This is a genomic window from Leisingera sp. JC1 (assembly GCF_001679925.1).
GTDB lineage: Bacteria > Pseudomonadota > Alphaproteobacteria > Rhodobacterales > Rhodobacteraceae > Leisingera.
In genome coordinates this window covers 1-111,353 of record NZ_LYUZ01000092.1, presented here as the reverse complement: position 1 = coordinate 111,353, position 111,353 = coordinate 1, and the positions used below count along the sequence as shown (strand labels likewise).

The window sequence follows — 111,353 nt, the reverse complement described above, 5'->3', positions numbered from 1 at the left end:
CCGTGATCCTGCTGCTGCTGGCGCTGCCGATGGCGGCTGCGGCGGCTGCCGGGCGCGCTGGTATGGCTGAGCTGTCTGGCATCCTGGGGCTTGCGGCCTCGCCGCTGGTGATCGGTACCGGGCTGTTCATTCTGATTTACCCGGTTGCCGACCCGTTTGCGCTGGCGCTGCCGGTGACGGCGCTGGTCAATGCGGTGATGGCGCTGCCCTTTGCCATGCGGATCCTGGTGCCGCGGGCGCGGGAGGTGCTGGGGCGCTATGGCCGGTTGTCGCTGTCGCTGGATATGCAGGGCTGGGCCTTTGTGCGCCGGGTTTACCTGCCGCGGATGCGGGCGCAGACCGGGTTTGCCGCCGGGCTGGCAGCGGCCCTGTCGATGGGCGATCTCGGCGTGGTGGCACTGTTTGCCGATCCGGACTTCGCAACATTGCCCTTGCAGATCTACCGGCTGATGGGCGCCTACCGGATGGAGGCGGCGGCAGGCGCGGCGCTGCTGCTGCTGCTGCTGTCGATGGGTGCGTTTTGGATTTTGGACCGCGGGGGGGCGCTGGCATGCTGAGGCTTGAGAGCTGCCGGATCATGAACGGCGATTACGCGGTGGAGGCGGATCTGGAGATCGCGCCCGGGGCCTGCGTGGCGGTGATCGGGCCGTCCGGGGCCGGGAAATCGACGCTGGTGGAGGCAGTGGCCGGTTTCCTACCGGTGACCCGCGGGCGCATTTTGTGGAACGGCGCTGACCTGACCCGCCAAGCGCCGGGTAAGCGGCCGGTGGCGATGCTGTTTCAGGACGGCAACCTGTTCCCGCATCTGACCGTGGCGCAGAATGTGGCGTTGGGGCTGCATGCAAACCTGCGGCTGAGCGCGGCGGAGCAGCGCCAGGTTGAGGCCGCGCTGGAGCGGGTTGGACTTGGCGCTATGGGCACCCGCAAGCCCGCTGCGCTGTCGGGCGGGCAGCAAAGCCGGGTGGCGCTGGCGCGGGTGCTGGTGCAGGGGCGCGATATTCTGCTGCTGGATGAACCCTTTGCCGCGCTGGGCCCGGCGCTGAAGGCAGAGATGCTGGATCTGGTCTCGGAGCTGGCGCGCGAAAGCGGTGCCACGGTGCTGATGGTCAGCCATGACCCGAACGACGCCCGCCGGATTGCGGACCAGGTGGTGCTGGTGGCTGACGGCAAGGCGCATCCGCCGGAGCCGGCGGCGGAACTGCTGGACAACCCGCCGCCTGCGTTGAAGGCGTATTTGGGATCTGCCTGATCCGCTGCCGAGGGCGGCTGTGGCCGGGTGCAGGTGAAAAGGGGTTTCGCTGCGAAACCTCTTTTGTAAACAACTGGTTAAGTTTGGTCGGTGGCCTTCAAGCTTGGTGCCCGCCGCCGGTGCGGCGGGCTGGTACAGAGTCTAATGCACTGTAAGTGCAGCGTTTATGCGGCCAGCGCCGCCTGCCGCGTCTTGGTGATCATCAGCGCTGCACTGGCGGCTTCGTTGCCTTTTTGCACGAAGTGCGCGCGGTAGATGGCCATGTGATGCTCGGTTTCCTGGAAATGATGCGGGGTCAGCGAGACCGACAGCACCGGAATGCCGGTGTCCAAGCCGGCGCGCATCAGACCGTCGACCACGGCCTGGGCCACGAAATCATGCCGGTAGATGCCGCCATCAACGACCAGCGCGGCGCAGGCCACGGCGGCGTATTTCCCGGTCTTTGCCAGCTCCTGTGCCAAGAGCGGCATTTCAAAGGCGCCGGGCACGTCGAACACGTCCACCTGATCCGCCGGGATCAGCTGCAGGAAGCCTTCCAGCGCCTGGTCGACAATATCGGCATGCCATTGCGCCTTGATGAAGGCATAGCGGGTGTGTGTCATTTCGTAATCTCCTATACAGTTTGGTGGCCTGCTGGCGGCCGCGAAAACCGGTGTCCACTTTTCGCTGCCAGCACGGCATGACACGTCACCCAAGGCGATCACGAACAGACGGGCGCACGTCATCCGTGGCTCGTCTGCACGTTCTCTTCCATCCGGACTATGACCGTCGGCTCTGGAATCGCACCAGATCTGCTGACACTTCCAAAAGCTTGGAAGCCGCTCGCGGGCTTACGGGACGTACCCGCTTACCGCCGGTGGGGAATTCCGCCCCGCCCTGAGAACACGCGGACATTGCCAAGCGGTGCGGCTGATTTCAAGATCGGAACGCTGGACGCCCGGCCGGGAAGTGAAATTGGTATTGTTCCTGAGCAGGGAAGTGGAGCTTTTCAAATTGCAGGACCCCGTTCCATGGTACGGGGGACGGGCAGGCACAGGAGAAACAGCATGCATCCCAACCCGGTTTTCCATGACGCGGAGACGGCGCAGAATCTGGCGTACGCCCGTGCGCGGGCCTTTGGCGTGCTGGCCGTGTCCACGGAGGCGGCACCGCTGATCAGCCATGTGCCGTTCCTGATTTCCGAAGACGGGGAATGGGCGGATCTGCATCTGGTGCGCTCCAATCCGATTGTGCGGATGCTGAAGGAAGCGCGCCCGGCCAGGATCGCCGTCAGCGGGCCGGATGGCTATGTCTCGCCGGACTGGTACGGGGTGCCAGATCAGGTGCCGACCTGGAACTATGTCGCGGTGCATCTGACTGGCGAGCTGGAGTTGCGTTCGGATGAGGAATTGCGCGATCTGCTGGACCGGCAGTCGGCGTTCTATGAGGCGCGGCTGGCGCCGAAGCCGCCCTGGACGACGGCCAAGATGGATGCAGCGGCGCTGGCGCGGATGATGCGGATGATCGTGCCCGCCCGGATGCGGATCACGGGCACTGATGGCACCTGGAAGCTGAGCCAGAATAAACCGGACGCCGCGCGCGCCGGAGCCGCAGAGGCCATAGCCGGCGGCATGGGCGCGGAGCTGGAGGAGCTGGCGGTGCTGATGCGTCAGGCTTCTACCAGATCATAGTGTTTGATGGTGCGCGACTCGACCAGTTCGGCCTCGGCCGGGTCGATGTGCGGGCTGGTGTAGTCCTCGCCTACGAAAGCCTTGAGCGAGGCCAGATCCCTCCAGACCATCACAAAGCTGAACTCCCGCGGGGTCTCAGAGCGCGGCGCGCCGGGCAGGACCGAGACGATGCCCTCGGTGCCCTTCATCAGCGGGATTGCGGTTTCATGAAAGAACTTGCTGAACTCGGCTTCTTTGCCGGGCCGTATGGTAACCTGGAATATCCGCATGATCATTGTGGGGCTCCTGTCACTTGTTACACAGGCCCAGTCTAGCACAGTGCTGCATTTGCCCCTTCCCCTCAGGTCCGCTTGCAGTAGGCTGCGGCCAAACACCGGAGGATTTTCAATGAAGCTCACTTTTTCCCAATCATCTCCCTTTGCCCGCAAGGTTGTGGTGCTGCTGCATGAAACCGGGCAGCTGGAGGATGTTGATATTATGGACGTCACCACCACGCCCCTGAAGCCCAGCCCGGATGTGAAGGCCAGCAACCCGCTGGCCAAGATCCCGGCGCTGGAGCGCAATGACGGGCCGGCCTTGTATGACAGCCGGGTGATCTGCGCCTACCTGGATGAGCGCGCAGGCGGCAAATTGTACGGCCGCGGCTGGGACAGCAAGGTGCTGGAGGCCACGGCCGACGGAATCATGGATGCGGCGGTGCTGATGTCTTATGAAAAACGGCTGCGTCCCGAAGACAAACAGTGGGACAATTGGCTGGACGCGCAGCGGGGCAAGGTGCTGGGCGGCTGCGCGGCGCTGAATGCGCGCTGGATGAGCCACCTGCAGGGACCGCTGGATATCGGCCAGATCGCGGTTGCCTGCGCGTTGGCTTATGTGGATTTCCGCCACCCGGAAACCAATTGGCGCCAGGGCAACGAGGCGCTGGCGGACTGGTTCGCGGATTTCGAATCGCGCCCTGCGATGCAGGCGACAAAACCGCCCGCGGCCTGAGCGCCGGCCCTTGAAACATGCATGTGCCGCACAGATATGGGTGCGGCACTGTCACACAGGCGTGACAGAATTGCCGTCTGCGGCTTTCTGCGCGCCTATGACCGCTGGACGAAGCGGCTTCTCCCCGCTAGACACGCGCCTGAGTCACTGCGAGCAATCGCGGTGCATGCGCATGTTTGCCCTAAACGGGCGCTGGAATTGGAGAAAACCTCGTGTCCCACGCAGAAGACCACGAAGGAACCCGGAGAGATTTCCTCTACTACGCCACTGCCGGCGCCGGGGCAGTGACCGCGGGTGCCGCCGTATGGCCCCTGGTCAACCAGATGAACCCCTCCGCCGACGTGAAAGCGCTGTCCTCGATCCTGGTCGATGTCAGCGGCGTGGAAGTAGGCACGCAGCTGTCGGTGATGTTCCTTGGCAAGCCGGTGTTCATCCGCCGCCGCACCCAGGAAGAGATCGAGGCAGCCCGCGCCGTGGAGCTGTCCGACCTGATCGACAAATCGTCGGAAAACCCGAACAAGCCGGGCACCGACGCGGCTGACGCAAACCGCACCATGGACGAGGCCGGCGAATGGCTGGTGATGATGGGCGTCTGCACCCATCTGGGCTGTGTGCCGCTGGGCGATGGCTCCGGTGATTTCCACGGCTGGTTCTGCCCTTGCCACGGGTCGCACTACGACACCGCCGGCCGGATCCGCAAAGGTCCCGCGCCGCAGAACCTGCATGTGCCTGTCGCCGAGTTCGTCGACGAAAACACCATCAAGCTGGGATAAGGAAACGCGCCCATGTCCGGTATTCCGCACGACCATTACGAGCCGAAGACAGGCGCAGAGAAGTGGCTTCACAGCCGCCTGCCCATCGTCGGCCTGATCTATGACACCATCATGATCCCCACCCCCAAGAACCTGAACTGGTGGTGGATCTGGGGCATCGTCCTGGCATTCTGCCTGGCGCTGCAAATCGTCACCGGCATCGTCCTGGTGATGCATTACACCCCGCACGTTGACCTGGCCTTTGCCTCGATCGAGCACATCATGCGCGATGTGAACGGCGGCCATATGCTGCGGTATCTGCACATGAACGGCGCTTCGCTGTTCTTTGTTGCCGTCTACATCCACATCTTCCGCGGCCTGTACTACGGCTCCTACAAGGCGCCCCGCGAGATCACCTGGATCGTCGGCATGCTGATCTACCTGATGATGATGGGCACCGCCTTCATGGGCTACGTGCTGCCCTGGGGCCAGATGTCCTTCTGGGGTGCTACCGTTATCACCGGCCTGTTCGGCGCGATCCCGTTCATCGGCGAGTCGATTCAGACCTGGCTGCTGGGCGGGCCCGCGGTGGATAACGCCACCCTGAACCGCTTCTTCTCGCTGCACTACCTGCTGCCCTTCGTGATTGCAGCACTGGTGATCGTGCACATCTGGGCCTTCCACACCACCGGCAACAACAACCCGACCGGTGTTGATGTCCGTAAAGGGTCCAAGGAAGAAGCCAAGAAAGACACGCTGCCGTTCTGGCCGTATTTCGTGATCAAGGACTTCCTGGGCCTGGCCGTTGTGCTGGTTGTGTTCTGGGCCATCGTCGGCTTCATGCCGAACTACCTGGGCCACCCGGACAACTACATCGAAGCCAACCCGCTGGTGACCCCGGCGCACATCGTTCCGGAATGGTACTTCCTGCCGTTCTACGCGATCCTGCGTGCCTTCACCTCCGAGGTCTGGGTGGTGCAGTTCGCGTCCTTCGTGACCGGCGGCATCGTTGATGCGAAGTTCTTTGGCGTGATCGCCATGTTCGGCGCGATCCTGGCGATGGCGTTGGCGCCCTGGCTGGACACCTCCAACGTGCGTTCGGGCCGTTACCGCCCGATGTTCAAATGGTGGTTCGCGCTGCTGGTCGTCGACTTCTTTGCCCTGATGTGGCTGGGCGCGATGCCGGCGGAAGAGCCCTATGCATCGTTCTCGCTGATCGCATCGGCCTACTGGTTCGGCTACTTCTTCGTGATCCTGCCGCTGCTGGGCGTGATCGAGAAGCCGCTGGCTCAGCCTGCAACCATCGAAGAGGATTTCGACGCCCACTACGGCAAGAAAGCCTCTGCTGACGCCACTCCTGCCGAGTAAGAAGAAGGAACACCTGACAATGTTCAAGAAACTGGCAACCGGTGCCGCCTTCGCTCTGGCCATGATCCCTGCTGCGTCTTACGCAGCAGGCGGCGGCGAGCAGCACATCACCGACTACGCCTTCTCGTTTGAAGGCCCGTTCGGCACCTACGACCGCAACCAGCTGCAGCGCGGCCTGCAGATCTACACCGAAGTTTGCGCAGCCTGCCACGGGCTGAAGCTGGTGCCGATCCGCACCCTGTCCGACGAGGGCGGCCCGCAGATGCCGGAGGACCAGGTGCGTGCCTACGCAGCTGACAACTTCAGCGTCTACGATCCGGAACTGGATGAGGACCGTCCGGCCAAGCCGGTCGACTTCTTCCCGGAAAACAACAACGCCGGCGCCCCGGACCTCAGCATGATGGCCAAGGCGCGCGCGGGTTTCCACGGCCCCTACGGCCTGGGTCTGAACCAGCTGTTCAAAGGCATGGGCGGTGCCGAGTACATCGCCTCGCTGCTGCACGGCTACACCGGCGAGACCAAGGAAGAAGCAGGCACCACCTTCTATCAGAACACCGCCTTCCCGGGCGGCTGGATCTCGATGGCGCCGCCGCTGTCGGATGAGCAGGTGGAGTTTGCTGACGGCCACGCCAACGACGTGGAAGCCATGGCGCAGGACGTCGCGGCTTTCCTGATGTGGACTGCAGAGCCCAAGATGATGGCGCGCAAGCAGGCCGGTTTTGTCGGCGTGCTGTTCCTGACCCTGCTGTCGGTGATGCTGTACCTGACCAACAAGCGCCTGTGGGCGCCGCACAAGGGCAAGCACTGATCCCTGGCGGCTGACACAGCTAAGAAACATCAAACCCCCGCAAGCAAAACTTGCGGGGGTTTTTCGTTGCTGCGGGGGTTATGCCTGCGGGCTGACCGTCAGATGCGGCAGCCCGTTGGAGGTTTTCTGCGGCGAGCGGTCGTCCGCATTGATCACCGCGGACACCCGGTGGCGCCAGGACGAGAAGCTGTCGAACTGAACCACATCCACCGGCGTGTCGAACTGCAGCGTGATCCGCCGGTGGCCGTTGCTGCCGCAGGCGGCCAGACCGTGGACATAGCCAGTGAAGGGCTGGCCCAGATAGCGCCCCTCGACCCGCATCCCCACCTGCAGCTCCGGTGCGTTGGAGGCGCGGGCGTGCAGCGTGTTCCAGTCGCGGAAACCGTAGTAGTGGGCGATCCGCTCCAGGGCGGTGCTGTGGGGAATGGGCTGGCCCTTGGCCGCGGAGTGTTTGCGCAGCAGCCTTGCTTCGGCCTTGAGCTGTGCAACAGAAGGAAGGGCAGAGTTTGTCTGCATGGATATACCTTTCGCAAAAGGGTGCATATGCCGTTGCAGACAGGGCTCGCGTTGCTGTCCGGGCGTGCACCCAGGCGTCAGGAAGGATCCTAGACCGGATTTCACCATGGCCAAAGGCCGCGAGCGGCAGGTATCCGGGACCTAAGATGTGAGGTTTAGCGGCAATGGGGGATGGTTGCAAACTGGTCGTAAGTTCCCCCGGTCGCCGCGTTGCAGAGAGGGCACTGCTTCAATCGCGGGGCAGAAAGAACTTCGACGTCGCCATCGGGCCATCCATAAGGCGCAAGGCCTTTGCGGCGTTGTCATCCGGCGGATGGGTGCCATCAAGCTCCAGGTCGTAGTGCAAGCCGTCATGGATATGGGCCGCGTCCCGGGCTGCACTGCCCTGAGGCCTGTCCCCGCGGCGGTGTTCACGGATGCAAAGTTCTGCTAACGGCGTATGAATGGCGATGAAAAGGAGCTGATGGCCCATTAAAAGCTTCTGTAACTGCTGATGCCAGCCTGCCGTGTCGAGGATATGTTCCAGGATCAGCCCGTTTCCGGCATTTGCGAAACCAGCGGCTGCGCGGTGGAATCCGTCGAAGAACGCGGGCCGTATGGTTGGCCAATCGGGGTAATCGGAGGGCCGCCAAGCGCCGCTGTCTCTCAGGTGGTCGATTGAAAAGTGCAGCCAAGGGTGTGGAGACCCCTTCCGGATGGCTGTGGCAACTGTGGATTTCCCGCTGCTGGAGGCGCCATGAAGAAAGATGATCCTCGCCACATTGCGCTCCCGTCCTGAGGGTCAAGCCACCAGCTGGCTGCCTGCCACACCCCTAATCGCGGCGGTGACGATGCGGCCTTCTTCCTGCGGCTGCGCAAAGGCCACCTCAGTGAACTGCTCGGTGCGGCCCATGTGCGGGTTTTCCATCAGGATCCGGTGGGTCTTGCCGACCTGTTCCACCAGGTGGCGTTCCACCTGCGCATCGCCGGCCGCGCGCAGGCGGGCGGCTCGCTCCTTGATCACGTTGCCGTTCACCTGGTTCGGGATCTTCGCCGCGGGGGTGCCCTCGCGCTTGGAATAGGGGAAGACGTGCAGCCAGGTCAGATCGCAGTCGGTGACCAGTTTCAGAGAATTCTCGAAATGCGCGTCGGATTCAGTCGGGAAGCCCGCGATGATGTCGGCGCCAAAGGTCATCTCCGGGCGCAGGCGGCGGGCTTCCTCGCAAAACGCGATGGCGTCGTCGCGCAGGTGGCGCCGGGCCATGCGTTTCAGGATCAGGTCGTCGCCGTGCTGCAGCGACAGGTGCAGATGAGGCATCAGCCGCGGCTCGGTGGCAATCGCCTGCATCAGGTTTTCATCCGCCTCGATCGAATCGATCGAAGAAATGCGCAGCCGTGGCAGGTCCGGCACCAGTTTCAGGATCCGCATCACCAGGTCGCCCAGACGGGGCTGTGCAGGCAGATCAGCGCCCCAGGAGGTGAGGTCCACGCCGGTCAGAACCACCTCGTTGTAGCCCCTGTCCACCAGCCGCTTGATCTGGTCGATCACCACGCCTGCGGGGACCGAGCGGGAATTGCCGCGGCCATAGGGGATGATGCAGAAGGTGCAGCGATGATCGCAGCCGTTCTGGACCTGCACATAGGCGCGCGAGCGGGTGCCAAAGCCGTCGATCAGGTGGCCTGCGGTCTCTGTCACCGACATGATGTCGTCGACCTGGACCTTCTCCGTGGTGCCGATGAAATCCGGCCCCTTGGCGATCTTCTGCCAGGTCTCGGGCTGCATCTTCTCGGTGTTGCCGATGACGCGGGTGACCTCTTCCATTGCGGCAAAGGTCTCTGGCTCGGTCTGGGCCGCGCAGCCGGTGACGATGATCGGGGCTTCCGGGTTTTCGCGGCGCAGCTTGCGGATCTCCTGGCGCGCCTTGCGCACGGCTTCCGCCGTCACTGCGCAGGTGTTGACCACCACGGCGTTCTCCAGGCCCGCCTGCTGGCTCAACTCCTTCATCGCCTCGGTCTCATAGGCGTTGAGGCGGCAGCCGAGGGTGGTGAACTTGGGCACGCTCATGCCAGCGTCTCCAGGAATTCGCGGGTGAAGGTGCCGTCGAACACATGCATGGTCGGGCCGGTCATCCAGACGCCGTTTTCGGCCCAGTCGATCCACAGGGTGCCGCCGTCCAGGTCGATCTGCACCTTGCGCCCCGTCAGCCCGCGCCGGGCGGCTGCAACGGCGGTTGCGCAGGAGGAGGAGCCGGAGGCCAGTGTCACGCCTACACCGCGCTCCCAGACGCGCATGCGGATGCGGTCGGGGCCGGTCACCTGGGCGACCTGCACATTGGTGCGCTGGGGATATAGCGGGTGGTGCTCGTAGCGGGGACCGAATTCTTCCAGCGGAATGACCTCGGCGTCCTCGACAAAGAAGGTGCAATGGGGATTGCCCATGCCGGTAGCCGTCGGTCCGCCCTCGATCGGCAGCTCCAGCGTGTCGGTTTTCTCGGCCAGCGGGATGTCCTGCCAGTCCAGCTGCGGCGCCCCCATGTTGACGGAGGTGAGCCCGTTGCCGGCGTCGCGGGCATAAAGATCGCCGCGGTCGGTGGTCAGATGCAGTTCGGGTTTGCCGGTTTCCAGGATCAGGTGGCGGGCAATGCAGCGGGTGGCATTGCCGCAGGCGCCGGAGGTGGAGCCGTCGGCATTGTAGAAGGTCAGATGCGCGTCGCCCGGGCCGTTCGAAATCACCGTCAGCTGGTCGAAGCCGACGCCGAACTGGCGGTGCGCGATTCCCTTGGCCATCGCCGGGGTGATGGCAATGTCCTGCGCACGCGCGTCGACAACGACGAAGTCGTTGCCCAGCCCGTGCATCTTCATGAAGGGGAGTTTTGTGTCTGCCGAGGTGCTCATGGCGGGCATATAGACCCGGCGCGGAGATGAATCCAGCCTTCGGTGAGAAAAGTTGAAAAAAGGGGTTGACCCCCCGCCGCACTGGCCCTAGATACGCCGCCTATCGGGACAGCGTGACACACACCGCCACGCCGGACCAAAGCGAAATAAGTGCTTGAACCTTCTGGGAAAAACACTTAGACCGCGACGAAGAAGTGGGCCGTTAGCTCAGTTGGTAGAGCAACTGACTTTTAATCAGTGGGTCGCAGGTTCGAATCCTGCACGGCTCACCACTTCCTCCCAAAACCGCTGATGATGACACGAACGAAGCGCTACAGGTAGCCCTGGGCGCGGAAGCTGAGTTCGGCGGATTTTCCGATGATCAGATGGTCGTGCAGGGTGATTCCCAAGGCGCTGAGGGCGGTCTGGATCTGATCTGTCATACTGACGTCGCTGTCCGAGGGCGTGGGGTCTCCGGACGGGTGATTATGCACTAGAATCAAGGCGCTGGCGTTGAGTTCCAGGGCGCGTTTGGCCACCTCCCGGGGATAGACGGGGACGTGGTCGACGGTGCCGCGGGCCTGTTCTTCGTCGGCGATCAGGACGTTCTTGCGGTCGAGGAACAGGATGCGGAACTGTTCGGTCTCGCGGTGGGCCATTGTGGTGTGGCAATAGTCCAAAAGGGCGTCCCAACTGGAGATCACCTGCCGTTGCATCACCCGGGCGCGCGCCATGCGGTGGGCGGCGGCCTCCAGCACCTTGAGGTCGGTGATCACCGCATCGCCGATGCCCTTCACCTGTGCCAGACGTTCCGGCGGGGCTGTCACAACGCGGTTGAAATCGCCAAAGGTATCAAGCAGCTGCCGCGCCAAGGGTTTCACGTCGCGGCGCGGGATGGAGCGGAACAGGATTAGTTCCAGAAGCTCGTAATCCGGCATCGCGGCGGCGCCGCCGGCCATGAAGCGCTCGCGCAGGCGGGCGCGGTGGTCCTTGATGTAGGAGGGCAGGCGGCCAGGGGAGAGCGGGGCGACAGGGGCCTCCTCGCTGCCGGGAAACAGCGGCAGGGAGACGTCCTCGAATGCGGGGTCCTGTGCCATGGCGCCATGGTGCCGCCATCATGGTTGAGGAAGTGTTAATGGGTGCCGCCTAAGAGCGGCGGAGGGGCGGCAGGAGGGGGTGACAGGCGTGCACCCCCTGTACACCCCCTGTGCACCGCCGCAGCGCGGCGTGGGGCGTCTGGGCAGGGCGCTGCGTAAAGGATGCGCAAAAGAAAAGCGCCCCGAGTTGGGGGCGCTTTTGAATGTGTCGTTTGTGGCTGGTGGCCGGGGCTCTGCCCGTTCGGCCCTGAAACCGTCCCCCGGACGGTTTCCTAGACGGGCCTCACCCTTTCATGCCATCCCAGAAGCTTTTCACCGAAGAGAAGAAGCTGCGGGATTCGGGGTTGGTGTTTTCCTCGGAGATGTCCTCAAACTCGCGCAGAAGCTCCTTCTGGCGGGCGGTGAGGTTCATCGGGGTTTCCACCGCCAGTTCGATGAACATGTCACCGGTGGCGCCGCCGCGCAGCGCCGGCATGCCTTTGCCGCGCAGGCGCATCTGGCGGCCGGACTGGCTGCCCTCGGGGATCTGCACCCGGCCGCGGCCGCCGTCAATTGTCGGCACCTCGATGGAGCCGCCAAGCGATGCCTTGGCCATGCTGACCGGCACCCGGCAGTAGAGGTTGTTGCCGTCGCGCTCAAACAGCTTGTGCGGGCCGACCTCGACAAAGATGTAGAGATCGCCCGGAGGGCCGCCGCGCAGGCCGGCTTCGCCTTCGCCTGCGAGGCGGATGCGGGTGCCGGTTTCCACGCCTGCCGGGATGTTCACAGACAGCGAGCGGTCTTTCTCTACCCGGCCGTGGCCGTGGCAGGATTTGCACGGGTTCTTGATGATCTGGCCCAGGCCCGAGCAGGTCGGGCAGGTGCGTTCAACGGTGAAGAAGCCCTGCTGCGCGCGGACCTTGCCCATGCCGGAGCAGGTCGGGCAGGTGGTGGGCTCAACGCCGCCTTCGGCCCCGGTGCCCTCGCAGGCGGTGCAGGAAACCGAGGCAGGCACCTTGATGGTCTTGTGCAGGCCTGCAAAGGCTTCCTCCAGCGAGACGCGCAGGTTGTAGCGCAGGTCGGCGCCGCGCGATGCGCGCTGGCGTCCGCCGGCGCCGCCGCGCTGGCCGCCCATGAAGTCGCCGAACAGGTCGTCGAACACGTCGGAGAAAGCGGAGGAGAAATCGCCGCCGCCAAAGCCCTGGCCGCCGCCGCCGCGCTGGCCGCCGCCCATGCCGTTTTCAAAGGCTGCATGGCCAAAGCGGTCATAGGCCGCCTTTTTCTCGGCGTCCTTCAGGACGTCATAAGCCTCGTTGGCTTCCTTGAACTGCGCCTCGGCGTCCGGATTGTCGGAGTTCCGGTCGGGGTGCAGTTCCTTGGCCTTCTTGCGAAAGCCCTTTTTGATTTCGTCTGCGGTGGCGCCTTTGGCCACGCCCAGAACGTCGTAATAGTCACGTTTTGACATCGGTTACCCCATCTGCCTCAACGAAAATGGGCCGGTCCGGGGTCGGACCGGCCCGCCTTGGCCTGAGTGGTCAGGCGTTAGCGCTTGTCGTTGTCCAGGTCTTCGAACTCGGCATCGACGATGTCGTCGTCACCGGGGCCTGCGGATTCGTCGGCTGCTGCCGGCTCGTCGTCGCCTTCTTCGGCCTGCGCCTTGTAGATCGCTTCGCCCAGTTTCATCGCGGCCTCAGTGACGTTCTGGATGCCGGACTTGATCTTCTCGGCGGTCGATTTCTCGTTTTCCAGATCGTCCTTCAGCGCGGCCACGGCCAGCTCGATCACCTCGATGGTGGACGGGTCGACCTTGTCGCCGTGCTCTTCCACCGATTTCTCGGTCGAGTGGATCAGCGATTCGGCCTGGTTCTTGGCTTCGATCAGCTCGCGGCGTTCCTTGTCCGCCTCGGCGTTGTCCTCGGCGTCCTTGACCATCTTTTCGATGTCCTCGTCGGACAGGCCGCCCGATGCCTGGATGGTGATCTGCTGTTCCTTGCCGGTCGCCTTGTCCTTGGCGCCGACCGACACGATGCCGTTGGCGTCGATGTCAAAGGTCACTTCGATCTGCGGCATGCCGCGCGGTGCCGGCGGGATTTCCTCGAGGTTGAACTGGCCGAGCATTTTGTTGTCGGCGGCCATTTCACGCTCACCCTGGAACACGCGGATGGTCACGGCGTTCTGGTTGTCTTCCGCGGTCGAGAACACCTGCGACTTTTTGGTCGGGATGGTGGTGTTGCGGTCGATCAGGCGGGTGAAGACGCCGCCCAGGGTTTCGATGCCCAGGGACAGCGGGGTCACGTCAAGCAGCACCACGTCCTTGACGTCGCCCTGCAGAACGCCGGCCTGGATGGCAGCGCCCATGGCAACCACTTCATCCGGGTTCACGCCTTTGTGCGGCTCCTTGCCGAAGAACTTGGAGACCTCTTCGATGACTTTCGGCATCCGGGTCATGCCGCCGACCAGAACCACCTCGTCAATGTCGCCAGCCGACAGGCCTGCGTCCTTGAGAGCGGCCTTGCACGGATCCATCGAGCGTTTGATCAGATCGGAGACCAGGCTTTCCAGCTTGGCGCGGGTCAGCTTCATCACCATGTGCAGCGGCTGGCCCGAGGAGGGGTCCATCGAGATGAACGGCTGGTTGATCTCGGTCTGCGAGGTGGAGGACAGTTCGATCTTGGCTTTCTCTGCGGCCTCTTTCAGGCGCTGCAGGGCCATCTTGTCCTTGGACAGATCGACACCGTTTTCCTTTTTGAACTCATCCGCCAGGTAGTTGACGATGCGCATGTCGAAGTCTTCGCCGCCCAGGAAGGTGTCGCCGTTGGTCGACTTCACTTCGAACAGGCCGTCGTCGATTTCCAGGATGGTGACGTCGAAGGTGCCGCCGCCGAGGTCATAGACGGCGATGGTCTGGGTGTTTTCCTTGTCCAGGCCATAGGCCAGCGCAGCCGCGGTCGGCTCGTTGATGATGCGCAGCACTTCGAGGCCCGCGATCTTGCCGGCGTCTTTGGTGGCCTGACGCTGGGCGTCGTTGAAGTAGGCAGGCACGGTGATCACCGCCTGGGTGACTTCCTCGCCCAGGTAGGATTCCGCGGTTTCCTTCATTTTGCCCAGGGTGAAGGCAGAGATTTGCGACGGGGAGTATTTCTCACCCTTGGCTTCGACCCATGCGTCGCCGTTGCCGCCGTTGACGATGGAGAACGGCACCATCTTCTTGTCTTTGGCGACGGCGGGGTCGTCGAACCGGCGGCCGATCAGGCGCTTGACGCCGAACACGGTGTTGTCGGGGTTGGTGACGGCCTGGCGTTTGGCCGGCTGGCCGACCAGGCGCTCGTCGTCGGTGAAGGCAACGATCGACGGGGTGGTGCGCGCGCCCTCGGCGTTTTCAATCACGCGGGGCTGGGAGCCGTCCATGATGGCCACGCAGGAGTTGGTGGTACCCAGGTCGATGCCGATAACTTTGCTCATTTTTCGATCCCTTATTACTACTCAAGGCGATTACCCGAGGCCTGAACCCGCAACGGCATCCTGGCCCCGATTGTTTTGCGGTTTGGTCTGCACCTTGCCGCGTCCCGGCGTATATAGGGACGTGAAAACGGCCCTGCAAGCGCTCAGGCACGCCCGGAGGCGTGAATCAATGCGGTTTTTTGCACGGGTCATGGTTAAGGATGGATGAACGGCAATGACCCTGCTGCGGGTGCGCGGATTTGATGTTCACAAGGGGTTTCTGAACCCGGCCCGGCAGGCGGCGCTGATTGAGGCGCTGCGGCCGGTGCTGAAGGCGGCGCCCCTGTTTTCACCCAAGGTGCCCGGCGGCGGGCAGATGTCGGTGCGGATGACCTCGGCCGGGCAATTCGGCTGGTTTTCCGATGCCAGCGGGTACCGTTATGCGGAACAGCATCCCGCGGGCCGGGAATGGCCTGCAATCCCGCCGGAGGTTCTGGATATCTGGACGGAGCTGACCGGGCTGGACCGGCAGCCGGAATGCTGCCTGCTGAACTACTACGGAGAAGGCGCCAAGATGGGGCTGCACCAGGACAAGGATGAGGCGGATTTCTCCTTTCCCGTGGTCTCAATTTCGCTGGGGGATGACGGGCTGTTCCGGATCGGCAGCCAAACGCGGGGCGGCAGGACAGAATCGGTCTGGCTGAGCTCGGGCGATGTGGTTGTGATGGGGGGCGAGGCGCGGCTGACCTATCACGGGGTGGACCGGATCCGGTTCAAATCCTCGCAGCTGCTGCCCAAGGGCGGGCGGATCAACCTGACCTTGCGTGTTGTGACATGACCCCGGCGGGGCGCAAAAGTTTTACGGAAAACTTTTGCCAAGACTTTTTCTGAAAAGTCTTGGGACCGGCGGCTAGGGCAGCAGCGAGCAGCAGCCGGTCAGGACGTCGAGCTGGCCTGTGCTGCGCAGGCGCAGCAGGTCGATCGAAATGCCATAGGTCCGGTCAGACATGCCATCGGAGCAATGCTCTGCCGTCAGGGTGCCGGACAGGCTGATCGCTTCGGGGGCGGACGTTTCGCTGCTGCTCTGGCTTGCTGTGAGGAAGCCGGATTTGCCGCTGCGGCCTGCGGCCGGTTCCCGTGCCAACAGTGTGACGGGGGTTCCCGGACTGTCCGGAGTGCTGAAAATGGCAGCTTCATCCAGTGTCAGAGACCAGAAGGGCTCGGTGCCGAAGCAATCCAGAGCCTGTTCCGGTTGCTCGTGCCAATTGCTGGAAAAGACCCGGTCCAGATACCGCAGAGCGGCCCAGCCGGATTGCTCGCCGCTGTTGACCAGGCCCCATTTGCCGCTGCTGTCAGTCTGCACCACCTCTACCCCGGTTTGGTCCGGTGCCAGGGTTCCGATGATTTCAGAGCTGGCGGAGGGGGCGCTGCGGATGTTCAGCACATCGTCCGATGCAACACCGGTGACACTGTGGAGCGCGGGAAACTGCTGCGCTGCGGCTGGCAGGGCCAGGACGGCCAGCCAGAGAACGGCGGCTGCGCGCAGCCGCCTCACCGCCGTGCGCTCCAGCTGAGGGAGACGTTGCGGCGGGTGTAGAATTCGCCCATCAGGCCAATCACGACCAGCACCAGCGCCACCCAGGCCGCATACTGCCAGGAGCTGAAATGCGGGTTGTAATTGATGAAGACGAAGCCGCGGGCCTGGTCAATGCAGTGAAACAGCGGGTTCCAGTCGAACATCGCCAGCATGAAGCCGGGCAGGGTGTTGGCCAGGAACATCTTGCCGGAGGCAATCATGTTGGCGCGCTGGTAGATCATCATCAGGATGCTGACAAAACTCGGCGCCCAGGGCTTCAGCACCAGAAACACCAGCCCGACGCTGAACCCGGTGATCCAGGACAGCAGCACCATGCCGAATGCGGGAATGGGTTCCTCGATGTGCACGGGGGTATAGGCGACGTGATAGGCAAACAGGATGATGATCAGCGACAGAACCTGAATATAGAGCGCGCCGATGGCGGCGGACAGCAGGGCGACCATCGTGTTCATTGGCGCGTGCTGCATCATCGGGCTGCTGGGGCCCTCGGCGCCGGCGACGGCGCTGACAGTCTTGGTGTGAACCATGAACAGGTACACGCCTGACATCACATAGAGCAGGAAGTCGCCGCGGAGGGCCGCGCCCCGCAGGCCCAGCACCGCAAACATCACATAAAAGGCCAGCACGAACAAAATCGTCTGCATCAGGTTCAGGCCCAGCGCGATGAATGCATTGTTGTGCTTGGAGCGGACACTGCGCACGATGGAATGGAATACCACCTCGCACAAGGCGAAGAAGCCGGACATCCAGGAAGGCTGTGTGCGCTGCTGAAACATGAACCTGCGTTCTTTGCTCTTATCTGATGCGGCTGCTTGCCGTTCTGCTGTCTGCGGATCATAAGGGGCAACAGGCAAATTTTCAATTAAACCCGTATCAGGGAGACCCGCGTGACCTATGAAAACCTGGTGCCCGTGATCCGCAAGCTGGCTATTGAGGCCGGTGCGAAGATCATGGAGATCTACAATTCCGACGATTTCGACGTGAAGGTGAAATCAGACGACAGCCCGGTAACCGCAGCGGATGAAGCGGCAGATGCGCTGATCTCGGCCGGGCTGCGGGCAGCGTTTCCGGACATGATGCTGGTCACCGAGGAGCAGGCAGCCTCGCACAAGGAGCGCGGCGATACCTTCCTGATCGTTGACCCGCTGGACGGCACCAAGGAATTCATCCACCGCCGCGGCGATTTCACCGTCAACATCGCGCTGGTGGAAGAGGGTGTGCCGACCCGGGGCGTGGTTTATGCGCCGGCGCGGCAGCGGATGTTCTTCACCCTGGCCGATGGCAGCGCGGTGGAGGAGACGGGCGCCTTTGATCCGGAGACCATCGGCGAGACCCGCCCCATCCGGGTCGCCGACAGCAACAATTCGGCGCTGATGGTGGTGGCGTCCAAATCGCACCGTGATCAGGCCACTGACGACTACATCAATAAATACAGCGTCAAGGACAGCAAAAGCGCCGGTTCCTCGCTGAAGTTTTGCCTGGTTGCCACCGGCGAGGCGGATCTCTATCCGCGGGTTGGCCGCACCATGGAGTGGGATACCGCAGCGGGCCATGCGGTGCTCGCTGGCGCTGGCGGCAAGGTGGTGCGTTTTGACGATCATTCCCCGCTGAAATACGGTAAAGAGGGCTATGCGAACCCGTTCTTCATCGCCTATGCACCAGCTGTGGAACTGAAGGAAGCCTGATGTCCGTTCTGATCGTCATCCCCGCCCGCTATGCCTCCACCCGCTATCCTGGCAAACCGCTGGTGCCGCTGACCGGGGCCGGCGGCGGGAAACGTTCGCTGGTGGAGCGCTCCTGGCGGGCGGCCTGCTCGGTTGAGGGCGTGGACCGGGTGGTCGTGGCCACGGATGACGATCGCATCAAACAGGCCGCGGAGGGTTTTGGTGCCGAGGTCGTGATGACCTCGGAATCCTGCGCCAACGGCACCGAGCGCTGCGCGGAGGCGCATGCGGCGCTGGGCGGCGGCTATGAAATCGTGGTGAACCTGCAAGGGGACGCGCCGCTGACACCGCATTGGTTTGTCGAGGATCTGGTGGCCGGGCTTCGGGCTGCGCCGGGCATGGGGCTGGCAACACCGGTGCTGCGCTGCAACGGCGAGACGCTGAACAGCCTGCTGGCCGACCGCAAGGCCGGCCGGGTCGGCGGCACCACCGCAGTATTTGCCGCGGACCATAGTGCGCTCTATTTCTCCAAGGAAGTGGTGCCTTATTGCGGTCAGGCTTACGGTGATGGCGAAAATACGCCGGTCTTTCACCATGTCGGCGTCTATGCCTACCGCCCGGATGCCTTGGCGGCGTATCCTGATTGGGATACAGGGCCGCTGGAACGGCTCGAAGGGCTGGAGCAGCTGCGGTTTCTTGAGAACGGGCGCAAGGTGCTGTGTGTAGAGGTGGAGGCGCGCGGCCGCGAGTTCTGGGAACTGAACAACCCGGAGGACGTGCCGCGGCTGGAAGCCATGATGAAGAAGATGGGGCTCGAGTGAGTGCTGTATGGTAATGAGAAACAGAACAAACAGGATGCTGCCCCTGAACGGCAGCAGGGGGCAGCGGGCAGTTGCTTCACATTTTTTTGGAGAAAGCCGGGTATGATGCGCGCCAGTTTTGCTGCGTCTTGTGCATGTGCCTGTGTCCGGCGCGGAATTTGAGTACAGAGAGAACATCATGCGTAAAAAAGTAACCAAAGCGATTTTTCCGGTTGCGGGCCTGGGCACCAGATTCCTGCCGGCAACCAAATCCGTGCCCAAGGAAATCATGACTCTGGTCGACCGGCCGCTGGTGCAATACGCCATCGACGAGGCGCGCGCTGCCGGGATCAAGGAGTTCATCTTTGTCACCTCGCGCGGCAAAGGCGCGCTGGAAGACTACTTTGACCACTCGCCGGTTCTGGAACAGGAGCTGCGCAAGAAGGGCAAGGATGATCTGCTGGAAATCCTCAAGAGCACCGACATGGAATCCGGCGCGATTGCCTATATCCGCCAGCACAAGGCGCTGGGCTTGGGCCATGCGGTGTGGTGCGCCCGCCGCCTGATCGCCAATGAGCCCTTTGCGGTGATCCTGCCGGATGATGTGATCGCGGCAGAGAAGCCCTGCCTGCAGCAGATGGTCGAGGCCTATGAGGAAACCGGCGGCAACATGGTTGCCGCGATGGAGGTTCCGCCGGAGAAGACTTCGTCTTACGGTGTGCTCGACGTGAAGGACGATATGGGCCAGGTGGTTGCCGCCAACGGCATGGTCGAGAAGCCCAAGATGGAAGATGCGCCGTCGAACCTGGCGGTCATCGGCCGCTATATCCTGGCGCCGTCGGTTCTGAAGAACCTCAACAAGATGAAGCAGGGCGCGGGCGGAGAAATCCAGCTGACCGACGCGATCGCAGAAGACATTGCCCAGGACGTGCCGGTCTACGGCTACCGCTTCCGCGGCCAGCGGTTCGATTGCGGCTCCAAGGCGGGCTTCCTGCAGGCAACTGTTGCCTTTGCGCTGGCGCGCGATGAGCTGCGGGACGATCTGATGAACTACATCACCGAGATTGCGCAAGTCGGCAAGGCCGCGCAGTAACCACACTGGCCGCCCTACGGGGCGGCTTTGTTCGCATGGGGCAGAGACAGTGACCAATATCCTTGTGACCGGCGGCGCCGGATACATCGGCTCGCACGCCTGCAAGGCACTGAAGGCGGCGGGTTACACGCCCGTGACCTACGACAACCTGGTGACCGGATGGCAGGACGCGGTCAAGTTCGGTCCCTTCGAGAAGGGCGACCTGACTGACCGCAACCGCCTGGATGAGGTGTTTGCCAAGTATCAGCCGGCTGCAGTGATGCATTTCGCGGCGCTCAGCCAGGTTGGCGAGGCGATGAGCGAGCCGGGCCGTTACTGGGCCAACAACACTGGCGGGTCGCTCAACCTGATCGAGGCCGCGGTGGCAGCGGGCTGTCAGGACTTCGTGTTCTCCTCCACCTGTGCCACCTATGGCGAGCATGACAATGTGGTGCTGGATGAAAACACTCCGCAGCTGCCGCTGAATGCTTATGGCGCCTCCAAGCGCGCGGTGGAGGATATCCTTAAGGACTTCGGTGCTGCGCATGGGCTGCGGTCGGTGATCTTCCGCTATTTCAACGTAGCGGGTGCCGACCCTGAGGCAGAGGTGGGTGAGTTCCACCGCCCCGAAACCCATCTGGTGCCGCTGGTGCTGGATGCGATTGCCGGCAAGCGCGATGCGCTGACCATCTTCGGCACTGACTACGATACTCCGGACGGCACCTGCATCCGCGATTATGTGCATGTCTGCGACCTGGTGGACGCGCATGTGCTGGGCCTGAAATGGCTGGAGGAGGGCAAGGGCAGCCAGGTGTTCAATCTGGGCACCGGCAGCGGTTTCTCGGTGCGCGAGGTGATGGACAAGGCCGAAGCTGTGACCGGGCAGAAAGTGCCCTGCAACACCGGCCCGCGCCGGGCGGGCGACTGCACCAAGCTGGTGTCGGGATCGACCCGCGCGGTCACCGATCTGGGCTGGGAGCCGCGCCGATCTACCCTGGAAACGATGATCGCCGACGCCTGGAAATGGCATAAGACAGGCCACTACGAGAGCTGAGGATGGCACAGTCCGCCGCCCCTGATCTGCCGCCGCTGGGCCTCACCGGGGCCTACAGGCTGCGGTGGAAGCGGCGGCGGTTGCTTTGGCGGGCCCTGCGCGCGCGCCATCAGCTGCAGAAGGTGGCGGACCGCACCCGGGAGATCCCTGCACAGGGTGTTCTGGTCTTTTCCGTGCTGCGCAATGAGATCACCCGGCTGCCCTATTTTCTGGAGCACTACCGGCGGCTGGGCGCCGCGCATTTTCTCCTGGTGGACAATGGCAGCACCGATAGCAGTGCTGAGTTGCTGGCCGCGCAACCGGATGTCTCCCTGTGGCGCACGGAGGCCAGCTACCGGGGCACGCGCTTTGGCCTTGACTGGCTGGGCTGGCTGCTGATCCGCCACGGCCACCGGCGCTGGTGCCTGACGGTGGATGCGGATGAGCTGCTGGTCTATTCCGGGATGGAGGCGCACGGGCTGAGCAGCCTGACGCAGCGGTTGGAGCGGGACGGCCGTGAGGGGTTCGGTGCCTTGATGCTGGACCTGTATCCCAAGGGGCCGCTGGACAGCCAGACCTATGAGCCGGGGCAGGACCCCTGCGAGGTGCTGCAGTGGTTCGATGACGGCCCCTACCGGGCGGTGCGGCAGCAGCCGAAGGGCAACCTGTGGGTCCAGGGCGGGGCGCGTGAAAGGGTGTTTTTCCACGATCAGCCGGAATACTCTCCCACGCTGAACAAACTGCCGCTGGTGCGCTGGAACCGGCGTTACGCATACGTCAATTCCACTCATTCCATGCTGCCGCCGCAGATGAACGGGCTGTACGACGGGCCGGACGGCACGGTGCCCTCCGGGGTGCTGCTGCATACGAAGTTCCTGCCGGAGATTGTTTCCAAATCGGCAACGGAAAAGCAGCGGCAGCAGCATTTCCACACGCCGCATCTGTTTGACGGCTACTATGACCGGATTACCGGGGGCCCGGATTTGTGGCACAGCGGGGCGGTGCGGTACCAGGGCCCGGATCAGCTGGCCGGGCTGGGATTGATGGTGCCGGTTGACTGGTGACGCAAGGGGCAGAGTTTCCTGACTGTTGCAGCTGCGCCGTGCGCTTGCGTAACCGTTTCTAAATCCATTGTTAATACACTGAGCGCGTGACATATTGCGCGGAAACTTGCCGGTGGCCAGAAGGCCGCGGCAGGCGGGTGCGCTCCTTGGAAAATGGTTTGGAGTAAACGTGGGGCTTTGGGATTCTTACCGGATGCGGTTGCGGCGCAAACGGCGGCTGGTCCGCGCGGTGCGCAAATCCGGTGAGCTGACCGTGCTGCAGGACCACACCCGGGCGATCCGGCCAAGGGATATCCTGCTGGTCTGCACCATGCGAAATGAGCAGATCCGGCTGCCCTATTTCCTCCAGTACTACCGCAGCATGGGGATCAATCATTTCCTGTTCGTGGACAATGACTCCTCCGACGGCACGGTGGAATATTTGCGCGGGATGGAGGATGTCTCGCTGTGGCACACCGCTGCCAGCTATAAGCGCGCGGGCTTCGGTATCGACTGGATGAACTACCTCAAGCGCAAATACGCGCATGATCACTGGGTGCTGGTGGTCGATCCGGATGAGTTCTTCATCTACCCGTTCTGCGACACAAGGCCGATCCGGGCGCTGACGGATTGGCTGGACAATTCGGCAATCCGCAGCTTCTCGGCGATGCTCTTGGATGTGTACCCCAAAGGGCGGATCGGCGAGGTGCCTTACCAGCCGGGGCAGAACCCGCTGGAGATCGCCCATTGGTTCGACAGCGGCAATTACACCATCAGCCGCAATCCGGAATACGGGAACCTGTGGATCCAGGGCGGTCCGCGGGCGCGGGTGTTCTTTGCCGATGAGCCCAAGAAGGCGCCTGCGCTGAACAAGATCCCGCTGGTCAAATGGCACCGGCGCTATGCCTATGCCAGCTCCACGCATGCGCTGCTGCCGCGCGGGCTGAATCAGGTCTATGAGACCGATGGCGGAGAAAAGGCCAGCGGCATGCTGCTGCACGCCAAGTTCCTGGACACGTTCACCGCCAAGGCCGAGGAGGAGCTGGTGCGGGGCCAGCATTACGGCGGATCGGCAGAGTACAAGGCCTATGCCGAAAAGTTGGCAGAGCAGCCGGAACTGTGGTGCAAATGGAGCGAGAAATACATCAACTGGCGCCAGCTTGAAATTCTGGGGCTGATGTCCAAGGGGAACTGGGCATGAACTCGGTCGGTGTGGTCATGCTGGTGCACACTGCGCTGGACCGCGCGGCGCAGGTGGTGGGCCACTGGACCGCAGCGGGCTGCCCGGTGGTGCTGCACGTGGACCGCAAAGTCAGCCGTGCGGTGTTCGACCGCTTCTGTCAGTCGCTGGATGGCAATCCGCTGGTTCGGTTCTCCGCGCGCCACCGCTGCGAATGGGGGACCTGGGGCATTGTGGCGGCCTCGCAGTCGGCGTCGGAGGTGATGCTGGCGGAGTTTCCGGATGTGCGCCACGTCTATCTGGCCTCCGGTTCCTGCCTGCCGCTGAGGCCGGTGCAGGAACTGGCCGAATACCTGGCTGCGCGCCCGGATACCGATTTCATCGAAAGCGCCACCACCGCGGATGTGCCCTGGATCGTTGGCGGCCTCAGCCATGAGCGGTTCACGCTGCGGTTCCCGTTCTCGTGGAAAAAGCACCGCTACCTGTTCGACCGTTATGTCAGCCTGCAGCGCAAACTGCGCTTCAAGCGGCGGATCCCGCCCGGGCTGGTGCCGCATATGGGCAGCCAGTGGTGGTGCCTGACGCGCAAGACCCTGACGGCGATCCTGCAGGATCCGGAGCGCCCGGTCTATGACACCTATTTCCGCAAGGTCTGGATCCCGGATGAAAGCTACTTCCAGACCCTGGCGCGGCTGCACTCCAGCAACATCGAAAGCCGCTCCCTGACGCTGAGCAAGTTCGATTTCCAGGGCAAGCCGCATATCTTCTACGACGATCATCTGCAGCTCTTGCGCCGCTCGGACTGTTTTGTCGCGCGCAAGATCTGGCCGCATGCAAACAGGCTCTATCAAGCCTTCCTGAGCGATCAGGCAGGGGTAATGAAGCGGACGGAACCGAACCCTGGCAAGATCGACCGCATCTTTGCCAAGGCGGTGGAGCGGCGCACCCGCGGACGGCCCGGTCTCTATATGCAGAGCCGGTTTCCCGGACATGGATCCGAGAATGGGGTCACTTCCAGCCCTTACTCGGTCTTTCAGGGATTTTCCGAGCTGTTCGAGGATTTCGAAACCTGGCTGGCACGCACGACCGGCAGCAAGGTGCACGGGCATATCTTCGCGCCGGATGGGGCTGAATTCTCTGAAGGGCAGAGCCTGATCAACGGCTGCCTGAACAGCAGCGCCGGATTGCGCGACTATAACCCGGAGAGCTTTCTGACCAGCCTGATCTGGAACACCCGCGGCGAGCGGCAGTGCTTTCAGTTCGGGCCGCGCAGCAATCAGGCGGTGAACTGGCTGGTGGCGCGGGATACCAATGCGCAGGTCTCAGTCATCAGCGGTGCCTGGGCGATTCCGCTGTTCAAGTCCAGCCGCAATTTCGCGGAGCTGCGCCAGGAGGCGGCCAGGCTGCAGCAGAGAGAGGCGGAGCAGTTGCAGATCCTGCGCTCCCAATGGACCAAGGCGCGGGTGCGGATCTGGACCATGGCAGAGTTTGTTGAAGCCCCGATGGAGCCTTTGCAAACCATTGCTGACGAAATCGGTCCGCTGTCGGCCCGGCATTTAAGCGAAGCCCCCAGGATGACGGATCTTGAAGGCTTCGGGCAGTTTCTGCAGAATCTGAAGAACCAGGGCATGCACCCTTATCTGATGGGGGACTTTCCGGTCGAACATAGCCCTGCAAGCCCGTCCAAGCCGCAGCGCAAACCTTATCTGGTGCGATAATCCCCTATGTCTGATCCTTACTTTGATTACTTTGCCGTTTTTGCCGAAATGCGGACCGGTTCCAATTTCCTGGAAACCAACCTGAATGCCTTTGACCGGCTGTCATGCCATGGCGAGGCGTTTAATCCGCATTTCATCGGCTACCCGAACAGAGCGGACATTCTGGGTGTGACCCAAGCGGAGCGGGACGCGGATCCGGTGCGTCTGATCCGGAAAATCAAGGCGGAGCCAAGCGTTCTGGGGGGCTTTCGCTATTTTCACGATCACGATCCGCGGGTGCTGGACCAGATGCTGGAGGATCCGCGCTGCGCCAAGATCATCCTGACCCGTAACCCGCTGGACAGCTATGTGTCGTGGAAGATTGCCCAGGAAACCGGCCAGTGGAAGCTGACCGATGTGAAGCGCCGCAAGGACGCCAAGGCGCGGTTTGACGCAGCGGAGTTTGCAGCCCATGTGGAGGCGCTGCAGGAATTCCAGGTCAGTCTTCTGAACCGGCTGCAGGCCTTGGGGCAGACGGCGTTCTACGTGGCCTACGAAGACCTGCAGAGCCTTGAAGTGATGAACGGTCTGGCCCGCTGGCTGGGGGTTTCGCAGCAGCTGGAGGCGCTTGACGGCAGTCTCAAGCGGCAGAACCCGGCGCCGGTGCTGGCCAAGGTGGCCAATCCCGAAGAAATGCAGGACGCGCTGGCCGGCATGGACCGGTTCAATCTGACACGGACCCCGAATTTCGAACCTCGCCGCGGCCCGGCGGTGCCGGGCTACGTGGCGGGGGCCGTGACGCCGATCCTGTATCTGCCCCTGAAGGGCGGGCCGGAGGCCGGCGTGGTGCAATGGATGGCCGGGCTGGACCAGGTGACGCCGGAGAGCCTGGTCCAGGGTATGAACCAGAAGCAGTTGCGCCAGTGGAAACGCCGAAACAAGGGGTTCCGCAGCTTTACAGTTCTCCGCCATCCGGCGGCGCGGGCGCATGCCGTGTTCTGCCGGCGGATCCTGAACGCTGGCGCGGGCAGTTACGGGCAGATCCGCAACACGCTGCGCCGGCAGTTCAAACTGCCGGTTCCGGAGGCGGGGCCAGACGCCGGATATTCGCGGGCCCAGCACCGTGACGCCTTTGCCGGGTTTCTGGAGTTTGTGCGCGCCAGCCTTGCCGGGCAAACCCCGGTGCGGGTGGATGCGGAGTGGGCAACGCAAGCCCAGGCACTGGCCGGGTTCGCCGAACTGGGCACGCCGGATCTGCTGATCCGCGAGGACGAGATGGGCGAAGACCTGCCTGCGCTGGCCCGCAAGCTGGGCCGGATGGAGCCGGGGGCGGTCCCGGAAGCCGGGCCGGAGACGCCTTTTGCACTGGCGGATATCTATGATGCGGAGCTGGAGGCACTGATTGCCTCAGTCTACCAGCGCGATTACCTGGCGTTTGGATTCGGTCCCTGGCAGCAGGGCTGACCCTTCGCGACAGCAAAAGCGGGAGCTCCCGCGCCCGCCGGCTGTTCAGCGGGCTGAACAGCCGGAACGGCCTGCCGCTGCCATAGCGGTTCTCAGGACGGCATGTGACGAAGAGGGGAGCGCCACCCGGCCGGGGCCGCAGGCCGCGGCCCGGGCGCGGCCCAACGGGAAGAGCGCTGCCGTCAGGCTGCCGATGACGGGCGGGAGAATTGCCGGTGCCGAAGAGGTGAGGCGCGCCGGGGAAAGTGGCAGTGCGGACCAGCGGCAGGCACTGCCTGGTGCTTCAGGCGGCCTGGACGGATTGGCCTTCGGTCAGGATGGTATAGAGCGTGGCCGGGTCGTGGTTGGCGCGCAGCTTGGTGCAGAAGCTCTGTTCGCGCAGAGTGCGGGACACCAGCGCCAGTGCTTTCAGGTGCTCGACCCCGGCATCCTCGGGGGCGAACAGGGCAAAGGCGATATCCACCGGCTGGCGGTCGACGGCGCCAAACTCCAGCGGTTTTTCCAGGATCAGGAAGGTGCCGCAGACCTCGCTGATGGTCTCAAGACGGGCATGCGGCAGGGCGACGCCATGGCCGACCCCGGTGGGGCCGAGGCTCTCGCGATCCAGCAAGGCCTCGACCGTGGGCTGCGCGTCCAGCCCGTAGGCCGACTGAGCGACATCCGCGATTTCCTGGAACAAGCGCTTCTTGCTGGAGACCGCACCGATAACCCGGACGGCCTCTGGCTTGAGGATGCTGGAAATCTGCATGTGTCTGCTCCGTTCCGGCGCCCCGTTCGGGGGCGCCGATGCCTTAGGTGTGTTTACGGATCGATCCAGCCGATGTTGCCGTCGTCGCGGCGGTAGACCACATTCAACCCGTCTTTGCCTTCATTGCGGAAGACCAGCACCGGTGCGCCTGCCAGTTCCATCTGCATCACCGCTTCCCCGACAGACAGGGAGGGGATACGGGTCTCCATTTCGGCGACGATGATCGGCTGCAGCGAGTCCGGTTCGGAATCCGCTTCCTCAGAGGCGAGGATATACGAGTTGGCGCCCAGATGTTCAACCGGCTCGCTGCGGTCCTTGTGGTGATCCTTGAGGCGGCGCTTGTAGCGGCGCAGCTGCTTTTCCATTTTCTCGCAGCAAGCGTCGAAGGCAGCGTAGATTTCGGTTTCGTGGGCTTTCGCCTGCGCGCTCAGCCCGGTCGACAGATGGACGGTGGCTTCACACACATATTCATGCGCCGAACGGGAAAAGACCACAGTCGCGTCGGTTGGGCGCTCGGCGTATTTTTGTACGGCCGAACCCAGCTCGTTCTGCACATGAACCTGCAGAGCGTCGCCGATGTCGATCTGTTTGCCGCTGATTTTGTAACGCATGTGATCTCCTTCACAATTTATTGCGGCCGGGCCCGCCGCCAAGGCAATCCTTGGCGGTGTCACGTCAGGTCCGGAACCGGGGGGCAGGCCAGCCGTCCGGTTGCATCGGTCCGGGCCTTGTCGCCAAGGCTGTTGTTCGGACTGCATCGGACTGCGCGTATGCCATAGGTCAATTCGACGGCAAGACAGCGGGAGAGTCAATGGATAACCCGAAAAAAGAAGTCTGGGTTTTCAGCGGTTATTTGCTGCCGCGGAAGCGCGGAAAGGGTCAGGAAATACGGAAGTTATCGCCCAAATAGACACGGCGGACATTCTCGTTTTCCACCACCTCTTCAGGGCTGCCGGACATCAGCACCTGGCCGTCGTGCAGGATATAGGCACGGTCGACGATTTCCAGCGTTTCGCGCACGTTGTGATCGGTGATCAGCACCCCGATGCCGCGTTTCTTGAGGTCTGCCACCAGGTGACGGATGTCACCGACGGAAATCGGGTCGACGCCGGCGAAAGGTTCATCCAGCAGCAGGTATTTCGGGTTGGCGGCCAGGCAGCGGGCGATCTCGACGCGCCGGCGCTCACCGCCCGACAGTGCCAGCGCAGGCGCGCGGCGCAGGTGCTCAATCGAGAAATCCGACAGGAGTTCTTCCAGCCGCTCGCGGCGTTTGTGCTCATGCTTTTGCGAGATGTCCAGAACGGCAGAGATGTTGTCCTCCACCGACAACCCGCGGAAAATCGACATTTCCTGCGGCAGGTAACCGATGCCCAGGCGCGCGCGGCGGTACATCGGCAGGCCGGTCACGTTCTGGCCGTCAATGGTGACGGTGCCGGCTTCGGGAAACACCAGGCCGGCAATCGTGTAGAAGCTGGTGGTCTTGCCAGAGCCGTTGGGGCCAAGCAGGGCCACCACCTCACCCCGGTTCAAAGACAGGGAGACGTCCCGGATCACCACCTTCTTGCGGTAGGATTTGCGCAGCCGTTCGATGCGCAGCCCGGAGGAGCCTTCCGTCACTTTCAGGTCTGGTTTCGCCATCAGTTGCTGCCGCCGTTCGGGTTGAGGATGGTTTTCACGCGGCCGGCCATCTGCGCGGTGCCGGAGGTGAGGTTCACCTCCAACCGGTTCGAGGCAAGCGTCCCGTTTTCCTGATTTAGCAGCACGTTGCCGGTCATCACGACCGTTCCTCGGTCGATGGTGTACTCTGCGTACTGAGACTCGGCAGCGTCCGGGCCGCTGACCAGAACCACGTTGCCGGTGGCCTCCAGCCGTTCGATGCCGCCTTCGCCGCCGCTTTCTTCTGCCGTCTTGTAGATAACCAGAACCGTGTCGGCGGACAGCCGCATGACGCCCTGCACGATCAGGACATTGCCGGTGAATTCAGCCGATCCGTCGGCCTGGTTCACAGCAAGGTTGTCGGCGGTGACTTCAACCGGCAGGCTCGGGTCGGCCTTGACCGCGCCGAAGGCCACGGAGGCTGTTTGTGCCAGTGCGAGGCCGGGAAATACCGCGAGAGGCAGGCTGAAAATCAATGCGCGCAAATAAGACACAGGTTATCTTTCCGGTTGCTGGGGTTGATATAACAGCTTCACCCCGTTTTTGAACAGCATATGGACCGGCCCGCCGCCGGTTTTTGCCTCGATCTGCATATTGCCTGCGGTCAGCACGCCGATGTCGCCGGTCGCGCGGACCGGTCCGGGGCTGCTGGCTGACAAACCGCTGAGAATGGAATTCAGTTCCTCGGTTTCGACGACCAGACCATCGGCCGAGGTAATTACAACATTTCCTGTAAAACGGGCGGTGTCCTGGGCCGGGTTGATGGCTCCGGTTTCGGAGGCCAGCGTGATCTTGCCGCCCTCTGCCAGATTGATTTCCGCGGACATGTCGCTGGCTATCGCGGGCGCACCGTTACGGCCAGGGCGGGCCGTGGAGGCGGTCACCAGAATCTCGTCGCCTTTTGCGGTGGTGCCGGAAAAGAAAGGAGCGGTGACCAGCTGGCCTCTCATCCGGTCCTCGATTTCCTTTTGCGCAAAGGGGATCACCGCATCCGTGTTCAGCCCGCGCGAGATCAGGAACAGCGTTGACAGCAGAACCAGTGCCGCCAGCGGCAGCAGCACCTTGAGATATGCGACGGCTCTGGAATGGCTGTCCATGATGCGCTCCCGGGCCCCGTGTCAGCCCAGTCCTGCGCGCAGGCAGTCGTGGATGTGGAGGAGGCCCTCGGCCTTTCGGCCATTGTCCGGATCGACAACGAACAGGCAGGTGATCTTGCGCTGGTTCATCACCGCGACGGCTTCTTGCGCCATGGCGCCGGGGGCAATGGTGGCAGGGCCTGTGGTCATTACTTCAGCTGCGGTCTTTTCCAGCAGCCCGTCCATATGGCGGCGCAAGTCGCCGTCGGTGATGATGCCCGCCAGTGATCCATCGGCAGCAGCAACGCCAGCGACGCCGAACCCCTTCTGGCTGATTTCGATCAGCGCGTCGGCCATCGGGGTGTTCTCGGAGACCAGCGGCAGCGCGTCATCGGCGTGCATCAGGTCGCGTACCTTGCTGAGCTGCGCACCGAGTTTGCCGCCCGGGTGGAAGTCGCGGAAGTTCTCCGGGCGGAAATCGCGGTGTTTCATCAGCGCAATCGCCAGCGCGTCGCCCATTGCCTGGGTCAGAGTGGTGGAGATCGAGGGCACCATGCCGAACCCGCAAGCCTCGCCCATCGAGGGGATTTGCAGGTGGACATCCGCCTGCTTCATCAGGGTGCTGTCCATCTTGCTGGACAGCCCGATCAGCGGAATTGCAAAGCGGCGGGTGAAGGCCAGAAGATTGGCCAGTTCCGGTGCCTCGCCCGAGTTTGAGATCGCCAGAACAACATCACCTTCGGACAGCATGCCCAGATCGCCGTGACTGGCCTCAGCCGGGTGAACGAAATAGGCGGGCGTGCCGGTGGAGGCCAGTGTTGCCGCGATCTTGTGGCCGATATGGCCGGACTTGCCAATGCCGCTGACGATGATGCGGCCCTTGGCTTGCAGGATCAGCTGCACGGCTTCGGCAAAACGCTCATCCAGGCCTTCGGCCATCGCGTTGAGTGCCTTGGCCTCATCTGTGATCACTTGCCGGGCAGTGACGAGGAATTTTTCTGTATCGGTCATGAGTGGGCAAATATGTCGATTTCGGGCCAGCCGGCCAGATCCAGCTTGGCGCGCATGGGGAGGAATCCGAAGCAAGCCTGGGCCATTTCGGTGCGGCCCTCGCGGGCCAGGCGCTTGTCCAGCGCGTCGCGCAGCTTGTGCAGGTGGAGGACGTCGGACGCCGCATAGTCGAGCTGCGCATCGGTCAGTTCTTCTGCGCCCCAGTCGCTCATCTGCTGCTGCTTGGAGATGTCGATACCAATCAGTTCCTGGGTCAGGTTCTTGAGCCCGTGGCGGTCGGTGTAGGTGCGCACCAGACGGCTGGCGATCTTGGTGCAGTAGACCGGTGCAGCCAGGGCGCCGAAAGCGTGGTACATCGCGGCGATGTCGAAGCGGCCGAAATGGAACAGCTTCAGCACATTCGGATCTTCGAGCATCCGGCACAGGTTGGGAGCCTCGGTCTGGCCTTTTTCCACCTGAACAATATGGGCATTGCCGTCGCCGCCGGACATCTGGATCACGCAGAGACGGTCGCGGTGGGGGTTCAGACCCATGGTCTCGCAGTCAATGGCGACAACGGGACCGAGATCCAGCCCGTCGGGCAGGTCGCTCTTGTACAGGTAATTGGCCACTGGAATTCCCTTTTGATATTCACCGCACCGGGGCTGTTGCAGAGGAAATAGGCGCTTTGGCCTGCAAACTCAACTGCGCGAAGGCAAGCTGGTTTACGCGGGCCGAGTATCCACGCAGTGGCTCTGGGAAGAGGCTGCGGATTGTCATTCTTGGGAAATGGTGCCCAGGAGAGGACTCGAACCTCCACGTCCATACGGACACTAGCACCTGAAGCTAGCGCGTCTACCAATTCCGCCACCTGGGCAGGTGTCGTGGAGAGGGCGTATAAGATGGTTTGCCGGGGCCGTCAAACGGAAAAGGTGGGCAAAGCCAACTGCTGCGCGCGCAATAAATCGCAGCTTTGGGCGTAAGTGGGCGCTTTCAGCCGTTATGTGACAACACGGACTGATTGCCGGGATTTGCATTCCGTTTTGGAATGAAGCCAGTACGCAAACTCATTGGCTTCAAGTTCCGTATTCGCGGATAAAGACATGGTCAGTCAGCGTAAGGAGGCCGCATGGACCGCGCCCAGATCGTGCATCAGAACTTCCTGGACCGGGTCAAGGCCGGGAAACTGCCCGCTGGTGCTGCGCCAGGTGGGCCGCTTACGGCGGCGGAAGCCGTTTCCGCCTTTCGCGCTCAGGTGCTGAGCCGGGCGCTGGACCTGACCAGCCGGGACATGCAGAAAGCGGGGCAGGGGTTCTACACCATCGGCTCCTCCGGGCATGAGGGGATGGCGGCGGTGGCCCGCGCCCTGCGTCCCGCTGATATGGCATTCCTTCATTACCGTGACGCCGCGTTTCAGATCGCCCGCGCCGATCAGGTGCCGGGGCAGCGTATTGCCTGGGACATGCTGCTGTCCTTTGCCTGTTCCAGCGAAGATCCGACGTCCGGCGGGCGGCACAAGGTGCTGGGGTCCAAGGCGCTGATGATCCCGCCGCAGACCTCGACCATTGCCTCGCATCTGCCCAAGGCTGTGGGTGCCGCCTATTCCATCGGTGCAGCCAAGCGGCACCAGCCGGAGCATCAGCTGCTGCCGGAGGATGCCATCGTCATGTGTTCCTTCGGCGATGCTTCCGCCAACCATTCGACGGCGCAGGGGGCAATCAACACCGCAGGCTGGACCTCGGTTCAGTCGACGCCGCTGCCCTTGCTGTTTGTCTGCGAGGACAACGGTATCGGCATTTCAACCAAGACGCCGAAAGGGTGGATCGAGGCCTCGATGTCGGGGCGGCCGGGCATCAAGTACTTCAAGGCAGACGGGCTGGATATCTACAACGCCTACGCGGTGGCGCAGGAGGCGGCGGAGTATGTGCGCACGCGCAAGAAGCCCGCGTTCCTGCATCTGCGCACCGTGCGGCTGTATGGCCATGCCGGGGCGGATGTGCCGATCACCTATATGGCCAAAGCTGAGGTGGAGGCGGATGAAGCCAATGATCCGCTGCTGCATTCGGTGCGGCTGATGGATGAGGCCGGCGCGCTGCGTCCCGAGGACGCGCTGAAGGTCTACACGGACACCTGTGCGCGGGTGGAGCGGATCCGGGCGGAAGCGGTGACGCGGCCGCACCTGAAAACAGCGGATGACGTTGTGGCGAGCCTGATCCCGCCGAAGCGAGAGTGTGCGCCGACCAATGGCCCCAGTGCCGAGGCACGGGCCGCAGCGTTTGGCAGCGACATGCGCGCGATGGAGGAGCCGCAGCCGATGTCGCGGCTCATAAACTGGGCGCTGACCGACCTGATGCTGGAGCATCGCGGGATCGTCATGATGGGCGAGGATGTGGGCCGCAAGGGCGGGGTTTATGGCGTCAGCCAGAAGCTGCAGCAGCGGTTTGGGCCGGACCGGGTGATCGACACGTTGCTGGACGAGCAGTCGATCCTGGGACTGGCGATCGGCATGGGGCATAACGGCTTCCTGCCCATCCCGGAGATCCAGTTCCTTGCCTACCTGCACAACGCCGAGGACCAGCTGCGCGGTGAGGCGGCGACCTTGCCGTTTTTCTCGAACGGGCAGTTCTCCAACCCGATGGTGCTGCGGATTGCCGGGCTGGGCTACCAGAAAGGGTTTGGCGGCCATTTCCACAACGACAACTCGCTGGCGGTGCTGCGCGATATTCCGGGGCTGGTGATTGCCTGCCCGTCGGACGGGGCGGAGGCGGCGATGATGATGCGCGAGTCGGTGCGGCTGGCGCGCGAGGAGCAGCGGGTGGTGGTCTTTGTCGAACCTATCGCTCTCTATCCGATGCGCGACCTGCACGAGGCCAAGGACGGTGGCTGGATGCGGACCTACCCGTCGACGGACCGGCGGATTGGCTTGGGTGAGGTGGGTGTTCATGGCGACGGCACCGATCTGGCCATCGTGACCTATGGCAATGGGCGCTATCTGTCTGCTCAGGCGCAGGCGGAGCTGGCGGCGAAAGGCGTCGATACGCGGATCGTCGATTTGCGCTGGCTGGCGCCCCTGCCGGAGGCGGCGCTGCTGGAGGCGGTCGAGGGCTGCAAGAACGTTCTGATCGTCGATGAATGCCGTATCACCGGCAGTCAGTCGGAGGCGCTGATGGCGCTGTTTCTTGAACGGAGCGGTGTTCCGGCGGCCCGGATTGCTGCCAGCGATTGCTTCATTGCAACCGGGCCTGCCTATGGTGCCACACTGCCGTCGAAGGAGAGCATTGTTGCGGCTGCATTAAATTTGGCAGGAGACAAGAAATGACCCGTACCGCTGTTCTGATCTGCCCGGGCCGGGGCACCTACAACAAGGCGGAGCTGGGCTATCTGCACCGCCACCATGCCGGCAAGGCGGCGCTGTTTGCGGGCTTTGATGCGCAGCGGCGGGACGCCGGGCAGGAAGAGGTCACCGCGCTGGACGGGGCCACGCGGTTCTCCGTGTCGAAGTATTCGCGTGGGGATATTGCCTCGCCGCTGATCTATGCGTCCGCATTGGCGGATGCGCAGTCCCTGGCGGAGGATATCGAGGTGGTTGCAGTCACCGGCAACTCGATGGGCTGGTATATTGCGCTGGCGGCGGGTGGAGCGCTGAGCGCGGCGGACGGGTTCGAGGTGGTGAACACCATGGGCACGCTGATGCAGGAGCAGCTGATCGGCGGCCAGCTGGTCTATCCCTTTGCTGGGCCGGACTGGCAGAACGACCCCGCGCGCAAGGCGGAGCTGCTGGTGCTGGCTGCAGAGATCAATGCGCGCGAGGGGCATAACCTGGCACTGTCGATTGATCTGGGCGGGATGCTAGTGCTGGCCGGAAACGAGGCCGGGCTGGCGGCGTTTGAAGGCGCAGTGCCAATGGTCGAGGAACGTTTCCCGATGCGGCTGGCCAACCACGCGGCGTTTCACACCAGCCTGCAGGCGCCGGTGGCGGAAGAGGGGCGCAATCGGTTGGGGGCGGAGATGTTCACTCAGCCGGAGGTGCCGCTGATCGACGGGCGCGGGCAGATTTGGTGGCCGGGTGCCACGGATACACAGGCCCTTTGGGATTACACCCTGGGTCATCAGGTGGTGGAGCCCTATGATTTCACCCGCGCGGTGCAAAATGCGGCCTGTGAGTTTGCGCCGGATCTGTTCATCGTGACCGGCCCGGGCACCACGCTTGGCGGCGCGGTGGCGCAGTCGCTGGTGCAGGCTGGCTGGCAGGGGATGACCGGGAAGGACGCCTTTAAGGCGCGCCAGGCCGGGGCACCGCTGCTGGTTTCGATGGGGGATGCGGCGCAGCGTTCCTTGGCGGCGGGCTGATTGAGCGGCGCGAGGAGCTCCCGCGGCTGTTACCTGCATCACAGATGCCGGCAAGGCAGTTTTGGGCGCGGCACTGCCCTGCGGGCAGTGCCGAAGGGGTTTGCTGAGAAGGCCTTCAGGGGCAGGTTTGCCCTGAAGGCCGTGTTCCAGTTTGGTTCGTCATCCCCGCCTCAAGGGTGAACCGCGCATAGCGCGGCGGCTGCGCCGCCCTTGACCCGGTGCTGAACAGGGACAGGGTTACTCCGCAGCAGCCTGGGAACTCCCGGCCGCCTGAATTGCAAAGCAGCTGACGGGCTGGGAGACGTTGTGCAGGCTGACTGCACCCAGCGAGAGGCCTTGAGACGGGTCGCTCAGGATGTCGCGGCTTACGACAATGGAGTGATTTGCGGCCTTGCCATAGTCACCGAGGCGGGCGGCGATATTGGCAGCCTGGCCGATTACTGTGAAATCCAGCCGCTCGCGCGAGCCGATATTGCCATAGGTCACCCGGCCGTAGGCGATGCCGATGGCGGCTTCGCAGCGGTGGCCGTTTTCTGCCCGGGCAATTTCCTCCAGCCGCGCAACGATGGCGCGGGCGCTGTCCAGCGCCTGGGCGCGGGCCTTGTCCGGATCGCTGCCGGCCGGGAAGACGGCCAGCACAGCGTCACCGATGAATTTCAGTACCTCGCCGCCGTGATCATGCACGATGGTCGAGGCGGTCTCGAAGAATTGGTTCAGCAGTGCGATATAGTCCCGGCGGCCCAGCTGCTCTTCCAGCCGGGTGGAGCCGCGCAGGTCGCAGAACATGATTGCAGCGTCGATCTCGTCGCCGTCGCCGCGGCGGATCTCACCGCCGAGCACCCGGGCGCCGGTGCGTTTGCCCACATAGGTTTCCAGCAGTGCCTGGGCGTTTTCGCGCTGCATGAAGATCTCGTAATAACGCGCGATCACCCCGGAGCATTCGAAGATCAGGCCCAGATTGGCGGTGGAGAAGCCGTTCGGGTGATCGCTGGTCAAGGTCAGCACATTGATGCGTCCGTCGGAGAACCGCAGCGGCATTGCGACATAGTCGGTGGCGCCGTCCTTGCGCAGGTCTTCTAGGATCGGGAAGGCATCGTCAGTGCAGCAGGCGTCCAGCCGGTGCCGCACCCCGCCCAGACCGTTGGATACATGGCGCAGCGGGCTGTTCTGATACGCGGGGTGGTCGTGGATTTCGTAGGAGGGAGCGTAAGTGGTGACCTCGCCGGTTTTTTTCTGCCAGATGTAGTTCTTGCCTGCTATCAGCGGGTGCAGAGACCAGGCCATGACCGAGAGGCGGGACAGGTAGATGCCTTGCTCGACAAGTTTTTCTGCCAGGGCAGCGGTCAGTTCCTCCGGTGTCGGTACGGTGAAGGCGTCGCGCAGCAGCCAATCGATCACCGGACCGGAGATATTGCCGTAGTCGGGCATCTCCACGGTGTTGCTGCCGAAATCAAATTCAACCTCAGCGCCGGGCATGAAGCCGATGTGGCCGGAAATGGAGGCGGCCTCGGGCATGGCGTCCTCGTAGGCCCAGACACCGTTTTGCACAGCACTGCCGGGCAGCAGTACATCCCGGTAGCTGGCGGTGCCCTTGAAAGGGCAGAAAGTTTGCAGGGGAGTGTGGGCGGACAGCGGCGCGGTCACGTCGTCCGCCGGAAAATAGACCGCAGGCGGAAGGCGGGTTTCATACATCACCTTGGCCCGGGCGCTTTGCGCCAGAACAATGCCGTTGCGCCGGGCGGTGACCAGGCCTTGCAGCGGTTCGACAACAATGCCGTAGCCCCGGTTGCGGGTTTGCACCTGTGCATCCATCCCTAGATTCCTTGTCCCTTGAGCCGGTGAAACGGCAAAAACAGGACCGGCCGGTGCAGGCCGGTGCTGATGTATCTGGTGACTGCGGGCGGAATTTCCAGTGGCGGACACATGATATTGAGCGGAACGGAGCGGGGTCAGACCATGCGGATCACATCTTTGCTGATCGCCAGAACATAGCCGCGTTTGGCAATGTTCTTGACCAAAAGCTCGCTGACCATCTGGTTGCCCAAGGTGTCGCGCAGTCGTTTGATCCGGGTGGCGCCTGCGGCCTCCTCGCAATCGGAGGAGGTGCGACCGGAAATCACCGCCTCGATCTCGGCGCCGGACAGCACGTCGTCGTCCAGCCGGGCCTCGGCCAGCACCGAGAGAGTTTCCATCGCAGCAGGCGTAAGCTTGAACCCCATGCTGTTGAGGTAGACGGTGTTCTCATCGCGGCTGATCAGCAGCTCGTTTACTTGAATGCCGGAGCGTTCGATCTGGGCCATGCGGCGGTTCAGCATCACCAGCATGCCAAGCACGGCCAGCGCAGCCACCATCATTGCGGTGGCAAAAACCAGCAGCACAAAGATCACCATCCGGTAGCTGGTGAGTGTGTCGGCAAAGGCGGTGCCGGACTGGGCCAGGATTTCAAGCAGCTTGATTTCGGCCTGGGTGGTCAGGTCGTTTTCCACGAACAGCTGCTCGACCCGGGCGTTGAAGGCATTGGCGTCAGGCAAGGTCAGCAGCAGAACCGTGCCGGCAATAACCAGCAGGGCGACGATGGCGGCGATACCGAGAGTAATGACCCTGCTGCCGGCGGCACGGGCTTCAGAAACTGAGATAGTAGGGTCCGGCATCAGCCTTCCTTTGCTGCAGGCCTTCGGGGCCGAAGACGGAGAGGACATTCAACAGCGTCCACCCGGCCGGGGCAATACGGGCCTGGATTTCACTGCGGGCGGCCTGTTTCTGGCAGGCGCCGGACAGCTGAATCACACCGTAGTGCAGGCGCAGCGGATTGTCCTGCTTGGCCTTGTAATCGGCATAGCAGTCAGCGGCCTGTGCCGGGGCGGAAAGCGCCAGAAGGAAAGCCGCAAGGGCGGGGATCAGAAGGGTTTGTTTCATGGGAGCATCCTGCGTCCGGACCGCTTGAAATTCAATAACCGCAGGGGGTTGGAATAAGTGATATCCGATAACAAACCACCGATATTGCCTGTCTGAAGGGGACGGGAGCAGGTTGAGCGCATCAAACGCATTTTGCGTTCCGCACATTTCCTAGAAAGGTTCAGATATGGCCCAGACATGCCGCCCCCAGCCGCACCGCAAATTCATAGCCCTGATCGTTGCAGCCGCCATTGCGATTACCGGCTTCTCGGCAGCCCCTGCCCGCGCTGACAATGATGTTGCAAAAATTCTGGGCGGCTTGGCGCTGCTTGGCATTCTTGGTGCGGCCATCAAACATTCCAGGAATAAAGATGATCACGCGGTGACCCGCACTTATAACCCGCCGCAGAACCACAGCCATAACAACCACAGGCACCAGGGCCGCAACCGTCACGACGGCCACATCAAGCCGCTGCCGCGGTCCGTGCGCCGATATGATCTGCCGGCGAATTGCGTCCGCTATTTCCCGCGCTACAGCCAAAACCGTCCGCTGGCAGCGAAGCGCTGCCTGGACCGCAATTATGGCTACACGCACAATCTGCCGCAGGTCTGCAAGGTGACGTTCTGGAACGGTCAGCGCAACCGTACCGGGTACAAGCCTGGGTGCCTGAAGAAACATGGATACCGGATGGTGAACCGGTAAGCCGGATAACGGGTTCGGGCAGCAGCAAACTGGGGGGCTCCGGCCCCCCTTTTTTGTCTGCTTGCATCATATGCCGGAATTAGCATTGTCAGGGGCATGACACAGCCGGATTACAGTCTTGAAGCCGAGGCCCGCGAAAAAGGGTTTCTCAGAATTGCTGGGGTTGATGAGGTTGGCCGCGGCCCGCTGGCCGGTCCGGTCACGGCTGCAGCGGTGGTGCTGGATTTTGGCGCAATCCCCGAAGGGCTAAACGACTCCAAAAAGCTCAGCCTGAAAAAGCGGGAGGCACTGGAGGGGCATATCCTGTCTTCGGCCCAAACGGCCATTGCCCATGCGACGGTTGAAGAGATTGATTCCCTGAACATTTTGCGTGCGTCGCATCTGGCAATGGAGCGGGCGGTGGAGGCGCTGGATCCGCAGCCGGATTACCTGCTGATTGATGGCAACCTGCTCCCCAAGGGGCTGGCCTTACCGGCAGAGGCCGTAGTCAAGGGGGATGCCAAATCGGTGTCGATCGCGGCAGCTTCGATTTTGGCAAAGCTGGCGCGAGACAGGATCATGGTGGATTTGGCGCAACAGTTCCCCGGTTATGGCTGGGAGAAAAATGCAGGCTATCCCTCGAAACAGCATCGGGATGCGCTAGTTCAGCTGGGCGTAACCCCACATCATCGGCGCTCATTCAAGCCAGTACACAATATCTTGTATCAAGAGTGAACCGTAGGGCGTTGTTATAATAAACAAATTGACCTCGAATCCGCGATGACTCATCCTGTGGACAACCTAATGAGCGCAAAAATGCGCCGCGGTTATGAGGCAGAGCAATGAATAAAACCATGACAAAGGGCGCGGCAGCGCTCCCTTTAAACACGATTATTGGCGGGGACTGCGTCGAAGCGATGAACAGTCTGCCGGCCAATTCGGTTGATCTGATCTTTGCGGATCCGCCGTATAACCTGCAGCTCAAAGGCCAGCTGCACCGTCCCGACAACTCCAAAGTTGACGCAGTGGATGACCATTGGGACCAGTTTTCCAGTTTCGCGGCCTATGACCAGTTTACTCGTGAGTGGCTGAAGGCCGCGCGCCGGGTGCTGAAGCCGAACGGGTCGATCTGGGTGATCGGCTCCTACCACAACATCTTCCGAGTCGGCGCCGTGCTGCAGGACGAAGGCTACTGGGTTCTGAACGACGTGATCTGGCGCAAGTCGAACCCGATGCCGAACTTCCGCGGCAAACGCTTCACCAACGCGCATGAAACGATGATCTGGGCGTCCAAGTCCGAGGGTGCCAAGTACACCTTCAACTATGAAGCGCTGAAGGCGCTGAACGAGGGCATTCAGATGCGCAGCGACTGGGTGCTGCCGATCTGTACCGGCCACGAGCGCCTGAAGGATGAAAACGGCGACAAGGCGCATCCGACGCAAAAGCCGGAATCGCTGCTGCACCGGATCCTGGTCGGCGCGACCAACCCGGGCGACGTGGTGCTGGATCCGTTCTTTGGCACCGGCACCACCGGTGCGGTGGCCAAGATGCTGGGGCGCGAGTTCATCGGGATCGAGCGCGAGGAAGCCTACCGCAAGGTGGCGGAGAAGCGGATCAAGGCGGTGCGCAAGTTTGACCGCGAGGCGCTGGAGGTTTCCGCCAGCAAGCGCGCGGCGCCGCGGGTGCCGTTCGGCCAGCTGGTGGAACGCGGCATGCTGCGCCCGGGCGAGGAGCTCTATTCGATGAACCGCCGCCACAAGGCCAAGGTGCGGGCAGACGGCACCCTGATCGGCGACAACATCAAGGGGTCCATCCATCAGGTGGGTGCGCATCTGGAGAATGCCCCGTCCTGCAACGGCTGGACCTACTGGTGCTTTAAGCGTGACGGCAAGACCGTGCCGATCGACGTGCTGCGCCAGCAGATCCGGGCGGAAATGCAGAACTGACGCCCCCGGAGCTATTCAGAACACAACAGTCTATTGCAGGCGCCTGCGCGATTTACGCAGGCGCACACCTTGCCCCGCCTGGAAAAGGCGGGGTTTTTTGCATGTATGCGGTTTGATGGGCTATTCCCTGATTGACGCAGGATCACTATTTGAAGTGCGATGCCTGCCGCAGCCAGCGGGAAGAGGGAGAGCCAATGACCGATACGGCGTTTGCAACCGGAACCGGAACTGCCAGAGCAGCAGAAGAAGCAAGCAGCCGGGAGCTCTCTGCTGCAGAAGGCAGGTTTGCTGAAGCTGCGTTGGACGCGCACAAGCGGCGCGGGCTGCAGCTGGCTGTTCGCGCGCGGTGGATTGCGCTGCCGATTGTTGCGGTATTCATCGTCTTTCTGAACCCTGTCTGGAGCGTGCTGTACTACCACGGGCTCCTTGCGCTTCTGTGCCTGAACGGCTGGTTCATCAGCCGGGCCGGAAAGGTTGGCAAATCGCGGCTGGAACTGTTCCTGATCTTCCTTGACCTTGCGGTCATGACCTTTGCGCTGGTTGTGCCCAACCCATTTGATGCCCGTGAAATTCCTGCGGCGATGCATTACAGGTTCGACAACTTCCAGTATTTCTTCATCATACTTGCCGCGGGCACCATGGCCTATTCCTGGCGCACGGTGATTGCGATCGGCACCTGGACCGCGATGATGTGGCTGAGTGCGCTGGGGCTGGTCTGGTGGTTCTCCAGCCCGGTTCCTGGCCTGACGGAGGCTGTTGGCGCCGCCCTTGGGTTTGAGCCGGAACTGGCGCAGTTCTTTGACCCGAACAGTTTTGTGGTAAAGTTGCGGGTGCAGGAAGCGCTTGTCTTTATCCTGGTGGCAGTGACGCTGGGATTCTCGGTGCGCCGGTTCAACGGGCTCTTGCGCAGCAATGCCAGCCTGGAAAGGGAGCGGGCGAATCTATCGCGCTACTTCTCGCCCAACGTTGTCGAACAGCTGTCCCAGAACGATGAGCCGCTGAAGCAGGTGCGCAGCGAGAACGTCGCGGTTCTGTTCATCGACATCATCGGCTTTACCCGGCTGTCAGCAGGCATGGATCCGCATGCGGTGATTGATCTCCTGCGGGAATTCCATGGCCGGATGGAGCGGGAGGTTTTCCGCCATCACGGCACGCTGGACAAGTATCTGGGAGACGGGCTGATGGCGACCTTTGGCACGCCGGTGGCTGGCAAGCAGGACGCCACGAATGCGCTGGCCTGCGCCCACGCGATGCGGGCTTCGCTTGCAAGATGGAACCGGGATCGCGCCAAACAGGGGAAGCCCGAAATCCGGGCCGGGATCGGTATTCATTATGGCGAGGCTTTGCTGGGCGATATCGGTGCCAACCGGCTGGAATATGCGGTCCTGGGCATGACGGTGAACATCGCCGCGCGGCTGGAGAACCTGACGCGCAGGCTGCAGGCCAGTATTGTTGTCAGCGAAACGATGGCCGCGCAGGTCAAGATTGAACTGGCCGGGCTGGATCTGCTGGACGGTGCAGCTCGTCATCCGGATCAGGAAGTGCGCGGGCTGGATCGGCCGATGACAGTTCTGGCCTGGGCGTAGATCCTAACGCGGCATCGGGTTCTGGGCCTTGTTATAGGCGTGCCAGTCGGTGATTTCGGGATAGTAAGTCTGCCGCCAGCGGCGCACCCGCGGGTTCATCACCCGCCGCCACAGGGGCGGGATCATCGCGGCAATGGTCATTACCGGATAGCCGTATGGCAACTGCGGGGCGTCGGCCTCGGTGTAGTTCTGCAGCAGCGGAAAGCGGCGGTTCGGCTTGTAGTGGTGGTCCGAGTGGCGCTGAAGGTTGATCAGCAGCCAGTTCGATGCCTTGTGCGCCGCGTTCCAGGAATGGCGCGGCTGGACCGGCTCGTATTTGCCCTCGCCCAGATGTTTGCGGGTCAGCCCGTAGTGTTCAACATAGTTGACCACTTCCAGCTGCCAGATCGCGGTGCCTGCCTGAACCAGGAAGAGGAGGATACCGGTCAGCCCGCCGAGCATCAGGGCCAGCAGCAGCATGGCCGCCTGCAAGGTCCAGTAGCGGAAGAACGGGTTGGAGCGGTCGGTCCACGGACGGTTCTTCCTGGCAAGCTTCTCTTTTTCGACACGAAAGGCGGAGTGCCAGCATTGCCGCAGAACACGAGGATAGAAGCGATGGAAACCCTCGTTGTAGCGTGCCGTGACCGGATCCCGCGGTGTGCCGACGTAGCGGTGGTGCACCAGCAGATGTTCGGAGCGGAAGTGTGAGTACAGAACCATCGCCAGCAGGATATCCCCCAGCCAGCGCTCCACCCGGCTGGACTGGTGCATAAGCTCGTGGCTGTAGTTGATGCCAACGGCGCCGGTCACAACGCCAACACCGAAGAAGGCTGCAAATTTCTCGAAGCCATTCAGGTGCTCTGCACCGCTGACGTACCAGATCAGGCCGAACAGCGTAATGAACTGAAGCGGCACCCAAGCGGCTGTCAGTGCCTTGTACCACTTGAGGTCGTTGTCCGGTGTTTCCGGGTCAGCGTTTTCCAGGTTGAGCCCGAACATCCCATCCAGCACTGCAAACAGGTGCCAGGTTACCAGCGGCGGCAGCAGCAGCGCCCAGCCGCCCTGCAGCGCCGCAATCCAGATCAGCGGCAGCAGCAGGAAAGACATCCAGAACGGCAGGGCGCTTTGCCAGCGGGCAAGGGTTTCGGGGGCAATCATGCCGGATCTCCCAAATCAGTCAGCGCGCGTTTGGGAAACCCTATGCCCAGACATTTGAAAACCCAAGAGGAGCGCAGGGTAACCTAGCGGCCTTTATAGAGATCGAAGGCTTTGCGCATCACCGTTGGCAGGCCGGAGGGGCGGAAATGGTGGCGTGCAATCAATTCCTGCTCTGCACCTTGATTGAACCCGCCAGGCAGTTCTGCGGTCATGATACGGAGGATCAGGTGAAAATGGGTGAAGGTGTGCCGGACCTCGCCAGCCAGTTCCTGCCAATCCGCTTCAAAAGGCGGATTCGGGGTGGGGGTATCGCTCCAGTCAGAGCCAGGCCAGCCCAGCATACCCCCCAGCAGCCCCCTGTTCGGGCGCCTTTCCAGCAGCCAGGTTCCATCGGCGGTTTCTGCCAAATACACAATGCCGTGCCGGGTGGGTTTCGGTTTCTTTGGCGTCTTTTTGGGCAGTTCAGCCGCTGTTCCGGCAATGCGGGCCGCGCAGGGGGCGCGCCAGGGGCAGATGCCACAGGCCGGATTGCGGGGGGTGCAGATGGTGGCGCCCAAGTCCATCACCGCCTGCGCGTAATCGCCGGGCCGCTGCACCGGAGTGAGCTCTGCTGCGCGGTCTTTTAGCACCGGTTTGACGCCTGGGAGCGGGTCGTGGATGTCGTGGACACGGGCCATCACCCGCTCAACATTGCCATCCAGCACAGTCTCAGCCCGGTCAAAGGCGATGGAGGCGATGGCCGCAGCGGTGTAGGGGCCGATGCCGGGCAGTTTGAGCAGGCCCTCGTAGCTGTCCGGGAAGATGCCGCCGTGATCCTGTGCCACCGCGCGGGCACATTTCAGCAGGTTGCGGGCACGGGCATAGTAACCGAGGCCGGCCCATTCGCTCATCACGTCAGCGTCTTCCGCGGCGGCCAGATCCAGAACCGTTGGCCAGCGGCTGATGAAGCGCAGGAAATAATCCCGGACGGCGGCCACAGTTGTCTGCTGCAGCATCACCTCGCTGAGCCAGACCCTGTAGGGATCCGGGCCGGCACCTGCGGCGCGGTCCGCCGGGCTGACACGCCAGGGCATCTCGCGGGCATGAACGTCATACCATGCAAGCAGCTCTTCGCTCATCGCAGCGGAATCGCTCTCTAAGTCACGCATTCGTTATTCCTTGGGCGGCGGTTTGGCTGGCGCCTGCATAACCGCTCTTTACAATAGGGCGGGCAGTCGAGCAAAACCTAGATCATGGCATTCAGGCGCAGCACCACACGCGGGTTCTCCCGGACCTCCAAGCTCCTCAGCGAGCAGATCCGCAAGGCGGGTGAAAGCCGCGGCTTCGCGGTCTCACGCCTGCTCACCCATTGGGAGGAGATCGCCGGGCCGGATATTGCTGCGATGGCGCGGCCGGTGAACATCGGCTACGGGCGGGGCTCCTTTGGCGCGACGCTGACGGTTCTGACCACCGGGGCCAATGCGCCGATGCTGGAAATGCAAAAGGAACGCCTGCGCGAGCGGGTGAATGCGGTCTATGGCTTCAACGCCATTTCCAAGGTGCGGATCACGCAAACGGCACCGACGGGATTTTCTGACGGCCGCGTGGAATTCAAGTATGCCCCCAAAGTGCAAGCGCCGCTGCAGCCGGATCCGCAGGATGCGGCAGAGGCCAGCAAGGCCGCCGAAGGGGTGGAAAATGACGATTTGCGCGCCGCCCTGGAGCGTCTGGGGCGCAATGTGCTGACAAAACAGAAAACGCAAGGAAAGGGGTTCAAATGACCCGTTTGATGTCTGGTGTCGTGGCTGCGGTTGCGGTGGTTGCGGGCGGTTATGCCCTGTCGGGTTTGGGCAGCCAGAGCAATCTGCCGTCAAATCCGCTGGTCGGCGCGGCAATCGCGCAAGAAGCCGAAGTGGACACCTCGACCATCACCGAGATGACTTTGGGTGCCGAGGACGCGCCGGTCACGCTGATCGAATATGCTTCCTACACTTGCCCGCATTGTGCGAATTTTCACAACAACACCTTCAAGCAGCTGAAAGCGGATTACATCGATACCGGTAAGGTGAAGTTCATCTACCGCGAGGTCTATTTCGATCGTTACGGGTTGTGGGCCTCGATGATTGCGCGCTGCAGCGGGCCGGAGAAATTCTTTGGCATTTCCGACCTGATCTACAAGGGGCAGTCGGAATGGGCGCGGGCCGGCGGTGCGCCTGAGATCATTGACGAATTGCGCAAGATCGGCCGCCTGGCTGGCATCGAAAACGACCAGCTGGAGGCGTGCCTGCAGGATGGCGAGAAGGCGCAAACCCTGGTGACTTGGTATCAGGAGAATGCAACCGAGCATGGGATCGAATCCACCCCGTCCTTCATCCTGAACGGCGAGAAGGTTTCGAACCAGTCCTACGACGAGTTCAAGAAACTGCTGGATGCCGAACTGGAAAGCTGAACGTCAGCAAGCAGAATGACAGAGCCCGGGCCAGCTGCCCGGGCTTTTTTTCTTTGCAGTCCGTTGGCAGGCTAGGGTGCAGGTGCGGCAGTTTTCAGCATGTTTTTCAGGCCATCGTCACCGGAAATCTTCAGGCGGACCGGCAGGGTTATCACCTTGGAGCGGAAGCCGTCCGGGAGCCGGACAGCGTCCTTTTCGGTAGTGACCAGCTGCGCGTTCAGCAGCTTGGACTCGTTTTCCAGCCGGTTCATCAGTGCCGGGGTCAGCGGCTGATGATCGTCCAATGCCTCAAACCGGGCGATATCGGCCCCAAGGCCGCGCAAGGTGCTGAAGAATTTCTGAGGGTGGCCGATACCGGCAAAGGCCAGAACCCTTGTGCCGTGCCAGGGCATGCCGGTCTGCAGCGGTTCCAGCGCGCCGGTGAAATGCGGCAGGCCGCAAAGCTGGCTGCCCCAGGCGGCAGAGAAGGATTGTTGGTCAATTTCCTGACCCAGCGACAAAACGGCGTCAGCCCGCTTCAGCCCGGTCGCAACCGGTTCGCGCAGGGGACCTGCCGGCAGGCAGCGCCCGTTGCCGAACCCATGCTGAGCGTCGACGACTATCAGCGACAGATCCTTGGCGACTGCGGGATTCTGAAACCCGTCATCCAAAACGATAACTGTTGCCCCGGCATTTGCTGCAGCACGAGCACCTGCGGCGCGGTCCTTGGCGACCCAAACCTCGCCAAAGGCTGCAAGAAGCAGCGGTTCATCACCTGTCTGCGCGGCTGTATGGCGGCCGGGAAACACCTGAACCGGCCCTTCCAGCGTGCCGCCATAGCCGCGGGTGACCACATGCGGCTCATGCCCGAGGCTGCGCAGGGTCTCGAGCAGCCAAATCACGGTGGGCGTTTTACCGGTGCCGCCGGCATTCAGGTTGCCGACGCAGATCACCGGCACACCGAAAGCTTGCGGTCTGCCTTTGGCCAGCCGGGATGCGGTGGCGCGCGCATAGGTCCAGCCCATGGGTGCCAGCAGGGCTGACCGCAGATCGAATTTTCCCGGCGGCTTGTGCCAGAAATCAGGTGCCCGCATCACTGTCCTCGCGCTGGTCCAGTAGAGCCTGGACCTTTTCCAGAAGTGTGTCTGTTGTGGCCGCACTTTCGGTAACGCTTTGCCAGCCGGCAAGGGCCATTTCGGCTGCCTTGTCCGGTGCCGAAAGCGCAACAACAGCGTCAGACATCTCGCCTTGTGTCTGCACCTTGACCGCGGCGTGGGCCTTGGTCAGCCTGTCGTAAAGCTCCCGGTGGGCGTGGATGCCCGGGCCATGCATCAGCGCAGACCCGAGGGCAGCGGCATCAAGCGGCGACTGGCCCTGGGCCACCGGGTCCAGGCTGCTGGCGATCAGCGCAACCGGCGACAAGCGGTACCAGAGGCCAAGGTCCTCGCCGGCAGTGAGAAGAACCTGATTGAAGTCTTCAGGCTCATCGCCGGCTTCCCAATCAGCAAAGGAAAGCCCGCTGTTCTGCACCAGGCCGCGGGCCGCTCCCAGATCCGAGGTTCTGTCCAGAGCAACCACCAGCAGCAGGCGGTGCAGCAGCCGTAACGCGGACCGGTGGGCATCCAGTACGCGGGGCAGCTCATCCAGTTTGACGTGGGCTGCCAGCCAGACCGGGCGGCTGCCCAGGGTTTGCTGCATGGAGGCCAGTTCATCATCATTGCAGCCTGGGGGAACGGCAGACACGCGTAGTTTTCCGGCCACTTCCAGCCTTTCAGCGGGGAAGCCCAGCCTGATCAGCCGGTCCCGAACCGTTTTGGACGGTGTCAGAATGCCAGTCAGGCTTTCCAGCATCCTGCGCCGCTGATCCGGCAGCCAGCGGCTGGTGCGGTGCGGCAGTTCATTGTCCAGAAGGTCGGCCAGAAGCACGCCCGTACCCTGGTCGCGCAAATGCCGCAGCATGACGCGCCGGGCCGGCGCGCCGGTCCAGATGCAGGCATCGGGCTGCCAATGCGCGACGAATTCGCGGGCCTCTGCCAGGGTGTCCTCTGCCAGCGGGCCGACCGGAACGTCGCAGCCGACAGTGCCGGTCAGATGCAATCCCGGCTCCCAGCTGGCCAGCACAGACAGATCCGGGCGCAGGGTCTTAAGACGGCGTCCGATGTCGCAAAGCGCAAGGTAGCGTTCCGGTGTGGACGCATGCACCCAGAGCAGCTCCCCCGGAGGCCGGGGCTGCAGCACCGCAGGGCGGCTGGAATTTGTGGTTCGCCGTTGCATCTGTTTCGATTTGATTTTTCCGGCCAAAGGTAGCTGCAACATGCGGGGTTGTCTGTGAAAAACTTGAGTCTTGCCTTTGCGGGCGGCGCAGACCGCATAAGCTGCAGCTGGTTCAATGTCCAGCGATGCCAGGCCCGGCCGGGTCCAGCGCCGCCATCAGCTCCGTATGCAGGGGCGTGTTTCCGGCAACCACCCCGTTCAGGCGGGGTTGCGGGTTGTTGAAGCGCAGCAGGCTGCCTGACCTGTCCGTGATGATGCCGCCAGCCTCGCGCACCAGAAGATCTCCGGCGGCGATATCCCACTCCCAGCTTGGGCGCAGCGTCAGCATGGCACCGAACCGGCCGTCTGCTACCTTGGCCAGACGGTAAGCCAGCGATGGCCGGTAACTGCGGATGAAGGCAGGCGGTGTGCCGCCCTGCCAGTGGTGCGGAAGCAGATTGGGTTTGGCGGCCAGGATTTCGGTGGTCGCAAGCTCAGCCGCAGAAGAGATTCTTACCGGGCTGCCGTTACAGGCTGCACCCTGTCCCTTGGCGGCGGTGTACATGAGTTCCCGCTGGGGCAGATAGATCACCGCCGCTATGACTTCACCGTGTTCCGCTACAGCGATGGAATGCGCCCAGGTGCGGGAGCCTTCGGCAAAGCTGCGGGTGCCGTCGATCGGGTCGATGATGAACACCCGCTCGCACGTCAAACGGGCATCGCTGTCCTCGGTCTCCTCCGAGAGCCAGCCGTAACCGGGCCGCGCCTGCTGCAGCATGTCCTCGAGCATGGTGTTGACGGCCAGGTCAGCTTCGGTCACCGGGCCCGCACCGCCGGGCTTGTCCCAGCGCTTGGCGTCGGGACCGGTGTAGCGGCATGCGATGTCTCCGGCCTGTTCCGCCGCTTTTACAAGCAGGGATAGGTCAGTTGCCGGCAAGGGTCATTCCTTCGACCAGCAGTGAGGGCACCACGGAGGACAGATGCGTGCGGGCGTCATTGGCTGGAACGATCCGGCGCAGCATTTCGTGCAGGTTGCCTGCGATGGTGCATTCGTTGACCGGATAGGCAATCTCGCCGTTTTCCACCCAGAAACCGGATGCGCCGCGGGAATAGTCACCCGTGTTGGGATTGATGGTGGAGCCGATCATCGACGTGACCAGCAGGCCGGTTCCCATCTGCGCGATCAGGTCCTCGCGGCTGGCTTCGCTTTGGGTCAAAGCGATATTCCAGGTGGAAGGCGACGGCACCCCACCGATGCCGCGGGCGGCGTTGCCGGTGCTTTCCAGCCCCAGCTTGCGAGCCGAAGCAAGGTCCAGTGTCCAGCCGGTCAGCACGCCGTTGTCCACCACGGTGCGTCTGCGGGTCGCCAGCCCCTCGCCGTCAAACGGGCGGGAGCCGGAAATCCTCGGGCGGTGCGGATCCTCAACTACAGAGAGCGCCGCTGGCAGCACTTGCTGGCCCAGCGAATCTTTCAGCCAGGAGGAGCCGCGGGCAATTGCGGCACCGTTGGCCGCTGACATCAGATGGCCGATCAGCGAAGAGGAAATGCGTTCATCATACAACACAGGGAAGCTGCCGGTCTTGGGCTTGCGGGCGCCCAGCCGGGCGACTGCTCGCTCACCTGCAGTGCGGCCAATTTCCTCAGCGCTGCGCAGATCAGACTGGAAGGTGCAGGAATCGCCGTCGTGGTCCCGCTCCATTCCGGTACCTTTGCCCGCGATCCCGGTGCAGGATAGAGACCGGCCGGTGCGCTGATAGCCTCCTGAGAAACCGTTGGTGGCTGCCAGATGCACCACATGACGGCCATATCCGGCGGCCGCGGATTGCACCTGTGTGATGCCGTCCACCGCTTGACAGGCGGTTTCGGCGGCAAGCGCGTCCTCTTGCAGGGCTGCTGGCTCAGGCTCGCCGCTCGGGTCTTCCAGCTCCAGCGCAGCCAAATTCCAATCCTTCGCTAGCTGAGACGGGTCAGCGAGGCCTGCATAAGGGTCTTCCGGGGCCTCCTTGGCCATGGCAACGGCGCGCTCGGCCATCGCCGCGATGGTTTCGGGCCGCATGTCGGACGAGGAAACCAGCGCCTGGCGCTTGCCTACAAACACCCGCAGGCCCAGATCGGTGCCTTCGGAGCGTTCCGCATGTTCCAGCTTGCCCTCGCGCACTTCGATGCTGAGAGAACTGCCCTCAGCGGCCATGGCGTCGGCGGCATCTGCGCCGGCCTTGCGGGCGGCGTCGATCAGGGCGTGGCAAAGCGCTTCGGGGGACTGGGTCATGGGCACCTTCTGTTCTGCTCTTTAAAAGAGCTATCCAGTGCAGCGCCATGCCGCAAGTGCGGGGTGAAAAAAAGGGGCCGCGTGCAGCAGCCCCTTTTCTGATCCTGTTCGGGATTTGACGGTTACTTGATGCGCTGGCCGTTGGCGAGCACCTGGCCGTCTTCGGTGACTTCGATCTTGGAGGTCAGGGTGTCGTCACCTTCACCCGGGACTGCCAGCATGCCCATCATCATGCGCGCGCCCATGGCGTCGCTGTCGGACATCAGGCCCATGCCGATCAGCTTGTCGATCAGGGTGTTGGCGCCGACCAGTTTGAGGTTGGCCTCGCCCGCCGGGGCCGGCATGCCATCAAAGCTGGTCAGGTCTTCATTGTTGAAGGTGAAATCGCCGGTGCCGGTCAGCTCGGCACCCGCAGCGGAAACCTGCAACTGCTTCACGGTCAGCGCGTTCAGCTCACCCGGTTGTTCCTCACCCTTTTCCACAGCTTCCATGGCTTCCGGGTCGAACAGGTCAAACAGCACTTTGCCTTTGCCGGCCAGGTCCAGAACGACGGTTGCCGGGTCATGCGGCAGCTGGCCGGTCGGATCGACCATGCCCCACAGCATTTCCGGCACTGCAAAGTCGCGCAGGGTAACGCCAAGTGCGAAGTCCTGCTCTTCTTCGGATTTGGCCAGCGGCATCATCAGCTTGAAGCCGGTCTCCGCCATGCTCAGAGCCAGCGGGAACGGGATCTCGGAGCCGGAGATGTTCACATTGGTTGCAACCTGCGACACGTCGTAGGTCAAATGCTGCTTGTCCATCGAAACGGTGAAGGCGCCGCCTTGGGAGTTGCTTTCCATGGCGAAGCTTTCGCTGCCATCCACGCCGGAGATAGAACCATTGCCGCCGGTAAAGGTGAAGGTGCCGTCGAAGGCAAAGCCAGCTTTCAGCAGCGCAGCCATGTCGGGGCTTTTCAGCCCTTCGGGAACGGTGCCGGTGCCGGTGAAGCTCAGGCCCTGCAGCGCGCCCTTGAATGCGCCGGTGCCGTCGCCTTCGGGATCATTGAAACCCATGTCATAGCTGAGGCTGGAGGCGGTCATGGTCTGGTCGTAGCTGCGCCCCCCGTCAACCTTCATGGTGCTTTTGGTGACAACGTCGTTCATCTCAACCTGAACCTTTGCCACCTCTGCGGGCACTGGTTCACCGTCCGCTGACAGCTCGTTCAGCGTCATGGTCACCTTGGAGGAGCTGTAGTCGTAGCTCATGTTCCCGGCATCACCGGCGACTTTCATCGGCGAGCCATCGTGGGAATAGATCAGTTTGCCCGCAAAGGTTTCGCCGTCACCGGAGAACTCAAAGCCCATCGGAAACTCGGCGGGCAGCAGTACATTGACGGTGCCGTCGCCGTTCTCAACGAACTGGACTTCGGGGAAGCTGATGGTGCCGGAACCGTCTTCTTCAGGGATCGGCATGGCCATGGACACATCGGAAACGGTCAGGGTATTGCCTGAAACAGCTTCAGTTCCGGAGACGGTGTAGCCGGTGCTGGTCAGATACGCCTTCCAGTCGGCCCAGACGTCCTGGGCGCTCAGGTCGGCGAGGGCGCCTTGAGCGGAAACAACCAAAATTGCCGCTGCGGCACCGCCGCGCGCAAGAATAACGGACATTAGAGAACCTTTCTCTGAGAGATAATTGAAAACATCGTCGGCCCGGCGGGCGGTGCCGTCAAGGGGGCCTTGGGCTGGACCGTTCCCCCTAACCGCTTTACCACTTGGGTTATCAGTCACTTGGAGGTTGCGGGCATGGAATTCAACGGAAAAACAGTTGCAATTACAGGAGCCAGCCGCGGGATCGGGGCGGATGCCGCCCGTGTATTTGCCGCCGCGGGCGCCAATTTGGTCTTGCTGGCAAGGAGTGCGGAAGCACTGCAGGACCTTGCGGGCGAGATCGGCAAAAATGTGCTTACATTTGCTTGCGACGTTTCTGACTATGCTTCCATTGAGGCCGCGTTGGGCGCGGCGCAGCAGGAATTTGGCAGCTTGGACGTTCTGATCAATAATGCCGGTGTGATCGAGCCGATTGCCCGGTTAGAGGACGCATCGCCGGAGGGCTGGGGCAAGCTGATCGACATCAACCTGAAAGGCGTGTTCAACGGGATGCGGGCTGCTCTGCCGTTGATGAAACCGGCGGGCGGCGGGACCATCATCACCGTCAGTTCCGGCGCTGCGCACCGTCCGCTGGAGGGGTGGAGCGCTTATTGCTCTTCCAAGGCAGGCGCAGCAATGCTGACCTCTGCGCTTGATCTGGAGGAACGCGAACACGGCATCCGCGCCATGGGTCTGTCTCCTGGCACTGTGGCGACCCAGATGCAGCGGGAGATCAAGGCCAGCGGCATAAACCCGGTGAGCGCGCTGGACTGGGAGGACCATATTCCCGCAGAATGGCCGGCCCGGACCCTCATGTGGATGTGCACGCCGGATGCGGATGACTGCATTGGTCAGGAAGTTTCTCTGCGAGAGGATAGCATCCGCCAGCGGGTTGGCCTGATATGATCGGACTGGACATTGCGGAAAACGGCCTGTGGACCATCACCATCAACCGGCCCGATAAGGCGAATTCGCTGACAGAGGCGATGCTGACGGAACTTGCGGAAGTCGCTGAACGCGCTCAGGAGGCCCGCGGGCTGATCCTGACCGGAACCGGCAAGGTGTTCAGCGCCGGAGCCGACCTGGATGAGGCGCGGGCGGGCCTGGCGACATCGCCGGTGTGGGAGCGGCTGTCGGCGGCAATGGCCGCAATACCCTGCCTTAAGGTGGCCGCGCTGAACGGCACGCTGGCAGGGGGTGCCAATGGCATGGTGCTGGCTTGCGATATCCGCATCGCGGTGCATTCGGCCAAGTTTTTCTACCCGGTCATGAAGCTCGGTTATCTGCCGCAGCCTTCTGACGCCGGCCGGATGGCCGCGCTGATCGGGCCGGCCCGTACGAAAATGATCCTGGCTGCCGGGCAGAAGATCACCGCGCAGGAAGCATATGATTACGGCCTTGTGGACCGGATTGTGGAGACGGACGCGCTGATGGACACTGCCCGGGATCTTCTTGGCCATTCGCTGGAGGCCAAGAGAGAGATTTCCGCAGGTATCCTGAGGATGTGCCGGTGAAGCGGCTTTCCGGGCTTCGGCTCCAGGTCGAGGATCCGGAGCGGCTGGCCGGTTTCTATGCGAAAATGCTCGGCATGGAAGCCTTGGCGGACGGTGACGCCTGGCGTGCCGGATATGGAGGTGAGGACGCGGATCTGATCCTGCTGCCCGGCGGCACCAAGGCATCGCATAACCGAGATGAGCGTTTTTGGAAAATTGGCATCTGCCTGCCCGATCTGGACCTAGCCTGCGAGCAGCTGCTTCAAAAGGGGGTGGAGGTTTCAGCGCCGCACCAGTTCCGTGACATTGGCTATATGGCGCATCTGCACGATCCTGAGGGGTTTTCGATCGAACTGCTGCAGCATGATTTTCTTGGAAACCGGCCAGACGGCGCGGGCGATCTTGCTTTGCCGCTGGGCGGTGGTGCGCACGTCGGACAGATCACCTTGCGGACTGGGGATATCGCAGCTGAACTTGCTCTGCGTGCCGATATGAAACTGCTGTCAGTTCAGGACGTGGCGGAGTCCGGGTTCGATTTGCATTTCCTCGCCTTTACCGAAGAGACGCCGCCGGATCCGGACTTGCAGTCGGTGGCGAACCGGGAATGGCTGTGGCGACGGCCCTATACCACGCTGGAATTTCAGCACATTCCCGGGGCGCAGTTGCGCGACAGCCCTGCCTTCATGGGGCTGGAGATCAGTTAGCGCTTGCGCCGTTTGCCGGGCACGCGGGAGCGGAATTCGGGCGGGCGTTTCCGGACCCAGGCGATGAATTTCGTAAGCCGCGGATGGGCCTGCAGTGCTTCCGGTGTGTTGAAGTCGCGGGCCAGTTCCGCCTCTGTCAGCGTGGCGTGTATCTCGCGATGGCAGATGTCATGCAGCAGAACCGTTGGTCCGCCCTTGCCTCCTTTCAGTTTTGGGATCAGATGGTGCAGGCTTTGCGGCGCGCCCTTTGGGATAGGGCGGCCGCACAGCGGGCAGTTCGGATCAGACATGCACAAGCCTCAGCTGGTTTCGTGCGGGCACTAGACACGCCGGCGGCAAGGGCTGGCAAGGGGATGGCATGACAGAGGCGTGGGATGCAGTGGTGATCGGAGCCGGGCCAGCCGGGCTGATGGCTGCCGAAGAACTGGGCCGCGCCGGGCGCCGGGTACTGGTGGCTGAGGCCAAACCGTCAGCTGCCCGCAAGTTCCTGATGGCGGGCAAATCCGGCTTGAACCTGACCAAGGACGAACCCTTTGAACAGCTATTCACCCGCTACGGTGAGGCGGCGGACTGGCTGGCGCCGATGATCCGGGCCTTCGATGCGCAGGCAGTGCAGGCCTGGGCGCAGGGGCTGGGGAGCGAGCTGTTCACCGGCTCCACCGGCCGGGTGTTCCCGAAGGTGATGAAAGCATCGCCGCTTTTGCGAGCCTGGCTGGGGCGTTTGGACGGGTATGGCGTGCAGATCCGCACCCGCTGGCGCTGGGCAGGCTGGGACGGTACGGTCCTAGTCTTTGAAACGCCGGGCGGTTCGGTGCGGATTGAGGCAGGCACCACCGTTCTGGCGCTTGGCGGCGCAAGCTGGGCGCGGCTGGGGTCGGATGGGGCGTGGCGGCCGCTGTTGCAGGAACGAGCGGTAGAAGTTTCCCCATTCAAGCCTGCCAATGCCGGGCTGCTGGTGGAGTGGTCCAAGCAAATGGCACCGCAATTCGGCCAGCCGCTCAAAGGGATTGCGCTGCGGGCGGGCGGCCTGGTTTCGCGCGGAGAGGCAGTAATTTCGCAGCGCGGGCTGGAGGGCGGCGGCGTCTATTCCATCTGTGCAGCGGTGCGGGAGGGTGCGGTGCTGCATATGGATCTGTTTCCGGATCTGGCAGAGGCGGAAGTTGCCCGCCGCCTGTTGCGCCCCCGCGGCAAGGCGAGTCTCTCCAACCACCTGCGCAAGGCCTTGAAGCTGTCACCGGCTGCGGCGGCGCTGCTGCAGGAATTCGGGCGCCCACTGCCGCTGGAGGCGCAAGCCTTGGCAAGTCTGATCAAGGCGCTGCCTGTGAAACATGCAGGCCTGCGCCCGATGGACGAGGCGATATCGACCGCCGGCGGCATTTGCCGGAACGCTGTGGATGGCAGTCTGATGCTGAAGAAAATCCCAGGCGTTTTCTGCGCCGGGGAGATGCTGGACTGGGAAGCCCCGACGGGCGGTTACCTTCTGACCGCCTGTCTGGCAACCGGGCGCTGGGCAGGGCAGGCGGCGGCGGGTTACTTGGCGAGTTCGGCCACCCGTTGAAACGCCGGGCGTTCCCGCATCCGTTTGCCATAGTCCTGCAGCTTTTCACTCTCGACAGGGAACTTGGCGCTGCGCGCCCAATTCAGGCAATGGGTGCAGATGATATCGGCGATGGTGAACTCCTCTCCCATCAGGAAGGGGCCTGTGATCTTGCTTTCAAGGCGCGACAGGTTGTGGGCAAACTCCCATTTCAGGCTGCCTTTCACCTCTGGCACCCGCAGTTCCTCCGGCAGGATGAAGCTGTGCCGGGCCGCGGCCCACAGGACGGCGTCGACTTCGTCCAGCAACAGATGGGTCATCGCGTCCTGCTTGGCGCGTGCAATTGTGCCCGCGGGGGCCGTCAGCGCGCCGTGCTTGTCAGCCAGGTAGGTGAGAATAGCAGTCGAATCGGTGATGACCTCACCTTCCGCCTGCAGCACCGGCACCTTGCCAGATACATTCAGCGCCTGCACTTCCGGGCTGCGGGGGCCATGCTGACTCAACTTGTAGGGCTGCCCAAGCTCTTCAAGCGCCCACAGCACCCGGAAGGTGCGGGTAAGCGGAATGCCGGTGACCGTATACATCGTCTTTCTCCTGTTCTTACCGTGCCATGATGGGCGGCGCTGCAAGGCGGATCAAGCGGGACGGTGCGTTTCGGGATCAGCGGGCGCGGCTGAGCATGGCTAGCCGGATCAAAGCCCGTTCCATCAGGGCCAGCGCCGGCGCGGTCTGGCCGGCAGAACGCAGCGCCAGATCGGTGTCCGTGATGATCGTCAGCGCAGTTTCTAGCCGGTTTGCGCCCCAGTTCTGCGCTTGCCGCAGCATCCGGTCGCGGCGTTTGCCGTAAAGCGGCGGGCGCAGCTGGCCAATGCCTTGGGCAGGGCCGCCGGGAGCAGAGGCGATGGTGTAGAGCGTGCGGAAATGCCGGGTGGCGCCGATGCACAGGGTCACGGCGTTGGTGCCCTGCGCCTGCAGGCGGCGGATCAGCGGGCCGATTTCGGGGCTGCGGCCCTCGGCGACCACATTGAGCACGTCATCCAGTGCGGCTTCGGTCGACTGCGGGGCGACGGCACCGATGTCGTCCAGCGACAGCGGGCTGCTGTCACCGTGTTTATAAAGCGCCAGTTTCTCGATCATGCGGGAAAAGTCGCCGGGGCCGATGTCATTTGCGATATCGGTCAGTGCCGACATGCTGTCGCCGGGCACGTCGCGGATGCCGGCCTCGCCCAGAATACGTTCAATCTCGGCACGAGAGGGCGGGTCGTCGTAGATGCCCGCGGCATAGGCATTATTGTGGCTTTCAAATGCTTTGCGCAGCTTTGAGGACGCTTTCAGCTGCCCGGCCGTGACTACGATCTGTGCATCGCCTGGCTGCCATTCCTCCAGTGCTGCGGCAATGGCGGGGGTGGCGGTGTCGTTGGCGCCTTCGACAAACACCGCCCGGACACCGGGAAAGAACCCGACCGCCTTGACCGCATCCAGCAGCTGCGCCGGATCCTTGCGCAGGTCGCCGCCTGGCAGGCGGGTCAGGCGCATTTCTTCCTCGGCGCCGGGGCCAAGCAGGGCGGCCAGCACCTGCTGCCGCTTCAAGGACACGCGCATCGCGTCGGCGCCATAGATCAGGATGCCGGTCTTGCCGGGATCGGGCTTGGCGAAATAGCCGTCAGCTTCGCGCGGAGAGAGCTTCATTCAGCCGCAGCGGAGAGATCCGCGGTTGCCAGAATCTGTGCAGTGATCTGGTCTGCCAGAACAACCATCAGCCGTTCATGCGCATCCCGTTCTCCTGCCAGCGTTTCTATAGTGCTGCCGGTGGCGGAGTAGCCGGAGAAGTTACGGACAGTACCGCTGGATGCAACCTTTCCGTCAGACATCCGGGTCAGCGAAAAACTTGCGGTCCCGACGACGGAATAGCGGGTGATTTCGTTGTCCGCAGTAATTGCCTGGCCTTCTTCCCGGGTGCTGAGCGTCAGATCAAGCGTATATGCCGGGCTGCTGCCCCGGCCCAGGCGCTGCTCGAGGTTCTGCACCAAGAAATAGGCGTCAGCCCCGCTGGCGCCCTTGATTTCCTCAGGGTCTTGAACTTCGATCTTGCCGTACAGCTCAGACCCGGTTCCGCCTGGAGCGTAAACCGGTGTAAAGCCGCAGGCCGAAGCCACCAGGGGCAGGGCCAGCAGCAGGGTTCTGCGATCAAGCAACGACATTCACAATCCGGCCCGGCACCACGATTACCTTTTTCGGAGCGCCGCCATTCAGCGCCTTCTGCACAGCTTCGTGCGCCAGCGCGAGTTTTTCAACCTCTGCCTTGTCCAGATCCTTGGCGACTTCGATTTCGCCGCGGCGTTTGCCGTTGATCTGGATCGGCAGGGTCACAGTGTCCTCGACCAGCATCGATTCGTCTGCCTCCGGCCAGGGTGCCGTGGCACACAGGCCCTCGCCGCCCTGATGGTTCCAGATGTCCTCCGCCAAATGCGGGGTCATCGGGGACATCAGCTGGGCCAGGGTCATTACTGCTTTGCGCTGCACCTTGTAGCCGGCCTTGGATTTGCTGAGCGTGCCAGTGAAGGCGTAGAGCTTGGCAATTGCCGCGTTGAAGCCGAAGGAATCGATGCCCAGTGTCACGTCGCGGATGCATTTGTGCATCTCGCGCAGCAGGTCCTCGTCACCTTCACCTTCTGCGGTACGGTCCATTTCCCCGATCCGGTCGCACAGGTTCCAGACCCGGTTCAGGTGTTTATGAGCGGCCTCTGCGCCTGAGGCAGTCCATTCCACGTCCCGTTCGGGCGGCGAATCGGACAGTACGAACCAGCGTGCGGTGTCGGCGCCAAAGGATGAGATGATGTGCAGCGGGTCCACGACATTTAGTTTTGATTTAGACATCTTAGTTGAGGGCTCAACCAAAATCTTCTCGCCTGTCTCACGCAGGGTAAAATTTCCATTCTCGTCGCTTTGAACGTCAGCCGGGAAATGATAAAGTTTTTGACCATTGGGCTGCTTCCGCTCTGCATTCAAATAGGCAGCATGGGTCACCATGCCTTGGGTGAACAGCGCATCAAACGGTTCGATGGATTTCTCCGGCAGGTGGCCGCAGATCTGCATCGCGCGGGCAAAGAAGCGCGAATAAAGCAGGTGCAGAATCGCGTGCTCGATGCCGCCGATGTACTGGTCGACGTTCATCCAGTATTCAGCCTCGGCCATGTCGGTCGGGGTCTCGGCGCGCGGGGCGGTGAAACGGGCGAAGTACCAGGACGAATCGACGAAGGTGTCCATGGTGTCGGTTTCGCGCTGGGCCGGCTTGCCGCAGGATGGGCATTCACAGTTGCGCCAGGTCGGGTGGCGGTCCAGCGGGTTGCCGGGCACCGAGAAGTCGATGGCCTTGCCGCCCTCATCATAAGGCAGCGCAATCGGCAGGTTCTCTTTCTTCTCCGGCACCACGCCGCAGTCTTCGCAGTGAACCACAGGGATAGGGCAGCCCCAGTAGCGCTGGCGGCTCAGGCCCCAATCACGCAGGCGGTATTTGGTGACACCCTGGCCCCAGCCGGCCTTTTCCGCGTAGTCAACGGTGGCGTCGATGGCCGCCTCGCCGGTGGCCTCGGTCAGACCGGCGAAATGGTCGACCCAGCGGACCTTCTCGGTTTTCGCTGGCACAAAGGCTTCGTTTGCAACCGGAGTGTCATTGTCCAGCGCAAAGAACGTGTCGATGACTGGCAGATTATATTTGCGGCAGAAGTCCAGGTCGCGCTGGTCATGCGCCGGGCAGGCAAAGATCGCGCCGGTGCCGTAGTCCATCAGGATGAAGTTGGCGATCCAGACCGGCAGTTCCCACTCTGGATTCAGCGGGTGTTTGACGCGGATGCCGGTGTCATAGCCCAGCTTCTCGGCGGTCTCGATGGCTTCCTCGGTGGTGCCGCCCTTGCGGCACTCGGCAACAAACGCAGCGACCTCCTCCGATTCGGCTTCCAGCGCCTTGGCAATGGGATGATCGGGCGAGATGCCGACAAAGGACGCGCCCATCAGCGTGTCGGGGCGGGTTGTGTAAACCTCAATCGCTTCGCCGCCGTCGGTGCGTTCAAAGGAGAATTGCAGCCCGCGTGACTTGCCGATCCAGTTTTCCTGCATCAGGCGGACCTTGGCGGGCCAGTTTTCCAGCGTGTCCAGCGCCGACAGCAGTTCTTCGGAGAAATCGGAGATCTTGAAGAACCACTGGGTCAGCTCGCGCCGTTCCACCAGCGCGCCGGAACGCCAGCCGCGGCCGTTCTCAACCTGCTCGTTGGCTAGCACGGTCATGTCGATGGGGTCCCAGTTCACCACGGCGTTCTTGCGGTAAACGAGGCCCTTTTCCAGGAAGTCGAGGAACAGCGCCTGCTGCTGGCCGTAATATTCCGGATCGCAGGTGGCAAACATGCGCGACCAGTCCAGCGACAGGCCCAGTGGTTTCATCTGTTCGACCATCGTGTCAATGTTCGAATAAGTCCAGTCCTTGGGGTGCCCGCCCGAGGCCATAGCCGCGTTCTCGGCCGGCATGCCGAAAGCGTCGAAGCCCATCGGGTGCAGCACATTATGGCCGGTGGACAGTTTATAGCGCGCGATCACGTCGCCCATCGTGTAATTGCGCACATGCCCCATGTGCAGCTTGCCCGACGGGTAGGGGAACATCTCCAGCACATAATACTTCGGCTTGCCGCCGGTACGTTTGGCCTGGAAAATTCCAGCCTCGTCCCAGGCCTTCTGCCATCGTGCTTCGATTTCAGGAGCTATGTAACGCGGCATCAGAGCGGTCCTTTGCATGAAAACGCCGGGCTGGTGGCCCGGCGCTTCTGATAATGGGGTTTGGTCGGCGATTCCAGAGGGCGCAGGGTCAGAGTTTGCCGTCCGCGATCCGCAGCTGGCGCGCCCGGGACAGAATGGCATCCTCGACCGCACGGGTGGTGCTGGCGCTGACCGGGCCGCCCTTGGATTGCAATGCAACATTCAGGGAACGTGCGTCCAGCGCCGGATCCTTGATGTGAATGGTTGCGCGGTACGACCGTCCGCCGCCGGGCGGGGTGCCGTAACCGGTCACGATGACACCGGTGAACGGATCAACGGACTGAACGGGAAGAAAGCTCAGCACATCCAGGCTGGCAGTCCACAGGTAACGGTTCACCTGAACAGTCTGGTCCGGCTTGGCATTCAGGAAGTCAAATACCGAGGATTTCGTAGCTTCACCCTGGATCTCTTCCTTGTGGCTGGTAGTCCGGGCTGTGCTTGCCGGTGCCTTGCCGCTTCTGTTGCCGCCGCACGCCGCCAAGCTGAGGCAGATTGCGCCAATCACTGATACCCGCAGGGTCTTTCCGTATTTCATAACCGCTCCCGGAGCCATTTTCTGCGCGAACACCTAACGCAAGCGGCGCCGACGGAGCAAGGGCTTTGGTCTCTATGACTCTGCTCCTGCGGAGGATTTCACGTGCTAGAGGCAGCCTGAAGTACGGATCGGGGCTGTTTCAGGCACCCCGGGCAGCGCGGACTGTGGCAAAGCTGCACCATCCGGAGCCGCATCGTTTCGCCTGTCTTTCCCAAGTCTTGCCAAAACGGGGGGGAAAGAGCGAAACCCCTTGGCATACCCACGCCGGATTCCCCGGTTTGGGCAGTGGAATAGAAACCGAGGGAAAAACTATGAAAAAGGTTCTCTTCGCGACCACCGCGCTGATCGCCACCGCAGGCATGGCCGCGGCAGAAGTTAAAGTGTCCGGCTACGCCCGTTTTGGTCTGGACTGGAACGAAGCAAACGACGGCACCCTGCCGACCAACACCGGTACCGCAGGTGATGTTCTGGACTCTGCCGACGAAACCAACATCACCAGCCGTTTCCGTCTGCAGTTCGACGTTTCGACTGAAACCGACGGCGGCGTGACCCTGGGTGGCCGTATCCGCGCGCAAGCAGAAAACCGTGACGGTTCCCAGGGCGCAGCTTCCTGGTCCAGCCCGCAGTTCCACGTCGCATACGGCGGCCTGCGTGTGAACGTTGGCAACATCTGGGGCGCGATCGACTCCGCACCGGGTCTGTACCTGAACACTACCTCCGTGGGCACCGGCATCGACGGCATGGGCTTCAACTCCCTGGCCATCCAAGGCGCGGGCTTTGACACCTTCACCTCCGCAGGCGTTGGCCGTGGCGGCGTTGAAGCCATCTACTCCGCAGGCGGCTTCACCGGCCACATCTCCTACTCGAAGCAGAACGACACCTACGTGTCCGATGGCTCCGGCGCCGGCACGGTCGACGCAACTACCCTGACCGAAGGTGAAGAGCGCACCGCGATCATGCTGTCCTACTCCTTCGGCGACTACTTCGTGACTGGTGCCTACCAGGACTCCAGCGTTGCAGCCAACGACGAAGTCGGCTTCCTGGCAGCTGGCGCTGACTTCGGCCAGTTCGGTGCAACCCTGTCCTACGGTACCACCGAAGCAACCGACGCGATCACCCTGGTTGGCGAAGCTGAAATCGGCTCTGCCTCCACTCTGATCGGTTGGGTCAGCGGTCGCGATGCAAACACCACCGGTGGCAACGACGACACCGCGTTCGGCATCAACTACGAGTACGACCTGGGCGGCGGCGCAACCTTTGTTGCTGGCTACGTGAACAACGGCGCCGACACCAACGAGAACTCCGTGCAGGCAGGTGTGCACTTCAGCTTCTAAGCTGAAGCGCGCCTAGCGTGACTTTCGGGGCGGGTTCCTTTGGGGCCCGCCCTTTTCTTTTGCCCCTTAACATTTTCGAGCAAACAGTGTTTTTTGCGGCCAAACAGTGATGAGGCCGGACCCATGCCGCTTGAAGAGATCAAATCGAGAATTGCCAAGGCTGAAGCAAAGGTCGGCCGTGAACCGGGCAGCGTGCAGCTTATTGCAGTGTCCAAGGTGCAGCCGAACAAGCGGGTTCAGGCGGTGCTGGAGGAGGGGCAACGCTGTTTTGGTGAGAACAAGGTGCAGGAGGCGGTCGGCAAATGGCCGGGTTTTTCTGAGCAGTTCAAAGGTATCGACCTGCATTTGATCGGTCCCCTGCAAACCAACAAGGCGCGCCAGGCGATGGAGCTGTTTGACAGCATCCATTCGGTGGACCGTCCCAAACTGGCCAACACAATTGCGCGGCTGGCGCAGGAGCTGGGGAAATGCCCGGACCTGTTTGTTCAGGTGAACACCGGTGAGGAGGAGCAGAAAGCAGGCGTGATGCCGGCCGATGCGGATGCCTTCATTGCCGAGTGCCGCAAGCTGGATCTGCCCGTGAAGGGCCTGATGTGCATCCCGCCAGTGGATGAGGAGCCGAGCCTGCATTTCGCGCTGCTTGCCAAGATTGCAGAGCGTAACGGCTTGCAGGGCCTATCCATGGGGATGAGCGGGGATTTCGAGAAAGCGATTGCCCTTGGCGCGACGCATGTGAGGGTCGGATCGGCAATCTTTGGAGATCGCACGTACTGAGGCGCAAAAGTTTTCAGAAAATTTTTCAACACGTTTGAGAACGACTTGGCGGGGTCAGGCTGCAGCCAGTTCCGGAACAATGATGCGTGTGCCAATCTGCACCCGGGCAGCAAGCCAGTGCAGGTCCGTTCTGGAGAAGGCGATACAGCCCTCGGTGGGGAAACCGGGCCGGCGCCATTGATGGAGGAAAATCGCAGACCCCTTGCCGGCAGTTGCGTCCGGCCAGTTCCAGTCGGTGATCAAAATCAGATCGTACAGCGGGTCTGCACGGCGCAGTTTTTCGTGGCTGAAACCATAAGGGGCCCGCACCTGAAGGTTATAGCGGCAGTCGGCAGCGTCATCTGACCACAAGTCCCCGGGTCCGATGGGAGCCGCCCATGGTGCCGGCCGGGGCAGGCGGTCCGCCCGGTAGAGCATTCCGGCAATTCTGTGAGTGCCCACTGGCGTTGCGCCATCGCCCTCGCGTTTGTTAACTGACAAGCCGCCTTCGCCGATTGTGCAGGGCAGCACACGGCCCATGAACCGGACGCCTGCCGGAGTCAGGACCAAATCCGCAGGAGTCATTACAGCATATGCCCGGACTTGCGGGCTTTGGTGGCAAGGTAATGCTGGTTGTGGGCGTTTTCCCCCACTTTCAGTGGCACCCGTTCAGCCACTTGAATGCCCGTTTTCTCCATCATTGCGATTTTGTTCGGGTTGTTGGTCAGCAGCCTTACTTTTGAAAAACCCATCTTCATCAGGATAGCTGCGCCCAGGCGGAAGTCCCGTTCATCATCTTCAAAGCCAAGGCGGTGGTTAGCTTCTACGGTGTCAAAGCCTTGGTCTTGCAGCGAATAAGCCCGCATCTTGTTGGCGAGGCCAATGCCGCGGCCTTCCTGATTGAGGTACAGGAGCACGCCTGCGCCTTCCGCTCCCATTTGGGCTAGCGCTCCATGCAGCTGCGGGCCGCAGTCGCATTTGAGGGATCCCAGAACGTCACCGGTGAAACATGCCGAATGCAGCCTGGCAAGCACTGGCTTGCTGCGGTCGGGCCGGCCGATTTCCACCGCATAGTGTTCTTCTGCGCCATCTTCGGGCCGATAGATGTGGAGCCGCCCGGCCTCAGCAGCCGTCATCGGCAGTCGGGCAGCGGCCACCGGGTGCAGCGGGGAGCTCTTGCTCAGCAGCGGTTCTGCCGCGGTGCGTGAAATGAGAGTCAGGCCGTGACTTGCCGCAAAAGTCGCCGGATCGTTCAGAGGCACAAGCACAGCAGCAGGCAGCATGCGGGCAGACTTTGCCAAGGCAATGGCGAGCCTGTGCAAGTCTGCACTACCGCCGCGCAGGCTGGTCAGCGGTCCCTTCATCGGTGTGTTCAGATCACCCGACGGGTCTGCCATCGCTTGAATCCAGTTTCGCCCCTCGGACGCAGGCACTTCCACACGTGCGGTGTCCTCGTCATATACTCGCGCCTTCAGGGTTTCTGCGCGACGGGCTGTCAGAGCCAGAGACAAAGCCCCCAGAGACCGCATGTCCGTAAGGCGTGCATCAGTCAGAGTTTCCACGGCAATTGCCAGCGCGGTCTCGCTTCCATCGGTCAAGACAACCGGCAGTCCCATCCGCAGATCGACCCGGGCGCGGGCCAGCAGTTCGATCATTGTGGGCATCAGGCTCATGCGGGGCATCCGATGTTATTTTGTAACAAGGCTTGCTGTCTTTACGCCTAAATGCAACGGATGTGAAACAATTTCCATGCCATGGACACGTCGGCGTGAGAGTTTTGCAGCAAATCTTGCCGCGGGCGCAAGGGATGCGCATGTGCGGTCAGGAGAACAGGAGGGCGAGCCGATGGCGCAACTGAAAAAAATTCTGCTGGTTGATGACGACGAGGACCTGCGCGAGGCCTTGAGCGAACAGCTAGTGATGACCGAAGACTTTGACGTGTTCGAAGCAGAGAATGGTCAAAGCGCTATGGAGCGCGCCAAGGAAGCCCTGTACGACCTGATTATCCTGGACGTTGGTCTGCCTGATACCGATGGCCGTGAGTTGTGCCGCCTGATGCGCAAACAAGGGGTGAAGTCACCGATTCTGATGCTGACTGGCCACGACACTGATGCAGATACGATCCTGGGTCTGGATGCGGGCGCAAACGACTATGTCTCCAAACCCTTCAAATTCCCGGTTCTACTGGCCAGAATCCGTGCCCAGCTGCGCCAGCACGAGCAATCGGAAGATGCCGTCTTTGCGCTTGGGCCCTATACTTTCAAGCCTTCGATGAAACTGCTGATCACCGAAGATGAGCGCAAGATCCGGCTGACTGAGAAGGAAACCAACATTCTCAAGTTCCTGTACCGCTCCAGTGACGGTGTAGTGCCGCGTGATGTGCTTTTGCATGAGGTCTGGGGATACAATGCAGGTGTGACCACCCATACGCTGGAAACCCATATCTACCGCTTGCGTCAAAAGATTGAACCTGACCCCTCGAATGCGCGCCTGCTGGTGACGGAGTCAGGCGGATACCGCTTGGTTGCCTGATGCTGCTCGGCGTTGAGCCAAATCAAAGAGGGATTTTAGGTTCATCTTTGGAGTGGCCCAAAACCCGCGCATATCCGGGTCATGATATGCACCTCCCTGTTGGACTTGGCCGGGCTCTATGTCCGGCCATTTTTTTTGCGCTTGACTGCTTGGCCGGAAAACGCCTCTGGCACTTCCGGGCTCACGCATGCAGTATCGCCGCCAAATATGCATTTTTTCACGAGGCGCGCGATGCCATTTACTCTTGCCACTTGGAACATCAACTCTGTCCGCTTGCGCGAGCCGATTGTGCAGAAGCTGCTGCAGGAGGAAGGGCCGGATGTGCTGTGCCTGCAGGAATGCAAGAGCCCTGTGGACAAGATCCCGATGGAAGGCTTCACGGCACTGGGTTACACGCATATGATTGCCCGTGGTCAGAAGGGTTACAACGGAGTGGCTATCCTGTCGCGGCTGCCAATTGAGGATATCGGTGACAAGGATTTCGCCGGCCTTGGGCATGCGCGCCATGTGGCAGGGCGGCTGGAGAACGGGGTTGTGATCCACAATTTCTATGTGCCTGCGGGCGGCGATGTGCCGGACCGGGAGCAGAACGAAAAATTCGGCCAGAAACTGGACTACTTGACGGACATGCGCGACTGGTTCCGGGCCGAGAAGCCGGAAAAATCCATCTTGGTTGGCGACCTCAATATTGCCCCGCGAGAGGATGATGTCTGGGATCACAAGAAATTGCTGAAGGTTGTCAGCCATACTCCGGTAGAAGTGGAGCATTTCGGGGCGGTGATGGAAGCAGGCGGATGGTCAGACGTGACCCGCTCCGACATCCCTGACGGCCGTTTGTACAGCTGGTGGAGCTACCGGGCCAAAGACTGGGACGCGGCCGACAAGGGGCGCCGGCTTGACCATGTCTGGGCGACCCCAGACATCAGGAACGCTGCCCACTCCAGCAAGATCCTGCGCGATGCGCGCGGCTGGGAGAAGCCCAGCGATCATGCGCCGGTCTTTGCAACTTTCGATCTTTAATCTCCGGCGCAACGCTCCCTCCTGTTTCCGGGCATCTTCAGATGCCCAAATCAATTGGGAGCGGCACCGGGCCCAATGCCGCAGAGGAACCGGCAAGGCCGGGGCCCTCAGCGAAGGCGGGAGCCGCCCGGGTCAGCGCAGCCAACGGGCATAGTCAGGATGTTTGTCCTGCATGTCTTGATACAGCCAGGCCATCCGGTCGACGAACCACAGTTTACCGCCAATCATCAGGATCAGCCCGGCCAGGGTGGTACCCGGGTCCAATGCCCACAGGCCGTAAACCCAGGGGATAACACCAATGCCTGACACCCAAGCCAGCCCTTTTGCCCAAGTCACGTGATGGTGCGGGACAGGCACCTGCTCCCGATTCAGAAAAACCCTTTCGCCAAAGGTGCCACGGGAAGCCCAGTTGTCCGTGCTGGCAGGTCTGGCAAAGGCGCGCGGGTTCCACCAGATCCATGCCAGCACCAGCATAACCGGCAGCAGGGCACACCAGCCCAGCCAGATCCGCGACCAGATGGCCAGGGTCATGAGCGGCAGCACCGACATCCGGCTGTAGACGCTCCACGGGTTTGCATGCCGCGCCCAGGCGGCGTCATCCATCTTCATCAGGCGCTCTGATGCAGCAAACAGATCGAACCGGCGGTGTGCCAATGGCAAACTCCTCTCTTGGTTTCCGGCGCGCAGGATTCCATATAGGGGGCAAGTTCCTAGCGGAGAACAATCTGATGAGTGAAATTCTTGGCAGCGCCGCACCGGCGGATGACCTGATCAAAGACGTGACCGAAGCCACCTTTATGCAGGATGTCGTGGATGCTTCCATGCAGGCGCCCGTGATCGTGGATTTCTGGGCCCCCTGGTGCGGCCCGTGCAAGACCCTCGGCCCGATGCTGGAGGCTGCTGTTACCAAAGCCAAGGGCGCGGCCACCATGGCCAAGATCAACGTGGATGAGAACCAGCGCCTGGCACAGGCCCTGGCACAGCAGGGCCTGCCGCTGCAGTCGATCCCGACCGTGGTGGCATTCGTGCAGGGGCGTCCGGTCGACATGTTCCAGGGTGCGCTGCCTGCGTCCGAAATCGATGCCTTTGTGAAAAAGGTGATCGAGGCCGCAGGCGGCACTGCCGACGGCGGCCTGGGAGAGGCGCTGGAAGCAGCGGAGCAGATGCTGGCTGAAGGCGCGGTCGCAGATGCGGCCCAGACCTTTGCGGCGATCCTCGGTGAAGATGATAAGAATGCTGCTGCCTATGGCGGTCTTGCTCGCGCCCATATCGCCCTGGGTGATATGGATCAGGCCGAAGCGGTTCTGAACGGCGCGCCTGCAGAGATATCCGGCGCGGCTGAGATTGAGGCGGCTCACGCGCAGATCGAGCTGGCGCGGCAAGCAGAGAATGCTGGTCCGGTGGCAGAACTGCGTGCTGCGGTGGACGCCAGTCCGGAAGACCACCAAGCCCGTTTCGACCTGGCACAGGCGCTGCATGCGGCTGGCGATGCAGAGGCAGCGGTGACGGAGCTGCTGGAGCTGTTCCGCCGAGACCGCGAGTGGAATGACGGCGCCGCCAAGACTCAGCTGTTTACAATCTTCGATGCACTCAAACCGAATGACCCGGTGGTGCTGAACGGGCGCCGAAAACTCAGCTCGATGATATTTGCCTAAGACCGGGGCAGCACTACACTCTGTCCCATGATCCAGCCTGCCGATTTGCCGGACACAATCGCCGTGTTTCCCTTGCCAGGGGCGCTTCTGCTGCCCCGGTCCCGCCTGCCCTTGCACATCTTTGAGCCGCGATACCTGCAAATGCTTGAAGATACGCTGAAAACGCGGCAACGGCTGATCGGTATGGTGCAGCCGTGCCCTCCTCCGCACGGCAATGGAGAGGAACTCCACAGCATCGGCTGCGCCGGCCGGGTGACGCAGTTCTCTGAAACAGAAGACGGCCGCTACCTTGTCACTCTGTCGGGGGTCTCCCGGTTCAGGATCACCCGTGAGACAAACGGGTTCACACCTTACCGGCGCTGTGATGTCAGCTGGGCTGGGTTTGACAGGGATCTGGGGCGCTGCGAGGCGGATGAATCCCTGGACCGCCCTTCCTTCCTGGATCTCCTTGACCGTTTCTTTTCCGCCCGGAACCTGTCGACCGACTGGGAGGCGCTGAAGGATGCGGATGACGAATTGCTGATCAATTCGCTAGCGATGCTGCTCGAATTCGATCCCGAGGACAAACAGGCCTTGCTCGAGGCGCCTTGCCTTGCCACAAGGCGGGAAACGCTTGTCACTTTGATTGAGTTTGCCCTGCGCGGCGGCTCTCAGGAGGAAACCCTGCAATGACCGAGACACAGGCGCCAGCCTTTGACCGGCGGATGCTGGAAGCACTGGTCTGCCCGTTGACCCAGGCGGTGCTGGAATACGACGCCCAGGCGCAGGAATTGGTTTCGCGTGCGGCCAATCTGGCCTTCCCGATCCGCAACGGCATCCCGGTGATGCTGGTGGATGAGGCGCGCGAGCTGGACTAATCCGGCGGGCGGCGTCTGCCCAATATTAAATCGCTTGCCCTTTCAGCAGCCGCGGCAGATCGCCGGTCAGGCCTGCCGCCTCGCGCACGAAACCGCGGCGCAGGCCGGGGACGGCGCCCGCAAGTCCCATGCCGATGTCCCGGCCCAGCCGCAGCAGCGGGTTGTCGTTGGAGAACAGCCGGTTGAACACGTCAGTCGCCGCCGCAAGCGACGCGGTGTCGAAACGGCGCCATTGCTGATAACGCTCCATCACCAGGGAGGATCCGATGTCCTCGCCCCGCCGGGTGGCCTCGGTGATCACCTCTGCCAGCGCGCCCACATCGCGCAGACCCGCGTTCAGGCCCTGACCGGCAATCGGGTGCATGCCGTGAGCGGCATCGCCGATCAGCGCCATCCGGTCGCCGATGAAACTGTTAGCGATGGTCAGATTCAACGGGTAGGTGAAACGTTTTCCTGCCAGGGAAATTTCCCCCAGGAAATCGCCGAACCGGGGCCGCAGCGCCTGGATGTAGTCTGCGTCATCCAGTGCGTGGATCGCCTTGGCGGTTTCGGTCCGTTCGCTCCACACAATCGACGACCGGTTGCCCGGCAGCGGCAGGATCGCCAGCGGTCCTGGCGGCATGAAGAACTGATGGGCAATGCCGTGGTGCGGCTTTTCATGGTCGATGGCGCAGACCAGCGCAGTCTGGCCATAGTCCCAACCTGTGCGTTTGATCCCCGCCCGCTGCGCAGTACCGCTGCGGCGCCCGTCGGAGCCGACCAGAACCTGGCCGCGCAGCTCCCCGCCGTCATCCAGCGTGACTGTCACACCGGTCTGATCCGGTGCCTGTGCGGTCACGGTGCGTCCGGACACTAGGGTAATCCCGGGCGCTTCCTCCATGGCCTGCAGAAAGGCGCGGCGAAGGAAGCGGTCTTCGACCATATATCCCATCGGGCCTTCTTCCAGCTCCGCGTGGTCGAAGTGGATGAAAAACGGCGACGGTCCGTGGCCCGCGTGGCCGTCGGTCACCTTGATCTCCAGCATGGGTTGCGCGTTGTCCCCGGCATGCTGCCAGACGCCGGTCTGCTGCAGCAGCCGCTGCGAGGCGAGCGCCAGCGCGTAGCCTCGGCCGTCGAAGCCTTCATCAGCCAGTTTGTCCGGGGTCAGCGAGTCGACCACGGTGACGCTATGGCCGGTCTGTGCCAGGGCCAGGGCCAGTGCGGGACCGTTCAGCCCGCCGCCCACGATCAGGATATCGGACGCATTTTTCATGCCCCGCAATATGCGCCTGCTGGCGGGATTGTCCATGCGGGAAGCGCGGGATTGTGCCTGCGTCCTGGTGCCGCTACCGTCTCCGGCAACTGCTTAAGGGGAGACGGGCTTATGCAAGACTGGCTGACGATGAGGGCCGCCGATCTGGGACGAGGGATTGAGGCGGGTGAAATCGGCCCGGTGGCGCTGACCCGCCGCTATCTGGACGCCATCGACGCGCATCCCCTGAAAGACCGGATTTACACCCAAGTCACCCACGACCGTGCGCTGGCGGAGGCGGAAGCGGCTGAGCAGCGCGCCGGTTTGGGCTTGCGCTGCTCGCTCTTGGATGGGGTGCCGATCAGCTGGAAGGACCTGTTCGACAGCGCCGGCACCGCAACCGAATCCGGTTCGGACCTGCTCAAGGGGCGGGTGCCGGATCAGGATGCCGCCGTGCTGTCCAATGCAACGCTTATGGGCACGGTCTGCCTCGGCAAAACCCACATGAGCGAGCTGGCATTCTCCGGCCTTGGCTTCAACCCGGTCAAGGAAACACCGCCCTGCGTGAACGATCAGGACGCCGCTCCGGGCGGGTCGTCCTCCGGCGCGGCTGCCTCTGTGGCCTACGGGCTGGCAGTCGGCGGAATCGGCTCTGACACGGGCGGTTCGGTACGTATTCCTTCGGCTTGGAATGATCTTGTTGGACTCAAGACAACCTCTGGCCGGATCACGCTGGAGGGCGTCGTGCCCCTGTGCCTGAAGTTCGACACTGTCGGCCCGCTGGCCCGGTCGGTGGAAGATGCCGGGCTGTTGCTGGGCGTGCTGGAAGGGACTGCAGGCCCCGACCTGCGTAGCCCCGGATCCTTAAAGGGCTGCCGGTTTGCCGATCTCCAGAATGTGGCGCAGGACGATCTCGATCCTAAAGTTGCCACTGCCCACCGTGAAACGCTGCAGAGGCTGAAAGACGCCGGCGCAGAGATCGTGCCGCTTGAAGTGCCTGCGCTCGACGAAGCGATGGGCCTGAGCCCTATTCTCTACACGACTGAGGCCTATGGCCTGTGGAAAGAAGTGATCGAGGCATCTCCGCAGCTGATGTATGCTGAGATTCTGGAACGCTTCCACTCCGGCGCGCAGTTCAGCGGAGCGGATTATGTCGCGGCATGGGCCAAGCTGGAGCAATGCCGGATGGCCTGGGATCAGGCGGTGGCCGGGTTTGAAGCGGTACTCAGCCCTGTCTCGCCGATCCTGCCGCCCAACCTAGAGCGGCTGCAGAGCGACCACGACTATTACGTCCGTTCCAACCTGATGGCGCTGCGCAACACCCGGATCGGCAACCTGATGGGGCTGTGCGGCCTGTCGTTGCCCACCGGCATCCCAAGCTGCGGGCTTCAGGTGCTCGGACAGCCGGACTGCGAAGAGGCGCTGCTGCGCACCGGTGCCGCGATCGAGTGTGCCTTGGCCTGAAAGCCACATTCGGCCCAACGGCCTCATCACCGGGTGGACGCGTCCGCCCGCCCCCTGTAATCTGAGGCGCAAACGGGGCGCCAATGATCCCGTGACCGAGGCACAAGATATGGATTTTCCTGAGCGGTTTTCGAACCTGCCAGCCTATGCGTTTCCGCGCCTGCGGGCGTTATTGGACCATCACACCCCCGGCGGGGATGTGGTGCATATGACCATTGGCGAGCCGAAACATGCGTTTCCGGCCTGGGTCACCGATGTCATCGCCGAAAATGCCGCCGGGTTTAACCAGTACCCGAACAACGACGGCACGCCGGAGCTGCGCGGTGCGATTTCGGAATGGATCCATCGCCGCTATGGCGTGACCACGGACCCCGAGACGCAGATCATGGCGTTGAATGGCACCCGCGAGGGGCTGTACAACGCCGCGATGGCACTGTGCCCGGAGCAGAAGAACGGTCAGAAACCCGTGGTTCTGATCCCGAACCCCTTTTACCAAGTCTATATGGTGGCGACGATTTCTGTCGGTGCAGAGCCTGTGTTCGTGCCTGCAACCGCCGCCACCGGCCATTTGCCGGATTACGAAAATCTGCCCGAGGATGTTCTGAACCGTACGGCGGTCGCCTACATCTGCTCACCCGCCAATCCGCAGGGCGCTGTGGCTTCGCGCGGTTATTGGACCCGGCTGATCGAGCTGGCGGAAAAATACGATTTCCGCATCTTCGCGGATGAATGCTACTCCGAAATCTACCGCGATGAGGCCCCCGTGGGTGCGCTGACCGTTGCGCAGGAACGGGGTGCCGACCCCGAACGGGTGGTGCTGTTCAACTCGCTCTCGAAACGTTCGAACCTGCCGGGGCTGCGCTCAGGGCTGATTGCAGGCGGGCCGGAAACCATCAAGCGGGTGAAGCAGCTGCGGGCTTATTCCGGGGCTCCGCTGCCGGGTCCCTTGCAGGCCGCCGCCGCCAGGGTCTGGGCGGATGAGGCGCATGTGGCGGAGAACCGTGCGCTCTATCAGGAAAAATACAAAATTGCGGATGAGGTCTTTGACGGCCTCAATGGCTACATGGCGCCCGAGGCGGGCTTCTTCCTTTGGCTTCCGGTGGACAACGGCGAGCAGGCCGCGCTGAAGCTGTGGAAGGAAACCGGAGTGCGGGTGCTGCCCGGCGCCTATCTGGCGCAAGGCGTGCCGGGCCAGAACCCGGGCGAGACGTATATCCGGGTGGCGCTGGTCGCCCCCGCTGAGGACACCCGCAAAGCGCTGAGCACGCTGCGCGGCTGTCTTTACTGAATTCTGCTGAGCGGCCCTTGGCTGAGGGCCGCGCAGCCAAAACCAAGAACGGACAGGCCTGTGACCCCGCGGTGAACAGCGGGGCAGGGGTAAATGAAACGGAACTGAGGTAGGCATGGCATTTCAAACCCGCAGCCGCGATCCGCTGCTCGACAGCAATATGCAGGCGGCCATTGAAAAGCGCGGCATGGAACTGATCGGGATTGCTCTGATTCTGGTGGGGCTGATGGTTGCGGCCATGCTCGGTTCCTACACGCCAGAGGACCCGAACTGGACGGTGTCCACCGACGCGCCGGTGCAGAACTGGCTGGGCCGCCCGGGCGCGTCTGTCTCTTTCATCCTGATAACCCTGTTTGGCAAGGCCAGCTGGGCAATGCCGCTGTTCCTGTCGGTCTGGGGCCTGCGGTTTGTGCTGCACAAGGGCGAGGACCGCGTGGTCTGGCCGCTTTTGCTGTCAGTGCCATGGCTGCTTGTGGTAGCCCTGCACATGGAGACATTGAACGCCAGCACCAGCTGGCAGCAGAACTATGATTTCGGCCTTGGCGGCATGGTTGGCTACACCTTCCTGGGCGCGCTGCTGGCGCTGTTGCCGGTCGGGCTGCATTTTATGGTTAAGATCATGTCTCTGCTGAGTGCGGCAGGCATGCTGGCGCTTGGCTGCGCGGTGCTGGGTTTCACCTGGCCCGAGGTGAAGAAGGGGCTGAACAAGGTGATGATTGGCCTCATTCTGGGATATGGTGCAGTGGCCGCCCTGCTTGGCCGTGGTGCTTCCAGTGGTCTGCAGGCTGCAATGACCTACCGCCGGGAGCGGGCAGAACGCGTGCATGACGATGGCGCTTATGTCAGTGACGAAGCCGATCCTGAAATGTTCGAGGACTATCCGGAAGAAACCTATTCAGCCGGTGCCTTTGAAGAAGAGCCTGAAGCCCCGGCCAAGGGCGGCTTGCTGTCGCGTGTGCCTAGCCTGATCCGCCGTGCGGCGCCTTCTGCCGCCGCTTCGGAAAACGCCTATGCCACTGAGGCGGGTTTTGAGGGTGAAGAGGAGGCAGAAGGCGAAAGCGTCGACGGCGAAGACCGCATTTCCAGGAAAATCGCCAATGCAGTAAGAATTCGCCGAGCGGCTGATACCCCGCCAGAGCTGGATCCGAACCTGCCGCTGACCAAGGGGCGCGGCCAGCGCCCGGCTCCGCTGATCTTTAATCCCGCAGCCGCCCAAAGCGGCTTGCCTGCTGAACCTCCCCTGACTTCGATCCATGACCCCGCGCAACCTCTGAGAGCAGAGCCGCCGCTGTCCTGGCAGGCTCCTGAGGAAGGGGCATTTGTCCCTCAGGCGCCGGATGCAAATGTTCAGCCGGAAATCAGCAGCAGCGGGGTTGGTGATGCACCCCAAACGCTGACTCCGGACCATGTGCCGGCCGAGACCTGGCCTGATGCAGCGGTGTTCGTTGAGGAGGCTTCCGAGGCAGCCAAGGCACCGGGGCCACGGCTGACGGTTGATCTGCCGGTAGCAGAGCCGCGCAAGGCGGTGGTGGAAAAAACGGTGCGAAAGCCGGTACAGCCTTCTGCACGCGCCAAGGCCGAAGCCCAGCCGAACCTGGCTTTTGACGACAGCCAAAGCGATTTTGAACTGCCGCCGCTGAACCTGCTGACCAACCCGGTCAGCATTGAGCGCCACCACTTGAGCGATGAGGCGCTGGAAGAAAACGCCCGGATGCTGGAGACGGTGCTGGACGACTATGGCGTGAAAGGTGAGATCGTCTCGGTCCGCCCTGGCCCTGTTGTCACCATGTATGAGCTTGAGCCTGCGCCGGGCCTCAAGGCCTCCCGCGTGATCGGTCTGGCGGATGACATCGCCCGTTCCATGTCTGCGCTGTCCGCACGGGTTTCCACTGTGCCGGGCCGCACCGTGATTGGTATCGAACTGCCGAACGAGAGGCGGGAGAAGGTTGTGCTGCGCGAGATCCTGTCATCACGCGATTTCGGCGACGGCAATCACGCGCTGCCGCTGGCACTGGGCAAGGACATCGGCGGTGATGCCATGGTGGCAAACCTCGCTAAGATGCCCCACCTGCTGATTGCGGGTACCACTGGTTCCGGTAAGTCGGTGGCGATCAACACGATGATCCTGTCGCTGCTTTATAAGCTGACACCGGACGAATGCCGCCTGATCATGATCGACCCCAAGATGCTGGAACTGTCCGTCTATGACGGCATCCCGCATCTGCTCTCGCCCGTTGTGACCGACCCTAAGAAGGCGGTCGTTGCCCTCAAGTGGGTGGTGGGCGAGATGGAGGACCGCTACCGCAAGATGTCCAAGATGGGCGTGCGCAACATCGCCGGCTACAACGGCCGTGTGAAGGAAGCGCTGGCCAAGGGCGAGATGTTCTCGCGCACGGTGCAGACCGGTTTTGACGACGACACCGGCGAACCGGTGTTCGAGACCGAAGAGTTCGAACCGAAGGCGCTGCCTTACATCGTTGTGATCGTTGATGAGATGGCGGATTTGATGATGGTCGCAGGCAAGGAGATCGAAGCCTGCATCCAGCGCTTGGCGCAGATGGCGCGTGCTTCGGGCATTCACTTGATCATGGCAACCCAGCGTCCCTCGGTCGATGTGATCACCGGCACCATCAAGGCCAACTTCCCGACCCGGATTTCCTTCCAGGTGACTTCCAAGGTCGACAGTCGCACCATCCTGGGCGAGATGGGTGCAGAGCAGCTCCTTGGCATGGGCGACATGCTCTACATGGCGGGCGGCGCCAAGATCACCCGCTGCCATGGTCCGTTCTGTTCGGATGAAGAGGTTGAAGAGGTGGTAAACCACCTGAAGCAATTCGGCCCGCCGGATTATGTGGGCGGTGTGCTGGACGGCCCGGATGAGGACAAGGCTGACAATATTGACGCCGTTCTAGGTTTGAACAGTGGCGGCAATACCGACACCGAGGACGCTCTCTATGACACGGCGGTTGCCATTGTGATCAAGGACCGCAAGTGCTCCACCTCCTACATCCAGCGCAAGCTGGCGATCGGCTACAACAAGGCCGCCCGGCTGGTCGAGCAGATGGAGGATGAGGGTGTCGTTTCAGCTGCGAACCATGTGGGCAAGCGGGAAATTCTGGTCCCCGAACAGTAAGCTGACGAATTTCTGCCGATGCCGGGGCCGCGAAGGCTCCGGCATCTTCACTTCTGCAGCAGCACTCCTATGTTGAACCCATGAAACGGATTGCACTTGCGCTTGCGCTGACCTTCATGGCCCCCGCGTCTTGGGCGGCAGAGAAACTGAGCCTCAATGAGATTTCCCGTTACCTGAATGGGATCTCAACGGCGTCGTCACCCTTTACCCAAATCAACGATGACGGCAGCCTGTCCACCGGCAAGCTGTACATGCACCGGCCTGGCAGGATGCGTTTTGAATATGACGGCAAAGGCGGCGGTACCGTTGTAGCCGGAGGCGGCGCGGTAGTGATCCACGATCCGAAGTCGAACCAGCCACCCGAAACCTACCCGCTGAAGCGGACACCTCTTTCTATTATTCTGGACCGCAGGGTTGATCTGGGCCGCGCCAATATGGTGGTTGGGCACAGTTTTGACGGCACATCGACAATCGTCCGGGCGCAGGATCCGGAAAACCCCGACTATGGCAGCATCGAGATGATGTTCACCGGCAGTCCAGTCGAACTGCGCAAATGGGTGATCCATGACGGCGCCGGAGGCCAGACGACCGTTATCCTGGGGGCGATGGAAACTGGTGTTAAGCTGTCCTCAAGCCTTTTCGTCACCACTGGCCGGTCTCGCTGAAGGAAAAAGCAGCTCATTCTGCGTGGTGGCGAATGAAGGGGACGGCTTCGTCAAAGAACTCTTGAAAACCCGGGTGCCCGCCAACCATGCCGTGGTTGTTGCCGGGCAGCTCAACAAAGCTGGCGCCGGGGATCAGCCGCGCCGCCAGTCGGCCTTCCTCAATAGGCACCGCACGGTCACCGCGGCAGTGCAGAACCAGGGTGGGGACCCTGACGTTTTCTGCATGCGGCGTGGCATCTATCGCGGCATTCATTTCCATGATCCGCAGCGCGTTTTCCGTATTGGTGGACAGCCGCTGCAGTTCGTCAAATGATTCTCCTTCCTCCGCTGTGGCGTCGGGAATGTAAGTAGTGGTGAAGAAATGCCGGTAAATGGAGTTCGGTGACCCCCATCCGTCCCGGATCATGTTGTAGCCGATCTGATAAAACCGGTCTGCCTCTGGGTCCCCGCGCTGCAGGCGCCCGCGCACGTATCCGCCAAGCAGAACCAGACATTTGACTCTCTCAGGGTGTTTTGCCGCAAATCGCATGGAGAAGGCAGCGCCTTGGCTGATTCCGAACAAGGCAAAGCGATGCAGCCCTGCAGCATCGGCAACCGAGAGCATGTCGTCAATCATCCGGTCTTCGGATATTTCTTCCGCTTCCCAGTCTGACAGCCCGTTGCCGCGCTGATCAAAGCGGGTCAGGCTGCAATTGCTGGCAAACTCAGACAGAAACTGCCCCCACACGGGGCTTTTCCATTCATATTCAATGTGGTTAATCCAGTTTGGCGCCTTGAGAACAGGCGGACCGTCTCCGATTGTCGTGTAGGCCAAATGAGTTCCATCGGAGGAGGAGCAGTATTTGACACGTTGCTGCAGCGCTGCTTCCGGAGGTTTGCGTTCTGGGCGGGCCTCAGGGACCCACTGCCAGACCCGGACCGGGCGCGAAATATTCTTGACCCGCTGAGATCCCATGTCCTGGAAACTTTCGCTTTGCCGCCCTGCAACGGTTTCATGCACGATGCCGGAGATGTAAATGCCGCCAGGTTCCGCCAACCCTTCGAGCCGGGCTGCAACATTTACGCCGTCACCGAAGATGTCTGCACCGTCGAAAATCACATCACCGATGTTGATCCCAACGCGGTACCGGATGCGCAGTTGCTCTGGCGTGTCTGCCTCGCGTTCCGCCATTGCCTTTTGGATTTCCAGGGCGCAGCTGACAGCATCATGAGCCGAGGCGAACTCCACCAGCATGCCATCGCCGGTGGTTTTTATTGTATGGCCGCGGTTGGCTATGATTTGCGGGTCGATTAAATTTTTACGATGCCCTTTTTGCCGGGTCAGCACCCCTTCTTCATCGTCTTCCATCAAACGGGAGTAACCGGCCATGTCGGCGACCAGAATGGCAGCGAGCCTGCGTTCCATGCGCTGTGTCCTCCCCCCTGAATGTTAGGGGGGAGGGGACGAAAATCCAGCCTGTGTCAAAATCAGCGGAACTTGCGGCAAGTCGCGAGCTGCGCCTGGTATGTCTGGGCCCGGGTCTCGACCTGACCGGCAACGCGCATCAGCCAGGCCTTGGAGCGGTAACTGCCGCGGGCATAGCCGCTGTGGCCTTCGTGGTAGGCAAGATACTGGTTCCGCGCATCATAAAGAGGGATGCCGTTCTTCTCGAGACTCTTGCGCATGTACCAGCCCATGAAGTCTGCGGCATCGCCAATACGGTCGCGTTTTGCACGACGCCGCCCGGTGTCTTGGCGGTAATCGTCCCAGGTGCCGTCCAGGGCCTGACTGTAACCATACGCGCTGGATTGCCGTCCGACCGGAATCACTCCCAGCAAATACTGATGCGGTGTCCTGGCATCGCCCCGAAAGCGGCTTTCGTGATAGATCGTTGCCATTTGCACATGCACCGGCACGCCCCAGCGGCGCTGGGTTGCGCGGAAGGCTTTCAGGTATTCAGGGCGCTGCTGGATAATGCTGCAGGCATTGTCCAAGTTGCGCGGTGGCGCTTTGTGCCCGCCTCCGCAAGACGCAACCGCCATGAGGAGAACGAGGGCGCTGATGAGTCTGCTCATTGCCTCTGCCCATTTTGTTTTGGGTTTGTTTTGGGCAACTTTAGCGGATTGCAGCAGGCGAGGAAATCACATTTCCAGAAACGGTTGCCGCTGCAGTTGCGGGAAAACCCCGAACCGGATCGCTAAATTCCCGCAAATTCATTCGCACCGTTCGAGGACGTTCCGGAGCATGCGGTAACCGATTTACCAGACGACGGGCAGAACCCGGCAAAGTGAGCGCTTTTGCCACTGTTAAAGCGGCCTCCACAGTCTGTTTCCCCGATAATTTGCCTCAAGAGTTGGACTTTCCCCCGGCGCACGCGCTATTTAGATAGTACGGGGGCTAAAAGACCATGATGAGAACACGCGCAAAATACAATCTTGGGCAGGTCGTCCGCCACCGGAAGCATCCCTTCCGCGGTGTCGTCTTTGATGTGGATCCTGAATTCTCGAATACCGAAGAATGGTATGAAGCGATTCCCGAAGACAGCCGGCCGGTCAAGGATCAGCCGTTTTATCATCTCCTGGCCGAGAACGACCAAAGCTACTACGTCGCTTATGTTTCCGAACAAAACCTCGTTGCGGATTACTCGGGAGAGCCAGTTGGACATCCGGATGTTCCTGAAATGTTTGGCAGTTTTGACGGTGGCGCCTATTCTCTGCACTACCAGCTGAACTGAAATCCGAACCCGGTTCTTGCGGGTTGAACCGCAGGCATCAGTAGCCCAAAGCACAGCCGTCCTTACGCGGATCACTGCCGCCTTCCAGCACACCAGAATCATTGATGCGGATCGCCTGCGCACCGCCTAGCGGTGTGTCCGGCGTTTCAATGTTGTGCCCCATTTCGCTCAGCTGCCGCCGGACCGCATCAGAATAGCCGCGCTCAACTTTCAAAGTGCCACTGTCGGTGAAGCATCGCGGGGCATCGATTGCGGATTGCAGGTCCATACCGAAATCCAAAAGGTTTGATACCAGCCTCGCGTGGCCGGTCGGCTGGTATCCGCCGCCCATCACGCCGAATGGCATGATCACGTCTTCACCTTGCTTCAGCATGGCAGGAATGATCGTGTGCATCGGCCGCTTTCCGGGACCGAACTCGTTCGGATGACCTTCCTCAAGCGTAAAGCCCGCACCGCGGTTTTGCAGCAAAATTCCAAACTTCTCCGAAGCGATACCAGAGCCGAACCCGTGGAAGATCGAATAAATCAGCGACACTGACATCCGGTCCTTGTCTACCACGGTAATATACACGGTGTCTTTGTGCACGGCTTCGGTCAGCGGTTCAGCGGCGGGCATCGCGTGCTTTGGGTCAATCAAAGCCGCAAGCTGCGCCGCGGTTTCAGGCGAAAGCATGTGGCCGAGCCGTGCGGTGTGATCCGGGTCGGCTAGGAACCGGTTACGTGCGTCATAGGCTAGTTTGGCAGCCTCGGCTTCGAGATGCGCGCGCTCAGCCCCGAAAGGATCCAAGCTGCCAAGATCGAAGTGCTTGAGGATGTTGAGGAGCAGGATCGCCGTCGCACCTTGCCCATTGGGCGGGTGTTCGGCCAGACGGCTGCCCTTGTAGCGGCCTTCAACCGGACACGTGGCAAAGCTGCCTGCGGCTTCAAAGTCCTGCATAGTGTGTGTGCCGCCGTAAGCTGACAATGCTGCAGTCATGTCCTCCGCCACTTCCCCTGAGTAAAAGGCATCACGCCCGTGTCTCGCGATCCGGCGCAGCACTTCGGCTTGACCCGGTGCACGGAAAATCTCTCCGTTACCTAGGGGGCGGCCGTCCTTCAGAAAATGCTTACGCGCTGCGCCTTGCAGGGTTTTGGCACTGTTTTTCCAGTCAAAAGCGGTACGGGGAGCAACAGGAACGCCATGTTCAGCGTAATGGATGGCAGGCTGCAGCAGGGTGTCCAGCCCTAATTGTCCTTCTGTCTCTGCAAGGCGGCAAAAAGCATCTATGGCGCATGGAATGGTAATTGCGTCCGCGCTGTTCAATGGCACTGCCCCCAAGCCCCGCGCTCGCAGATCCGCAGCACAGGCATCTGCAGGTGCGCAGCCTGACCCGTTCAATGCCTGGATACCATTCCCGGGCCTCGAATACAGTACAAAGCAGTCTCCGCCGATACCGGTCATTTGCGGTTCGCAGATACCGAGCAGTACAGCTCCGGCCAAAGCCGCGTCCATGGCATTGCCCCCGCGCTGCAGAATGTCCAGGGCCACGCGGGCCGCCAGCGGGTGCGAGGTGGCGCACATCCCGGAAACTGCAAAAACAGCCGAACGGCCAGGTAAATGGAAGTCTCGCATGGCTCTCTTTCCGTTTTGACTCGCAAAGCCTAGAGACGGGCGGCCTGAAGGCAAATCAAATTGCAGCCTGCCCGGAGCAGACGGCGCGTCACAGCAGTGAAAGAAAAGCGAAGGCTGTAAGAGAGATGTCCCCGGTGCCGTGCTCTGGTGGGGGCAAGAACACACGGCACCAGGGGAAGCTCGTTTCAGCTACAGGTAAGGTTTCGCATTTCTATTGGGCCGCGGTGGGCCGGGAATGCGGCGCAATTGTGGCGAAGCGTTAAATTTGCGCCTACTCACCTGCGATTTCCGCAAGATATTTTCAAGCCTCAGCCGAAGGGCTTGTGACTTGGATCTCAAAACAGAGTGACAGGTTGTTGCTGCCTTCGGAACGCTCATACTGAACCTGGCTCGCGAGTTCCCGGATCAAGAACCAGCCGAAGCCGCCTTCAGGTAAATTTTTGGCAGGAACATTGACGTCAGCTGGCTTGCCTTCGGGCAGTTCTCCGTCCGGGTAGGGGGCGCCAGCGTCCTGAATACTGACCCACAAGCGTTCTGGAGAAAGTTCTGCCTGGATGCGGACATCCCCGGGGTCATTCTCCGCATAAGCATGCTCGACCACGTTGTTGACAGCTTCAGTCAGTGCAATTTGCACCTCGTCCGCCCGGGCCGCTGGAATTCCCAGGGTCCGCAACCGGTCCACAACGGATGAGACGCCGGAGCGGGCATCCAGATTAGTGGCCGTGAACGAGCAGGCAAAGGTTTTTACCATCAATTTCTCGCTTTGCGCCGCCAGCGCAGTCGTCTTCAAGAGTTTGCGCTGGCCGGGGCGGTTGCTTCACTCAGCGAACTGTAGAGGTCAAAGATCGTGTCCATACGCGTCAGCCGGAAAACTTTCTCCACCATTGGGGTCAAACCGGCCAGGTCCAGCCTGCGGCTGCCGCCCAGCTGTTTCATGGCCGCGACAATTGCTCCAAGCCCGCTGGAATCAATAAATTGCACTTCGGACAGGTCCAGAATGACGCGCTCCGGTCCAGCTTCGGTTTCCGTGCGCATGTCTTCCTTGAACTGGATAGCCATGGCGGCATCAATGCGCTCAGCATTGACTTTGACGATCTGTGCACCGTCCGTCATGGTGGTCGTCAGGCTCATTGTGATCCCCCGGGATGTAACGTCATTAGGCAGCACTCTAGACCGCAAAGCTTACTTTTCTGTAGGTATAATTTTGACGATTGGAGGAAAATTGCATGAAAGATGTTGTTATCGCCGGAGCGGCCCGGACGCCCATGGGCGGGTTCCAGGGCATGTATGACGGGGTGACGGCTGCGGAACTGGGTGGTGCTGCAATCCGCGCGGCCCTGGAAGGGGCCGGAATTGCCACCGTGGATGAAGTGCTGATGGGCTGCGTTCTGCCGGCGGGGCAGGGGCAGGCGCCCGCGCGCCAGGCTGGGTTTGCTGCAGGACTGAGCGAAGAAGTGCCGGCCACGACCCTCAACAAGATGTGCGGTTCTGGCATGAAGGCGGCAATGATCGCCTTCGATCAGATCGCGCTGGGCCACGCGGACACGATGGTTGCCGGCGGTATGGAGAGCATGACCAATGCGCCCTACATGCTGCCGAAGATGCGCGGTGGCGCCCGCATCGGCCACGGACAGGTGATTGACCACATGTTCTTGGACGGGCTGGAAGACGCCTATGACAAGGGCCGCCTGATGGGCACCTTTGCCGAGGACTGCGCCGAAAAGTACCAGTTCACCCGCGAGGCGCAGGACGAATATGCGCTGAAATCGCTGTCCAATGCTCTGGAGGCGCAGGAAAGCGGCGCTTTTGATGGTGAAATCGCGTCAGTGACCGTGAAAACCCGCAAGGGCGATGTGGTCATGGATGCTGATGAGCAGCCGAAATCTGCACGTCCGGAAAAGATCCCGACGCTGAAGCCGGCGTTCCGCAAGGATGGTACCGTAACCGCAGCCAATGCCTCTTCGATCTCGGATGGCGCGGCGGCTCTGGTTCTTGCTTCGTCCGAAGCTGCAGAGGCACAGGGCCTGCAAATCCGCGCCCGTATTCTTGGGCACGCCAGCCACGCCCAGGCGCCAGGTTGGTTCACCACTGCACCGGTGCCGGCAGCTCAGAAGCTGCTCAAATCCATCGGCTGGGCGGTTGAAGACGTAGACCTATGGGAAGTGAACGAGGCTTTTGCCGTGGTGCCGATGGCCTTCATGCACGAAATGGGCCTCTCCCGTGACAAGGTGAATGTGAACGGCGGTGCCTGCGCGCTGGGTCACCCGATCGGCGCCTCCGGCGCGCGGATCATGGTCACCCTGCTGAACGCTCTGGAAAAGCGCGGACTGAAACGCGGCGTCGCTGCGATTTGCATCGGAGGCGGCGAAGGCACGGCCATTGCGATCGAGCGGGCGTGATCTTCACCTTTGCAAAATACTCACGGGGGTGAATTGACCGCGAGGTCAAGAGGGGGCAGACAGCCCCCTCAATACGTTTCAGGAGAGCTGCACATGCAGGTTGAATACGCAACCCTGGCCAAGACCATCGCGGCGCTGACCGAAGGCGAAACGGATGAAGTGGCGCTGATGGCTACTGTGGCCTGCGAGGTCCACCACGCGGACGACCGCTTCAACTGGACCGGCTTCTACCGTGCAGTCGCGCCGGAACTGCTGAAGATCGGCCCCTATCAAGGCGGCCATGGCTGCTTGCAGATACCGTTCTCCCGCGGTGTTTGCGGCGCGGCGGCGCGCACTGGCGAGGTGCAACTGGTACCGGATGTCGATGCCTTTCCCGGCCACATCGCCTGTGCCTCCTCCACACGCTCGGAGCTGGTGCTGCCGGTTTGGAACGGTGCCGGAGAACTGATCGGGGTGTTTGACATTGACAGCGACCAGCCTGATGCCTTCACCCAGGAAGACGCTGGCCAGCTGGGGGCAATCCTGCGGCAGGTGTTCAGCCGCGGCTGATTCGCATATTCGGGGCTTTGCCCCCGGCCTTGCAGCCTTCTTCCAAGGGGCAATCGACCAGAAAAATCCGCCCGGCGCCTGATGGCGCTGGGTTTTTTCATAGCATCCTTCCGTCTCGTGAAAAATGACTTGGAAATTTCACGAGCTCGGTCCATCGTGAAAAACGAGAGTATTTTTTCACGAAGCGGGGAGAGAGCCGGTGAACGATCAGACGGTGGCAACGGCGACTCTGGGGGCGGATATCCGGGCCTTGCGCAAGGCCCGCGGGCTGACCCTGACGGATATTGCCGCGATGCTGAACCGCTCGGTCGGCTGGCTGAGCCAGGTGGAGCGCGACATGTCCGAGCCCTCGATCTCCGACCTGCGGCAGATTGCCGAGGCGCTGGGCGTGCCGATGTCGATGTTGTTTGCCCATTCCGGCGCCCCGGCAGAAGAGCATGGCTACATCGTGCGTGCCGGCTCCCGCCGCCCGATGGGCTCCGGCGAGGAGGGGCTCATCGAGGAATTGCTGTCGCCGGACCTGACCGACGATTTTGAGATGGTGCATTCCACTTTCCGCCCGCGCTCAAAGATGCAGACCCCGGCAAACCGGCCGACGCAGGAAGTCGGCTACATGATCTCAGGCAAACTGGACCTGATGATCGGCGGCCGTAGCTTTACCGTCGGTCCCGGCGACAGCTTCCGGATCAAGCATGAACCGTATCAGTGGTCGAATCCTTACGACGAGCCCGCGGTGGCTGTCTGGGTGATCGCGCCGCCGGTCTACTAGGAGAAAGACGATGATCAAGGGTTCCTGTCTCTGCGGCGACATCCGTTTTGAAACTGCGGCCAAACCGCAGAATGCCTCGATGTGTCATTGCAGCCAGTGCCGCAAGCAGTCGGGCGGCATCTGGGCCTCTGCGCAGGTGCGCGACGCAGACCTCACGATCACCGGACCGGTGAGCTGGTTCGAGGCAACGCCGCAGGCCAAGCGCGGCAGTTGCCCCCGCTGCGGCTCCTTCCTGTTCTGGAAAGGGGCAGGGGAAGACACCACCAGTTTTGCTTTGGGCGCTGTCGACGGGAACACCGGTCTCAGCGTCGAAAAGCACATCTTTACCGCCTCCAAGGGCGACTACTACCGGATTGCGGACGGCGTGCCGCAAGAAGACTGAGACTAGGGAGCGAACATGTCTGATTTTCCAACCAAGGCCCGTGTGGTCATCATCGGCGGCGGCGTCGTCGGCTGCTCGTCGCTTTATCATCTGGCCAAGAAAGGCTGGACCGATTGTGTGCTGCTGGAGAAGAACGAGCTGACTGCCGGTTCGACCTGGCATGCGGCCGGCAACGTGCCGACTTTTTCGACCTCCTGGGCGATCATGAACATGCAGCGCTACTCGACCGAGCTGTATTCAGGCTTGGCTGAAGAGGTCGACTACCCGATGAACTACCATGTTTCGGGATCGATCCGTCTGGCACACACAAAAGAGCGGATGCAGGAATTCGAACGCGCTATGTCCATGGGCCGCTACCAGGGCATCCCGATGGAAATGTGGACCCCGGAAGAAACCAAGGAACACTATCCGTTCCTGGAAACCCATGACCTGGCAGGGGTTCTTTATGACCCGACCGATGGTGATATCGACCCGGCGCAGCTGACGCAGGCTCTGGCAAAGGGTGCGCGCGACATGGGCGCAAAGATCCTGCGCTTCACCCCGGCGACCGGTGTGACCCAGCACGAAGACGGCACCTGGACCGTGCAGACAGAAAAGGGCGACATCGACTGCGACTATGTGGTGAACGCCGCCGGTTACTATGCGCAGCGCGTGGGCGAGATGTTCAAGCCCTACGGTGGCCGGACCGTGCCTGCCATGGTGATGGAGCACCAGTACCTGCTGACCGAACAGATCCCCGAGGTCGAAGCCTGGTCCAAGGAGCACGGCGGCAAGCTGCCCCTGATCCGCGACGTGGACGTGTCCTACTACCTGCGTCAGGAAAAGCACGGCTACAACCTCGGCCCCTACGAGCCGAACTGCAAAGGCCACTGGCTGACCGAAGACGATCCGATGCCCGAGGACTTCTCGTTCCAGCTGTGGCAGGAAGACCTGGACCGGATCGAGGATATTGTCACCGATGCGATGGAGCGGGTGCCGCTGATGGCGACCTCCGGTGTTTCCAGCGTGATCAATGGCCCGATCCCCTATGCGCCCGATGGCCTGCCGATGATCGGCCCGATGCCGGGTGTGAAAAACGCATTTGAGGCCCACAGCTTCACCTTCGGCATTGCCCAGGGCGGCGGCGCCGGCAAGGTGCTGGCCGAATGGATCGTCGATGGCCATACTGAGTGGGATATGTGGGCTGTCGATCCGCGCCGTTACACCGACTACACCGACCAGGACTACTGCAACCAGAAAGGCATGGAAGTTTACGGCAACGAATATGCCATGCACTTCCCGCACCACGAGTGGCCGGCCGCGCGCGACAAGAAGGTCAGCCAGGTCCACGCCAAGATCAAGGAACTGGGCGGCGTGATGGGCGCCTATAACGGTTGGGAACGCGCCAACTGGTTCGCCAAGGACGGCGACGACACCTCAGAGGAGGCCACCCACACCTGGGGCCGCTCCGGCCCGTGGCAGCAGCGCATCCAGGAAGAATGCGAAGCGGTCCGCGACGGCGTCGGCGTGCTGGACCTGCCGGGTTTCTCCCGCTTCAATCTCGAAGGCGAAGGCGCCGCGGAATTCCTGCGCGGCCTGGTAACCGGCGGCCTGCCGAAAGTGGGCCGGATGAACCTAGTCTACTTCTCGGACGACCGCGGCCGTATCCTGACCGAGATGTCCTGTGTCCGTCACGGCGAAGACCACTTCACCATGATCACCGCAGGCTCGGCCCAATGGCACGACTTCGAGATCCTGAAGAAGGCGCTGCCCGCAGGCCTCTCCCTGACCGACCGCACCACCGAATTCGCGACCATGATCGTCACCGGTCCGAAATCGCGTGAGCTGTTTGCAGGCATCTCCGACGCCGACCTGTCGCTTGGCTGGCTGACCCATCAGGAAGCCACCGTCGCGGGCAAACCCGCCTTCCTGGCGCGGGTGTCCTTTGCCGGCGAGCTGGGCTGGGAGGTGCATTGCGCCAATGAGCACCAGCCGGCAATCTATGATGCCTTGCTCGCAGGCGGTGCCAAGCCCTTTGGCATGTATGCGCTGAATTCCCTGCGTATCGAGAAGGGCTACCGCACCTGGAAGGGCGATCTCAGCACCGACTACTCGCTGCTCGAAGGCGGGCTGGAGCGTTTCGTCAAGCTGGATAAGCCGCAGGACTTCCCAGGCAAAGCTGCGATTCAGAACGAAAAGCAGCAAGGCGTGAAAAAGTCCTTTGTGACCCTGATCGTAGAGGCTGGCGACGCCGATGCGCCTTACATGTCCTGCATTTGGAAGGATGGAGAGATCGTGGGCGAAACCACCTCCGGTGATTGGGGCTACCGTGTGAACGCCTCCATCGCACTGGGCATGGTGCGTCCTGAGCTGGCCGTTCCGGGCACCGAGCTTGACGTGGAGATCTACGGTGAGAAGTGCCGCGCGGTGGTTCAGAAAGACGAACCGCTGTGGGATCCGGCCAACGAGCGCCTGCGCGCCTGATGTGCTAGGGTCGGCCCGTCACGCTTAATTCAGGAGGCTTCAGCGATGGCCCGGATGATGAAAGGCGTCTGTTTGACCCGGCATGGCGGGCCGGATGCGCTCGAATGGCGTGAAGATATTCCTGTTCCGGTCTCTGGACCGGGGCAGGTGCTGGTCAAGGTTCTGGCGGCCGGCGTCAACAACACTGACATTAACACCCGAATCGGCTGGTATTCGTCAGATGTGACAGGGGCCACGGATGCAGTGGGTGATGACGCAGAGGTCGAGTCCGGCGGCTGGGGCGGCGCCCTGATTTTTCCCCGTATCCAGGGCGGCGACCTGTGCGGCCTGGTGGTTCAGACCGGCCCGGATGTTGGCGCCATCCGCGTCGGACAGCGGGTCACAAGCCAGATCAATATTCCCCGGCTGCAGCCGGACAACCCGGTGGCCTTCGTTGCTCTGGGGTCTGAACTTGATGGCGCTTTCGCGCAATACTGCCTCATGCAGGCGGCAGAGCTGTTCGATGTCAGCGCCTCTCCCTTGTCCGATACCGAGATCGCGGCGATGCCCTGTGCCTATGGAACCGCCTGGAACCTGCTGCACCGTGCCGGTGTCTCCGGTGGCCAGCGGGTTCTGGTGACCGGCGCTTCCGGTGGAGTCGGGCTGGCTGCGGTGCAGCTGGCGGCCCATCTCGGTGCGCAAGTGACCGGCCAGACATCACCCGCCAAGGCGGAGGCGGTGACCGCGATGGGCGCGGGCAGGATCATCGGACGCGAGGAATCCCCTGAACCAGGCAGTTTCGATGCCGTCATCGACGTGGTCGGCGGCCCGGCATGGGCTGCCCTGATACAGGCGCTGCGGCCCGGCGGGCATTATGCGGTCTCCGGCGCCATTGCCGGCCCGATCGTTACCGCGGATCTGCGCGAGATTTACCTGCGCGACATCACCATCCACGGTTGCACCTTCTCCCCCCGTACGGTCTTTGCTGAACTGGTGGAGCTGATCAATTCCGGCGCAATCCGTCCCTTGGTCTCGGCAACCTATCCCCTGCAGGACATCGCTCGGGCGCAAGCCGATTTCATGAGCAAGGCGTTTCCGGGCAAACTGGTCCTTATTCCACCGCAGGAGGTCCCATGACAGATATCATCCTTCTTGACGGCTCGATCGGGCAGGAGGTGGTCAAAAGGTCGGGCGACCGGGCGACGCCGCTGTGGTCAACCTCCGTGATGATCGAAAAGCCGGATGTGGTCGGCGGTATTCACGCGGACTACTTTGCTGCCGGGGCCACAATCGCCACCATGAACACCTATGCCGTGCTGCGCGACCGTTTGGCCCGTGCCGGGATCGAGGAGCATTTTGAAGAACTGCTGGCCAAGGCCGCTGCACAGGCAACCGCTGCACGGGACGCCCACGGATCGGGCCGCGTTGCCGCTGCGCTGGGTCCGCTGAATGCCTCTTACCGCCCGGATATCTGCCCGCCGCACCAGGAGGCCGCACCGGTCTACGCAGAGCTTGTTCAGCTGCTGGAGCCGCAGGCTGATCTGTTCCTGATCGAAACTGTGTCCTCTGTCGAACAGGCCAAGGGCGCCTTGCTCGGCTGCGCCGGGACAGTCAAACCGGTGTGGCTGTCAGTCTCGGTTTCCGATGAAGACGGAACGCTGCTGCGTTCCGGCGAGCCGCTGGCAGACCTCGCGCCGCTGGTTGAGGAATTCCAGCCGGAGGCGGTTCTGCTCAATTGCTCGCGTCCGGAGGTTATCGGTGCCGGCCTGGAAATCGTGAAGAGTTTCGGCAAACCATACGGGGCCTATGCCAACGGCTTTACCCGGATTTCAGAGGGCTTCCTGAAAGATGCGCCGACCGTGGACGCGCTGGAGCAGCGCCAGGATCTGGGGCCCAGAGCCTACGCGGAATTCGCTATGGGCTGGGTTGCCCAAGGCGCTGCTATCGTCGGGGGCTGCTGTGAAGTCGGCCCGGACCATATTGCCGAACTGGCCCGCTGCTTGCGCGCGGCCGGGCATCGGATCATCTGACCAGGGGAGGGGATCAGCATGGCGGCACCGGAAAAACTCAAAGCGGCAGACCCGGCCCGGGTCTGGCACATCGACATCATCGTCACCGAAGGTTTTGTGCTGATCGAAATGTCCGCAATCCTTGAGGTGCTGCGGATCGCCAACCGTGTGCTGGCCCAGCCGCCATTCAAATGGACCGTCCGCTCTCTGCAGGGCGGCCGGGTGGGCTGCCGGGCGGGCCTCAGCGTGGATACTGAACCCTTCGCGGCCAAGCCGGATGCGGATTTCGCCTTCTTTCTTGGCAACTCGGACCCGGACCATCCGGGTCTCAGCCTGGGCCGGGTAATCTCCAGCTACACTTGCCGCGATATCAAGGTCTACCTGTTAGCCGAGGCCGCGGCGCGCTATATCCGCGACCAGGGTGGGGCGGCCGGGCGGCTGACGACCCATTGGGAAAACTCTGCCTTGCTGCGAGAGCGGATGGGGCTGAACGACTCCAGTCACGCGCTGGCCAGCGAGGACGGGATGGTGGTGACCTGTGCAGGCATGGGTTCCACTGTCGACATCATTCTGGCGCTTGTCGGGCGGCTCACTTCCGCTGCGGCGCAGATGACCGTTGCGAACATCATGCTGCATGAGCAGGTGCGCGATTTCTCCTCGCTGCAGCCCTTTGCCGGGGCCAAGCCGACCATCACCGGTGACAGTGACCTGGACCATTGCATCCGCATCATGCAGGACAACATCGAGGAACCGGTGCCGATCAGCGACATCGTCGATGAACTGGGCATTTCCACCCGTTCGCTGGAACGCAAGTTCAAGACCTTCCTAGGAACTACTCCCAATGGGTTTTACCGGGAAATGCGGCTCTCCAAGGCCAATAATCTCCTACTCAATACCACGATGAGCGTCCGCGAGATCGGTCTTGCCTGCGGCTTTCCCAACGGATTCTCCAGCCTCTACAAAAGCTTCTTCGGCATCACCCCTTTTGCCCTGCGCAAACGCCGCCGGCTGGGTGAGGATGGTTCAGAAAAAATCCTCAAGGCCGGAGAATAGCCCCGGCAGCCTGACGTTTTTGATGCATTTTGCGCCGCCTGTTCGTGATAATCAGGCGCAAACCCTCATTCAGGAGCGATGATATGAGCGATCTTCCCAACAAGGCCCGCGTGGTGATTATTGGCGGCGGCGTAATCGGCTGTTCGGTAGCCTACCACCTGACCAAGCTCGGCTGGAAGGATGTGGTTCTGCTGGAGCGCAAACAGCTGACCTCCGGTACCACCTGGCACGCCGCGGGCCTGATCGGCCAGCTGCGCGCGTCCTCCAACATGACTAAGCTCGCGCGTTATTCAGCAGAGCTTTACCTGGGGCTTGAGGAAGAAACCGGTGTCGCCACTGGCTTGCGCCAGGTCGGCTCAGTGTCCGCAGCGCTGACAAATGAGCGGCTTGAAGAACTCTATCGCAACGCCGCAATGGCCCGCGCCTTTGGCGTGCCGGTGGAGGAGTTGTCGCCCAAGGAGGTCAAGGAGCGCTACGAGCACATCAATCTGGACGGCGTGACCGGCGGTGTCTGGCTGCCGACCGACGGACAGGCGGATCCGGCCAACATCGCGCTGGCCCTGGCCAAGGGCGCCCGCCAGCGCGGTGCGTTGGTCAAAGAGCGCATCAAGGTCACCGGCATCTCCAAAAACGGCCGCCGCGTCACCGGTGTTGACTGGGCCAGCGATGATGGCCAGTCCCAGGGCCACATCGAGGCGGATATGGTGGTGAACTGTGCCGGCATGTGGGGGCACGAGGTCGGCCGCATGGCAGGCGTCAACGTTCCTCTGCACGCCTGCGAGCACTTCTACATTGTGACCGAAGGCATCGAAGGCCTGGCCCAGATGCCGGTGCTGCGGGTGCCGGATGAATGCGCCTACTACAAGGAAGACGCAGGTAAAATCCTGCTGGGTGCCTTTGAACCCAACGCCAAGCCCTGGGCAATGAACGGTATCCCCGACAGCTTCGAATTTGACCAGCTGCCCGAGGACTTCGACCACTTTGAGCCGATCCTGGAGGCCGCCTGCAACCGTATGCCGATGCTGGCGGAGGCGGGTATCCACACCTTCTTCAATGGCCCTGAGTCCTTTACCCCGGACGACGCCTACCATCTCGGTCTGGCGCCAGAGATGGATAACTTTTGGGTCGCCGCCGGCTTCAATTCGATCGGCATCCAGTCTGCAGGCGGCGCCGGCATGGCGCTGGCGCAGTGGATGGAGGACGGCCAGAAACCGTTTGACCTTGGTGATGTGGACATCTCCCGCATGCACCCGTTCCAGGGCAACAAGCATTACCTGTTCGAGCGCTCCAAAGAGACTCTGGGTCTTCTCTACGCCGACCACTTCCCCTACCGCCAAAAGGCCACTGCCCGCGGCGTGCGCCGTACCCCGTTCCACCACCACCTCAAGGAACAGGGCGCCGTGTTCGGCGAAATCGGCGGCTGGGAGCGCGCCAACTGGTTTGCCAATGAAGGCCAGGAGCGTGAGTACCAGTACAGCTGGAAGCGCCAGAACTGGTTTGAGAACTCGGCAGCTGAACACAAGGCCGTCCGCGAAAACGTCGGCATGTACGACATGTCCTCCTTCGGCAAGATCCGCGTCGAAGGCCCGGATGCGGAAAAGTTCCTGAACTACATCTGCGGCGCCAATGTCTCGGCACCCGCAGGCAAGATCGTCTACACCCAGTTCCTGAACTCCCGTGGCGGCATCGAGGCCGACGTGACGGTCACCCGTTTGAGCGAGACCGCCTATCTTGTGGTGACCCCGGCGGTAACCCGTTTGGCCGACCAGACCTGGATGATGCGCCATGTGGGCGACCACCGCGTGGTGATCACCGATGTGACCGCGGGCGAGGGCGTGCTGGCCGTGATGGGCCCGAACTCCCGCGAGCTGCTGCAGAAGGTCTCGCCGAACGACTTTTCAAACGAGGTGAACCCCTTCGGCACCGCGCAGGAGATCGAGCTGGGCATGGGCCTCGCCCGCGTCCATCGCGTGACCTATGTTGGCGAACTGGGCTGGGAAATCTATGTCGGCGCCGACATGGCCGGCCACGCATTCGAAACCCTGTGGGAAGCAGGCCAGGACATGGGCCTCAAACTCTGCGGTATGCACATGATGGACAGCTGCCGGATCGAGAAGGGGTTCCGCCACTTCGGCCACGACATCACTTGCGAGGACAATGTGATCGACGCGGGCCTCGGCTTTGCGGTTGCCACCAACAAGGACGACTTCATCGGCAAGGCCGCGGTGCTGGAGCGCAAGGAGAGCGGCCCCAAGAACCGCATGGTTCAGTTCAAGCTGACCGATCCCGAGCCGCTCTTGTTCCACAACGAGCCGATCATCCGCGACGGCAAATATGTGGGCTATCTCAGTTCCGGCAACTACGGCCACACTCTGGGTGCCGCCATCGGCATGGGCTACGTGCCTTGCGAGGACGAAAGCGCGGCGGATGTGCTGGGTTCGACCTACGAGATCGACGTCTGCGGCGTGAAGGTGCAGGCCGAGGCTTCGCTGAAGCCGATGTACGATCCGAAATCGGAGCGGGTGAAGGCCTAAGCACCTCTCCAGTGCATTTACCTGCCCGTATCACGTCCCGGCCCTGTGCCGGGGCGTCTTTTATATCTGTCGCCGCCCGGACAGACCCGGGTTCTGCTGCAACGTTTACCCCGGTTTCGCGGCCCAGCCGCGCAGCCCCTCTTGACCCCGCCTGAAATCCCTTGGAGAAATCCATAAAAAGCCTTGTGCGGCAGGGGTAAACAGGTAGGTTGCTTGTCCCGGCATGTGACACGGGCGCCTGACGAAGAGGATTTGGGACATGAAGATCAGCATCGAACGCGGCACGCTTCTTAAGGCCGTGGCCCAAGCGCAGTCTGTGGTCGAGCGCCGCAACACTATTCCGATCCTGGCGAATGTGCTGATCGAAGCCGAAGGCGACAGCGTCCAGTTCCGCGCCACAGACCTGGATATCGAGGTGGTCGACAAGGCCCCCGCCCAGGTCGAACGCGCCGGTGCTACTACCGTGGCCGCCACCACCCTGCACGAGATTGTCCGCAAGCTGCCCGACGGCGCGCTGGTCACTCTGACCGCCGATGCCGCAACCGGCCGTCTGGCGGTCGAGGCCGGACGCTCCAACTTCTCGCTGGCGACCCTCCCGCGCGAGGATTTCCCGGTCATGGCCTCATCGGAGTATCACTCCAACTTTGCCGCCAAGGCTGCGGTGTTGCGCCGCCTGTTCGACAAGTCGAAATTCGCGATCTCCACTGAGGAGACCCGCTATTACCTGAACGGTGTCTACCTGCACGTCTCCGCCGGTGCCGAAGGCGGCAAGGCGCTGCGCGCCGTGGCCACCGACGGCCACCGCTTGGCCCGTATCGATGCCGAGCTGCCGCTGGGCGCCGAGGACATGCCCGGCGTGATCGTGCCACGCAAGACCGTGGGCGAGCTGCGCAAGCTGCTGGATGATGACGACATGGACATCGCGGTCTCGGTCTCGGAAACCAAGGTGCGCTTTGCCACTCCGAACATCACCCTCACTTCCAAGGTGATCGACGGCACCTTCCCCGACTACACCCGCGTGATCCCGGCCGGCAACACCCGCCGCCTGGAAGTGGATGCAGCCGAGTTCGCACAGGCCGTTGACCGGGTTGCCACCGTTTCCTCCGAGCGGTCCCGCGCGGTGAAGCTGCAGCTGGAAGAGGACCGCTTGATCCTGTCGGTGAACGCGCCGGACAGCGGTGCCGCCGAGGAAGAGCTGGCCGTCGCTTACAATGACGAGCGGCTGGAAATCGGCTTTAACGCAAAGTACCTGCTGGAAATCGCCAATCAGGTGGACCGCGAGAACGCCGTGTTCATGTTTAACTCCTCCGGTGATCCGACTCTGATGCGAGAAGGAAACGACGAAAGCGCTGTCTACGTCGTGATGCCGATGCGGGTTTGATCGCCTGACGGCGATGCCTCCTCGCTCGGCGGCAAAGCCGCCTGCCGGGCAGCGGGATGGAGATTTTTTTAGCAAGAGGAAGAGGGCGCCTGCGTGCTGGCTCTGACCGCATTGACCCTTTCGCATTTCCGCTCGCATTTGCGGGCGGAATTGCGTTTGGACGGGCGTCCCGTGGCTATCCACGGCAACAACGGTGCGGGCAAGACCAATATCCTGGAAGCGGTGTCGCTGTTCTCCCCCGGCCGCGGGCTGCGCCGGGCCAGCGCCGCCGAAATGGCCCGCCAGCCGGAGGCGCTTGGCTGGAAGCTGAGAGGCGAGCTGCAGGCGCTGTCGCAGGCTTATGAGGTGGAAACCTGGTCCGAAGGCGGCAACGCCCGGCAGGTGAAGATTGACAACAAGTCCTCCAGCCAATTGGCGTTGGGGCAGGTGGCGCGTGTTGTCTGGCTAATCCCGGCGATGGACCGGCTGTGGATTGAGGCGGCCGAGGGGCGGCGGCGGTTTCTGGACCGGATCGCGCTGAGCTTTGAGCCCGGTCATGCCGAGGCTTCGCTGGCTTATGAAAAGGCCATGCGCGAGCGCAACCGGCTGCTGAAGGAGCAAATCCGCGATGCGGCCTGGTACAAGGTGCTGGAAGACCGGATGGCAGCCGCCGGGCACCGGATTAATGCCGCGCGGGTGCAGGCGGTGGAGCTTCTGCAGCAGGCACAAGCAGAGGCGGAAACCGCCTTTCCCGCTGCGGAACTGGAATTGATTCAGTCGGAGGGCAGCATGCCGTCCACAGAAGCCGATTTCAAAGAGGCGCTGGAGGAAAGCCGGTTCCGCGATCTGGCCGTTGGCCGAACCTTGGTGGGGCCGCACCGAACTGATCTCATTGGAACATACCGGGCCAAAGGCATCCAGGCCAAGGATTGCTCCACCGGCGAACAGAAGGCGCTGCTAGTATCCCTGATTCTGGCCAATGCGCGGGCTTTGGCTGAGCGCGAGGGCGCGCCTCCGATCTTGCTGCTGGATGAGGTCGCAGCGCATCTGGACGCTCCCCGCCGCGCCGCACTTTATGACGAAATCTGTGCGCTGAGTGCCCAAGCCTGGATGACAGGTACCGGCCCGGAGCAGTTTTCGGAGCTGGGAGACCGGGCGCAGGTTCTGGAAGTGACTGAAAACGAAGGTGTGTCGGAGGTGGCGCAGAAATGACAGTTACGCCTTGGGACCTTGCGCTTTATGCCGGTGCCTTGCTGATCCTGTTCCTGACCCCCGGCCCGGTCTGGCTGGCGCTGATGGCGCGCTCTGTTTCCGGCGGGTTCACGGCGGCTTGGCCGCTGGCGCTTGGCGTTGCCTGCGGGGACATCTTCTGGCCTCTGATTGCGGTTGCGGGAATGTCCTGGGTGGTCTCGGAAATCGAGGGCATCATGGCCGTGCTGCGTTGGGTGGCCTGCGCGATGTTCCTGGGTATGGGGTACCTGCTGATCCGCCATGCCGGCGACGCGGTGGAGGAAAACCGCGCCCTGACCCGTCCCGGTATTTGGGCCGGTTTCATGGCCGGTATCGCGGTGATCCTCGGCAACCCCAAGGCGATCCTGTTCTACATGGGCGTGCTGCCCGGGTTCTTTGACCTGTCGGGCATCTCCGGGAGCGACATCGCTGCAATTGTGACCCTGTCCTTCCTGGTTCCGCTTTTGGGCAACCTAGCGCTGGCGGGGATGGTGCACCGCGTGCGCCGGGCGGTGACCTCCACTCGGATCCGGCGGCGGATCAACCTGGTGTCCGGCGGGCTGCTGATCTGCGTCGGGCTGGTTATCCCCTTCACCTAAGGGGCGGGCTGCAGCCAGGCTTGCAGGTATGGCGCCAGCGCCCGGGCAGGCGGCGTTTCATCATCGTGTTCCATGCAAAACCACACGCCCAGAACGTGGTTCAAGAAGGCCTGAATGCCTTCTGCCAGCAGTTCCGGCTGCTGATCCTGGCGAATTTGGCCTGCCGTCTGCAGAACCTGCAGCCAGCGCGTCAGCAGCGTGACCTGCCGGATGAAACCGGCGGTGACCACCTCATCCGGTTCTGCCGCCGTGGTGCCGGAGTAGCGCAAAAGCAGGTCAAAGATCACTCGGTCCTGGCCGACGTAGTCCAGGTGCGGCGCCAGTCGGGCGGTCAGTTCATCCGCATCCTGAGGAGGGTCCCCTGCCTCCATCCCGTCCAGCAGACGCATGACCTCATCCCCGATCAGCACGGCCAGCAGCCCGTCCTTGTCCTTGAAATGCGAAAACAGGGTGCCTTTGGCCACACCGGCGCGGGCGACCACATCCTCCACCCGCAATCCGCTGTAGCCCTGTTCCTGCACGATGGCCTTTGCCACCTCCAGCAGTTTCGCCCGGGTTTCCAGCCGCCGTTTCTGCGGTGCACGTGTCATTTTCAGCCTCACGAGTAATTTTGACCGTGGTCATTTTTTAGTTGACCGTGGTCATTTTTGATTCAATAAAGTGACCGCGGTCAACTTAGCTAATGGAGAGTGAAATGTCTGCCCGGAAAATCATAATTCTGAACGGCCATCCGGCTGCCAATACCTTTACTGGGGCGCTTTGCGGCAGTTATGCGTCTGCCGCTGACAGCGCCGGTCACGAAGTGCGCATGCACAAACTGTCCCAACTGGAGTTTGATGCGGACTTCGGGCAGGCCGGGTTCTCCGGGGCAAAGAAGCCGGAACCCCAAATTGAAGCAGTGCTTTCGGATTTCGAATGGGCGGACCATGTGGTCATTGCATTTCCCCTGTGGTGGGGTGGCCTGCCGGCCAAGCTGAAGGGGCTTTTCGACCGGATCCTGCTGCCAGGCCGCACCTTTGATCCCCGCATTGTCACCGACGGCCTGCCCAAGCCGCTTCTGTCAGGAAAGTCAGGGCGGGTCCTGATTGCGTCAGACACGCCGCCCGATTTGATGGCGAAGTACTACGACAATGCCGCGCATGTTCAGATGGAACGCCAGATCCTGAATTTTGTCGGAATTGACCCGGTTGAGACCTGCCATTTCGGCGCTTTGCAGGGGTCAAGCAGCGAGGAGCGCGAAGCCTGGCTCCGCTTGGCTGCTGAACTTGGAGCGCTGGGTGCATAATCGTCTAATAGGCCCATGAAAAAAGGGGGCTTGCGCGTGACAATCCCGGTCAGGTTTCGTATAAAATCCCGAAGCAAAGACAGGAAGATGTGAATGTCCGGAAACGAGCAGGCCCCCGCAGAATACGGCGCGGATTCCATCAAGGTTCTCAAAGGGTTGGAGGCGGTTCGAAAACGCCCTGGCATGTACATTGGGGACACGGATGACGGCTCGGGCCTTCACCACATGGTGTATGAGGTCGTGGACAACGGCATCGACGAAGCGCTGGCAGGCCACGCCGACCATGTGACGGTTAAAATCCACGCCGATTCCAGCGTCTCCGTCAGCGACAACGGCCGCGGCATCCCGGTCGATATCCACGCTGAGGAAGGCGTTTCAGCTGCCGAGGTCATCATGACCCAGCTGCACGCCGGCGGTAAGTTCGACAGCAACTCCTACAAGGTCTCGGGCGGCCTGCACGGGGTGGGCGTGTCGGTTGTGAACGCACTGTCAGACTGGCTGGAATTGCGCATTTGGCGCAATGGCAAGGAACACCTTGCCCGGTTTGAACGCGGCGACACGGTCAAGCACCTGGAAGTGGTGGGCGATTGTGGTGACCAGACCGGCACCGAAGTCCGCTTCATGGCGTCGACCGATACATTCTCGAACCTGGAGTATTCTTTCGAGACGCTGGAAAAGCGCCTGCGTGAGCTTGCCTTCCTGAATTCCGGCGTGCGGATCATTCTGGAAGATGAGCGACCGGCAGAGAAACTCTCGGCAGAGCTGTTCTACGAGGGCGGCGTCAAGGAGTTCGTCAAATACCTCGACCGGCACAAGACCCCGGTGATGGACGCTCCAGTCTACATCGTGGGGGAGAAGGACGACATCGGCGTCGAGATCGCCATGTGGTGGAATGACAGCTACCACGAGACGGTGCTTCCCTTCACCAACAATATTCCGCAGCGCGACGGCGGTACTCATGTCGCGGGCTTCCGCGGTGCGCTGACCCGGACCATCAACAACTATGCGCAGACGTCGGGGATCGCCAAGAAGGAGAAGGTCTCTTTCACCGGCGACGACGCCCGCGAGGGCCTGACCTGCGTGCTGTCGGTCAAGGTGCCGGACCCGAAATTCTCCAGCCAGACCAAAGACAAGCTGGTGTCCTCCGAGGTGCGCCCGGTGGTGGAAAGCCTGATGGGCGAAAAACTGGCCGAATGGTTCGAGGAAAATCCGAACGAAGCCAAGCAGATCGTCGGCAAGATCGTCGAAGCCGCGCTGGCCCGCGAGGCCGCTCGCAAGGCGCGCGAGCTGACCCGCCGCAAAACCGCGATGGACGTGAACTATTTGGCGGGCAAGCTCAAGGATTGCTCCGAGAAAGACCCCTCCAAGACCGAAGTCTTCCTGGTCGAGGGTGACTCGGCCGGCGGCTCTGCCCAAACGGGGCGGGACCGGATGACCCAGGCGATCCTGCCCCTGCGCGGCAAGATCCTGAACGTGGAGCGCGCGCGCTTTGACCGGATGCTGTCGAGCCAGGAGATCGGCAATCTGGTGATGGCGCTTGGTACTGGCATCGGCCGCGATGAATTCAACATCGAGAAACTGCGCTACCACAAGATTGTCATCATGACCGACGCCGACGTCGACGGCGCCCACATCCGGACCCTGCTGCTGACCTTCTTCTACCGGCAGATGCCGGAGCTGATCGAGGGTGGCTACCTCTATATCGCGCAGCCGCCTCTCTATAAAGTCGCGCGCGGCAAGTCCGAGGTCTACCTCAAGGATCAGGCCGCGCTGGACGATTACCTGATAAATCAGGGCGTCGACGGCGCGGTGCTGAAACTGGGCGACGGGTCCGAAATGGCCGGCGCCGACCTCACTCGCGTGGTGGACGAGGCGCGCCAGCTCAAGCGCGTTTTGGATGCCTTCCCGACCCATTACCCGCGCCATATCCTGGAGCAGGCTGCAGTGGCCGGAGCCTTTGTGCCAGGTGCTGTTGACTCCGACCTGCAAGGCGTTGCCGACAAGGTTGCTGCACGATTGGACGCCATTGCGCTGGAGTATGAACGCGGCTGGCAAGGCCGGATCACCCAGGACCACGGCATCCGCCTGGCCCGTATCCTGCGCGGCGTGGAGGAAGTGCGTACCCTGGACGGCCCGATGCTGCGTTCGGGCGAGGCCCGCAAGACCGGCAGCTTCACCCAAAGCCTGCAGGAGGTCTACGGCACCACCGCCCAGCTGGTGCGCCGCGACCGAAGCCAGATCATTCACGGCCCGCTGGGTCTCTTGAAGGCGATCCTGGAAGAAGGCGAGAAGGGCCTCACCCTGCAGCGCTACAAGGGCTTGGGCGAAATGAACCCGGACCAGCTGTGGGAAACCACCCTGGACCCGGATGCGCGGACGCTGCTTCAGGTTCGCATCGACGATATGGTTGAGGCGGATGATCTGTTCACCAAACTGATGGGCGACGTAGTGGAACCGCGCCGGGAGTTTATTCAGAAGAACGCCCTCAGCGTGGAGAATCTGGATTTCTGAGATTTTTGTAGGATCGCCCAAAAGCGTGTTTTTGACCCATACTTTTGCGCAAATTGCTCATAGTTTTGGTTCTCGCACACGCTAGGGGAGAAGTAGAAGCCGAAGGCTGCTAAAATCTCCTGCTTGAGTTGATAGCTGGGTTTCTTGATCTACTGGCTTTTCGTGACTTCTGTTCAGGCTGTTGTACTCGCCATGAGCGGGGCGAACTGTGGTTTGTCGGTGTGGGTTAAAGGTTCCAGGCGCAATGCAGGCCCTATAGGGCGCTCAGGACGCCCTATGCGGCTCAGATGGAGCTTCCCGCCCCTCCACGACTGTTTGGCGCCTTCTCAGAGCGCCTGACGGTTGTCGGTTGCCAAGCAAACCTTGGCAAGCCCACCAGGGGATCAGAGTAGCACACGAGCGTTCGGGGCCCGTCTACCTAACGGTTGCTGACGGGACAAACCAGCCTTTCGCTCACGCCGCTACTGCTGATGCAGAAAGCCTTCGCCCCTGCGGTCGGGTGTCTGCGGCGACGCAGCGGATTTCCCAGTTGCGGTCTTTCATCGGTGTGAATTTCGGCCAAATCCAAACCGCCCTTTCGCCGCGACCGGGCTCGACCGTCAAAGAGCGGGAAGAAGTGTGAAATAGCTGCTCGTGCGCCTATGGCCGGTTTAGGCGCTTCGCGATTGCTGCGAACAGTATCTCTGGCGGCCAAGCTTTTTCCAACGACCGCTTCCATGAGCGTCCTCATTCAGGCCAACCCCAAAAGACCGGGCAGAATATCGCGACACGACCATGCGACAGTTGCGGACAGCGCTCCGGTGAGCATCGCAGGCACACTCATTTTCTAGTTGCCCCAAATCAGGTGGCAGCAAAATGGTCCAACCGGCGCTCCTAAGTAAGCTCCAACGCTGCTTTGACTGCAAACCATTTGCACAGGGCTGGCTGTTCGATCTGCGGCCGTTATAAGCCGTTACAGGCGGAGGACATGAACCGAACAATGAGCGTGGCGGACGACCAGCGCGGCGGTCGAGCCCAAAAAGAACTCCTTCATCCCCGGTTTGTGCGAGGCAAGGACGATACAGTCGATTTTGTGTTTGTTGGCATATTCCGTTATCGCGCGGCCCGCTGACTGGCTTTCCAGAATGACGGAGTTCACATCCGCTTCACCCTGCAACCGGTCAGCCAGGCTTGCCTGGGCTTTCTGGTAGGATTTTTCGACAACATTTTGCTCCATGTAATACATGATCTGCTTGTTCGGCGGCTCGTGAATATGGGCTGCGGTGATCTTTCCACCCTCGGACAGGAGGGCACGTGCTGTGGAGAGTGCCTGTTCGCTGATGCCATGTTCCAGGGACAGCGCTACGAGTATGTTGCTATACATGGTGTTCCTCTTGTGTTCAGTTTCTGGGGCTGAAGGTTCGCGGCTGCCTGTCCGGCATCCGCCGCCGGCAGGGGAACGCCCCCGGTCCGGGGGCGCAGGAATAGGTGGCCCCCTTATTTGCTGAGCAGGAGGTCGGGCAGGAAGAGCGCCAGTTCCGGGACAAAGGTCGTCAGCATCAGCGTCGGCAGCCAGGCGAAGATGATAAAGATCAGCGTCGGCCACAGCATGCGCGAGACCGGTTCGTCACAGACCTGGGCACCAAGATAGAGAAGCGGCGCCGTGGGTGGTGTGATGTTCGCCATGCCCAGGTTCACGCCGATCACGGCAGCAAAATGGATCGGGTCCATTCCGGTGCTCTGCGCGATGGGCAACAGGATCGGGGTCGCCAGAAGCAGGCCCGAGATATCATCCATCAGCATCCCGATCAGGATCATCACGATGTTGATCATCAGCAGGATCACAATCGGGTTGTCAGATACGGAATAAACAAGATCTTTGGCCAGTTGCGGTGCGCCCTGCGAGATCAGGTTGTCCGACACGATCAGAACCATGAAGATCATGACCATCACCACGCCGATTGTGACGCCGGAATTCTGGATGGTCTGGGCCAGCGTTTTCCAGGTCAGGCCGCGGTAGAAGTAGATCGCAATCGGGATCGAATAGACCACGGCGATGCCAGCGGCTTCGGTCGGGGTCATGATACCGCCGTAGATCCCTCCCAGAATGATCAGCGGCATCATCAGCGCAGGTCCCGCCAGGCGCGCCTGGCGGCCAAAGGTGGGCAAAAAAGGCCTGGGGCGTTCTGTCAGGTTAATGCCATCGTATTTCCGCAGCATGAACTGGTTCACGACGATCAGCAGGGTGATCAGGATGAACGCGGGGATCACGGTGGACAGAAAGCATTTCAGCACGTGCTGCTGTGCCACCCAGCCATACAGTATGTGCGACGAGCTTGGCGGGATCAGGAGGCCCAGAGGGCTTGCCGCCACGATCAGAGCAGCCGACTGCCCGCCGGGATAGTTGGCCTTTTTCAAGTGCGGCATCATGATGCCGCCGATGCAGGTCAGGGTGGCGTTGGCGCTGCCGGAAATCGAGCCAAAGACCCCGCAGGCCAGGACGCCCGCGGCGCTTAGCCCGCCCTTGATATGGCCAATGAACATTTCGGCGAGTGAAACCAGAGGCGCCGCGATCCGCCCTTTTTCCATGATGCCGCCCGCAATCATGAAAAGCGGGATGGCCAGCAGAACCAGTGACCGGATTCCCGTGGACCCCGTCGGCAAGTACCCTGTGATCGACTGATCACCGACCATGGCAATGAAAATCAGGACGGCCCCGAAGGCCACAAAAACGCTGACCCCAAGAAGCAGCATGGCGCAGACGATAAGAAGACTACCGGTGATGATCATTTTGCAGCCTCCTTGGCAGCAGCTGATTTGAGCGGGAGACCGAGACCCTGACGGATATGCACGTACAGATACGCGGTGGTGAACATCGCCATGAAGCCAAAGGCGATCATGATTCCGATCCGCCAGGTAACAAAGGGGATGCGCAGCACAGGGGTTGCGCGCAGCCGCGGGAACGAGAAGTCGTCAAGCAGCGAGACATAGCACGCGTACATGAGAAACAGGATCACCAGCAGCTCGACCGTCAGCACGATGAACCCGCGCCACCAGATCATCCGCGGGTTTTGGATGACGATGCCCAGAATATCCGCGTTGATATGCAGATTGCGCGCAGAGGCCAGAACAGCGCCTGCAAAGAAGCCCACGATGCTAATGCCCAACAGCCATTCTTCGTAGGCGAAAAGATCGCCGCCAAAGCCGTATCTGATGACAACAACCGCGCCAAAGGTGAATGCCATCAGGAACCCTGACACCATTACAATCTGTCTCATGACAAATGCGATCGCCTTCATCGGGTAGCCAATGATGACCGGCAATTCGTCGGTTATTTTGTTCCGAATGCCGTGAACTTCGTTCCCGGCGGCTGGTGGTTGTTCGCTTACCGAAACGGACATCTTTCTCCCTCCCATTGTTTCGCTCAAGAACAAAAAAGGGCCAGCTGGTCTGCCGGCCCTTTTCCTGATCAGTTGTTCTTGGCTGCCAGCAGGCGGTCGATGATGTCCTGACCAACGCTTTTTGCCATCTGCGGCCAGACCGTTTCCTGAACATGCGCGGCCATCGCAGCCTGTTCTTCATCGTTCAGGCGAAGGATGGTGTAGCCCTTATCAAGCAGCTTCTGACCGAAAACCTCGTCGTTTTCTCGGTTGTAGCTGAAGAAATCATTCGACGCTTTGGTCAGAGCTGCCTGCAACGCGTCACGCTGTGCGTCATTCAGCTTGTCCAGCGTCCGCTGCGATGCATAGAACGTTGTCAGTTCGGAGATCGAGTTGTACTCGACGAAGTGGGTGCCGACATCCGACTTGGCGAAGATGGAGTAGGTCGCGGTTTTGGTGCAGCAGATCGCACCATCGACGATACCGGCTTGAAGCGCGGGGAAGATGTCCCCCCATGCCATGGTTGTTGCCTGGTAGCCCAGTTCTTCAACCATCGACTTCACAACGCTGGACGACCAGACACGAATGTTCATGCCTTTGTCTTCAAAGCTGCTCCAGTTCTGAGGCTCTTGCGAAGCAACGATGCCGATGAACCCTTCAGGGTTTTGAGCCATCACCCGGACGCCGTATTCGTCGGTGATCTCCTGCAGGATGGTGTTGAACTCGGAATCCATGTTGAGCAGCGTATTTTCCATGTCATCCCATCCTCCCAGCAGGAACGGCATGGACAGGAACTCAAGGCGCGGATCGGTGTCGGCGTAGATAAAAGCGGAAGCCAGATCGATGTTGCCGCGGGCGACATCTTCGAACAAGGCTTCACCAGAACCGAGCTGGTTTGCAGGGAACACGTCGATCTTCAGGCCAACATTGGCTGCTGCAACATCTGCGGCAACCTGTTCCATCATTTTTGTGCCCTGGTGGTCGATCGGGAACACGCCTGCAAAACGCAGGGTCATGTCTTCGGCGAAAGCCGCGGTCGACATCAGAGTGCTCAGCGCGCCAGCGGCCAGACCTTTGGTAATCTTGTTGAAACTCATCGGGTAGTTCTCCTCCTGTTTGACGAATAACGCCCGCACAGCGGTATGCTGTTGCGGGCGCGGATTTGCTTAAGTCAGCAAATTTCTGGGATCCTCGAAGCCGTATCCGAGGTCATCGGCCACAGCCTTGCAGGTCACCTCGCCGCAGGCCACGTTCAGGCCATTCAGCAGGTGATGGTTGTCGGCCAGCGCTTGCTGCCAGCCCTTGTTCGCAATGGCGATGGCATGCGGCAGGGTCACGTTGTTCAGCGCATAGGTCGAAGTCCGGGCCACCGCGCCGGGCATATTGGCGACGCAGTAATGCACAACATCATCAACGACATAGGTCGGGTCTGCGTGTGTCGTTGTCTTGGAGGTCGCAAAGCAGCCGCCCTGGTCAATGGCAACATCCACGACCACTGCACCGGGTTTCATTTTCGCAATCAGATCACGCGAAACAAGCTTGGGTGCGGCGGCGCCGGGGATCAGAACCGCCCCGATCACGAGGTCGGCATTGGAAACCTCTTCCTCCAGCGCGGCCTGGGTTGAGTAAACCACCTTGGCGGATGCCTCAAAATGGTTTTCGAGCTTTTCCAGAACGGCCGGGTTACGGTCCAGAATGGTGACGTCAGCGTGCAGGCCAACGGCCATCTGCGCCGCGTTGAAACCGACAACACCGCCGCCGATGACAACAACCTTGCCGGGCTTCACCCCAGGCACACCGCCCAGGAGAACCCCGCGCCCGCCCTGGGCCTTTTCCAGGGCACCGGCACCGGCCTGGATCGACATCCGGCCTGCAACCTGGCTCATCGGCTTCAGGAGCGGCAGACCGCCATTGTCGTCCGTTACTGTTTCATAGGCGATGCAGACCGCGCCAGAGTTCACCAGATCTTTGGTCTGCTCCGGATCTGGAGCCAGGTGCAGATAGGTATAGAGGATCTGCCCCTCGCGCAGCATCGCACGCTCCGCTGCTTGCGGCTCCTTCACCTTTACGATCATTTCGGCGTGGGCAAACACCTCGGCTGCGTTTGTTGCGATCTCCGCACCAGCAGCACGATACGCATCGTCATCCGCGCCAATGCCCAGGCCCGCACCGGTTTCGACCAGCACCGCATGACCGTTCGTGATCAGCTCAGCCACGCTCTCGGGCGTCAGCCCGACGCGGTATTCGTGGTTTTTGATTTCCTTGGGTACACCGATGTACATTGTCTTCACTCCAGGAAAGAGAGGCTCACTTGGCCGTTGGCATGACGAATTCAGCACCTTCCGAGATGCTTTCAGGCCAGCGCTGCATGATGGATTTCTGCTTGGTGTAGAAACGGACGCCCTCTTCGCCATAGGCGTGCATGTCGCCGAACAGGCTCTTTTTCCAGCCGCCGAAGCCATGCCACGCCATCGGCACCGGGATCGGAACGTTGACGCCGACCATGCCGACCTGAACCTGTTTGCCGAACTCACGCGCAACGTTGCCGTCCCGGGTGAACAGCGACACGCCGTTGCCGAACTCGTGGTCGTTGATCAGCTGCAGGCCTTCGGCAAAGTTCGGCACGCGGACACAGGCCAGAACCGGGCCAAAGATCTCTTCGCGGTAGATCTTCATTTCCGGGGTAACGTTGTCGAACAGGGTGCCGCCCAGGAAGTAGCCGCCTTCGTGCCCTTCGACGGTGTAGCCGCGGCCATCGACCAGCAGGTCAGCTCCTTCTTCGACGCCGCTATCGATATAGCCCTTGATCCGGTCGCGCGCGGCGGCGGTGACGATCGGGCCCATTTCTGCGTCCAGTTCGAGACCGTTCTTGATCTTCAGGGTCTCGGCGCGTTCTTTCAGCACCGGCATCAGCTTATCCGCGGCATCGCCAACCAGCAGAGCAACCGAGATGGCCATGCAGCGCTCTCCGGCCGAGCCATAGGCTGCACCGATCAACGCGTCGGCGGCCTTGTTCATGTCGGCATCAGGCATCACCAGCATGTGGTTCTTGGCCCCGCCCAGGGCCTGGACGCGCTTGCCGTGGCGGGCGCCGACTTCGTAGATGTAGTTGGCAATCGGGGTCGAGCCGACAAAGGACACAGCCTTGACATCGTCATTTTCAAGCAGCGCATCCACGGCCACCTTGTCGCCCTGAACGACGTTGAACACGCCATCGGGGAAGCCTGCCTGTTTCATCAGGTCGGCATAGAGCAGCGAAGCCGAAGGATCGGTCGGCGACGGTTTCAGAATGAAGGTATTGCCTGCGGCGATGGCGATCGGGAACATCCACATCGGCACCATGACCGGGAAATTGAAGGGCGTGATCCCGGCCACGACGCCCAGGGCCTGGCGTGTGGTCCAGTTGTCCATGCCGGTGGACACCTGCTCCGTGTAATCACCCTTAAGGAGCTGCGGGATGCCGCAGGCAAACTCGATGATATCAATGCCGCGCTCGACCTCGCCCTGAGCATCGGTGAAGACCTTGCCGTGCTCGACAGTGATGGCGCGGGCCAGGTCGTCCTTGTGCTGACGCACCAGCGCCAGGAAATTGTTCATCAGCCGGGCCCGGCGGATCGGCGGCGTGTTCGACCACGCAGGAAAGGCCGCCTTGGCCGCGGCGACCGCAGCGTTCACGGTTTCGACGGTTGCCAGGGACACATCGCCGGTGTGTTCGCCGGTTGCAGGGTTGTAGACAGCCTGGGTGTTTTCGCCGTCGGGAGCTGTGTTTTGGCCACAGATATAGTGGCCGATCGAAGCGATCGGGGCAGCATCTTTCATGATTGCAGTCCTTTGGATTTAGAGGGGAAAGGTCACGGAAGCTCAGCCAGAACTTTGCCAAGTGTCTGAACAAGCGTGTTGATTTCAGGTTCCGAGATGATCAGCGGCGGAGAAAGTGCGATGATGTCGCCGGTTACCCGGATCATAATCCCAGCGTCCCAGGCGCGTTTCATCGCCTCATAGGCCCGCTCGCCCGGCGCGCCTTCGCGCGGCGCCAGTTCGATGGCGCCGACCAGCCCCAGGTTCCGGATGTCGATGACATTGGGCAGATCCCTCAGGCTGTGGAGCTGATCCTCCCACGGTTGCGACAGCAGAGCGGCGCGGCGGAACAGGTCGTTCTGTTCGTAGCTTTCCAGCGCCGCCAGTGCGGCTGCGCAGGACACCGGGTTGGCCGAGTAGGTGTAGCCGTGGAACAATTCGATCGGCGCGTCTGCATTTTCCATGGCGGAATTGTAGATCGCGTCGGACACGATGACCGCGCCCATCGGGATGACGCCGTTTGTTAGCCCTTTGGCGGTGGTGATGATGTCCGGAGTAACGCCGAAGTATTCCGACGCGGTCGATGCACCCAGCCGGCCGAAGGCGGTGATGACCTCGTCAAAGATAAGCAGGATGCCATGCCGGTCACAGATCTCGCGCAGCCGTTGCAGATACCCCTTGGGCGGCAGCAGCACTCCGGTGGACCCTGCCATCGGCTCGACGATGACGGCCGCGATGGTCGAGGCATCATGCAGCGCAACGATGCGCTCCAGATCATCGGCCAGTTCGGCGCCATGCGCGGGGCAGCCGCGGGTGAATGCGTTCTTTTCCAGATCATGAGTATGACGAAGGTGATCGGTACCGGCCAGGAGAGTGCCGAAATGCATGCGGTTTTTCACGATGCCCCCGACCGAGATGCCGCCGAAGCCGGTGCCATGGTAACCGCGTTCGCGCCCGATCAGACGTGTGCGGGCGCTGTCGCCGCGCATCCGGTGGTAATGCAGCGCAATCTTGAGCGCGGTGTCGACCGACTCGGACCCCGAGTTGGTAAAGAACGCATGGCTCATCCCCTCGGGCATCATCGCCGTCAGCTTACCCGCCAGCTCGAACGCCTGTGGGTGGGCAAACTGGAAATTCGGAGCGTAGTCCAGCTCGTGAACCTGCTTCTGCACTGCCTCTACAATCAGCGGATCACGATGGCCTGCATTAACGCACCACAACCCCGCGGTGCCGTCCATAATCCGGCGGCCGTCCGAGCTGGTGTAATACATCCCTTCGGCAGACTGGACCATGCGGGGCTCGCGAAGGAAATCACGATTGGCCGAAAACGGCATCCAGAAAGACGACATGGTATTTGACTGAACGGGCATGTCCATTCCTCGCAAGGCAGATTATTATTTGATGAGAGATACTTGCAAAGTTTCAGCTTTTCGCACACCCGGCTTTGTAGGAATGTGTAAGTCATTGAAAAACTGATCGGGCCAGCCTAAGGTGCTTTCGATCAGAAGCAGGAAATCACAATGGGCGACTCTTCGGCACCCGATCTGGAAACCGCAAGGCGCCTGCGATTGATTCGAACCTCAAAAGGTCTCAGCCAACGCGAGATGGCCAAGCGCGCGGGGGTGGGAAGCGGTACGATTTCCCAGATCGAGAGCGGATCAACCCAGCCTTCAGTGGCTCTGCTCAAGAAAATTCTCGCAGGTGTTGATGTTAACCTGGGCTTTTTCTTCAGCTTCGAACTGAAGAACGAGGACAACTTTTTCTTTCCTCACAGCGGCATGCGGGACCTGGGGTCGCCGGGCGTATCCTACCTGCTGGTCGCAGGTGAGCGGCGGAATCGAAAGCTGCAGATGCTGATTGAAGAGTACGGTGTCGGTGCAGACTCAGGCCGTGGAGCCCTGTCGCATGAGGGCGAAGAATGTGCGGTCGTAATTGAGGGGCGTCTGGAAGTAACGGTAGATGGACAATCCCGAATTCTTGGCCCAGGAGACGCTTATTACTTTTCCAGCATCCTGCCACACCGGTTCCGCAACGCCGGGGACAAGGTGTGCAAAGTCATCAGCGCGTGTACGCCTTCATCGTTCTAGGCCGGGGCGAGTGTCCGGGGCAACGATGTTCCAAGATGATTTTTTCAGGTGGTTCCGGCCCCTGTATCCAAACCTTTGGTTTCAGACAGTTCATAGAATTGTGCCGAATGTTAACTATGTCACGTAGCCTGGGCCCCGGTTCTCTGAGGATGCTGCGTGGCACAGGAACAGCTGTCTGTGAGCTACTCCCCGATCGTTGGACAGGATCTGGCGTAGTTTAAGCTACTCTCTGCCGCTGCTGACCAGGTTGGGTTTCGTCTTTTCTCAGCCAATAGACCATGGCAGGAGGCTTGCCGCCAAGGGCGGAATGTGGGCGTTTTCGATTATAGAACTCGATCCATCTGCCGACGCCTGCCTTCGCCTCTGATCCAGTCTCCCAAGCGTGCAGGTAGACGCACTCGTATTTCAGACTCCGCCAGAGCCGCTCGACGAAGATGTTATCGAGGAACCGGCCTTTGCCATCCATCGAGATGCGCACATCGGATCGCCGCAGCCTGTCCGTCCAGACGAAGGACGTGAACTGGCTGCCCTGATCTGTATTCATGATCTCGGGCGGGCCGAACTTGTGGATGGCCTCGTTCAGCGCCTCGACACAGAAGTCCGCTTCCAGCGTGTTCGAGATGCGCCAGGCCAGCACCTTGCGGGTGTGCCAGTCAATGATCGCCACCAGATACAGGAACCCCTTGCGCATTGGCAGATAAGTGATGTCTGCCGCCCAGACCTGGTTCGGGCGCCCCACCCGCAGACCACGCAGCAGATAGGGGTAGGTCTTGTGTCCCTTCGCTGCCTTGCTGGTGTTGGGCTTCTGGTAGATCGGCATGAGCCCCATCACCCTCATCAGCCGCCTGATCCGCTTTTCGTTCACCAAATGCCCCTCATTGCGCAGATGCCAAGTCATCTGCCGCACACCGAAGAACGGCGTTTCCAGGAACTGTTCGTCGATCCGACGCNCATGAGCCCCATCACCCTCATCAGCCGCCTGATCCGCTTTTCGTTCACCAAATGCCCCTCATTGCGCAGATGCCAAGTCATCTGCCGCACACCGAAGAACGGCGTTTCCAGGAACTGTTCGTCGATCCGACGCATCAGCATCAGGTTCAGAGCCGTCTCGCCTTTGGGTTGATAATAGAACGACGACCGCGAGATCGACAGCAGCTTGCACTGCTTGCCAATGGGCAGATTGGCATTGGCAGGCTCGATTATTTTCCGCCTCACTTGCCGATCCACGGTTTGAGCTTTCGTGACAAAAAATCGTTGGCAACGGCCAGCTCCCCAATCTTAGCGTGCAGCTCTTTGATCTGTTCTTCGTCAAACTCCGGGGTTTTCTTGCCGCCACGCTCGAACACGCCGGACGCGCCCTCCAGGAGCGCCCGCTTCCAGCTGTGGATCATCGTCGGATGAACGCCAAATTGGCTTGCCAGCTCTGCAACAGTCCGCTCGCCCTTCAAAGCCTCAAGCGCGACCTTGGCCTTGAACTCAGGCGAATGGTTCTTCCGTTTCGACATCTCTGAGGCATTGTTGCAGAAAGGCGTCTTGAGGCGTGACTTCCCCTTTCCCCTTCAGGTTCAGGCCACGCGGACGATCTCGGCGGTGCCGAGGGCATTGAAGCGGTTGATGAGTGCGACGCAGATGTGGATTTCAGCGGTTTGGCTATCTGGGTCTCTCGCGGCGATGCGCTCGCCGAAGGCCTTGAGGCAGCGCATCCTGGCTTCTGCGCGGCTGCGGGTGTGGTATCCCGTCCATCGTTTCCAGAACGCCCG

Annotated in this window: 106 protein-coding genes, 2 tRNA genes, 4 pseudogenes and 1 riboswitch; of the genes and pseudogenes, 56 read left to right on the top strand and 56 right to left on the bottom strand. The window is 61.7% G+C overall.

What is annotated here, in order from left to right:
* Positions 1-564 (top strand): annotated as a pseudogene (locus tag A9D60_RS26990) (thiamine/thiamine pyrophosphate ABC transporter permease ThiP); the annotation flags it as partial.
* On the top strand, positions 551-1,249 hold the full coding sequence (locus A9D60_RS13285; protein WP_065268047.1) for a thiamine ABC transporter ATP-binding protein: 699 nt from the start codon (positions 551-553) through the stop codon (positions 1,247-1,249). The pseudogene A9D60_RS26990 and the gene A9D60_RS13285, both read left to right, overlap by 14 nt.
* Before the next feature lie 164 nt (positions 1,250-1,413).
* Here A9D60_RS13285 and A9D60_RS13280 read toward each other — a convergent pair whose 3' ends face one another.
* A complete protein-coding gene (locus tag A9D60_RS13280) occupies positions 1,414-1,851 on the bottom strand; it encodes a 6,7-dimethyl-8-ribityllumazine synthase (protein ID WP_065268046.1) in 438 nt (145 codons plus the stop codon).
* A gap of 136 nt (positions 1,852-1,987) precedes the next feature.
* Positions 1,988-2,137: riboswitch (FMN riboswitch) on the bottom strand.
* A gap of 158 nt (positions 2,138-2,295) precedes the next feature.
* Between A9D60_RS13280 and A9D60_RS13275 the strand changes: the two genes are divergently transcribed.
* Positions 2,296-2,919, top strand: a complete 624-nt coding sequence (locus A9D60_RS13275; protein ID WP_065268045.1) for an FMN-binding negative transcriptional regulator — start codon at positions 2,296-2,298, stop codon at positions 2,917-2,919.
* Here the strand turns inward: A9D60_RS13275 and A9D60_RS13270 are convergent.
* Positions 2,898-3,194, bottom strand: coding sequence for an antibiotic biosynthesis monooxygenase family protein (locus A9D60_RS13270; RefSeq protein WP_019297564.1), 297 nt, complete (start codon positions 3,192-3,194; stop codon positions 2,898-2,900). The two genes, A9D60_RS13275 and A9D60_RS13270, sit on opposite strands and share 22 nt — an antisense overlap.
* 112 nt (positions 3,195-3,306) lie before the next feature.
* Between A9D60_RS13270 and A9D60_RS13265 the strand changes: the two genes are divergently transcribed.
* The 4 genes from A9D60_RS13265 to A9D60_RS13250 all read left to right on the top strand — a co-directional run bounded on the left by A9D60_RS13265 (position 3,307) and on the right by A9D60_RS13250 (position 6,837).
* Entirely contained in the window at positions 3,307-3,909 is a 603-nt protein-coding gene (locus A9D60_RS13265; protein WP_019297565.1) for a glutathione S-transferase, read from the top strand.
* 212 nt (positions 3,910-4,121) lie between these two features.
* Complete coding sequence (petA, locus tag A9D60_RS13260) at positions 4,122-4,682, top strand: ubiquinol-cytochrome c reductase iron-sulfur subunit (protein WP_065268044.1); 561 nt, start codon at positions 4,122-4,124, stop codon at positions 4,680-4,682.
* Between the two features lie 12 nt (positions 4,683-4,694).
* Positions 4,695-6,029: a cytochrome b gene (petB, locus tag A9D60_RS13255; protein ID WP_065268043.1), complete on the top strand. Its 1,335-nt coding sequence runs from the start codon at positions 4,695-4,697 to the stop codon at positions 6,027-6,029.
* Positions 6,030-6,048: 19 nt separating this feature from the next.
* The gene (locus A9D60_RS13250) at positions 6,049-6,837 is read left to right on the top strand and encodes a cytochrome c1 (protein ID WP_065268042.1); all 789 of its coding nucleotides are present in this window, start codon (positions 6,049-6,051) and stop codon (positions 6,835-6,837) included.
* A gap of 78 nt (positions 6,838-6,915) precedes the next feature.
* Here A9D60_RS13250 and A9D60_RS13245 read toward each other — a convergent pair whose 3' ends face one another.
* From A9D60_RS13245 to dapF, 4 genes are all read right to left on the bottom strand, one after another.
* Complete coding sequence (locus A9D60_RS13245; RefSeq protein WP_065268041.1) at positions 6,916-7,353, bottom strand: glyoxalase superfamily protein; 438 nt, start codon at positions 7,351-7,353, stop codon at positions 6,916-6,918.
* A 229-nt stretch (positions 7,354-7,582) separates the two neighbouring features.
* Positions 7,583-8,113 carry a chloramphenicol phosphotransferase CPT family protein gene (locus A9D60_RS13240; protein WP_065268040.1) on the bottom strand — a complete coding sequence of 177 codons (531 nt, stop codon included), beginning with the start codon at positions 8,111-8,113 and terminating at the stop codon, positions 7,583-7,585.
* Positions 8,114-8,134: 21 nt separating this feature from the next.
* Positions 8,135-9,397 (bottom strand): tRNA (N(6)-L-threonylcarbamoyladenosine(37)-C(2))-methylthiotransferase MtaB, encoded by a 1,263-nt coding sequence (gene mtaB, locus A9D60_RS13235; RefSeq protein WP_065268039.1) that lies wholly within the window; start codon positions 9,395-9,397, stop codon positions 8,135-8,137.
* Complete coding sequence (gene dapF, locus A9D60_RS13230; protein WP_065268038.1) at positions 9,394-10,236, bottom strand: diaminopimelate epimerase; 843 nt, start codon at positions 10,234-10,236, stop codon at positions 9,394-9,396. Before dapF ends, mtaB begins: the two co-directional genes overlap by 4 nt.
* Before the next feature lie 187 nt (positions 10,237-10,423).
* Between dapF and A9D60_RS13225 the strand changes: the two genes are divergently transcribed.
* A tRNA-Lys gene (locus tag A9D60_RS13225) sits at positions 10,424-10,499 on the top strand.
* A 39-nt stretch (positions 10,500-10,538) separates the two neighbouring features.
* Here the strand turns inward: A9D60_RS13225 and radC are convergent.
* From radC to dnaK, 3 genes are all read right to left on the bottom strand, one after another.
* Positions 10,539-11,303: a RadC family protein gene (gene radC / locus A9D60_RS13220; protein WP_065268037.1), complete on the bottom strand. Its 765-nt coding sequence runs from the start codon at positions 11,301-11,303 to the stop codon at positions 10,539-10,541.
* A 283-nt stretch (positions 11,304-11,586) separates the two neighbouring features.
* On the bottom strand, positions 11,587-12,747 hold the full coding sequence (dnaJ, locus tag A9D60_RS13215) for a molecular chaperone DnaJ (RefSeq protein ID WP_065268036.1): 1,161 nt from the start codon (positions 12,745-12,747) through the stop codon (positions 11,587-11,589).
* A 77-nt stretch (positions 12,748-12,824) separates the two neighbouring features.
* Positions 12,825-14,744: a molecular chaperone DnaK gene (gene dnaK / locus A9D60_RS13210; protein WP_065268035.1), complete on the bottom strand. Its 1,920-nt coding sequence runs from the start codon at positions 14,742-14,744 to the stop codon at positions 12,825-12,827.
* Between the two features lie 214 nt (positions 14,745-14,958).
* Here dnaK and A9D60_RS13205 point away from each other — a divergent pair, with 214 nt between their 5' ends.
* Complete coding sequence (locus tag A9D60_RS13205) at positions 14,959-15,561, top strand: alpha-ketoglutarate-dependent dioxygenase AlkB family protein (protein ID WP_065268034.1); 603 nt, start codon at positions 14,959-14,961, stop codon at positions 15,559-15,561.
* Positions 15,562-15,633: 72 nt separating this feature from the next.
* On the opposite strand, the gene A9D60_RS13200 is transcribed toward A9D60_RS13205, so the two are convergent.
* Together A9D60_RS13200 and A9D60_RS13195 are read right to left on the bottom strand one after the other, a co-directional pair.
* Positions 15,634-16,278, bottom strand: a complete 645-nt coding sequence (locus tag A9D60_RS13200) for an SH3 domain-containing protein (RefSeq protein ID WP_065268033.1) — start codon at positions 16,276-16,278, stop codon at positions 15,634-15,636.
* Entirely contained in the window at positions 16,275-17,096 is an 822-nt protein-coding gene (locus A9D60_RS13195) for an ABC transporter permease (protein WP_065268032.1), read from the bottom strand. Before A9D60_RS13195 ends, A9D60_RS13200 begins: the two co-directional genes overlap by 4 nt.
* A 111-nt stretch (positions 17,097-17,207) precedes the next feature.
* Between A9D60_RS13195 and cysQ the strand changes: the two genes are divergently transcribed.
* The 8 genes from cysQ to A9D60_RS13155 all read left to right on the top strand — a co-directional run bounded on the left by cysQ (position 17,208) and on the right by A9D60_RS13155 (position 26,273).
* Positions 17,208-18,005, top strand: coding sequence for a 3'(2'),5'-bisphosphate nucleotidase CysQ (cysQ, locus tag A9D60_RS13190; protein ID WP_065268031.1), 798 nt, complete (start codon positions 17,208-17,210; stop codon positions 18,003-18,005).
* Positions 18,005-18,805, top strand: coding sequence for a 3-deoxy-manno-octulosonate cytidylyltransferase (locus A9D60_RS13185; RefSeq protein ID WP_065268030.1), 801 nt, complete (start codon positions 18,005-18,007; stop codon positions 18,803-18,805). The genes cysQ and A9D60_RS13185 overlap by 1 nt, the downstream gene beginning before the upstream one ends.
* Positions 18,806-18,983: 178 nt before the next feature.
* Complete coding sequence (gene galU / locus A9D60_RS13180) at positions 18,984-19,877, top strand: UTP--glucose-1-phosphate uridylyltransferase GalU (protein WP_065268142.1); 894 nt, start codon at positions 18,984-18,986, stop codon at positions 19,875-19,877.
* 49 nt (positions 19,878-19,926) lie between these two features.
* Positions 19,927-20,910 carry a UDP-glucose 4-epimerase GalE gene (gene galE / locus A9D60_RS13175; protein ID WP_065268029.1) on the top strand — a complete coding sequence of 328 codons (984 nt, stop codon included), beginning with the start codon at positions 19,927-19,929 and terminating at the stop codon, positions 20,908-20,910.
* A 2-nt stretch (positions 20,911-20,912) separates the two neighbouring features.
* On the top strand, positions 20,913-21,953 hold the full coding sequence (locus A9D60_RS13170; protein ID WP_065268028.1) for a glycosyltransferase family 2 protein: 1,041 nt from the start codon (positions 20,913-20,915) through the stop codon (positions 21,951-21,953).
* 193 nt (positions 21,954-22,146) lie between these two features.
* Positions 22,147-23,133 carry a glycosyltransferase family 2 protein gene (locus A9D60_RS13165; RefSeq protein ID WP_065268141.1) on the top strand — a complete coding sequence of 329 codons (987 nt, stop codon included), beginning with the start codon at positions 22,147-22,149 and terminating at the stop codon, positions 23,131-23,133.
* Positions 23,130-24,830 (top strand): DUF5927 domain-containing protein, encoded by a 1,701-nt coding sequence (locus A9D60_RS13160; protein WP_065268027.1) that lies wholly within the window; start codon positions 23,130-23,132, stop codon positions 24,828-24,830. The genes A9D60_RS13165 and A9D60_RS13160 overlap by 4 nt, the downstream gene beginning before the upstream one ends.
* 6 nt (positions 24,831-24,836) lie before the next feature.
* On the top strand, positions 24,837-26,273 hold the full coding sequence (locus tag A9D60_RS13155) for a sulfotransferase family 2 domain-containing protein (RefSeq protein WP_065268026.1): 1,437 nt from the start codon (positions 24,837-24,839) through the stop codon (positions 26,271-26,273).
* A 283-nt stretch (positions 26,274-26,556) separates the two neighbouring features.
* Here A9D60_RS13155 and A9D60_RS13150 read toward each other — a convergent pair whose 3' ends face one another.
* The 8 genes from A9D60_RS13150 to A9D60_RS13115 all read right to left on the bottom strand — a co-directional run bounded on the left by A9D60_RS13150 (position 26,557) and on the right by A9D60_RS13115 (position 31,620).
* Positions 26,557-27,021, bottom strand: coding sequence for a PTS sugar transporter subunit IIA (locus A9D60_RS13150; RefSeq protein WP_065268025.1), 465 nt, complete (start codon positions 27,019-27,021; stop codon positions 26,557-26,559).
* A gap of 53 nt (positions 27,022-27,074) precedes the next feature.
* Complete coding sequence (gene hpf / locus A9D60_RS13145) at positions 27,075-27,632, bottom strand: ribosome hibernation-promoting factor, HPF/YfiA family (RefSeq protein ID WP_039184851.1); 558 nt, start codon at positions 27,630-27,632, stop codon at positions 27,075-27,077.
* 268 nt (positions 27,633-27,900) lie between these two features.
* Positions 27,901-28,659, bottom strand: coding sequence for an LPS export ABC transporter ATP-binding protein (gene lptB / locus A9D60_RS13140; RefSeq protein ID WP_039184848.1), 759 nt, complete (start codon positions 28,657-28,659; stop codon positions 27,901-27,903).
* Entirely contained in the window at positions 28,659-29,171 is a 513-nt protein-coding gene (locus A9D60_RS13135) for an LptA/OstA family protein (protein ID WP_039184847.1), read from the bottom strand. Before A9D60_RS13135 ends, lptB begins: the two co-directional genes overlap by 1 nt.
* A 3-nt stretch (positions 29,172-29,174) precedes the next feature.
* The gene (gene lptC, locus A9D60_RS13130) at positions 29,175-29,774 is read right to left on the bottom strand and encodes an LPS export ABC transporter periplasmic protein LptC (protein ID WP_065268024.1); all 600 of its coding nucleotides are present in this window, start codon (positions 29,772-29,774) and stop codon (positions 29,175-29,177) included.
* A gap of 21 nt (positions 29,775-29,795) precedes the next feature.
* Positions 29,796-30,764, bottom strand: a complete 969-nt coding sequence (locus tag A9D60_RS13125; RefSeq protein WP_065268023.1) for a KpsF/GutQ family sugar-phosphate isomerase — start codon at positions 30,762-30,764, stop codon at positions 29,796-29,798.
* Positions 30,761-31,375, bottom strand: a complete 615-nt coding sequence (locus A9D60_RS13120) for a ribonuclease D (protein ID WP_065268022.1) — start codon at positions 31,373-31,375, stop codon at positions 30,761-30,763. Before A9D60_RS13120 ends, A9D60_RS13125 begins: the two co-directional genes overlap by 4 nt.
* 158 nt (positions 31,376-31,533) lie before the next feature.
* A tRNA-Leu gene (locus A9D60_RS13115) sits at positions 31,534-31,620 on the bottom strand.
* 252 nt (positions 31,621-31,872) lie between these two features.
* Here A9D60_RS13115 and A9D60_RS13110 point away from each other — a divergent pair.
* Both A9D60_RS13110 and A9D60_RS13105 read left to right on the top strand, forming a co-directional pair.
* The gene (locus A9D60_RS13110; RefSeq protein ID WP_065268021.1) at positions 31,873-34,062 is read left to right on the top strand and encodes a dehydrogenase E1 component subunit alpha/beta; all 2,190 of its coding nucleotides are present in this window, start codon (positions 31,873-31,875) and stop codon (positions 34,060-34,062) included.
* Complete coding sequence (locus tag A9D60_RS13105) at positions 34,059-35,093, top strand: acyl carrier protein (protein WP_065268020.1); 1,035 nt, start codon at positions 34,059-34,061, stop codon at positions 35,091-35,093. Before A9D60_RS13110 ends, A9D60_RS13105 begins: the two co-directional genes overlap by 4 nt.
* A gap of 237 nt (positions 35,094-35,330) precedes the next feature.
* On the opposite strand, the gene A9D60_RS13100 is transcribed toward A9D60_RS13105, so the two are convergent.
* The 3 genes from A9D60_RS13100 to A9D60_RS13090 all read right to left on the bottom strand — a co-directional run bounded on the left by A9D60_RS13100 (position 35,331) and on the right by A9D60_RS13090 (position 38,009).
* Positions 35,331-36,905 carry a DUF427 domain-containing protein gene (locus A9D60_RS13100; RefSeq protein WP_065268019.1) on the bottom strand — a complete coding sequence of 525 codons (1,575 nt, stop codon included), beginning with the start codon at positions 36,903-36,905 and terminating at the stop codon, positions 35,331-35,333.
* A 137-nt stretch (positions 36,906-37,042) separates the two neighbouring features.
* Positions 37,043-37,744, bottom strand: a complete 702-nt coding sequence (locus A9D60_RS13095) for a winged helix-turn-helix domain-containing protein (protein ID WP_065268018.1) — start codon at positions 37,742-37,744, stop codon at positions 37,043-37,045.
* On the bottom strand, positions 37,716-38,009 hold the full coding sequence (locus A9D60_RS13090) for a hypothetical protein (protein ID WP_039184832.1): 294 nt from the start codon (positions 38,007-38,009) through the stop codon (positions 37,716-37,718). Before A9D60_RS13090 ends, A9D60_RS13095 begins: the two co-directional genes overlap by 29 nt.
* A gap of 298 nt (positions 38,010-38,307) precedes the next feature.
* Between A9D60_RS13090 and A9D60_RS13085 the strand changes: the two genes are divergently transcribed.
* The 4 genes from A9D60_RS13085 to A9D60_RS13070 all read left to right on the top strand — a co-directional run bounded on the left by A9D60_RS13085 (position 38,308) and on the right by A9D60_RS13070 (position 42,202).
* Positions 38,308-38,691 carry a hypothetical protein gene (locus tag A9D60_RS13085; protein WP_368072346.1) on the top strand — a complete coding sequence of 128 codons (384 nt, stop codon included), beginning with the start codon at positions 38,308-38,310 and terminating at the stop codon, positions 38,689-38,691.
* 96 nt (positions 38,692-38,787) lie between these two features.
* Positions 38,788-39,405 carry a ribonuclease HII gene (locus tag A9D60_RS13080; protein ID WP_065268016.1) on the top strand — a complete coding sequence of 206 codons (618 nt, stop codon included), beginning with the start codon at positions 38,788-38,790 and terminating at the stop codon, positions 39,403-39,405.
* 107 nt (positions 39,406-39,512) lie between these two features.
* Positions 39,513-40,616, top strand: coding sequence for a site-specific DNA-methyltransferase (locus A9D60_RS13075; RefSeq protein WP_019297600.1), 1,104 nt, complete (start codon positions 39,513-39,515; stop codon positions 40,614-40,616).
* A 194-nt stretch (positions 40,617-40,810) separates the two neighbouring features.
* A complete protein-coding gene (locus tag A9D60_RS13070; RefSeq protein WP_065268015.1) occupies positions 40,811-42,202 on the top strand; it encodes an adenylate/guanylate cyclase domain-containing protein in 1,392 nt (463 codons plus the stop codon).
* A gap of 3 nt (positions 42,203-42,205) precedes the next feature.
* Here the strand turns inward: A9D60_RS13070 and A9D60_RS13065 are convergent, their stop codons facing one another.
* The gene (locus tag A9D60_RS13065) at positions 42,206-43,339 is read right to left on the bottom strand and encodes an alkane 1-monooxygenase (RefSeq protein ID WP_065268014.1); all 1,134 of its coding nucleotides are present in this window, start codon (positions 43,337-43,339) and stop codon (positions 42,206-42,208) included.
* Positions 43,340-43,422: 83 nt separating this feature from the next.
* Complete coding sequence (gene mutY / locus A9D60_RS13060) at positions 43,423-44,487, bottom strand: A/G-specific adenine glycosylase (RefSeq protein ID WP_065268013.1); 1,065 nt, start codon at positions 44,485-44,487, stop codon at positions 43,423-43,425.
* A gap of 84 nt (positions 44,488-44,571) precedes the next feature.
* On the opposite strand from mutY, the gene A9D60_RS13055 reads away from it, so the two are divergent.
* Positions 44,572-45,099 carry a DUF721 domain-containing protein gene (locus A9D60_RS13055; RefSeq protein WP_019297604.1) on the top strand — a complete coding sequence of 176 codons (528 nt, stop codon included), beginning with the start codon at positions 44,572-44,574 and terminating at the stop codon, positions 45,097-45,099.
* Positions 45,096-45,767, top strand: a complete 672-nt coding sequence (locus tag A9D60_RS13050; RefSeq protein ID WP_065268012.1) for a DsbA family protein — start codon at positions 45,096-45,098, stop codon at positions 45,765-45,767. The genes A9D60_RS13055 and A9D60_RS13050 overlap by 4 nt, the downstream gene beginning before the upstream one ends.
* 71 nt (positions 45,768-45,838) lie before the next feature.
* Here A9D60_RS13050 and lpxK read toward each other — a convergent pair whose 3' ends face one another.
* The 5 genes from lpxK to A9D60_RS13025 all read right to left on the bottom strand — a co-directional run bounded on the left by lpxK (position 45,839) and on the right by A9D60_RS13025 (position 51,915).
* The gene (gene lpxK / locus A9D60_RS13045; protein WP_065268140.1) at positions 45,839-46,840 is read right to left on the bottom strand and encodes a tetraacyldisaccharide 4'-kinase; all 1,002 of its coding nucleotides are present in this window, start codon (positions 46,838-46,840) and stop codon (positions 45,839-45,841) included.
* Positions 46,827-48,020 carry a 3-deoxy-D-manno-octulosonic acid transferase gene (locus A9D60_RS13040; RefSeq protein WP_065268011.1) on the bottom strand — a complete coding sequence of 398 codons (1,194 nt, stop codon included), beginning with the start codon at positions 48,018-48,020 and terminating at the stop codon, positions 46,827-46,829. Before A9D60_RS13040 ends, lpxK begins: the two co-directional genes overlap by 14 nt.
* Before the next feature lie 112 nt (positions 48,021-48,132).
* Positions 48,133-48,936, bottom strand: coding sequence for an inositol monophosphatase family protein (locus A9D60_RS13035; RefSeq protein WP_065268010.1), 804 nt, complete (start codon positions 48,934-48,936; stop codon positions 48,133-48,135).
* Entirely contained in the window at positions 48,923-50,269 is a 1,347-nt protein-coding gene (locus A9D60_RS13030; protein ID WP_065268009.1) for a TldD/PmbA family protein, read from the bottom strand. Before A9D60_RS13030 ends, A9D60_RS13035 begins: the two co-directional genes overlap by 14 nt.
* A gap of 122 nt (positions 50,270-50,391) precedes the next feature.
* On the bottom strand, positions 50,392-51,915 hold the full coding sequence (locus tag A9D60_RS13025; RefSeq protein ID WP_065268008.1) for a DUF2125 domain-containing protein: 1,524 nt from the start codon (positions 51,913-51,915) through the stop codon (positions 50,392-50,394).
* A 135-nt stretch (positions 51,916-52,050) separates the two neighbouring features.
* On the opposite strand from A9D60_RS13025, the gene A9D60_RS13020 reads away from it, so the two are divergent.
* Genes A9D60_RS13020 through A9D60_RS13010 form a run of 3 tightly spaced genes read left to right on the top strand, consistent with a single transcriptional unit; the run spans position 52,051 to position 54,091 of the window.
* On the top strand, positions 52,051-52,800 hold the full coding sequence (locus A9D60_RS13020) for an SDR family oxidoreductase (RefSeq protein WP_065268007.1): 750 nt from the start codon (positions 52,051-52,053) through the stop codon (positions 52,798-52,800).
* Positions 52,797-53,408: an enoyl-CoA hydratase/isomerase family protein gene (locus A9D60_RS13015; protein WP_065268006.1), complete on the top strand. Its 612-nt coding sequence runs from the start codon at positions 52,797-52,799 to the stop codon at positions 53,406-53,408. Before A9D60_RS13020 ends, A9D60_RS13015 begins: the two co-directional genes overlap by 4 nt.
* Positions 53,405-54,091: a VOC family protein gene (locus A9D60_RS13010; RefSeq protein ID WP_254656694.1), complete on the top strand. Its 687-nt coding sequence runs from the start codon at positions 53,405-53,407 to the stop codon at positions 54,089-54,091. Before A9D60_RS13015 ends, A9D60_RS13010 begins: the two co-directional genes overlap by 4 nt.
* On the opposite strand, the gene A9D60_RS13005 is transcribed toward A9D60_RS13010, so the two are convergent.
* Positions 54,088-54,381 (bottom strand): HNH endonuclease, encoded by a 294-nt coding sequence (locus tag A9D60_RS13005; RefSeq protein ID WP_065268004.1) that lies wholly within the window; start codon positions 54,379-54,381, stop codon positions 54,088-54,090. The two genes, A9D60_RS13010 and A9D60_RS13005, sit on opposite strands and share 4 nt — an antisense overlap.
* 68 nt (positions 54,382-54,449) lie before the next feature.
* On the opposite strand from A9D60_RS13005, the gene A9D60_RS13000 reads away from it, so the two are divergent.
* Positions 54,450-55,649 carry a TIGR03862 family flavoprotein gene (locus A9D60_RS13000; RefSeq protein WP_065268003.1) on the top strand — a complete coding sequence of 400 codons (1,200 nt, stop codon included), beginning with the start codon at positions 54,450-54,452 and terminating at the stop codon, positions 55,647-55,649.
* On the opposite strand, the gene A9D60_RS12995 is transcribed toward A9D60_RS13000, so the two are convergent.
* From A9D60_RS12995 to A9D60_RS12975, 5 genes are all read right to left on the bottom strand, one after another.
* Positions 55,622-56,212, bottom strand: coding sequence for a glutathione S-transferase family protein (locus A9D60_RS12995; RefSeq protein WP_065268002.1), 591 nt, complete (start codon positions 56,210-56,212; stop codon positions 55,622-55,624). The two genes, A9D60_RS13000 and A9D60_RS12995, sit on opposite strands and share 28 nt — an antisense overlap.
* 76 nt (positions 56,213-56,288) lie before the next feature.
* Positions 56,289-57,317: a DNA polymerase III subunit delta gene (holA, locus tag A9D60_RS12990; RefSeq protein WP_065268001.1), complete on the bottom strand. Its 1,029-nt coding sequence runs from the start codon at positions 57,315-57,317 to the stop codon at positions 56,289-56,291.
* Positions 57,314-57,829: an LPS assembly lipoprotein LptE gene (gene lptE, locus A9D60_RS12985; protein WP_065268000.1), complete on the bottom strand. Its 516-nt coding sequence runs from the start codon at positions 57,827-57,829 to the stop codon at positions 57,314-57,316. Before lptE ends, holA begins: the two co-directional genes overlap by 4 nt.
* Positions 57,816-60,395 (bottom strand): leucine--tRNA ligase, encoded by a 2,580-nt coding sequence (gene leuS / locus A9D60_RS12980; protein WP_065267999.1) that lies wholly within the window; start codon positions 60,393-60,395, stop codon positions 57,816-57,818. Before leuS ends, lptE begins: the two co-directional genes overlap by 14 nt.
* A gap of 88 nt (positions 60,396-60,483) precedes the next feature.
* A complete protein-coding gene (locus A9D60_RS12975) occupies positions 60,484-60,969 on the bottom strand; it encodes a DUF3576 domain-containing protein (RefSeq protein ID WP_065267998.1) in 486 nt (161 codons plus the stop codon).
* A gap of 311 nt (positions 60,970-61,280) precedes the next feature.
* Here A9D60_RS12975 and A9D60_RS12970 point away from each other — a divergent pair, with 311 nt between their 5' ends.
* Positions 61,281-62,303 carry a porin gene (locus A9D60_RS12970; RefSeq protein ID WP_065267997.1) on the top strand — a complete coding sequence of 341 codons (1,023 nt, stop codon included), beginning with the start codon at positions 61,281-61,283 and terminating at the stop codon, positions 62,301-62,303.
* 123 nt (positions 62,304-62,426) lie between these two features.
* Entirely contained in the window at positions 62,427-63,077 is a 651-nt protein-coding gene (locus tag A9D60_RS12965; protein ID WP_065267996.1) for a YggS family pyridoxal phosphate-dependent enzyme, read from the top strand.
* Between the two features lie 54 nt (positions 63,078-63,131).
* Here A9D60_RS12965 and A9D60_RS12960 read toward each other — a convergent pair whose 3' ends face one another.
* Both A9D60_RS12960 and ribA read right to left on the bottom strand, forming a co-directional pair.
* Positions 63,132-63,641, bottom strand: a complete 510-nt coding sequence (locus A9D60_RS12960; RefSeq protein ID WP_083194199.1) for a L,D-transpeptidase family protein — start codon at positions 63,639-63,641, stop codon at positions 63,132-63,134.
* Positions 63,641-64,729: a GTP cyclohydrolase II gene (ribA, locus tag A9D60_RS12955; RefSeq protein ID WP_065267995.1), complete on the bottom strand. Its 1,089-nt coding sequence runs from the start codon at positions 64,727-64,729 to the stop codon at positions 63,641-63,643. Before ribA ends, A9D60_RS12960 begins: the two co-directional genes overlap by 1 nt.
* Positions 64,730-64,901: 172 nt before the next feature.
* Between ribA and A9D60_RS12950 the strand changes: the two genes are divergently transcribed.
* Together A9D60_RS12950 and A9D60_RS12945 are read left to right on the top strand one after the other, a co-directional pair.
* Positions 64,902-65,588 (top strand): response regulator transcription factor, encoded by a 687-nt coding sequence (locus A9D60_RS12950; protein WP_039184779.1) that lies wholly within the window; start codon positions 64,902-64,904, stop codon positions 65,586-65,588.
* A gap of 231 nt (positions 65,589-65,819) precedes the next feature.
* A complete protein-coding gene (locus tag A9D60_RS12945; protein WP_065268138.1) occupies positions 65,820-66,608 on the top strand; it encodes an exodeoxyribonuclease III in 789 nt (262 codons plus the stop codon).
* A 132-nt stretch (positions 66,609-66,740) separates the two neighbouring features.
* Here A9D60_RS12945 and A9D60_RS12940 read toward each other — a convergent pair whose 3' ends face one another.
* A complete protein-coding gene (locus tag A9D60_RS12940) occupies positions 66,741-67,262 on the bottom strand; it encodes a DUF6653 family protein (protein ID WP_083194198.1) in 522 nt (173 codons plus the stop codon).
* Positions 67,263-67,336: 74 nt separating this feature from the next.
* Here A9D60_RS12940 and A9D60_RS12935 point away from each other — a divergent pair, with 74 nt between their 5' ends.
* Genes A9D60_RS12935 through A9D60_RS12925 form a run of 3 tightly spaced genes read left to right on the top strand, consistent with a single transcriptional unit; the run spans position 67,337 to position 69,120 of the window.
* A complete protein-coding gene (locus tag A9D60_RS12935; protein WP_065267994.1) occupies positions 67,337-68,263 on the top strand; it encodes a tetratricopeptide repeat protein in 927 nt (308 codons plus the stop codon).
* Between the two features lie 27 nt (positions 68,264-68,290).
* A complete protein-coding gene (locus A9D60_RS12930; protein ID WP_065267993.1) occupies positions 68,291-68,935 on the top strand; it encodes an LON peptidase substrate-binding domain-containing protein in 645 nt (214 codons plus the stop codon).
* A complete protein-coding gene (locus A9D60_RS12925; protein ID WP_029204960.1) occupies positions 68,932-69,120 on the top strand; it encodes a Trm112 family protein in 189 nt (62 codons plus the stop codon). Before A9D60_RS12930 ends, A9D60_RS12925 begins: the two co-directional genes overlap by 4 nt.
* 25 nt (positions 69,121-69,145) lie before the next feature.
* Here A9D60_RS12925 and A9D60_RS12920 read toward each other — a convergent pair whose 3' ends face one another.
* On the bottom strand, positions 69,146-70,372 hold the full coding sequence (locus tag A9D60_RS12920; protein WP_065267992.1) for an FAD-dependent monooxygenase: 1,227 nt from the start codon (positions 70,370-70,372) through the stop codon (positions 69,146-69,148).
* A 111-nt stretch (positions 70,373-70,483) separates the two neighbouring features.
* On the opposite strand from A9D60_RS12920, the gene A9D60_RS12915 reads away from it, so the two are divergent.
* The 4 genes from A9D60_RS12915 to A9D60_RS12900 all read left to right on the top strand — a co-directional run bounded on the left by A9D60_RS12915 (position 70,484) and on the right by A9D60_RS12900 (position 76,901).
* A complete protein-coding gene (locus tag A9D60_RS12915; protein WP_065267991.1) occupies positions 70,484-71,815 on the top strand; it encodes an amidase in 1,332 nt (443 codons plus the stop codon).
* A 109-nt stretch (positions 71,816-71,924) separates the two neighbouring features.
* Positions 71,925-73,103, top strand: coding sequence for an aminotransferase class I/II-fold pyridoxal phosphate-dependent enzyme (locus A9D60_RS12910; RefSeq protein ID WP_065267990.1), 1,179 nt, complete (start codon positions 71,925-71,927; stop codon positions 73,101-73,103).
* Positions 73,104-73,218: 115 nt separating this feature from the next.
* Positions 73,219-76,236 (top strand): DNA translocase FtsK, encoded by a 3,018-nt coding sequence (locus tag A9D60_RS12905; RefSeq protein ID WP_065267989.1) that lies wholly within the window; start codon positions 73,219-73,221, stop codon positions 76,234-76,236.
* An 80-nt stretch (positions 76,237-76,316) separates the two neighbouring features.
* Positions 76,317-76,901: a LolA family protein gene (locus A9D60_RS12900; RefSeq protein WP_065267988.1), complete on the top strand. Its 585-nt coding sequence runs from the start codon at positions 76,317-76,319 to the stop codon at positions 76,899-76,901.
* Between the two features lie 13 nt (positions 76,902-76,914).
* On the opposite strand, the gene A9D60_RS12895 is transcribed toward A9D60_RS12900, so the two are convergent.
* On the bottom strand, positions 76,915-78,306 hold the full coding sequence (locus tag A9D60_RS12895; protein WP_065267987.1) for an alpha/beta fold hydrolase: 1,392 nt from the start codon (positions 78,304-78,306) through the stop codon (positions 76,915-76,917).
* Between the two features lie 62 nt (positions 78,307-78,368).
* Positions 78,369-78,956: a transglycosylase SLT domain-containing protein gene (locus A9D60_RS12890; RefSeq protein ID WP_065267986.1), complete on the bottom strand. Its 588-nt coding sequence runs from the start codon at positions 78,954-78,956 to the stop codon at positions 78,369-78,371.
* A 332-nt stretch (positions 78,957-79,288) separates the two neighbouring features.
* Here A9D60_RS12890 and hspQ point away from each other — a divergent pair, with 332 nt between their 5' ends.
* Positions 79,289-79,615: a heat shock protein HspQ gene (gene hspQ / locus A9D60_RS12885; protein WP_065267985.1), complete on the top strand. Its 327-nt coding sequence runs from the start codon at positions 79,289-79,291 to the stop codon at positions 79,613-79,615.
* Positions 79,616-79,652: 37 nt separating this feature from the next.
* Here hspQ and A9D60_RS12880 read toward each other — a convergent pair whose 3' ends face one another.
* From A9D60_RS12880 to A9D60_RS12870, 3 genes are all read right to left on the bottom strand, one after another.
* Positions 79,653-81,227, bottom strand: a complete 1,575-nt coding sequence (locus tag A9D60_RS12880) for a gamma-glutamyltransferase family protein (protein WP_065267984.1) — start codon at positions 81,225-81,227, stop codon at positions 79,653-79,655.
* A 301-nt stretch (positions 81,228-81,528) separates the two neighbouring features.
* On the bottom strand, positions 81,529-81,978 hold the full coding sequence (locus A9D60_RS12875) for an ATP-binding protein (RefSeq protein WP_065268136.1): 450 nt from the start codon (positions 81,976-81,978) through the stop codon (positions 81,529-81,531).
* 35 nt (positions 81,979-82,013) lie between these two features.
* Positions 82,014-82,358: an STAS domain-containing protein gene (locus A9D60_RS12870; RefSeq protein WP_039184747.1), complete on the bottom strand. Its 345-nt coding sequence runs from the start codon at positions 82,356-82,358 to the stop codon at positions 82,014-82,016.
* A gap of 95 nt (positions 82,359-82,453) precedes the next feature.
* Between A9D60_RS12870 and A9D60_RS12865 the strand changes: the two genes are divergently transcribed.
* The 12 genes from A9D60_RS12865 to A9D60_RS12810 all read left to right on the top strand — a co-directional run bounded on the left by A9D60_RS12865 (position 82,454) and on the right by A9D60_RS12810 (position 96,553).
* On the top strand, positions 82,454-83,626 hold the full coding sequence (locus A9D60_RS12865; protein ID WP_065267983.1) for a thiolase family protein: 1,173 nt from the start codon (positions 82,454-82,456) through the stop codon (positions 83,624-83,626).
* A gap of 93 nt (positions 83,627-83,719) precedes the next feature.
* A complete protein-coding gene (locus tag A9D60_RS12860; RefSeq protein ID WP_065267982.1) occupies positions 83,720-84,175 on the top strand; it encodes a GAF domain-containing protein in 456 nt (151 codons plus the stop codon).
* A 199-nt stretch (positions 84,176-84,374) separates the two neighbouring features.
* A complete protein-coding gene (locus A9D60_RS12855; protein WP_065267981.1) occupies positions 84,375-84,944 on the top strand; it encodes a helix-turn-helix domain-containing protein in 570 nt (189 codons plus the stop codon).
* Between the two features lie 10 nt (positions 84,945-84,954).
* The gene (locus tag A9D60_RS12850) at positions 84,955-85,326 is read left to right on the top strand and encodes a GFA family protein (RefSeq protein WP_065267980.1); all 372 of its coding nucleotides are present in this window, start codon (positions 84,955-84,957) and stop codon (positions 85,324-85,326) included.
* A 15-nt stretch (positions 85,327-85,341) separates the two neighbouring features.
* On the top strand, positions 85,342-87,789 hold the full coding sequence (locus A9D60_RS12845) for a GcvT family protein (RefSeq protein WP_065267979.1): 2,448 nt from the start codon (positions 85,342-85,344) through the stop codon (positions 87,787-87,789).
* 45 nt (positions 87,790-87,834) lie between these two features.
* Positions 87,835-88,905 (top strand): alcohol dehydrogenase family protein, encoded by a 1,071-nt coding sequence (locus tag A9D60_RS12840; RefSeq protein ID WP_065267978.1) that lies wholly within the window; start codon positions 87,835-87,837, stop codon positions 88,903-88,905.
* The gene (locus tag A9D60_RS12835; RefSeq protein WP_065267977.1) at positions 88,902-89,798 is read left to right on the top strand and encodes a homocysteine S-methyltransferase family protein; all 897 of its coding nucleotides are present in this window, start codon (positions 88,902-88,904) and stop codon (positions 89,796-89,798) included. Before A9D60_RS12840 ends, A9D60_RS12835 begins: the two co-directional genes overlap by 4 nt.
* Before the next feature lie 18 nt (positions 89,799-89,816).
* Positions 89,817-90,830, top strand: coding sequence for a GlxA family transcriptional regulator (locus tag A9D60_RS12830; protein ID WP_141117920.1), 1,014 nt, complete (start codon positions 89,817-89,819; stop codon positions 90,828-90,830).
* An 83-nt stretch (positions 90,831-90,913) separates the two neighbouring features.
* Positions 90,914-93,364, top strand: coding sequence for a GcvT family protein (locus A9D60_RS12825; RefSeq protein WP_065267975.1), 2,451 nt, complete (start codon positions 90,914-90,916; stop codon positions 93,362-93,364).
* A 259-nt stretch (positions 93,365-93,623) separates the two neighbouring features.
* Positions 93,624-94,745 carry a DNA polymerase III subunit beta gene (gene dnaN / locus A9D60_RS12820; RefSeq protein WP_065267974.1) on the top strand — a complete coding sequence of 374 codons (1,122 nt, stop codon included), beginning with the start codon at positions 93,624-93,626 and terminating at the stop codon, positions 94,743-94,745.
* Between the two features lie 93 nt (positions 94,746-94,838).
* Positions 94,839-95,936 carry a DNA replication/repair protein RecF gene (recF, locus tag A9D60_RS12815; RefSeq protein WP_065267973.1) on the top strand — a complete coding sequence of 366 codons (1,098 nt, stop codon included), beginning with the start codon at positions 94,839-94,841 and terminating at the stop codon, positions 95,934-95,936.
* On the top strand, positions 95,933-96,553 hold the full coding sequence (locus A9D60_RS12810; protein WP_065267972.1) for a LysE family translocator: 621 nt from the start codon (positions 95,933-95,935) through the stop codon (positions 96,551-96,553). The genes recF and A9D60_RS12810 overlap by 4 nt, the downstream gene beginning before the upstream one ends.
* On the opposite strand, the gene A9D60_RS12805 is transcribed toward A9D60_RS12810, so the two are convergent.
* Positions 96,550-97,143 (bottom strand): TetR/AcrR family transcriptional regulator, encoded by a 594-nt coding sequence (locus tag A9D60_RS12805; protein WP_065267971.1) that lies wholly within the window; start codon positions 97,141-97,143, stop codon positions 96,550-96,552. The two genes, A9D60_RS12810 and A9D60_RS12805, sit on opposite strands and share 4 nt — an antisense overlap.
* 104 nt (positions 97,144-97,247) lie before the next feature.
* Here A9D60_RS12805 and A9D60_RS12800 point away from each other — a divergent pair, with 104 nt between their 5' ends.
* Together A9D60_RS12800 and gyrB are read left to right on the top strand one after the other, a co-directional pair.
* Positions 97,248-97,838 carry an NAD(P)H-dependent oxidoreductase gene (locus A9D60_RS12800; RefSeq protein WP_065267970.1) on the top strand — a complete coding sequence of 197 codons (591 nt, stop codon included), beginning with the start codon at positions 97,248-97,250 and terminating at the stop codon, positions 97,836-97,838.
* A gap of 93 nt (positions 97,839-97,931) precedes the next feature.
* Positions 97,932-100,349 carry a DNA topoisomerase (ATP-hydrolyzing) subunit B gene (gene gyrB / locus A9D60_RS12795; protein ID WP_065267969.1) on the top strand — a complete coding sequence of 806 codons (2,418 nt, stop codon included), beginning with the start codon at positions 97,932-97,934 and terminating at the stop codon, positions 100,347-100,349.
* Positions 100,350-101,301: 952 nt separating this feature from the next.
* On the opposite strand, the gene A9D60_RS12790 is transcribed toward gyrB, so the two are convergent.
* The 7 genes from A9D60_RS12790 to A9D60_RS12760 form a co-directional block, all read right to left on the bottom strand.
* Positions 101,302-101,712 carry a universal stress protein gene (locus A9D60_RS12790; protein WP_065267968.1) on the bottom strand — a complete coding sequence of 137 codons (411 nt, stop codon included), beginning with the start codon at positions 101,710-101,712 and terminating at the stop codon, positions 101,302-101,304.
* 113 nt (positions 101,713-101,825) lie between these two features.
* Positions 101,826-103,118 (bottom strand): TRAP transporter large permease, encoded by a 1,293-nt coding sequence (locus A9D60_RS12785; protein ID WP_019296089.1) that lies wholly within the window; start codon positions 103,116-103,118, stop codon positions 101,826-101,828.
* On the bottom strand, positions 103,115-103,729 hold the full coding sequence (locus tag A9D60_RS12780; protein ID WP_175392960.1) for a TRAP transporter small permease: 615 nt from the start codon (positions 103,727-103,729) through the stop codon (positions 103,115-103,117). Before A9D60_RS12780 ends, A9D60_RS12785 begins: the two co-directional genes overlap by 4 nt.
* A 68-nt stretch (positions 103,730-103,797) precedes the next feature.
* Positions 103,798-104,805, bottom strand: a complete 1,008-nt coding sequence (gene dctP, locus A9D60_RS12775; RefSeq protein ID WP_065267967.1) for a TRAP transporter substrate-binding protein DctP — start codon at positions 104,803-104,805, stop codon at positions 103,798-103,800.
* 69 nt (positions 104,806-104,874) lie between these two features.
* Positions 104,875-105,990 carry an alanine dehydrogenase gene (gene ald, locus A9D60_RS12770; protein ID WP_065267966.1) on the bottom strand — a complete coding sequence of 372 codons (1,116 nt, stop codon included), beginning with the start codon at positions 105,988-105,990 and terminating at the stop codon, positions 104,875-104,877.
* Positions 105,991-106,015: 25 nt separating this feature from the next.
* A complete protein-coding gene (locus A9D60_RS12765) occupies positions 106,016-107,527 on the bottom strand; it encodes a CoA-acylating methylmalonate-semialdehyde dehydrogenase (protein ID WP_065267965.1) in 1,512 nt (503 codons plus the stop codon).
* Between the two features lie 32 nt (positions 107,528-107,559).
* A complete protein-coding gene (locus A9D60_RS12760; protein WP_065267964.1) occupies positions 107,560-108,882 on the bottom strand; it encodes an aspartate aminotransferase family protein in 1,323 nt (440 codons plus the stop codon).
* Between the two features lie 144 nt (positions 108,883-109,026).
* Between A9D60_RS12760 and A9D60_RS12755 the strand changes: the two genes are divergently transcribed.
* Positions 109,027-109,593 (top strand): cupin domain-containing protein, encoded by a 567-nt coding sequence (locus A9D60_RS12755; RefSeq protein ID WP_052254122.1) that lies wholly within the window; start codon positions 109,027-109,029, stop codon positions 109,591-109,593.
* Positions 109,594-109,810: 217 nt separating this feature from the next.
* Here the strand turns inward: A9D60_RS12755 and A9D60_RS12750 are convergent.
* The 4 genes and pseudogenes from A9D60_RS12750 to A9D60_RS12740 all read right to left on the bottom strand — a co-directional run.
* A pseudogene (locus tag A9D60_RS12750) lies at positions 109,811-110,543 on the bottom strand (IS3 family transposase); the annotation flags it as partial.
* A gap of 1 nt (position 110,544) precedes the next feature.
* Positions 110,545-110,772, bottom strand: a pseudogene (locus A9D60_RS25520) (IS3 family transposase); the annotation flags it as partial.
* 32 nt (positions 110,773-110,804) lie between these two features.
* Positions 110,805-111,098, bottom strand: a complete 294-nt coding sequence (locus A9D60_RS12745; protein WP_065267963.1) for an IS3 family transposase — start codon at positions 111,096-111,098, stop codon at positions 110,805-110,807.
* Between the two features lie 60 nt (positions 111,099-111,158).
* Positions 111,159-111,353: pseudogene (locus A9D60_RS12740) on the bottom strand (IS5/IS1182 family transposase); the annotation flags it as partial.

What these genes read in the sequence shown, in the direction of transcription:
- hspQ (WP_065267985.1), top strand. Translation starts at nt 79,289, where the DNA reads ATGATGAGAACACGCGCAAAATACAATCTTGGGCAGGTCGTCCGCCAC.
- A9D60_RS12905 (WP_065267989.1), top strand. Translation starts at nt 73,219, where the DNA reads ATGGCATTTCAAACCCGCAGCCGCGATCCGCTGCTCGACAGCAATATG.
- A9D60_RS12785 (WP_019296089.1), bottom strand. Translation starts at nt 103,118, where the DNA reads ATGATCATCACCGGTAGTCTTCTTATCGTCTGCGCCATGCTGCTTCTT.
- A9D60_RS12880 (WP_065267984.1), bottom strand. Translation starts at nt 81,227, where the DNA reads ATGCGAGACTTCCATTTACCTGGCCGTTCGGCTGTTTTTGCAGTTTCC.
- A9D60_RS12890 (WP_065267986.1), bottom strand. Translation starts at nt 78,956, where the DNA reads ATGAGCAGACTCATCAGCGCCCTCGTTCTCCTCATGGCGGTTGCGTCT.
- A9D60_RS12835 (WP_065267977.1), top strand. Translation starts at nt 88,902, where the DNA reads ATGACAGATATCATCCTTCTTGACGGCTCGATCGGGCAGGAGGTGGTC.
- A9D60_RS13020 (WP_065268007.1), top strand. Translation starts at nt 52,051, where the DNA reads ATGGAATTCAACGGAAAAACAGTTGCAATTACAGGAGCCAGCCGCGGG.
- leuS (WP_065267999.1), bottom strand. Translation starts at nt 60,395, where the DNA reads ATGCCGCGTTACATAGCTCCTGAAATCGAAGCACGATGGCAGAAGGCC.
- A9D60_RS13155 (WP_065268026.1), top strand. Translation starts at nt 24,837, where the DNA reads ATGTCTGATCCTTACTTTGATTACTTTGCCGTTTTTGCCGAAATGCGG.
- A9D60_RS12800 (WP_065267970.1), top strand. Translation starts at nt 97,248, where the DNA reads ATGTCTGCCCGGAAAATCATAATTCTGAACGGCCATCCGGCTGCCAAT.
- A9D60_RS12860 (WP_065267982.1), top strand. Translation starts at nt 83,720, where the DNA reads ATGCAGGTTGAATACGCAACCCTGGCCAAGACCATCGCGGCGCTGACC.
- A9D60_RS13025 (WP_065268008.1), bottom strand. Translation starts at nt 51,915, where the DNA reads ATGTCCGTTATTCTTGCGCGCGGCGGTGCCGCAGCGGCAATTTTGGTT.
- mtaB (WP_065268039.1), bottom strand. Translation starts at nt 9,397, where the DNA reads ATGAGCGTGCCCAAGTTCACCACCCTCGGCTGCCGCCTCAACGCCTAT.
- dnaN (WP_065267974.1), top strand. Translation starts at nt 93,624, where the DNA reads ATGAAGATCAGCATCGAACGCGGCACGCTTCTTAAGGCCGTGGCCCAA.
- mutY (WP_065268013.1), bottom strand. Translation starts at nt 44,487, where the DNA reads ATGCGTGACTTAGAGAGCGATTCCGCTGCGATGAGCGAAGAGCTGCTT.
- A9D60_RS13065 (WP_065268014.1), bottom strand. Translation starts at nt 43,339, where the DNA reads ATGATTGCCCCCGAAACCCTTGCCCGCTGGCAAAGCGCCCTGCCGTTC.
- A9D60_RS13100 (WP_065268019.1), bottom strand. Translation starts at nt 36,905, where the DNA reads ATGGATGCACAGGTGCAAACCCGCAACCGGGGCTACGGCATTGTTGTC.
- A9D60_RS12895 (WP_065267987.1), bottom strand. Translation starts at nt 78,306, where the DNA reads ATGGAACGCAGGCTCGCTGCCATTCTGGTCGCCGACATGGCCGGTTAC.
- A9D60_RS13095 (WP_065268018.1), bottom strand. Translation starts at nt 37,744, where the DNA reads ATGCCGGACCCTACTATCTCAGTTTCTGAAGCCCGTGCCGCCGGCAGC.
- dnaJ (WP_065268036.1), bottom strand. Translation starts at nt 12,747, where the DNA reads ATGTCAAAACGTGACTATTACGACGTTCTGGGCGTGGCCAAAGGCGCC.
- hpf (WP_039184851.1), bottom strand. Translation starts at nt 27,632, where the DNA reads ATGCGTTACAAAATCAGCGGCAAACAGATCGACATCGGCGACGCTCTG.
- A9D60_RS12975 (WP_065267998.1), bottom strand. Translation starts at nt 60,969, where the DNA reads ATGAAATACGGAAAGACCCTGCGGGTATCAGTGATTGGCGCAATCTGC.
- A9D60_RS12870 (WP_039184747.1), bottom strand. Translation starts at nt 82,358, where the DNA reads ATGAGCCTGACGACCACCATGACGGACGGTGCACAGATCGTCAAAGTC.
- A9D60_RS13040 (WP_065268011.1), bottom strand. Translation starts at nt 48,020, where the DNA reads ATGCAACGGCGAACCACAAATTCCAGCCGCCCTGCGGTGCTGCAGCCC.
- A9D60_RS13090 (WP_039184832.1), bottom strand. Translation starts at nt 38,009, where the DNA reads ATGAAACAAACCCTTCTGATCCCCGCCCTTGCGGCTTTCCTTCTGGCG.
- A9D60_RS13280 (WP_065268046.1), bottom strand. Translation starts at nt 1,851, where the DNA reads ATGACACACACCCGCTATGCCTTCATCAAGGCGCAATGGCATGCCGAT.
- A9D60_RS13275 (WP_065268045.1), top strand. Translation starts at nt 2,296, where the DNA reads ATGCATCCCAACCCGGTTTTCCATGACGCGGAGACGGCGCAGAATCTG.
- A9D60_RS12810 (WP_065267972.1), top strand. Translation starts at nt 95,933, where the DNA reads ATGACAGTTACGCCTTGGGACCTTGCGCTTTATGCCGGTGCCTTGCTG.
- A9D60_RS12925 (WP_029204960.1), top strand. Translation starts at nt 68,932, where the DNA reads ATGACCGAGACACAGGCGCCAGCCTTTGACCGGCGGATGCTGGAAGCA.
- A9D60_RS12995 (WP_065268002.1), bottom strand. Translation starts at nt 56,212, where the DNA reads ATGTATACGGTCACCGGCATTCCGCTTACCCGCACCTTCCGGGTGCTG.
- ald (WP_065267966.1), bottom strand. Translation starts at nt 105,990, where the DNA reads ATGTACATCGGTGTACCCAAGGAAATCAAAAACCACGAATACCGCGTC.
- holA (WP_065268001.1), bottom strand. Translation starts at nt 57,317, where the DNA reads ATGAAGCTCTCTCCGCGCGAAGCTGACGGCTATTTCGCCAAGCCCGAT.
- lptB (WP_039184848.1), bottom strand. Translation starts at nt 28,659, where the DNA reads ATGGCGAAACCAGACCTGAAAGTGACGGAAGGCTCCTCCGGGCTGCGC.
- A9D60_RS13055 (WP_019297604.1), top strand. Translation starts at nt 44,572, where the DNA reads ATGGCATTCAGGCGCAGCACCACACGCGGGTTCTCCCGGACCTCCAAG.
- A9D60_RS13080 (WP_065268016.1), top strand. Translation starts at nt 38,788, where the DNA reads ATGACACAGCCGGATTACAGTCTTGAAGCCGAGGCCCGCGAAAAAGGG.
- A9D60_RS13015 (WP_065268006.1), top strand. Translation starts at nt 52,797, where the DNA reads ATGATCGGACTGGACATTGCGGAAAACGGCCTGTGGACCATCACCATC.
- A9D60_RS12765 (WP_065267965.1), bottom strand. Translation starts at nt 107,527, where the DNA reads ATGAAAGATGCTGCCCCGATCGCTTCGATCGGCCACTATATCTGTGGC.
- A9D60_RS13245 (WP_065268041.1), bottom strand. Translation starts at nt 7,353, where the DNA reads ATGCAGACAAACTCTGCCCTTCCTTCTGTTGCACAGCTCAAGGCCGAA.
- lpxK (WP_065268140.1), bottom strand. Translation starts at nt 46,840, where the DNA reads ATGCGGGCACCTGATTTCTGGCACAAGCCGCCGGGAAAATTCGATCTG.
- A9D60_RS13030 (WP_065268009.1), bottom strand. Translation starts at nt 50,269, where the DNA reads ATGACCCAGTCCCCCGAAGCGCTTTGCCACGCCCTGATCGACGCCGCC.
- A9D60_RS12935 (WP_065267994.1), top strand. Translation starts at nt 67,337, where the DNA reads ATGAGTGAAATTCTTGGCAGCGCCGCACCGGCGGATGACCTGATCAAA.
- A9D60_RS13165 (WP_065268141.1), top strand. Translation starts at nt 22,147, where the DNA reads ATGCGGTTGCGGCGCAAACGGCGGCTGGTCCGCGCGGTGCGCAAATCC.
- A9D60_RS12875 (WP_065268136.1), bottom strand. Translation starts at nt 81,978, where the DNA reads ATGGTAAAAACCTTTGCCTGCTCGTTCACGGCCACTAATCTGGATGCC.
- dctP (WP_065267967.1), bottom strand. Translation starts at nt 104,805, where the DNA reads ATGAGTTTCAACAAGATTACCAAAGGTCTGGCCGCTGGCGCGCTGAGC.
- A9D60_RS13270 (WP_019297564.1), bottom strand. Translation starts at nt 3,194, where the DNA reads ATGATCATGCGGATATTCCAGGTTACCATACGGCCCGGCAAAGAAGCC.
- A9D60_RS12825 (WP_065267975.1), top strand. Translation starts at nt 90,914, where the DNA reads ATGAGCGATCTTCCCAACAAGGCCCGCGTGGTGATTATTGGCGGCGGC.
- lptE (WP_065268000.1), bottom strand. Translation starts at nt 57,829, where the DNA reads ATGTCGTTGCTTGATCGCAGAACCCTGCTGCTGGCCCTGCCCCTGGTG.
- A9D60_RS13265 (WP_019297565.1), top strand. Translation starts at nt 3,307, where the DNA reads ATGAAGCTCACTTTTTCCCAATCATCTCCCTTTGCCCGCAAGGTTGTG.
- A9D60_RS12945 (WP_065268138.1), top strand. Translation starts at nt 65,820, where the DNA reads ATGCCATTTACTCTTGCCACTTGGAACATCAACTCTGTCCGCTTGCGC.
- A9D60_RS12780 (WP_175392960.1), bottom strand. Translation starts at nt 103,729, where the DNA reads ATGTCCGTTTCGGTAAGCGAACAACCACCAGCCGCCGGGAACGAAGTT.
- A9D60_RS13105 (WP_065268020.1), top strand. Translation starts at nt 34,059, where the DNA reads ATGACCCGTACCGCTGTTCTGATCTGCCCGGGCCGGGGCACCTACAAC.
- dapF (WP_065268038.1), bottom strand. Translation starts at nt 10,236, where the DNA reads ATGCCCGCCATGAGCACCTCGGCAGACACAAAACTCCCCTTCATGAAG.
- A9D60_RS13150 (WP_065268025.1), bottom strand. Translation starts at nt 27,021, where the DNA reads ATGCAGATTTCCAGCATCCTCAAGCCAGAGGCCGTCCGGGTTATCGGT.
- A9D60_RS13160 (WP_065268027.1), top strand. Translation starts at nt 23,130, where the DNA reads ATGAACTCGGTCGGTGTGGTCATGCTGGTGCACACTGCGCTGGACCGC.
- lptC (WP_065268024.1), bottom strand. Translation starts at nt 29,774, where the DNA reads ATGGACAGCCATTCCAGAGCCGTCGCATATCTCAAGGTGCTGCTGCCG.
- A9D60_RS13195 (WP_065268032.1), bottom strand. Translation starts at nt 17,096, where the DNA reads ATGTTTCAGCAGCGCACACAGCCTTCCTGGATGTCCGGCTTCTTCGCC.
- A9D60_RS12760 (WP_065267964.1), bottom strand. Translation starts at nt 108,882, where the DNA reads ATGGACATGCCCGTTCAGTCAAATACCATGTCGTCTTTCTGGATGCCG.
- A9D60_RS13070 (WP_065268015.1), top strand. Translation starts at nt 40,811, where the DNA reads ATGACCGATACGGCGTTTGCAACCGGAACCGGAACTGCCAGAGCAGCA.
- A9D60_RS12845 (WP_065267979.1), top strand. Translation starts at nt 85,342, where the DNA reads ATGTCTGATTTTCCAACCAAGGCCCGTGTGGTCATCATCGGCGGCGGC.
- A9D60_RS13110 (WP_065268021.1), top strand. Translation starts at nt 31,873, where the DNA reads ATGGACCGCGCCCAGATCGTGCATCAGAACTTCCTGGACCGGGTCAAG.
- A9D60_RS13185 (WP_065268030.1), top strand. Translation starts at nt 18,005, where the DNA reads ATGTCCGTTCTGATCGTCATCCCCGCCCGCTATGCCTCCACCCGCTAT.
- A9D60_RS13075 (WP_019297600.1), top strand. Translation starts at nt 39,513, where the DNA reads ATGAATAAAACCATGACAAAGGGCGCGGCAGCGCTCCCTTTAAACACG.
- A9D60_RS12970 (WP_065267997.1), top strand. Translation starts at nt 61,281, where the DNA reads ATGAAAAAGGTTCTCTTCGCGACCACCGCGCTGATCGCCACCGCAGGC.
- radC (WP_065268037.1), bottom strand. Translation starts at nt 11,303, where the DNA reads ATGGCACAGGACCCCGCATTCGAGGACGTCTCCCTGCCGCTGTTTCCC.
- A9D60_RS12745 (WP_065267963.1), bottom strand. Translation starts at nt 111,098, where the DNA reads ATGTCGAAACGGAAGAACCATTCGCCTGAGTTCAAGGCCAAGGTCGCG.
- A9D60_RS12850 (WP_065267980.1), top strand. Translation starts at nt 84,955, where the DNA reads ATGATCAAGGGTTCCTGTCTCTGCGGCGACATCCGTTTTGAAACTGCG.
- A9D60_RS12840 (WP_065267978.1), top strand. Translation starts at nt 87,835, where the DNA reads ATGGCCCGGATGATGAAAGGCGTCTGTTTGACCCGGCATGGCGGGCCG.
- dnaK (WP_065268035.1), bottom strand. Translation starts at nt 14,744, where the DNA reads ATGAGCAAAGTTATCGGCATCGACCTGGGTACCACCAACTCCTGCGTG.
- galU (WP_065268142.1), top strand. Translation starts at nt 18,984, where the DNA reads ATGCGTAAAAAAGTAACCAAAGCGATTTTTCCGGTTGCGGGCCTGGGC.
- A9D60_RS12930 (WP_065267993.1), top strand. Translation starts at nt 68,291, where the DNA reads ATGATCCAGCCTGCCGATTTGCCGGACACAATCGCCGTGTTTCCCTTG.
- ribA (WP_065267995.1), bottom strand. Translation starts at nt 64,729, where the DNA reads ATGAGCCTGATGCCCACAATGATCGAACTGCTGGCCCGCGCCCGGGTC.
- A9D60_RS12755 (WP_052254122.1), top strand. Translation starts at nt 109,027, where the DNA reads ATGGGCGACTCTTCGGCACCCGATCTGGAAACCGCAAGGCGCCTGCGA.
- A9D60_RS13170 (WP_065268028.1), top strand. Translation starts at nt 20,913, where the DNA reads ATGGCACAGTCCGCCGCCCCTGATCTGCCGCCGCTGGGCCTCACCGGG.
- A9D60_RS13050 (WP_065268012.1), top strand. Translation starts at nt 45,096, where the DNA reads ATGACCCGTTTGATGTCTGGTGTCGTGGCTGCGGTTGCGGTGGTTGCG.
- A9D60_RS12790 (WP_065267968.1), bottom strand. Translation starts at nt 101,712, where the DNA reads ATGTATAGCAACATACTCGTAGCGCTGTCCCTGGAACATGGCATCAGC.
- A9D60_RS12950 (WP_039184779.1), top strand. Translation starts at nt 64,902, where the DNA reads ATGGCGCAACTGAAAAAAATTCTGCTGGTTGATGACGACGAGGACCTG.
- A9D60_RS13205 (WP_065268034.1), top strand. Translation starts at nt 14,959, where the DNA reads ATGACCCTGCTGCGGGTGCGCGGATTTGATGTTCACAAGGGGTTTCTG.
- A9D60_RS12915 (WP_065267991.1), top strand. Translation starts at nt 70,484, where the DNA reads ATGCAAGACTGGCTGACGATGAGGGCCGCCGATCTGGGACGAGGGATT.
- A9D60_RS13285 (WP_065268047.1), top strand. Translation starts at nt 551, where the DNA reads ATGCTGAGGCTTGAGAGCTGCCGGATCATGAACGGCGATTACGCGGTG.
- A9D60_RS12965 (WP_065267996.1), top strand. Translation starts at nt 62,427, where the DNA reads ATGCCGCTTGAAGAGATCAAATCGAGAATTGCCAAGGCTGAAGCAAAG.
- A9D60_RS12830 (WP_141117920.1), top strand. Translation starts at nt 89,817, where the DNA reads ATGGCGGCACCGGAAAAACTCAAAGCGGCAGACCCGGCCCGGGTCTGG.
- A9D60_RS12900 (WP_065267988.1), top strand. Translation starts at nt 76,317, where the DNA reads ATGAAACGGATTGCACTTGCGCTTGCGCTGACCTTCATGGCCCCCGCG.
- A9D60_RS12920 (WP_065267992.1), bottom strand. Translation starts at nt 70,372, where the DNA reads ATGAAAAATGCGTCCGATATCCTGATCGTGGGCGGCGGGCTGAACGGT.
- gyrB (WP_065267969.1), top strand. Translation starts at nt 97,932, where the DNA reads ATGTCCGGAAACGAGCAGGCCCCCGCAGAATACGGCGCGGATTCCATC.
- A9D60_RS12865 (WP_065267983.1), top strand. Translation starts at nt 82,454, where the DNA reads ATGAAAGATGTTGTTATCGCCGGAGCGGCCCGGACGCCCATGGGCGGG.
- A9D60_RS13000 (WP_065268003.1), top strand. Translation starts at nt 54,450, where the DNA reads ATGACAGAGGCGTGGGATGCAGTGGTGATCGGAGCCGGGCCAGCCGGG.
- A9D60_RS12805 (WP_065267971.1), bottom strand. Translation starts at nt 97,143, where the DNA reads ATGACACGTGCACCGCAGAAACGGCGGCTGGAAACCCGGGCGAAACTG.
- A9D60_RS13005 (WP_065268004.1), bottom strand. Translation starts at nt 54,381, where the DNA reads ATGTCTGATCCGAACTGCCCGCTGTGCGGCCGCCCTATCCCAAAGGGC.
- A9D60_RS13250 (WP_065268042.1), top strand. Translation starts at nt 6,049, where the DNA reads ATGTTCAAGAAACTGGCAACCGGTGCCGCCTTCGCTCTGGCCATGATC.
- A9D60_RS12910 (WP_065267990.1), top strand. Translation starts at nt 71,925, where the DNA reads ATGGATTTTCCTGAGCGGTTTTCGAACCTGCCAGCCTATGCGTTTCCG.
- A9D60_RS13125 (WP_065268023.1), bottom strand. Translation starts at nt 30,764, where the DNA reads ATGACCGATACAGAAAAATTCCTCGTCACTGCCCGGCAAGTGATCACA.
- A9D60_RS12960 (WP_083194199.1), bottom strand. Translation starts at nt 63,641, where the DNA reads ATGACTCCTGCGGATTTGGTCCTGACTCCGGCAGGCGTCCGGTTCATG.
- petB (WP_065268043.1), top strand. Translation starts at nt 4,695, where the DNA reads ATGTCCGGTATTCCGCACGACCATTACGAGCCGAAGACAGGCGCAGAG.